The sequence below is a fragment of the Neobacillus sp. SuZ13 genome (assembly GCF_030123365.1).
Classification (GTDB): domain Bacteria; phylum Bacillota; class Bacilli; order Bacillales; family Cytobacillaceae; genus Neobacillus.
Window position 1 is genome coordinate 12,501 of record NZ_CP126107.1, and the last position, 115,343, is coordinate 127,843.

Below are 115,343 nucleotides of genomic sequence, written 5' to 3' on the forward strand. Positions count from 1 at the left end.
ATGAGTAGCGAAAGATGAGTGAGAATCTCATCCACCGAATGCCTAAGGTTTCCTGAGGAAGGCTCGTCCGCTCAGGGTTAGTCGGGACCTAAGCCGAGGCCGAAAGGCGTAGGCGATGGATAACAGGTTGATATTCCTGTACCACCTCTTTATCGTTTGAGCAATGGGGGGACGCAGGAGGATAGGGTAAGCGCGCTGTTGGATATGCGCGTCTAAGCAGTTAGGCTGAGAGGTAGGCAAATCCGCCTCTCGCGAAGGCTGAGCTGTGATAGCGAGGGAAATTTAGTACCGAAGTTCCTGATTCCACACTGCCAAGAAAAGCCTCTAGCGAGATAAAAGGTGCCCGTACCGCAAACCGACACAGGTAGGCGAGGAGAGAATCCTAAGGTGAGCGAGAGAACTCTCGTTAAGGAACTCGGCAAAATGACCCCGTAACTTCGGGAGAAGGGGTGCTTTTTGAGGTGAATAGCCTCGAAGAGCCGCAGTGAATAGGCCCAGGCGACTGTTTAGCAAAAACACAGGTCTCTGCGAAGCCGCAAGGCGAAGTATAGGGGCTGACGCCTGCCCGGTGCTGGAAGGTTAAGAGGAGGGGTTAGCGCAAGCGAAGCTCTGAATCGAAGCCCCAGTAAACGGCGGCCGTAACTATAACGGTCCTAAGGTAGCGAAATTCCTTGTCGGGTAAGTTCCGACCCGCACGAAAGGCGTAACGATCTGGGCACTGTCTCAACGAGAGACTCGGTGAAATTATAGTACCTGTGAAGATGCAGGTTACCCGCGACAGGACGGAAAGACCCCGTGGAGCTTTACTGTAGCCTGATATTGAATTTTGGTACAGCTTGTACAGGATAGGTAGGAGCCTGAGAAGCCGGAGCGCTAGCTTCGGTGGAGGCGTCGGTGGGATACTACCCTGGCTGTATTGAAATTCTAACCCGCACCCCTGATCGGGGTGGGAGACAGTGTCAGGTGGGCAGTTTGACTGGGGCGGTCGCCTCCTAAAAAGTAACGGAGGCGCCCAAAGGTTCCCTCAGAATGGTTGGAAATCATTCGCAGAGTGTAAAGGCACAAGGGAGCTTGACTGCGAGACCTACAAGTCGAGCAGGGACGAAAGTCGGGCTTAGTGATCCGGTGGTTCCGCATGGAAGGGCCATCGCTCAACGGATAAAAGCTACCCCGGGGATAACAGGCTTATCTCCCCCAAGAGTCCACATCGACGGGGAGGTTTGGCACCTCGATGTCGGCTCATCGCATCCTGGGGCTGTAGTCGGTCCCAAGGGTTGGGCTGTTCGCCCATTAAAGCGGTACGCGAGCTGGGTTCAGAACGTCGTGAGACAGTTCGGTCCCTATCCGTCGTGGGCGCAGGAAATTTGAGAGGAGCTGTCCTTAGTACGAGAGGACCGGGATGGACGCACCGCTGGTGTACCAGTTGTTCTGCCAAGAGCATCGCTGGGTAGCTATGTGCGGACGGGATAAGTGCTGAAAGCATCTAAGCATGAAGCCCCCCTCAAGATGAGATTTCCCATAGCGCAAGCTAGTAAGAACCCTGAAAGATGATCAGGTTGATAGGTCAGAGGTGGAAGCGTGGTAACATGTGGAGCTGACTGATACTAATCGTTCGAGGACTTAACCAAAACGAAAAGCGGAGGCGACTGTTCAACTTCGACAGACTTTGGAGAACTGGCACTGCAAATCCTGGTTTTGGATTTGAAGGGACAGATCGAAAAGGCCGAGAAGTTAGGAGCCGCAGCTGGACAAGTAAAAAGGCAACCTCGTGTTTACAAACTTCTTCTGCATTATCTAGTTTTGAGGGAATGAACCTCAATTAAATAGTCTGGCAGCAATGGCGAGAAGGTCACACCCGTTCCCATACCGAACACGGAAGTTAAGCTTCTCAGCGCCGATGGTAGTTGGGACACGCGTCCCTGTGAGAGTAGGACGTTGCCAGGCACATCAAAGACAACCTGAAAAGGTTGTTTTTTTGTTTTGGAGAGAAAGTCAGAATAGAGAGGATGTTCTCAATAGTTCGCAGTGCCAGTGGGCGAAAAAGAAGCAGAGACTGGGCACTCGAGGAGGCCCACAGTGCCCGTAACTGGAGAAAAAAAGCTAGAGCGGGCACTCTGGGTGGTTCACAGTGCCAGCGTACTAAGAAAGCAGCACAGAATGGACACTGATGAAGTGAGAACCAAATCAAGTTTAATTATTATTTTTCTGGTTTTCCCATCAAATACTGATAAACCAAATAAGGCCCTTTTTGCAACGTGACATCAAGAAACGAACAAATGAACGGATAATCCTTATTTGGCATCATCTTTGTCAACTCACTCCACCACTCCGTTTCATATCGTGCAATCATACTTAAATTGTAAAGCAATAAGTAATGAATCAGCAGCTCAGGGAAATTAAAGTGATTGTCTTTATTCAGGGGCAGCGCATAATAATTTTCCTCTAAATGAAACTTCAATGGTGAGCTTCCAAAGGAAGATGCTGAGTTCACCCTAAACGACAACCCTTCCGTAGAAAACTCCACACCCTTTTCAAACTTAGAAGCCAAGAATTCCTTAAATCGACTTTCTGTCATATGGAACTGATCTAATATCTTTTCAGGTACAACAAGCTGTTCCTCAGCGGCCTCTAGCTTCATAAATGTCCTTTTCCCCTCAAGTAAAAAGAATAATTCATCAAGCTCTGGTATAAGCTTTAGTAATTCCTCCATAATGACTTTCTCCCCTTCCAATTGTTTCATGTGAAACAACTTTTCAGAGATGAAGGGGAAAAGTCCATTTTTTTGAAATTTCACTTCATCTTGGAAAAAATGATAATTCTGCTTCTTTCTTTTTCTTGTGGAGACACCGTGAGCCAAAACTGCCGTAGTTTCAGGGTAAGCAGGATCTGTTGTTAATATACATGCCTTAATTAAATGGACAAGACCATAAAAAAGCAAAATTGGTTTTATAATAAGTGGAGAGCTGCTAGCTTGTTGATAATAAATTTGCCCGTGTTCCAAATAATATAAAAATGCATAACAGTTTTCATAGCTTTTTTGCTCTGGATTTTCGATATTCCGTTTTTGATAACAATCTTTTAAAAATTGCTGGCAGTACTCTGCTGAAAAGAAACAAGAGTAGCTTTTCCAATCTTTATACTGAATACCCAAGACTATATCACCTTTTTCAGAAGAATCAGACTAATATTTATTCCTTGACAGTATTTTATCCAATTGATAACCTACAAATAATATTTTTTTCCTGGGGGCCTGAAAAATGTGGGAAAGTAAGTTTGTAAAAGAAGGTTTAACGTTTGATGATGTTTTGTTAATTCCTGGTAAGTCAGAAGTATTGCCTAGAGATGTAAAACTGCATGTAGAACTATCACCAAGTGTAAAGCTAAATATTCCCATCATAAGTGCTGGGATGGACACCGTTACAGAATCAGAAATGGCCATTTCAATGGCTCGACAAGGCGGCTTAGGGATCATTCATAAGAATATGACGATTGAGCAGCAAGCAGAGCAAGTGGAGAAGGTAAAGAGATCAGAAAGCGGGGTCATTACCGATCCATTTTTCCTGACTCCAGAGCATCAAGTGTATGATGCGGAGCATTTAATGGGAAAATATCGTATTTCCGGTGTACCGATTGTTAATAACTTGGAGGAACAAAAGCTAATTGGGATTATCACCAATAGGGACCTCCGTTTTATCCAAGATTATTCATTTAAAATTTCCGACGTTATGACTAAGGAAAATCTTGTGACTGCTCCAGTTGGAACGACTTTAAAAGAGGCAGAGAAAATTCTGCAGCGGTACAAAATTGAAAAACTACCGCTTGTTAATGAACAGGGTGTGTTAAAAGGATTAATCACAATTAAGGATATCGAAAAGGTGATTGAATTTCCAAACTCTGCAAAAGACAGTCAAGGGCGTTTATTAGCCGGAGCGGCAGTTGGAGTAACGAGCGATACGATGAAACGAGTAGAAGCACTGGTAAAAGCCAATGTCGATGTAATTGTCCTTGATACAGCCCATGGACATTCCAAAGGTGTTCTCGATATGGTAAAGGAAATTAGAACTACTCATCCAAATCTCACTATTATTGCTGGGAACGTGGCAACAGCTGAAGGAACCAAAGCCTTAATTGAAGCAGGAGCCGATGTTGTCAAAGTAGGAATTGGACCTGGTTCGATTTGTACAACACGAGTTGTAGCGGGTGTCGGTGTACCACAAATTACTGCCGTTTATGATTGCGCAGGAGAAGCGATGAAGCATGGCAAGACGATCATTGCCGATGGCGGCATCAAATACTCTGGAGATATCGTAAAAGCTCTTGCAGCTGGCGGACATGCCGTTATGCTGGGCAGCTTATTGGCAGGGGTAACAGAGAGCCCAGGAGAGACGGAAATTTTCCAAGGACGCCGCTTTAAAGTGTACCGTGGAATGGGTTCAGTGGCTGCGATGGAAAAGGGATCAAAGGACCGCTATTTCCAAGAAGATAATAAGAAGTTCGTTCCAGAAGGAATTGAAGGACGGATTCCTTATAAAGGGCCATTAGCAGAGACTGTTTATCAACTTATCGGCGGACTCAGATCCGGTATGGGTTATTGCGGAACCAAAGATCTAGAAGAATTAAGAACCAAAGCACAATTTATTAAAATGACAGGTGCGGGGTTAAGAGAGAGTCATCCACATGATGTTCAAATCACAAAAGAGGCTCCAAACTACTCCCTATAACATTAAAACAGAGAAGCGATGACTTCTCTGTTTTTTATGTAAAAATACCTATAAACTTTAAAAAATAGCCATAAGATGGTTCATTGCTCCGTCTATGATTTGCTATTGACTTATGTTAAAATAACCAAGGTGTATAAATTCATGGAGGGCGTTAAAGTGAACAAACATTTTTATCAGAAATGTATTGCCAGTGCACTGGCACTTATTTTGTTTTTTGGACTATTTGCTGGTGTTGATATAGCGAAGGCAGACGCAGCATTAAATGTGAATGCAGACGGAGCTATTTTAGTTGATGGACAAACAGGTAAGGTATTATATGCAAAGAATGCTGACAGTCCATTAGGAATTGCCAGTATGACAAAGATGATGACGGAGTATCTTTTACTGGATGCCGTGAAACACGGTAAGGTCAAATGGGACCAGGAATATACAGTAAGTGACCTGGTTTATAAGATTTCACAGCCAACGGGTTTATCGAATGTCCCTTTACGCCTTGGTGAAAAATATAATGTTCGAGAATTATATGAAGCTATGGCTATTTATTCTGCAAATGGGACAACCATTGCACTTGCTGAAGTGATTGCCGGTTCGGAAACGAATTTTGTTAAGTTGATGAATGAAAAAGCAAAGAAACTGGGATTAAAAAATAGTAAATTTGTAAATGCTACTGGCTTGAATAATAAGGATTATAATGGTCAGCAACCAGAAGGAACTGGCGCTGAAGAAGAAAATGTGATGTCTCCTCGCGACGTGGCGACGTTAGCCTTTCATCTCATTAATGATTATCCAGATGTTCTTAAAACAGCCAGCACGCCTAGAAAGGTATTTCGTGAAGGCACAGATGACAGAATTGTAATGCAAAACTGGAACTGGATGCTTCCAACACTAGTTTATGGCTATGAAGGTATGGATGGGCTTAAAACCGGTACAACTGATTTCGCAGGTTACTGTTTTACAGGGACAGCGAGCAGAGATGGAAAACGATTTATTACCGTTGTCCAAAATGCGAAGGATGTTAGCGGGAAAAACGACGGTTATAAAGCACGTTTTGGTGAAACAAAAAAAATGCTAGATTACGCATTTACAAATTTTTCACAGGAAAAAATTGTTTCTAAGCATTACCAAGTAAAAGGTCAAAAAACGGTTCCCGTTACAAAAGGAAAAGAAGACCAGGTTAAGATCTATACAAAGTCAGCGATTAACATGATGATTCCAAATGGCAGCAAACAAGATTACAAACCTGTCTTAGTCCTTGATAAGAAGAAATTGACAAAAGAAGGTAAGCTAACGGCCCCAATTAAAAAGGGTGAGAAAGTTGGTTATTTAACCATTGCACCAAAAAATGGTGAAAAGGTAAGCTTTTTAACTGCAGAGGGGCAAAAATCTGTAAAGGTTGACGTAATTGCTGCGCAAGATGTAGAAAAATCAAACTGGTTTGTGTTGATGATGAAAGGTATTGGTAATTTCTTTGGAGATGTCTTTCATGGGATTTCCTCCACTGTTAAGGGCTGGTTTTAATTTATTTTAATAACGAAGCAATCAGCGGTGGGATAAAACAATCATGGCTTTACGTCGTAGTTCGTCGAAATGGTGAATGAAGCTAAGCAAAAACAATTCGTATAAATTGGTTGCTTTTGGATAATATATATAGTAAATTAATAAATACAAAATCATAAATTATGATAAAGCAATGAGAGGAACTAGTAACAAGAGACTCATTCTACAAGAGAGCCGGTGGCTGGTGTGAACCGGTGAATGAAACTTGTGAATCCCTCCTCGAGCAAGGTGCGGAACATCTCATCCTGAGGTCAGTATGTACTTTCGGTCGAAACCGTTAACGTTTTTTGAGGTGGACAGTTTATTCTGTCAACCAGGGTGGTATCGCGAGTAACTCTCGTCCCTGTTTTAGGGGCGGGAGTTTTTTGTTTTTTAAGCGGTAATGCCAAGCGTACATCGTCGTCTAAGATTAAAATTTTAATAAAAGGAGTGCCATTTTTATGCTAGATATTAAAGTATTACGAGCTGATTTTGCAGAAGTAAAAGAAAAACTTCAAAAGCGTGGGGAAGATTTATCCGCCCTTGATCAATTTGAAGAACTGGACCAAAGAAGACGAGAACTGATTGTTGAAACAGAAAAGTTAAAAAGCCGCCGCAATGAAGTATCTCAGCAGGTTGCAGCTTTAAAACGTGATAGGCAGGATGCCGACCATTTGATTAAGGAAATGCGTGAGGTGGGTGACAAGATCAAAACGTTTGATGATGAATTACGTGTAGTGGAAGAGTCATTAGAACTTTTGATGTTGAGCATTCCGAATATCCCGCATGAAAGTGTTCCAGTGGGCGAGACTGAGGATGATAATATTGAGATAAGACAATGGGGCAAAGTGCGCGATTTTGACTTTGAAGCCAAGCCGCACTGGGATGTTGCCGATCAGCTAGGGATTCTTGATTTTGAACGGGCTGGGAAGGTAACAGGAAGCCGCTTTGTATTTTATAAAGGGTTAGGTGCTCGTTTAGAACGGGCGTTAATAAGCTTCATGCTAGACCTTCACGTCGACGAGCATGGGTACACAGAAATATTGCCGCCGTATTTAGTCAACCGTGCGAGCATGACTGGAACAGGTCAGCTTCCTAAGTTCGAAGAAGATGCCTTCTTAATTGAAAATGAAGATTACTTCCTCATTCCGACAGCTGAAGTTCCTGTCACCAATCTTCACCGTGATGAAATCTTAACTGCAGAGGCTCTGCCAATCCGCTTTGCTGCGTACAGTGCATGTTTCCGCTCTGAGGCAGGCTCTGCGGGCCGGGATACACGGGGGTTGATTCGTCAGCATCAATTCAATAAGGTGGAACTTGTAAAGTTTGTTAAGCCTGAGGATTCATATGAGGAGCTTGAAAAGCTGACAAATGATGCAGAAAAAGTATTACAATTATTGGAGCTGCCATACCGTGTATTAAGCATGTGTACGGGTGACCTCGGCTTTACCGCTGCGAAAAAGTATGATATTGAAGTTTGGATTCCAAGCTATGGAACGTATCGCGAAATATCTTCTTGCAGTAACTTCGAGGCATTCCAGGCAAGACGGGCAAACATTCGTTTCCGCCGCGAACCAAAGGCAAAGCCGGAGCATGTTCACACCCTAAATGGTTCTGGTCTTGCGATTGGCCGCACGGTGGCTGCCATCTTAGAAAATTACCAACAAGCCGATGGCAGTGTCGTCATTCCGACTGTACTGCGTCCATATATGGGCAACCGTGAAGTCATTGCACCAATGTAAAATAAAAAAACTGGACAGATAAAAATTTGTCCAGTTTTTTTATTTAGTATGTTGACATAGGAAAATGAATATGGTAAATTAGATTCTGTTGATACGGAGGAATACCCAAGTTTGGCTGAAGGGATCGGTCTTGAAAACCGACAGGCGGGTCATACCGCGCGGGGGTTCGAATCCCTCTTCCTCCTCCATATTACTTAATAATCGCGCATAAAAACTGGAGATAAAGGTTCGTTACATAATATGTAACGGACTTTTTTTATGCCCATTTTTATTCACTGTTGAACGGGAACTTGTCCTGAGAGCAATAATTTGGATATTTGCCTATGTGAAGAGATCTAAAGGAAAAACATCGCCAGTGATCAGAAGATTGCTGGAGGAAAAAAGAAACTCAGCGGTAAATGAGGCGGGTCTCCATTTCCCGAGTGAAGGAAAAAAGGGACTCAGCGGTAAATGAAGAGGGTCTCCATTTCCCGAGTGAAGGAAAAAAGGGACTTAGCGGTAAATGAGGCGGGTCCCAATTTCCCGGATGAAGGAAAAAAGAGACTCGGCGGTAAATGAAGAGGGTCCCCATTTCCCGGGTGAAGGAAAAAAGGGACTCAGCGGTAAATGAAGAGGGTCTCCATTTCCCGAGTGAAGGAAAAAAGGGACTTAGCGGTAAATGAGGCGGGTCTCCATTTCCCGTATGAAGGAAAAAAGGGACTCAGCGGTAAATGAAGAGGGTCTCCATTTCCCGAGTGAAGGAAAAAAGGGACTTAGCGGTAAATGAGGCGGGTCCCCATTTCCCGGGTGAAGGAAAAAAGGAGTTCAGCGGTAAATGAAGAGGGGCCACTCCAGCAAAATTCGGAATTTCTTCATCGCATCAACCTTATAAATAAAAAAAGCACATATTGGATTATCCAATATGTGCTTTTCTTATATTTAGGATTTCTTTCAACTTATCTTCTACTTCAAGGCATACTCTGGTGGCGTCTTCCGCGCTTTTTACAACATCCGTTGTATCCATATCAATCACTAATACCTCGCTTGCTGAGTACTGGTTCATCACCCACTCATCATAACCCTTCCAAACTTCGAAGTAATATTCCTTCAATTCAGGGTTAATTTCAAAGCTTCGGCCGCGGGCCATAATCCGGTCTATCACTGTATCAAATGATCCTTTTAAGTACACCATTAAATCTGGTGCCTTTTTTGGAAGTTCATTCAGTTCTTCCAGCATGTTTTCCACTAATTCTTCATATATTTTAAATTCCAAATCAGAAATCCTGCCTAACGATTTATTTACATAGGCAAAATACCAATCTTCATAAATGGAACGGTCTTGAATTGTATAAATAGGCTCTCTCCAACTAACACATTCTTTAACGGTTTTAAAACGTTTATTCAAAAAGAATAATTGAAGCAGGAAAGGAATCCTTTTAGCATCTAATTCTTCAGGTGTCAGTTCATAATAGAGCGGGAGAATCGGGTTATCATCCACCGTTTCATAAAACACCTTACTTTCAATCCCTTTATTTTGAAAGTGTGCATTCAATGTATCTGCCACACTTGTTTTTCCTAGACCAATCATACCACCAATAACGATACTCACTAACATCCCCCTGATCTATAATGTTTTAGTCCAGCTGCTTTTTTTTAATGCTAATGATAATTGTTCAAAAATATGCTTTAAATCTTGTTCATTTTTGACAAAATCCAAGTCGTCTCCGCTAAAGCGAAGAACCGGGATTTCTGGATGTTCTTTTTCAAAGATTGTCATTGTATTTTCGTAATCAAGCGATAACTGTTCTAAATATAAGGGGCTGATATTCTTTTCCACTTCTCGCCCTCTTATTTTGATTCGCTTTAGAAGTGTATCGAGGCTGGCATTCAGATAAATAATGACATTAGGCTTCGGCATATCTTCAGTTAGAATTTGATAAATTTTATAATATTTTTGATACTCGTCCTCATTTAATGAGCGCTTTGCAAAAATTAAATTTTTGAAAATATGATAATCAGCTACGACTGATTGATTTTGAGTTAAGAAATGGGTATTGATATCCCCTAATTGCTTAAAACGATTGCAGAGGAAAAACATTTCGGTTTGAAAACTCCATTCCTCAATATTTTCATAGAATTTTCCTAAAAAAGGATTTTCATCGACAATCTCTTTAAGTAATGCTAATTCAAATTGCGCTGAAATGGCTTTTGCGAGAGATGTTTTTCCAACACCAATCGGCCCTTCAACGGTAATAAAGGGTGTATCCCCCATTGCAAATCCTCCTTCGAAAGCTACCTTCACTCTATGTTTGACCAGAAAATCTGGATATTTAGTCACAAAAAACACGCAAGATTTATTTTATCATAATCTTACGCAGGAAGGGATAAGGAAAATTTAGAAGAAATATGTTTTATGTCAAATATATGAAAAAACTGCCGAATCACGGCAGTTTTTGTAGAAATAAAAATTTAGGTTCCTCGTTTAACGACATCGAAGTTGTTGATGATTAACAGCCAGTTTTGCGGGAAGGCAAGACCGAGTTTCCAATAACTCATTCCCCTAATATTTAACTCTTTAATTAAATCAAACTTGGCTTGGATCGAGCGGGCGTCCTCAAACCAAACCTCATGCTGCCTGCCTGCATCTGAGTATCTAAAAAATGGTGCTTGAGCCTTGGTGTCATATTGAATCGGGACATTGTGGCTTGCGGCGAGCTGTATCGCTTGCTGTGGACTCACCGCCCTAGCTACGGACCCTTGCACGAATGGAAGTGTCCAATCATAGCCATAAAGGTTCTGCCCCATCATAATCTTATTTGAAGGAATTTCAGTTACTGCGTATTCCAGGACTCTTCTTACTTGATCAATGGGAGAGACAGCCATTGCAGGGCCCCCGCTATATCCCCACTCATAGGTCATAATCACGACAAAGTCAGCGATTTCCCCATGAGCCTTATAATCATGACCCTCATACCATTTCCCTTTTTGAGTGGCACTGGTCTTTGGGGCAAGGGCAGTTGACATGAGCCAGCCTTCCTTTACGAATCTTTGTTTTGCTTTTCGTAAAAAGCGATTATAGGCCTCCCGGTCAGCCGGGCGTAAAAACTCAAAGTCAAAGTGTATATCCCGAAATCCATACCGCTTAGCAGTTGTGACAATATTATCTAGAAATTTATCTTGGATGGCAATATTATTCAATAAGATTCTTCCGAGTTCGTCACTGAACTGATCGTTCTCTTGATTGTTAATAACCATCATTAACACATTGCGGTTGGCTTTTGCTATGGCAGGAAATTGATTCAGCAAGGGTGCTTTCAGTGTGCCATCACGGCGGACTTGAAAGCTGAATGGGGCTAAATAGGTTAGATAAGGCGCGGCCTCACGGGCACTGGATTCTAAAACAGGAGCAACGGTAGTGCCGCGCGGTTCAACATAGGCGTTAAATTCGGCACTTCTCTTCTTGCTTTGCGGAATATAGAGACGGAAACCGACGTTAAGCGGCTGATTAGGGTTAATCCGATTGATGCTGGCCAACTCTTGGTAGGGAATATTAAACTTTCTTGCAATCGTGATGAGCGAATCGCCTTGCTGCACAAAATAAAAGTGTCCAATAATCGGAATGACAAGTGACTGTCCAATCACAAGATTATTTGGATTCGGTAAATCGTTGGCCTCTACTATGTCCTTTACGGTTGTATGATAAGTTCTAGCAATTGTAGTTAAGGATTCATTTCTCTTTATCACATGGATTTGCATCCTAATCCCTCCTAAGCAAATATGCGTTGCAATTATTTTATGAGGGGAGAAACGGATAAATGATATAATGCTTATAAATTTCACTCTGAAGCAAATGGGGATGCCTTCTTGGCAATAATGGGACCATGGGAAAAGTAAAGGGGAATTATCATGATAGGTGAGCAGACAATTGATGAGTTTTATATGAAGGAAGCGATAAAGGAAGCAAATAAGGCTGAAGCAATAGATGAAGTACCAATTGGTGCAGTGCTCGTCATGGACGGGAAAATAGTCGCTCGAGCCCATAATTTACGGGAGACTGAACAAAATGCTGTTGCACACGCGGAGCTATTAGCTATTGATCAAGCATGCAGAGAGATTGGCACATGGCGTCTTGAGGAATCTACCTTATATGTTACCTTGGAGCCGTGTCCAATGTGTGCGGGAGCCATTATTTTATCTCGAGTAAAAAGGGTGGTATACGGTGCGGCGGACCCTAAGGGCGGCTGTGCAGGGACACTGATGAATCTTTTGGAAGATGACCGCTTTAATCATCAAAGCGAAGTTACTAGCGGTGTATTAGAAAAAGAGTGTGGGCAGCTGCTCTCCGACTTTTTTCGAAAAATAAGAGAGCGAAAAAAGGCAGCGAAAAAAAGGCAGGCAGATAGACTTACAAAAAATGACAAAGAATAAGGATTGCTTTTTTACAAGAATATTTGTATACTAAGAAAGCGTCATAGTGACGCACAAAACTTTGGTATCAACTTTGCCGTGCTAGGTGGGGAGGCAGCGGTGCCCTGTACCCGCAATCCGCTCTAGCGGGACTGAATCCCTTCCCGAGGCTAACGACCTGTAGGGTCTGCCTTAAGTAAGTGGTGTTGACGCCCGGGTCCTGCGCAATGGGAATCCATGAACCATGTCAGGTCCGGAAGGAAGCAGCATTAAGTGGACGCTCCCATGTGCCGCAGGGTGGCCTGGGCCGAGCTAACTGCTTAAGTAACGCTTATGGGCGTTAGTCGACGGAAGGTGCACGGCAGTTATATTACATAAATTAACTCATCTCAGACTTGGGATGAGTTTTTTTGTCCATTACATAGATTCATTTTGTAAAAAGCAAAATGGTTAAGGTATAATAAAAAGGAATGAAAATTTTGAAGGGGGCGTGTCTTTTGGCATATCAAGCTTTATATCGTGTTTGGCGGCCTCAAACATTTCTCGATGTAGTAGGACAAGAACATGTAACCAAGACATTGCAAAACGCCCTGCTTCAGCAAAAGATATCACATGCGTATCTTTTTTCCGGCCCTAGAGGAACAGGGAAAACAAGTGCTGCTAAAATATTAGCAAAGGCGATTAACTGTGAGCGGTCACCTGTTTCAGAACCATGTAACGAATGTGCAGCTTGTCGTGGAATAACCGATGGAACGATTTCAGATGTGTTAGAATTTGATGCCGCCTCGAACTCACGAGTGGAGGAAATGCGGGACGTTTTGGACAAGGTAAGATTTGCGCCCACAGCTGTGAATTACAAAGTCTATATTATCGATGAAGTGCATATGCTATCCATTAGCGCCTTTAATGCCTTGCTAAAAACTCTAGAAGAACCGCCGAAGCATGTCATCTTTATATTAGCTACAACAGAACCTCATAAAATCCCCTTAACAATTATTTCAAGATGTCAACGCTTTGATTTTAGACGCATTACAGCTGGGGCAATCGTCAATCGGATGAAGTTAATTGTCGAGGAATCTGGAATTGATTGTGATGAACGTGCCCTTCAATTGATTGCTCGGGCTGCAGATGGCGGAATGCGTGATGCACTTAGTCTATTGGATCAAGCGATATCGTATAGCCAGGACCATGTTGCAATTGAAGATGCATTAACGGTTACAGGATCGGTTTCGCAGGGATTTTTAAATAAACTTGCTTTGGCATTCCGGGAAAAGGATGTCGCAAACGGCTTAGCGGCGTTGGATGAACTTTTATATCATGGAAAAGACCCGATGCGATTTATTGAGGATTTAATCCTGTTTTATCGTGACATGCTGCTATATAAAACAGCACCAAACCTTGAGGAATCATTGGAAAGAGTGATGCTGGATGATGATTTTCGAAACATTGCTGAAACGATATCAACAGATCAGATTTATCAACTGATTGATCTCTTGAATAAAACACAACAAGAAATGCGTTGGACTAATCATCCAAGAATTTTTCTTGAGGTGGCGATTGTTAAGCTGTGTCAAATGGAAGTAAAGCAGACGGCACAGGCGCAGCCTGCTCAAATCGATCAGTTGTTAACAAGAATTGGTCAATTGGAGATGGAACTCGAGCATTTAAAGGCGAATGGTGTAACAGCATCTCCTCAAGAGGCAGTACAGCAATCACAAAAGCCAGCCCAAAGATCTGCGAAAAAGGCATTTCAGCCGGCGGTCGGAAAAATAAATGAAGTGTTAAAGCAGGCAACAAAAAGCGATTTAAATCTGATTAAATCTAATTGGGCAGAATTGAGGGCCAGTCTGTTAAAATCACAAGCTGCCCTATTAAACGATGCCGAGCCTATCGCCGCATCAGCAACTGCTTTTATCATAAAATTTAAGCATGAAATGATTTGCCAGATGGCGATGAATCGAACAGATTTTCTGGATGCAGTGATCGCCGCTTTATATAAATTAACAGGCAAAAGATTTACAATCTTAGGTGTCCCGGAAGACCAGTGGCTGCCAATTCGCGAAAGCTTTTTGAATAGCCATGAAGGTGGTACTGAAGGAGAAACCAGTGAAGTACCAAAGGAAGAAGAACCACATATTGCCGAGGCAAAAAAAATATTTGGCGAAGAATTTGTGGAAATTATTGATTAAAAACTAATAACCAATTAAATGGAGGTAGATGAATAATGATGCGTGGTGGCGGAATGGGAAATATGCAAAATATGATGAAACAAATGCAAAAGATGCAAAAGAAAATGGCAGAGGCACAAGAAGAATTAGGTGAAAAAAAGATTGAAGGAACTGCTGGCGGTGGTATGGTAACAGTCATTGTTACGGGACATAAGGAAGTAGTCGATGTAATTATTAAACCAGAAGCTGTTGACCCAGATGATGTAGAAATGCTTCAGGACCTTGTTTTAGCGGCTACAAATGATGCACTTAAAAAGGTCGAAGAATTAACAAACAGTACTATGGGGCAATTTACAAAAGGAATGAACCTTCCTTTTTAGGAGAGGAATAGCAAAAGATGCATTATCCAGAACCAATTTCAAAGCTGATTGACAGCTTTATGAAGCTGCCAGGTATCGGTCCTAAAACGGCCGGTCGTCTGGCTTTTTTCGTCTTAAGTATGAAAGAAGATACTGTGCTTGATTTTGCTAAAGCACTTGTCAATGCCAAACGAAATTTAACGTATTGTTCTGTCTGCGGTCATATAACAGATCAAGACCCTTGTTATATTTGTGAAGATGTGCGCCGTGATAAGAGCATTATCTGTGTTGTTCAAGATCCTAAAGATGTGATTGCGATGGAAAAAATGAAGGAATTCAATGGATTGTATCATGTCCTGCATGGGGCCATTTCCCCTATGGATGGGATTGGACCAGAGGACATCAATATTCCAAGCCTCTTAAAGCGTCTTCAAGATGAAAATATAATAGAAGTAATCTTAGCGACAAACCCTAATATTGAGGGGGAAGCCACAGCCATGTACATTTCCCGTTTGTTAAAACCATCAGGAATTAAAACAACGAGAATTGCTCATGGACTTCCTGTCGGCGGGGATCTTGAATATGCAGATGAGGTTACTTTATCCAAAGCGATTGAGGGCCGAAGAGAATTTTAAGAAGACGCGGAGGAATCAATGATGTTTTTTCAGCGTAAAGGGCGGCTTCGTAAAGAGTATAATGAAAAGCTTTTAGTGCAGTTGAATCGATATAAAGAACATTGGCAGCAAGAAAAGTTGCTGTTAGAGAAAAGTTTCGATCCTTCAGACGAAGTAATTTGTCAAACGAAAATAGCTGAGGCAAAATATATCTTTCTTTTAAGAGAAGCAAAGCAGCGGAACGTTAATTTAATGAATTCATAAATATGCTATTTCCTTTTTTAGGTCTATTCTTGGCAGCTTGTACATAAGTTGTAAACAAAGTGACTTAAGAAGGGGGATAGCTTTTTTGGAACCAATTATCGTGATATCTATCCTAGGCGGCTTAGTAATTATCCTATTATTTACGGGAGCTCCCTTTAAGCCTGCTCGATTTGTAGGTCAAGCCGCAATCAAGTTAGTCATTGGAGCGCTATTTTTATTTTTCTTAAATGCAGCAGGAAACCGCTATGGCATTCATGTGCCGATTAATTTTGCCACCTCTGCCATTTCAGGCTTTTTAGGAATCCCAGGCCTGTGTGCTTTAGTGGCTATACAACATTGGGTAATCTAAATCGTAAACCGCTGAAAAAGGCGGTTTTTCTTTTTGAAAAAATATAAAAATCAATTTCAAAAAAAGTATTGACCAATGCTTTGATATGCTGTAATATATGAAAAGTCGTCACTGAGGTGATGCAAAATAAAAGAAAAAAGTTATTGACTTCTTATTAATAACTTGGTATGATAAAAAAGTCGCTTTTGAGCGATAAAGAAATTGTTCTTTGAAAACTAAACAAACAAAATCGTGCAAACAAACAATAAATTTTAGTTTCTTTTAAGAAACTAAGCCAACGTAACTTTATGAGCTAATCAACTTTCTTGGAGAGTTTGATCCTGGCTCAGGACGAACGCTGGCGGCGTGCCTAATACATGCAAGTCGAGCGAGACTCTTCGGAGTCTAGCGGCGGACGGGTGAGTAACACGTGGGCAACCTGCCTGTAAGACTGGGATAACACCGGGAAACCGGTGCTAATACCGGATAATCCTTTTCCTCTCATGAGGAAAAGCTGAAAGTCGGTTTCGGCTGACACTTACAGATGGGCCCGCGGCGCATTAGCTAGTTGGTGAGGTAACGGCTCACCAAGGCGACGATGCGTAGCCGACCTGAGAGGGTGATCGGCCACACTGGGACTGAGACACGGCCCAGACTCCTACGGGAGGCAGCAGTAGGGAATCTTCCACAATGGACGAAAGTCTGATGGAGCAACGCCGCGTGAGCGATGAAGGCCTTCGGGTCGTAAAGCTCTGTTGTTAGGGAAGAACAAGTACCGGAGTAACTGCCGGTACCTTGACGGTACCTAACCAGAAAGCCACGGCTAACTACGTGCCAGCAGCCGCGGTAATACGTAGGTGGCAAGCGTTGTCCGGAATTATTGGGCGTAAAGCGCGCGCAGGCGGTCCTTTAAGTCTGATGTGAAAGCCCACGGCTCAACCGTGGAGGGTCATTGGAAACTGGGGGACTTGAGTGCAGAAGAGGAAAGCGGAATTCCACGTGTAGCGGTGAAATGCGTAGAGATGTGGAGGAACACCAGTGGCGAAGGCGGCTTTCTGGTCTGTAACTGACGCTGAGGCGCGAAAGCGTGGGGAGCAAACAGGATTAGATACCCTGGTAGTCCACGCCGTAAACGATGAGTGCTAAGTGTTAGAGGGTTTCCGCCCTTTAGTGCTGCAGCTAACGCATTAAGCACTCCGCCTGGGGAGTACGGCCGCAAGGCTGAAACTCAAAGGAATTGACGGGGGCCCGCACAAGCGGTGGAGCATGTGGTTTAATTCGAAGCAACGCGAAGAACCTTACCAGGTCTTGACATCCTCTGACACTCCTAGAGATAGGATTTTCCCCTTCGGGGGACAGAGTGACAGGTGGTGCATGGTTGTCGTCAGCTCGTGTCGTGAGATGTTGGGTTAAGTCCCGCAACGAGCGCAACCCTTGATCTTAGTTGCCAGCATTTAGTTGGGCACTCTAAGGTGACTGCCGGTGACAAACCGGAGGAAGGTGGGGATGACGTCAAATCATCATGCCCCTTATGACCTGGGCTACACACGTGCTACAATGGATGGTACAAAGGGCTGCAAGACCGCGAGGTTTAGCCAATCCCATAAAACCATTCTCAGTTCGGATTGCAGGCTGCAACTCGCCTGCATGAAGCCGGAATCGCTAGTAATCGCGGATCAGCATGCCGCGGTGAATACGTTCCCGGGCCTTGTACACACCGCCCGTCACACCACGAGAGTTTGTAACACCCGAAGTCGGTGGGGTAACCGTAAGGAGCCAGCCGCCTAAGGTGGGACAGATGATTGGGGTGAAGTCGTAACAAGGTAGCCGTATCGGAAGGTGCGGCTGGATCACCTCCTTTCTAAGGATAAAGCTGGACCTGTGAGCCAGACAAAACAGTTTGTGCATCGATCTTTGTTTGTTTAGTTTTGAGAGTGCAATCTCTCTAATATTTTCGTAGTGGGGGCCTATAGCTCAGCTGGTTAGAGCGCACGCCTGATAAGCGTGAGGTCGATGGTTCGAGTCCATTTAGGCCCACCATACTTTCAATTCTATAATGGGGTCTTAGCTCAGCTGGGAGAGCGCCTGCTTTGCACGCAGGAGGTCAGGGGTTCGATCCCCCTAGACTCCACCAATGACGTTTACTAACGTCCAATTCGTTCTTTGAAAACTAGATAATCGTAATGAAGAAGCAAAGTAAACATCGAGTAATCGCCATTTTAGTTTTTCTCTCTTATGTGAGTAAGAGTTATAAACCTTTTAGGTTAAGTTAGAAAGGGCGCACGGTGAATGCCTTGGCACTAGGAGCCGATGAAGGACGGGACTAACACCGATATGCTTCGGGGAGCTGTAAGTAAGCTTTGATCCGGAGATTTCCGAATGGGGGAACCCACTGTTCGTAATGGAACAGTATCTTTACCTGAATACATAGGGTATAGAAGGCATACCCGGGGAACTGAAACATCTAAGTACCCGGAGGAAGAGAAAGCAAACGCGATTCCCTGAGTAGCGGCGAGCGAAACGGGACATAGCCCAAACCAAGAGGCTTGCCTCTTGGGGTTGTAGGACACTCAACATGGAGTTACAAAGGAACGGGGTAGATGAAGCGACCTGGAAAGGTCCGTCAGAGAAGGTAAAAACCCTGTAGTCGAAACTTCGTTCCCTCCTGAGTGGATCCTGAGTACGGCCGGACACGTGAAATCCGGTCGGAAGCAGGGAGGACCATCTCCCAAGGCTAAATACTCCCTAGTGACCGATAGTGAACCAGTACCGTGAGGGAAAGGTGAAAAGCACCCCGGAAGGGGAGTGAAATAGTTCCTGAAACCGTGTGCCTACAAGTAGTCAGAGCCCGTTCATGGGTGATGGCGTGCCTTTTGTAGAATGAACCGGCGAGTTACGATCCCATGCAAGGTTAAGTTGAAGAGACGGAGCCGCAGCGAAAGCGAGTCTGAATAGGGCGTATGAGTATGTGGTCGTAGACCCGAAACCAGGTGATCTACCCATGTCCAGGGTGAAGTCCAGGTAACACTGGATGGAGGCCCGAACCCACGCACGTTGAAAAGTGCGGGGATGAGGTGTGGGTAGCGGAGAAATTCCAATCGAACTTGGAGATAGCTGGTTCTCTCCGAAATAGCTTTAGGGCTAGCCTCACGTAGTAAGAGTCTTGGAGGTAGAGCACTGTTTGGACTAGGGGCCCTCATCGGGTTACCGAATTCAGACAAACTCCGAATGCCAAAGACTTATCCGTGGGAGTCAGACTGCGAGTGATAAGATCCGTAGTCAAAAGGGAAACAGCCCAGACCACCAGCTAAGGTCCCAAAGTATACGTTAAGTGGAAAAGGATGTGGAGTTGCTTAGACAACCAGGATGTTGGCTTAGAAGCAGCCACCATTTAAAGAGTGCGTAATAGCTCACTGGTCGAGTGACTCTGCGCCGAAAATGTACCGGGGCTAAACGTATCACCGAAGCTGTGGATTGACATCTTTGATGTCAGTGGTAGGAGAGCGTTCTAAGGGCGTTGAAGCTAGACCGTAAGGACTGGTGGAGCGCTTAGAAGTGAGAATGCCGGTATGAGTAGCGAAAGATGAGTGAGAATCTCATCCACCGAATGCCTAAGGTTTCCTGAGGAAGGCTCGTCCGCTCAGGGTTAGTCGGGACCTAAGCCGAGGCCGAAAGGCGTAGGCGATGGATAACAGGTTGATATTCCTGTACCACCTCTTTATCGTTTGAGCAATGGGGGGACGCAGGAGGATAGGGTAAGCGCGCTGTTGGATATGCGCGTCTAAGCAGTTAGGCTGAGAGGTAGGCAAATCCGCCTCTCGTGAAGGCTGAGCTGTGATAGCGAGGGAAATTTAGTACCGAAGTTCCTGATTCCACACTGCCAAGAAAAGCCTCTAGCGAGATAAAAGGTGCCCGTACCGCAAACCGACACAGGTAGGCGAGGAGAGAATCCTAAGGTGAGCGAGAGAACTCTCGTTAAGGAACTCGGCAAAATGACCCCGTAACTTCGGGAGAAGGGGTGCTTTTTGAGGTGAATAGCCTCGAAGAGCCGCAGTGAATAGGCCCAGGCGACTGTTTAGCAAAAACACAGGTCTCTGCGAAGCCGCAAGGCGAAGTATAGGGGCTGACGCCTGCCCGGTGCTGGAAGGTTAAGAGGAGGGGTTAGCGCAAGCGAAGCTCTGAATCGAAGCCCCAGTAAACGGCGGCCGTAACTATAACGGTCCTAAGGTAGCGAAATTCCTTGTCGGGTAAGTTCCGACCCGCACGAAAGGCGTAACGATCTGGGCACTGTCTCAACGAGAGACTCGGTGAAATTATAGTACCTGTGAAGATGCAGGTTACCCGCGACAGGACGGAAAGACCCCGTGGAGCTTTACTGTAGCCTGATATTGAATTTTGGTACAGCTTGTACAGGATAGGTAGGAGCCTGAGAAGCCGGAGCGCTAGCTTCGGTGGAGGCGTCGGTGGGATACTACCCTGGCTGTATTGAAATTCTAACCCGCACCCCTGATCGGGGTGGGAGACAGTGTCAGGTGGGCAGTTTGACTGGGGCGGTCGCCTCCTAAAAAGTAACGGAGGCGCCCAAAGGTTCCCTCAGAATGGTTGGAAATCATTCGCAGAGTGTAAAGGCACAAGGGAGCTTGACTGCGAGACCTACAAGTCGAGCAGGGACGAAAGTCGGGCTTAGTGATCCGGTGGTTCCGCATGGAAGGGCCATCGCTCAACGGATAAAAGCTACCCCGGGGATAACAGGCTTATCTCCCCCAAGAGTCCACATCGACGGGGAGGTTTGGCACCTCGATGTCGGCTCATCGCATCCTGGGGCTGTAGTCGGTCCCAAGGGTTGGGCTGTTCGCCCATTAAAGCGGTACGCGAGCTGGGTTCAGAACGTCGTGAGACAGTTCGGTCCCTATCCGTCGTGGGCGCAGGAAATTTGAGAGGAGCTGTCCTTAGTACGAGAGGACCGGGATGGACGCACCGCTGGTGTACCAGTTGTTCTGCCAAGAGCATCGCTGGGTAGCTATGTGCGGACGGGATAAGTGCTGAAAGCATCTAAGCATGAAGCCCCCCTCAAGATGAGATTTCCCATAGCGCAAGCTAGTAAGAACCCTGAAAGATGATCAGGTTGATAGGTCAGAGGTGGAAGCGTGGTAACATGTGGAGCTGACTGATACTAATCGTTCGAGGACTTAACCAAAACGAAAAGCGGAGGCGACTGTTCAACTTCGACAGACTTTGGAGAACTGGCACTGCAAATCCTGGTTTTGGATTTGAAGGGACAGATCGAAAAGGCCGAGAAGTTAGGAGCCGCAGCTGGACAAGTAAAAAGGCAACCTCGTGTTTACAAACTTCTTCTGCATTATCTAGTTTTGAGGGAATGAAACCTCAACCAAATAGTCTGGCAGCAATGGCGAGAAGGTCACACCCGTTCCCATACCGAACACGGAAGTTAAGCTTCTCAGCGCCGATGGTAGTTGGGACACGCGTCCCTGTGAGAGTAGGACGTTGCCAGGCACATCAAAGACAACCTGAAAAGGTTGTTTTTTTGTGTTTACTTAATAAGGACAATAACAATAGTAAAAAAGTACGAAATGTTTTCAAAGAAATTACGAATAGACATACACCCAAACGTGAACTGTTACATACTATATTAACTAAGATAGTGCGAAAATGAGTATTCGAAAAATTGTATACAATTGAAAACTTCCGGGCAGAATGGATGTATGGAGGTGGAGGGATTGAGTTCATTTTTAGCACAGAAATATCATCAGGAAATGTGTGTTATATGTGAGAATTTAAAACCAAAAGGCATACATCTATATACTTCATTTATTTGTACAGAATGTGAAAATGATTTAATACAAACAGATACAAAGGATCCAAAATATAAATATTTTCTCAAACAGCTGAAAAAAATTACAACTCCAGAAATTTTTTCATAAAAGTCCATTATGGGCTTATTTTTTTGCAATCAAATGAGAAAGGAAACTGTTTTTTTGTTAGAATAAATAAGAATCTTAGAAGGAAGTAAACGAATGAATAATCAATCAAAAATACCATTATATGATGCTTTAATCCAACACATAAACAAAAGGCCGGTTTCCTTCCATGTCCCTGGGCATAAATATGGTGAAGTGCTTCAACCTGAGGCTCACCGCTATTTCCAGAAAATCTTAAAAATAGATGCAACCGAATTATCAGGTTTAGATGACTTGCACTCACCTGAAGGAGCAATTCTAGAGGCAGAATCACTATTAGCTAATCTCTACCATACGAGAAAAAGTTATTTTCTTGTTAATGGTTCAACTGTCGGCAATCTAGCAATGATCATGGCAGCATGTGAGGAGGGGGCAAAGGTCCTCGTCCAAAGGAATTGTCATAAGTCTATTTTAAATGGTCTAAGTTTAGCGAAGGCGGATCCCATTTTTGTAGAGCCTGAATTTAACCATGAGTGGAAAATTCCCTCTGGAATCGGTTTAGAAACAGTCAAAGAATCTATCAAATTATATCCTGATGCAAAGGCACTCATTCTGACCTATCCTAACTACTATGGATTGGGATACGCATTACAAGAAATAATAAATGAAGCACATCGGCATAATATCCCTGTACTAGTGGACGAAGCTCACGGGCCGCACTTGATCCTTGGCGCCCCATTTCCGCCTTCTGCGCTTCAATTAGGTGCAGACATTGTGGTTCAATCCGCACATAAGATTCTCCCAGCAATGACAATGGGCTCCTACTTACATATTAGTAGTGATTTAATCAATCGGAAGAAGCTAGAGGAATACCTCGCTATGTTCCAATCGAGCAGTCCGTCCTATCCGATTATGGCATCCTTGGATTTGGCGAGGAACTATTTAGGTGAATATACACAAGAAGATGTAACATTTCTTTTAACTGGAATCAGAAGATTTAGGGACGAGTTAGCAAATATTCCTGCGATTAAAGTGCTGGAATATCCTAACGATAATGGCGATCCTTTAAAAATAACCATTCAGTCCAGATGCCATTTAAGTGGATTTGAACTTCAAAGGAGACTGGAAGAATCAGCAATTTTTACTGAATTAGCCGATCCGAATAATTTACTTTTTATTTTACCTTTACTTAAAGATGGACAAAGTTTCCCTTTTGAAGAAACTCTTTTGAAAATAAAAAAGGCATTAGCTGGATTGTCAGTACATACTGCACATGAGATAGTTGAAACAGCTAGCCAAAAAATCTCTTCTTTAGCGATTCCCTTCAAAGAAATGGAGAATTTAGAGATAAAAGAACTACCCATATCTATCGCTCTAGGAGAGGTATGTGCCGAAACGATTATTCCATACCCGCCAGGTATTCCTTTGCTATTAAAGGGAGAAAGGATCACAATAGACAAGCTCAGTCAGCTTAGCCGCTTAATACAAACCGGGGCAAGGTTTCAAGGAGGAGCTTTATTAAAAGATGGTTGCATAAAGATTTTTTGCACAGCCTAAGAGTGCAAGATACAGTTTTGGAGGTTTATATAGATGAATAATGGTACGTTTATTACATTTGAGGGACCGGATGGTGCAGGTAAGTCAACCATTATTGAAATGGTGGCAAATCAGCTTGGTAAAAATGTTCTTCTAACCCGAGAACCAGGTGGTATTGATATCGCAGAACAGATTCGAGCTGTCATATTAGCTAAAGAGAATACGGCCATGGACCCACGGACAGAAGCATTACTCTATGCTGCTGCTAGAAGACAGCATTTAATAGAAAAGGTAAAACCAGCACTAGATGAAGGAAAAATAGTGTTGTGCGACCGGTTTGTTGACAGTTCTTTAGCATACCAAGGTTATGCGCGTGGATTAGGTATTGAGGAAGTGTTTGCGATCAATCAATTTGCAATTGAAAATTTGATGCCAGAGTTAACAATCTACTTTGATATCGAACCAGAGTTGGGACTGCTGCGGATCAATAAAAATAAAGGCCGGGAAATCAATCGTTTAGATTTAGAAAACCTGGAATTTCACAAAAAGGTAAGTGAAGGATACCATCTATTAATTGACCGTTTTCCCGAGAGAATACGGTGCATTGATGCCTCAGGTACGGTGGAAGAGGTTCTTCAGCAAACGTTAAAGATCATCGAAGAATCACTAGCAAAAAGGAAGCCTTATTAAAGGGCTTTTTTTTATCCTAAAGAAACTGTCATTACGAATGTAAGGAGCTCTGTTACCTGTTATAATATAGGAAACGAAACTAGTAATAAAAAAGGAGAGGGTGGTTCGGATGAAAATGATCATAGCTGTCGTACAGGACCAAGATAGTAATCGATTATCAAAGGCACTAGTAGATAATAATTTTAGAGCAACCAAATTAGCTAGTACAGGTGGATTTCTTAAGTCAGGCAACACGACCTTTATGATTGGTACAGAGGATATCCGCGTGGACCGGGCCCTCCAGATTATTAAGGATAACTGCAGGTCTAGAGAGCAGTTAGTCGCCCCCGTTTCACCGATGGGCGGTAATGCTGATTCGTATGTTCCATATCCGGTTGAAGTCGAGGTTGGCGGGGCCACCGTATTCGTCCTTCCAATCGAACAATATATGCATTTTTAATTATGTTAAAGCGCTTTGCTGATTTTGACACTCTGTTGATTGGAGCGGAAGGCACGAAGACTCCTGCGGGAGGACGGGGCAGGGGAGACCCCGCAGGAGCGCAGCGACGAGGAGGCTCCCCGGACCGCCCGCGGAAAGCGAAGTGTCTGGAGCGGAAATCAACAGACAAATTTAATGCGCTTTAATATTAAAATAATAGATCCGTTATTATAATAAAGTTAGTGAGTGATGAACTTGGGAAAATCATGGGAGCAACTAGAAGAGCTTCAGCCAACTGTCTTAAAAATGTTAAAAAACAGTTTAGTGAAAAATCGAGTGGCCCATGCATACCTTCTTGAGGGCATCAGAGGGACAGGTAAGCGGGAAATAGCCTTGTTACTGACAAAATCCCTATTTTGCGAGGCAATCATTGATCAGTACCGACCATGCGAGGAATGCAACAATTGCCGGCGGATCAATCATGGGAATCATCCAGACGTACATATTGTCGAGCCGGAGGGATTATCAATTAAGGTTGATCAAATTAGAAACTTGCAGGTGGAGTTTTCTAAAAAGGGATTAGAATCTTTGAAAAAGGTTTATTTACTTGTTCATGCCGATAAGATGAGTGTCAGTGCTTCTAATAGTTTACTCAAATTCTTAGAGGAACCGAATCCCGGGACGGTTGCCTTTCTCTTAACAGAACAACCGCAAAAGATATTACCAACGATCCTTTCTAGGTGCCAAATACTAACATTCCATCCATTATCACCACAAGTGATGATTAAACAATTGGTGGAAAACGGCGTAGAACCGCAGAAGGCTCCATTGTTAGCACAATTAACCAACAGTTTAGATGAAGCCCAAAATTTAAATGTCGATGAATGGTTTGCACAAGCCCAAAAAATAGTGGTAAAATTATATGAGGTGTTAAAAAAAAATCCGCTAGAAGCAATGGTAACGCTTCAGGCTGACTGGTTTTCACACTTTAAAGAGAAAGAACAGATACATCGTGGTTTAGACCTTTTACTTCTTATTTTTAAGGATTTACTATATATACAATTAGATAGGCAGGAGCAGATTGTTTTTCGAGAGGAAAGCGAACGGCTGCGACAATTTGCCCTGCATACATCTGGACGGCGCATATCGGATCAAATGTCAGCTATCCTTGATGCAAAGAGGAAGCTGGAGAGGAATATGAATCCTCAGCTGATGATGGAACAGCTTGTGTTAAAATTGCAGGAGGGATCTTCATTTGTATGATGTTGTAGGAGTACGCTTTAAAAAAGCGGGGAAAATCTATTATTTTGATCCAGGGGAACTCTCCATCGAAAAAGACGACTTTGTCATTGTCGAAACAGTTCGTGGAGTGGAATATGGCAAAGCAGTAATTGCTCGCAAACAGGTTGAGGAGCATGATGTTGTCCTTCCACTCAAAAAAGTGGTTAGAATTGCCGACCCGAAGGATAAGATGATTGTTGAAGAGAATAAGCAAGCAGCAAAAGAAGCCTATGAGGTTTGTAATGAAAAAGTTAATGAGCATCAGCTGGATATGAAACTAGTCGATGTTGAATATACATTTGATCGAAACAAAGTGATCTTCTATTTTACTGCTGATGGAAGAGTTGACTTCCGTGAGCTTGTAAAGGATTTAGCAGCTATTTTCCGGACGAGAATTGAATTACGCCAGATTGGTGTACGTGATGAAGCGAAAATGCTTGGTGGTATTGGTCCATGTGGAAGAATGTTATGCTGTTCCACCTTCTTAGGAGATTTTGACCCCGTTTCGATCAAAATGGCTAAGGACCAAAACCTATCATTAAATCCTACAAAAATATCCGGATTATGCGGCAGATTGATGTGCTGTTTAAAATATGAAAATGATGAATATGAATCTGCTAAAGCATTGCTGCCGGATTTAGGGGAAATCATTGAAACACCGCAAGGTAAAGGAAAAGTAGTAGGATTAAATATATTAGAGCGGGTACTACAGGTTGAACTGAAGGAACAGGAACGCGTTCTGGAGTATACCTTGGAGGAAATCAATAAAGAAGGTGCCTTTTCTATACAATCCACAGATTAACGAGGTGGAAGACGTGGATAAAAAAGAAATATTTGAATCAGTAAGTAATATGGAAACACAAATTGGCCATCTTTACCAAAAGCTAGGAGAATTAAAGCAGCATTTAGCCGAGATACTAGAAGAGAATCATTATTTAAAGCTCGAAAATGAACATTTGAGACGCCGTTTAGATGTAACAACCGAAGAGGAAAAGAAAGAAACAGAGAATAAAAAAGGGTCATCTGTACCCGGGACGTCTGGTGTAAAGCCATTTGATGTAGGGGAAGGATATGATAACCTTGCCCGTCTATATCAAGAAGGTTTTCATATTTGTAACCTTCATTTTGGAAGTTTGCGCAAAGAAGGCGATTGTTTATTCTGTCTTTCCTTTCTAAATAAGAAATAACTTTAAGAGGCTGAAAATAATCAGCCTCTATTTTCATACATTTTGTTGGAGGATGGAAACCTTGGTTAACTTAAAGGAAGATGAGCGGTTAGATTATTTGTTAGCAGAAAATTTACGGATTATCCAAAGTCCGTCCGTTTTTGCCTTTTCCCTTGATGCAGTTTTACTTGCAAGATTTGTCTATGTTCCGATTCAAAAAGGAAACTTGATTGACCTATGCAGTGGGAATGGCGTGATTCCTTTATTTTTAAGTGCACGTACGAAAGGGCAAATAACTGGTGTTGAAATACAGGAACGATTGTACGATATGGCCGTCCGAAGTATTGAATATAATCAGCTAGAGAGTCGGCTGAAAATGATTCATGGTGACATCAAGGAGATTCATAAGCAACTGGGGTATGGCAAGTTTGATGTTGTTACATGTAATCCACCCTATTTTACTACACCTTCTAAGGAAGAAATGAACCCGAATGAACATCTAGCCATTGCTCGCCATGAAATTCTTTGCACATTAGAGGACGCGGTTAAGGCCTCGAGTCAATTAGTGAAACAAGGCGGAAAGGTGGCCTTTGTCCATCGGCCAGGAAGACTGTTGGATATCATTACATTGATGAGGGAATACCGGCTTGAACCAAAACGGATTCAATTTGTTTATCCGAAGAAGGGAAAAGAGGCAAATACTTTATTGATTGAGGCCATTAAGGATGGCAGTCCAGATTTAAAAATTCTCCCACCGTTATTTGTCTATAATGAAACGAATGAATATACTTCAGAAATAAAAGAGATTCTATATGGAGAAAAATGAACATTTCTTTTATGTGCTTACCTGTAAGGATGGGAGTTTGTATGGTGGATACACGAATAATCTGGAAAAGCGGATCAAGATGCATAATGAAGGAAAAGGGGCAAAGTATACACGGGGCCGAGGACCGGTCGAACTTACATACTATCGATGTTATGAAAATAAAGGCGATGCACTAAGGGCAGAATACAATTTCAAACAATTAACTAGAAAGAAAAAAGATGAATTCTTAATAAGAGAAATAGGTGATAGCCATGTGGCAGCAAAAGAGCTTTGAGAATGAAGCAGCAAAAGGGATTTTATATCTTATCCCTACCCCCATTGGAAATTTAGAAGATATGAGTTTCCGAGCCATTCGATTATTAAAAGAGGCAGACCTAATTGCTGCTGAAGATACACGAAATACAAAGAAACTGTGCAATTACTTTGAAATTGGAACGCCCGTGGTCAGTTATCATGAACACAATAAAGAAACCAGCGGTGATAAATTGATTCAAAAGGTAAAGGAAGGATTAAAAATTGCCCTTGTAAGTGATGCAGGTATGCCAGCAATTTCTGACCCTGGTTATGAGTTGGTGTTAGCCGCGACAAGGGAAAAGGTAACAGTTGTTCCCTTGCCAGGTGCAAACGCTGCACTGACCTCATTAATTGCTTCAGGCTTGCCGTGTCAGCCATTTTACTTTTTTGGATTTTTAAATCGTAATAAAAAGGAGAAGCGTTTAGAATTAGAAGCATTAAAGTGGCAGTCGGCAACGTTAATCTTCTATGAATCTCCGCACCGGTTAAAAGAGACCTTATCAATTATGGTTGATGTGCTGGGAAACCGGAATGTGGCCATATGCAGGGAATTAACGAAAAAGTATGAGGAATTTATCCGAGGAACAATCGATGAAGTAATCGCTTGGACTAATCAGGATGAAATTCGCGGGGAGTTTTGTTTAATAGTTGAAGGGTCCGATCAGCAGCAGGAGGAAGCACCGAGCTGGTGGCAAAACTTAACCCTTGAAGAACATGTTAATCATTATATTTCCGAAAAAAATATTCCTTCGAAGGAAGCGATTAAGCTAACGGCGAAAGACCGTGATATGAATAAAAGAGATGTGTATCAGGCCTATCATGTCGAATAATGAAGTAAATATGAATAATATAAAAGCTCCAGCAAAAGTGCTGGAGCTTGTTCTTATTTTACTAATTCAAAGTTGTTTTGGATTTCTTGAATTAATTGTTCTGCACCTTCACGGCTTAGAATCAATTTACCGCCAGCAAGAGATAAATTATCATCAGATACTTCTCCTGTTACTTGGCAAGTCATGTTTGGCTTGTATTTCTTTAGGATGATACGCTCGTCATCCACATAAATTTCAAGAGCATCTTTTTCAGCGATACCAAGAGTACGTCTTAATTCGATTGGAATTACCACACGGCCTAACTCATCAACTTTACGAACGATACCTGTAGATTTCATTTTTACTAGCTCCTCTCATATTATGAACATATTTTTCTCTATCTATTTATTCGTCATTATTCGACAAATTTTTCATAACCTTATAATACAAGAAATTCCCATATCCGTCAATTATTAAATTTTGAAAAATAATAGTATAACTATTTAATATAGATAAGTGTTGATTTAGCAACATTTTATCTAAAAATTCCCTAAATACTACCATAATAATATTATTGTTTTTTTTATAGGAATATTAGTTCGACTCAATGCGATTCGACAAATTCCTGCATGTTTTGATACTATTGAACTACAAATACTTCGAAGTACTTAAAACATTTATGGGTGTAATAGGTAATAGTTTTAAAAATCTGGAAGTTAACGATCGTGAGTCTCCTTGCACAAAAGTTGATTTTTAGGTATATTTTGATGATAGAGACGGGAAAAAACAGGCAATAATGGTTTAATAGGGTTGTGCACTCGCCAACTATTGGAGGGATACAAAATGGAGAATAAATTAAAGACTTTTTACCTGACGACACCGATTTACTATCCTAGTGGAAATTTACATATTGGGCATGCTTATACAACTGTTGCAGGTGATGCAATGGCACGATATAAGCGGTTGCGCGGCTATGATGTTATGTACTTAACTGGGACGGATGAACATGGACAAAAGATTCAACGGAAGGCAGAAGAGGCGGGGATTACTCCGCAACAGTATGTGGATGAAATTGTTAGTGGTATTCAAGAGCTATGGAATAAACTTGATATTTCCTATGATGATTTTATTCGAACAACCCAGGATAGGCATAAACAGATTGTCGAAAAAATCTTTGCAAGACTCCTTGAACAAGGAGATATTTACCTCGATCAGTATGAAGGCTGGTATTGTACACCGTGTGAATCCTTTTTTACTGACCGGCAGCTAGTGGATGGGAATTGTCCAGATTGTGGAAGACCAGTTGAAAAGGTTAAAGAAGAATCTTACTTTTTTAGAATGAGTAAATATGTAGATCGTCTATTGCAGTACTATGAGGAAAATCCCGATTTTATCCAGCCCGAATCCCGTAAGAATGAGATGATTAATAACTTTATCAAGCCAGGTCTAGAAGACTTAGCAGTATCGAGGACAACATTTGATTGGGGAGTAAAAGTGCCTGGCAATCCAAAACACGTTATCTATGTTTGGATTGATGCACTGTCTAACTATATCACAGCACTTGGTTATGGGACAGACAATGATGCTAAATACAAAAACTATTGGCCAGCTGATGTTCATCTTGTCGGGAAGGAAATTGTCCGTTTCCATACCATCTATTGGCCAATTATGCTCATGGCTTTAGATCTTCCGCTTCCAAAGAAGGTTTTTGCCCACGGCTGGTTGTTAATGAAAGATGGAAAAATGTCCAAATCGAAGGGGAATGTGGTTGACCCTGTCACTCTAATTGACCGTTATGGTCTCGATGCTCTTCGTTATTATCTATTAAGAGAAGTTCCATTTGGAGCGGATGGCGTCTTTACACCAGAAGGATTTGTTGAACGAATTAATTTTGATTTAGCAAACGATCTTGGAAATCTTTTAAATCGTACAGTTGCGATGATTGAAAAGTATTTTAACGGGGTTATTCCTGATTATGCTAGTTCTGACAGTGAATTTGATGCTTCACTCCTGCAAGTGAATCAAGAAACCGTTCAAAAATATGAGGAAGCAATGGAGAAAATGGAATTCTCTGTCGCGCTAACAGCAATTTGGCAATTAGTCAGCCGAACCAATAAATATATTGATGAAACTAAACCATGGACATTAGCAAAGGACGAGGCAAATCGCGAGGAACTAGCTAGTGTAATGGTCCATTTGGCTGAATCATTACGAAGAATTGCCATTTTACTACAACCTTTCTTAACACGTACGCCGAATGCGATCTTTGCACAGTTGGGTATTCAAGAGGAATCGCTAAAAGCATGGGAAAGCCTTGCTGATTTTGGCTTGATTCCAAATGGAACAAAGGTTGAGAAGGCTGCGCCAATCTTCCCAAGACTTGAAATTGCGGAGGAAGTTGACTTTATTAAGACGAAAATGCAAGGTTCTGCTCCAGCAGCGGAAGAAAAGAAAGAAGAAAAGCCAGAAGAACAACCAGAAGAAATTGCTGAAATTGCGATTGATGATTTCATGAAAATTGATTTGCGTGTGGCTGAGGTTATTCAAGCCGAGCCGATTAAAAAAGCAGATAAACTTCTTAAACTTCAACTTGATTTAGGATATGAAAAACGTCAGGTTGTTTCTGGAATTGCTCAATATTATAAGCCTGAAGAATTAGTCGGCCGCAAGGTGATTTGTATTACGAATCTAAAACCTGTAAAACTGCGCGGCGAATTGTCACAGGGCATGATTTTAGCCGGCTCAAAAGACGGCCACCTTTCCCTGGCAACAGTCGACCAGACATTAGCAAACGGTGCTAAAGTAAAATAAATAATATAAGTAAAGGCGCCTGATAAGGGCGCCTTTACTTTGGGATATATCCAGATACAGCGCCTAATCAAGGCGCTTCCGCTTTTCGATTGTTCCACGTGAAACAAATTTCGGGACATTTCCTTTTTTATTTTATCTTTTGACATTAAACTGCTATAAGTGCACAATTTAGAGAAAAATAAGGAAACGAGGTTCTTGCTTACTATGCTATTCGACACACATGCACATTTAAATGATACCCAGTATAACGAAGACTTAGAAGAAGTGATTGGAAGAGCGGAACGTGAAGGAGTCACCCATATGGTGGTTGTCGGATTTGATCGACCAACCATAGAGCGAGCTATGCAATTAGCCGAAACCTATGACTTTATTTATGCCTGTGTTGGCTGGCATCCAGTTGATGCGATTGACATGACGGAAGAAGATTTAGTGTGGATAGAGGAATTAACTGCCCATCCAAAGGTTGTTGCGATTGGTGAAATGGGTTTGGATTATCACTGGGACAAATCTCCGAAGGATATTCAAAAGGAGGTTTTCCGGAAGCAAATTAGGCTGGCTAAAAAGGTGAAATTGCCAATCGTTATTCATAATCGCGAAGCTACCGCGGATATCGTGGGAATTTTAAAGGAAGAAGGTGCAGAAGAGGTAGGCGGTATTATGCACTGCTTTAGCGGCAGTCCTGAAGTGGCGATGGAATGTGTCAAAATGAACTTCTACATCTCTTTAGGCGGTCCAGTGACCTTTAAAAATGCTAGAAAGCCGAAAGAAGTAGCAGCTGAAGTACCTTTAGATAAGCTGTTAATCGAAACAGATTGCCCGTATTTAGCTCCCCATCCGTACCGCGGGAAAAGAAATGAGCCTAGTTATGTAAAACTAGTAGCTGAACAAATTGCCGAAATAAAAGGATTGACATTTGAAGAAGTGGCTGAAGCAACGACACGAAATGCTAAAAAATTATTCGCCATAAAATGATAGGGGAATTTGTCGAAGACAGTGGAAGCTTGTCTTAAAATTTAATGAAAACAAAAAGTTCTACATGTCTCCTTTTCTACATAGGATAACCGTGTCGAGAAGTTTCTCTTTGCAAATATTCTAACTTTGTGCATAATTAGAAATACCCTCGCAGAGTATGCAAGGATAGACAGCCGACAGCATGGTTCATTAATCTCTCTAAGAGAAGGAGGCGTTTTTCATCGTATTCAAAACCATGAAAAACCTGTTTCCCCAGTCTTTGAGCCGGAAGACATTGACCATTGCTTTTGCTAGTTTCGTAGTTTTGTTGACATCTCTTGGAATTCTTTTTTATGAAGGGTCAAAGAAAACTGTTGCCATCACTCTTAACAATCAGCAAAAGGTCGTAAAGACACATGCGGATACAGTCAATGAATTATTAGATGAAATGGATGTATCCATTCGCTCACAAGACTATTTGCAACCAAAGGCGAATTCAGAGGTGAAGGACCACCTTATGGTCGTATGGAAGCAAGCTAAACAGGTTCACATTGTCAAGGACAACGAGAAGAAAACGATCTGGACGACAGCTGACTCAGTAGCTGGACTCCTAAAAGAGCAGAAAATTGTTTTGAGCAAACATGATGAAATCTCACCAAGTCCGCAAGCAGCAATACAAGATAAGATGAAAATTGGATTAAAAAAAGCGTTTCATCTTACATATGTTGACGGCGGTAAAAAGCAACAAGTTTGGGCCACTTCGGCTACGGTCGCTGACTTTTTATCACAACAGGGCATTAAGCTAAATCAACTAGACCGAGTTGAACCGTCATTAACAGAAACCATTGCTAAGAATGGTGTTGTTAACGTCATTCGAGTAGAAAAAGTCACCGATGTAGTGGAAGAACCTGTTCAATTTGCTGTGGTAACCAAGAAGGATGAAAGTTTAGAAAAGGGCAAGGAAAAAACCATTACCAAGGGTAAAAAAGGCCGCATTTCTAAACAGTATGAAGTCTGGCTTGAAAATGGCAAAGAAGTATCTAGAAAATTAATAAGTGAGCAGAAGATTGCAGAGAAACAAGATAAAGTTGTGGCTGTCGGAACGAAGGAATTATCATTACAAGTTTCCCGTGGTACTGCTAATGAGCCGGGAAAAGAGTTTTATGTGACTGCAACTGCTTATACAGCGTATTGCAATGGGTGTTCAGGAAGAACTGCAACCGGACTTAATCTGCGTGCGAATCCGAACATGAAGGTAATCGCGGTTGACCCGAGAGTCATTCCGCTTGGATCAAAGGTATATGTTGACGGTTATGGTTACGCGGTGGCGGGTGACACAGGCGGTGCCATTAAGGGATATATCATTGATTTATTCATGCCATCAAAAAGTGATGCATACCGCTGGGGGCGGAAAAAAGTAAAGATTAAAGTACTAGATTAATTTCCTTTATGCAGAGGGTCCTATCCTCTGCATTTTGCTTTTTTCGTAAATTTCTTTATACTAACAACGATACTTATAAAATCAGTTTACCCCGTTAAGAGTGGGCATAAACTTTTCTTACTTAATTGTATGAATCTGTTTGATAATATAGACGAGGGACATTACAAAAATGTTTCAAGTTTTTTTCAATTTTTTATTTTTTTATTACGGAGTTACGGAGGCCTACATTAACAAAATGAAGATTAAAGAAATTATTGTTGTTGAGGGCAAGGATGATACAACAGCGATTAAACGAGCAGTTAATGCTGATACAATTGAAACAAATGGGTCGGCTGTAAATGGGACTACCATAGAAAGGGTACGGCGTGCGCAAGAGACAAGAGGCGTAATCATATTTACTGATCCCGATTTCCCAGGGGAGAAAATTAGGAAGACAATTGCTGAAGCTGTCCCTGGTTGTAAACACGCTTTTTTAACAAAGGAAGCGGCGATGGGAAAAGTCGGCGAAAGCCTTGGTGTGGAGCATGCCAGTCCAGAAGCAATTCAAGAGGCACTAAAGGATGCCCAGGTTATGAGTGAGACGTATACAGAAGAAATAACACAAGAGGACTTACTTACCGCTGGACTTGTTGGCGGCGAGGGAGCGAAAGAGAGAAGAATCATCCTGGGTGAATTTTTAAAAATAGGATATACAAATGGGAAACAGCTCCATAAGCGCTTAATGATGTTCCAAATCAGTAAACAAGAATTTTCAGAAGCACTAAGGGTTGTACGTCAGGAGGAACTACATGAATAACAAAGATATTGCTACCCCGGTAAGAACAAAAGAAATTTTAAATAAATACGGTTTTTCATTTAAGAAGAGCCTCGGTCAAAACTTTTTAATCGATACAAATATTTTAAAAAAGATTGTCAGTTTTGCGGATCTCACAGAAGATTCTGGTGCGATTGAAATCGGACCAGGTATTGGTGCGCTTACTGAGCAGCTGGCTCGGACGAGTAAAAAGGTCGTTGCTTTTGAGATCGATCAACGGTTATTACCTATCTTAAAGGATACGTTATCGCCATACCCAAATGTAAATATCATTCATAACGATGTGCTAGAAGCAGACGTTGCCGAAGTTATCACAGAAGAATTTGCTGAAATAACCGATGTTATGGTTGTAGCTAATTTACCTTATTATGTGACTACGCCTATCATTATGAAACTTCTTGAAGAGCATTTGCCAATCCGCGGGATTGTTTGTATGCTTCAAAAAGAGGTGGCAGACCGTATTTCAGCAAAGCCAGGGACAAAGGATTATGGTTCTCTTTCCATCGCTGTTCAGTATTACACAGAGGCTGAGACCGTCATGATTGTCCCAAAAACAGTATTTGTCCCGCAGCCGAATGTTGATTCAGCAGTTATTCGATTGACAAAGAGGGAACAACCAGCGGTTAAAGTAACCGATGAAGCGTTCTTTTTCCAAGTGACAAGGGCAAGTTTTGCTCAACGCCGGAAAACCCTGCTTAATAATCTAACAAGCCAGCTGCCAGATGGAAAGCAAAAAAAGGAGGAAATCCTTCAAGCCCTAAGTGCCAGTGGGATAGATCCTACCCGAAGAGGCGAGACCCTTTCCTTAGAAGAATTTGGCCGTTTAAGTGAAGAATTATATCCGTTTTTCCAATAGACCCTCGCAAAGGGTCTATTTTTTTTCACCATGAGGAAGTTATTTGCATAGCCTATGAGAGAAACCTTATTTAGGCCTATTTGCTGGTCTTATTGGAGTGACGACAGTGGATATAAAAATAAATGATATTGTCGGCAGGAGCTCGTATAACTGTGATATTCTCTTTCGTATAATTGATGTCCGAAAAATAAACGACCAGAAGTTTGCAGTCCTATATGGAGAGGATTTTCGGCTCGTAGCAGATGCCCCATACGAGGATTTGGTTGTTATTGACCATAATCAAAGAGCCAAGCTGAAGAATGAATACCGGACATTGGAGGAACAGTCATTTCGGCTGTTTACTCAAGATGTGGAATTAATCAAACAACGGCAGGAATATGCGGCGACTGGCGGCTATGCAAAACCAAGTAATTATTTTCAAATGCCAGGGAGGGTTCTCCATCTAGATGGTGATCCATCCTATTTAAAGAAATGTATGACGGTATATGAAAAAGTGGGGATCCCTGTTATGGGGATACACTGTAACGAAAAGGAAATGCCTGATCGCATTGGCGCCCTGATAGATACGTATCGTCCCGATATTCTCGTGATCACTGGGCATGATGCATATTCAAAAGCAAAAGGGAAGATGACGGATATTAATGCTTACCGTCATTCAAAACATTTCGTTCAAACGGTTAAGGAAGCACGGAAAAAAATCCCTCACTTGGATCAGCTCGTCATCTTTGCTGGAGCGTGTCAATCACATTTTGAATCATTGATTCACGCTGGGGCAAATTTCGCTAGTTCCCCAGAAAGGATTAACATTCATGCACTGGACCCTGTGTATATTGTTGCTAAAATAAGCTTTACACCTTTCATGGAACGAATCAACGTATGGGATGTATTAAGGAACACCTTAACAGGGGAAAAGGGACTTGGTGGGATTGACACAAAGGGAGTGTTAAGGACAGGGATGCCTTATCGGCCAATCCAAGAGGAGGAAGATGAATAAGCCTTTCCAAAACGAAAAGGCTTATTTTTTTTATTTTATGGCCGGTACATATTCCCGCGCAATTTAAGGCAAGCTAAAAATGTTGAATTTTAGTAGAAAAAGTAGAACAAAACATATTGACAATCTTTTTGTTTGACTGATATAATTTATGTTTTTGTTTGACATAACTATGTCAGTGTGTTATACTTTACACAGTGAGGTGGACCGAATGCCAAAAACCTTAGCCGATATTAAGAAGGCTCTTGACACAAATTTAGGGAAAAGATTACTGCTTAAAGCCAATGGTGGACGTAGAAAAACCATTGAACGTTCCGGTGTTTTAGCAGAAACTTATCCATCTGTTTTTGTTATTGAATTAGATCAGGATGAAAACTCATTCGAACGTGTTTCTTACAGCTATGCGGATGTATTAACAGAAACAGTTCAAATCACTTTCTATGAAGATGCATCAGGACATTTAGCCTTAAATTAGTATATAAGCAATCTGCAGCAGTAAACAAATGTTTACTGCTTTTTGCTATCTAAAAAGAGAAAGCTGCTAAATGATGAGTCTAGAGAGAGTGAACAATGTGATCCATCATAAATACCAAATTCTATCCCATACTAATAATGCTGTAGTATGAAAGGGGTTGTTTAGATGGGCAGAAGAAGAGGAATAATGTCCAGTCACTTTAAAGAAGAGTTGGCAAAGGAACTTGGATTTTATGATGTTGTTCAAAGAGAAGGATGGGGCGGCATAAAGGCAAAAGATGCAGGGAATATGGTCAAGCGTGCCGTTGAACTTGCACAAGAAGAGTTAGCCAATCGGAGTCCTAGAGGTTAACTTCTAAAAAAGGTACTTCCGCTTATAATTTTAATCAATCACTTACTGCAGCGAGACCAGAGGAACATGTTCCTCTGGTCTTTTTTTCTCCAATTTCTGACTTTATTTTTATTAAACATATAATAAATTATGAAATTTGATAGGATTTCGCATATCTCACGTCTTACTTTTATCTTTTTGTGGTAAAATAGGACAAAATGTGGATTTTCGGAAAAAGAAAAGTGGAAGCGCACGTTTAGCGACGTATGGACTGGAGCGCTCCAACCGAGATAAAGGAAACACGAAGAGCAATAGCGATTCGATGTTGACTTATCGTAGGGCGGAGAGCGAAGTCCACTAGCCGTTGGGCGCTGGAACTGGACAAAAAAAGTGGAAGCGCCCGTAGCGCTGAACTGGACAATATAGAAGTAGGTGGACGTAGTGAAGCTTTTAGTAAAAGCACCGGCCAAAATTAATTTAGCATTAGATGTTCTACATAAACGACCCGATGGTTTCCATGAGGTGGAAATGATTATGACCACGATTGATTTGGCGGACCGGGTAGAGTTAGAGTTATTAAATGAAGATAAAATACATATCCTTTCTCACAATCGCTATGTTCCTGATGACCAGCGTAATTTAGCTTTTCAGGCCGCCCAGCTCCTAAAAGATCGATTCCATGTCAAACAAGGTGTGATGATCTCAATTGAAAAGACCATTCCGGTCGCAGCTGGACTTGCGGGAGGAAGCAGTGATGCTGCAGCCACCTTAAGAGGTTTGAATAAGCTTTGGAATCTTGGATTAACGATGGATGAATTGGCCGAACTTGGCAGCGAAATTGGGTCGGATGTTTCCTTTTGTGTTTATGGCGGGACAGCCTTGGCAAAGGGGAGAGGGGAAATTATTACACAAATACCCGCCCCGCCGACATGCTGGGTCATCCTGGCAAAGCCTTTTATAGGGGTGTCAACAGCTGAAGTATACCGAAGGCTGGATATTAATGGAACGGTCCATCCTAATATCGCTAGTATGATTGATGCCATTCATGAGCGTGATTACCAAAAGGTATGCGGCAACGTTGGGAATGTCTTAGAAGAGGTAACGTTAAACCTTCATCCTGAAGTTGCGCTCATTAAGGAACAAATGAAACGTTTTGGTGCGGATGCAGTCCTAATGAGCGGGAGCGGACCGACTGTGTTTGGAATTGTTCAGCATGATTCAAGAATGCACCGAATTTATAACGGATTAAGAGGATTCTGTGATCAAGTATTTGCTGTCCGAATGTTAGGAGAACGACACTCACTTGATTGAAGGCGTACGAAAATGGTATCCTTAAGTAAGAATATTCGTGTTTTTGGGGGCTTGTTATGAAATTTCGCCGCAGCGAACGATTGATTGATATGACAAATTACTTACTGGACCATCCTCGACAATTAGTACCGCTTACCTTTTTTGCCGAACGTTATGACTCTGCGAAATCCTCGATTAGTGAAGATTTGGCAATCATTAAAGAGACGTTTGAAAACAGAGGAATTGGAACGATCCAAACCGTGCCCGGGGCATCTGGCGGGGTAAAATTCTTTGTAAAAGTAAGCCATGAAAAAGCGGTACCTTTTATCAATGAATTATGTGATCTGATTGCCAATCCCGACAGGTTGTTACCTGGAGGGTATTTGTACTTAACAGATATTTTAGGCAATCCGCAGGTGGTCCAAAAAGCGGGGCGCATTATCGCCTCTGCTTATACCGACGCAAAAATAGATGTGGTTATGACTGTAGCCACAAAAGGAATTCCACTTGCCTATGCTGTAGCAAGTCAGTTGAATGTGCCTGTTGTGATCGTCCGAAGAGATAGTAAGGTTACCGAAGGTCCGACTGTGAGCATTAATTATGTATCTGGTTCAACGAAAAGAATACAAACAATGGTCCTTTCGAAACGAAGTATGAAAGAAGGTTCCCGTGTCCTGATTGTGGATGATTTTATGAAGGCTGGCGGAACAGTTATGGGTATGATCAGCCTGCTTGAGGAATTTAATGGCCATCTGGCGGGAATTGCTGTGTTAGTAGAAGCAGAAAAAATACAAGAGCGGCTCGTCGATGAATATACTTCGCTCGTGCAATTAGCTGATGTAGATGTAAAAGAAAAGCAGATTAATGTCCAAGCAGGCAATTATTTAAAAAAGTAGATGGAGGGAATTTTTATGAAAATAATTCAAACTAATCAAGCTCCGGCTGCAATTGGCCCATATTCACAAGGCATTATTGTTAATAATTTGTTCTATAGCTCTGGACAAATCCCATTGACAGCTGAAGGGTCTTTAGTAACAGGCGATATTAAAGAACAAGCTCACCAAGTATTTCAAAATTTGCAGGCGGTATTAACAGCTGCAGGTGCATCATTTGAAACAGTGGTAAAGACCACAGTATTTATTAAAAATATGGATGATTTTGCTGAATTAAATGAGGTCTATGGTGAATACTTCTCTATTCACAAACCTGCGCGTTCATGTGTCGAGGTTGCTCGATTACCGAAAGATGTATTAGTGGAAATCGAAGTGGTCGCACTCGTTAAATAAGAGATTAGATTTTTCATTCCATAGTGTTCACTATTTCGCCCTAATTTTTCAAAAATATTTTGAATATAAAGAAGGATTTTTGAAAAGATTGTTGAATTTATTTACTTAGCTTTTTATCTAAAGAAAAGGGTGTGAGCACATGGAAGTAACTGACGTAAGATTACGCCGCGTTAGCACAGATGGAAGAATGAGAGCGATTGCATCAATCACTTTGGACAATGAGTTTGTCGTTCATGACATTCGTGTTATTGACGGAAATAACGGTTTATTTGTAGCTATGCCAAGCAAACGTACTCCTGATGGAGAATTTCGTGACATTGCGCATCCAATCAATTCAGGAACACGCGGTAAAATCCAAGAAGCTGTTTTGGCTGAGTACCACCGTCTAGGTGAATTGGAAGTAGAATTTGAAGAAGCCGGAGCTTCCTAAGGATTTTTACAACTAGGGCCTTTCTTCTATGAAGGCTCTTTTTAATGTGCAAAAGGCACTTCCTCCCCTCATCAGCCTCTTACCTTTCTCTCAATCTTAAATTAATTCATTATTACAAAAATAGACACTTCCTTCACATACCTTGAAAAGAGCGTTCAATTACGTTAATATTTTTAGTGGATAAATAGGTTAATTGGAGGACTGTTCATGTCTAATCGTTATGCTGTGATTTTAGCCGCGGGACAAGGGACGCGGATGAAATCTAAGCTATATAAAGTATTACACCCAGTATGCGGAAAACCAATGGTCCAACATGTGGTTGACCAAATAACGAAACTTAATATAAAAGAAATTGTCACAATTACTGGCCATGGGGCAGAAATGGTTCAAGCACAATTAGGTGACAGCAGTCAATATGCTCTTCAGGATCAGCAGTTAGGAACTGCCCATGCTGTAAGCCAAGCACAGAATATCCTTGAAGGCAAAGCAGGAGTAACGATTGTTGTGTGTGGTGATACTCCTTTAATTAGAGCAGAAACAATGGAAGATTTATTTAAACACCATGAAGAATTAGGAGCAAAAGCGACGATTCTTACAGCAAGAATTGAAGACCCGACAGGATACGGCCGAATTATTCGTAACGCTGACGGTTTGGTAGAAAAAATTGTTGAACACAAAGATGCCTCTGAAGATGAAAGGAAAATCAATGAAATCAACACAGGAACCTATTGCTTTGATAATACAGCCTTATTTGAAGCATTAAAGAATGTTTCGAATGACAATGTACAAGGCGAATATTATTTACCTGATGTCATTGAAATTTTAAAGAAGCAGGGGGAAGTGGTCACAGCTTTCCAAACAAATGAATTTGAAGAAACTCTAGGTGTGAATGATCGTGTCGCACTTGCAGAAGCAGAGCGAATTATGCGCGCTCGCACGAATGCAGCTCATATGAGGAACGGGGTAACCATTATTGACCCTGCCAATACCTACATTGAAACGGATGTTGAAATCGGTCAGGACACGGTGATCTATCCAGGAACGATGATTAAAGGCAAAACCGTGATTGGATCTGAATGCCATATTGGACCAAATTCAGAAATAGATTCGTGTGAAATTGGCGAGAAAACGGTAGTCCGCCAATCAGTTGCACATAATAGTTCTATTGGTGCTCATGTCAATATTGGGCCATTTGCTCATATTCGTCCAGATTCGACAATTAAAGATGAAGTAAAAATAGGCAACTTCGTGGAAATTAAAAAAGCTGTCTTTGGAGAAGGAAGCAAAGCCTCCCATCTGAGTTATATTGGTGACGCAGAGGTAGGTTCTGATGTGAATATCGGCTGCGGTTCCATTACAGTTAATTATGACGGAAAAAATAAATTTTTAACTAAGATTGAAGATGGAGTCTTTATTGGCTGCAATTCAAATCTAGTTGCCCCTGTTACTATTGGGAAGGGTGCATATGTGGCGGCAGGTTCGACGATTACGAAAGATGTACCAGGCGATGCCTTATCGATTGCCCGGGCCCAGCAAGTGAATAAAGAAAATTACGTACAAAAGCTGAATCTAAAGAAATAAGTGAATGATTTTAGGAGGCTATCATGTCGAATCAATATTTAGACCCAAATCTTAAGGTGTTTAGTTTAAATTCAAATCTCCCTCTTGCAAGAGAAATCGCGAAATTCATCGGTGTTGAATTAGGAAAATGTTCGGTTACAAGATTTAGTGACGGTGAAATTCAAATTAATATCGAAGAAAGTATTCGTGGCGGCGATGTGTATGTTATCCAGTCGACTAGCCAGCCAGTAAATGAAAATATTATGGAATTATTAATCATGATTGATGCGTTAAAAAGAGCATCTGCCAAGACCATTAATATTGTTATGCCTTATTATGGCTATGCACGTCAGGACCGTAAGGCACGTGCACGTGAGCCAATTACAGCTAAATTAGTGGCAACTCTGCTTGAAACGGCAGGAGCGACCCGCGTTATCTGTCTTGATTTGCACGCGCCGCAAATTCAAGGATTCTTTGATATTCCTACAGATCATTTAATGGGTGTACCGATCTTAGCGGATTATTTTAAATCAAGAGAATTCCAAAGCGATATTGTCATTGTCTCTCCAGACCATGGCGGCGTGACAAGAGCCCGCAAAATGGCTGAGCGGTTAAAAGCACCAATTGCGATTATTGATAAACGCCGTCCAAGACCAAACGTAGCGGAAGTCATGAATATCGTCGGTAATATCGAAGGAAAAACAGCGATTTTGATTGATGATATTATTGATACAGCCGGTACAATCACACTAGCTGCTAACGCCCTAATTGAAAACGGTGCATCAGAAGTGTATGCTTGCTGTACTCATCCAGTTCTATCAGGACCTGCGATCGAACGAATTCAAAATTCAAACATCAAAGAATTAGTTATTACCAATTCGATTGCACTTCCAGAGGAGAAAAAGATTGATAAAATCGTTAACCTTTCCGTTGCTCCGCTTCTTGGTGAAGCAATTATTCGGGTTCACGAAGAGCAATCCGTAAGTACATTGTTTGATTGATCAAAAGTTTAAGGATCTGGCCAATAAGGCTGGATCCTATTTTGTGTTAAAGACATCTTCCTGTTTTAGATAATCCGCTAAAAAAATGTTTAGATCCACCTGTTTTGGGGCATTTTTATATAGACAGTTTTCGATAAAATAGGAGGGTGTTAAACATGAGTACTGTTTTACAGGCAAAGGAACGGAAGGAACTTCGTCACTCAGAATTAAAGCAAATTAGAACGAATGGAAATATCCCGGCCATCATTTATGGTACCAAGGTTGATAGTAAGCCAGTGTATGTTAGTTCGGCTGATTTAACGAAAACAATCCGCCAAGTGGGCCGGAATGGAGTTATCTCTTTAGATGTGGATGGCAGCAAACAGGATGTAGTCTTAACCGATTACCAAGAGGATTCAATTAAAAGAGAAATCATCCATGTTGATTTCTTAGCGGTCGATAAATCCTCCAAGATTAATGTAGAGGTAAGACTTGTTTTAGCAGGGGATGCAGCAGGTGTAAAGGATGGCGGTGTCTTACAGCAGCCGCTTCATCAATTATCGGTTACGTCGACACCGGATAATATCCCGCAACAAATTGAGGTCGATGTAACGAATCTGCAGGTCGGCGAAACACTAACCATTGCAGACATTCTCAACCAAGGATCTACTTTCCAAATCAATCATGAAAATGATGAAGTGATTGCTTCAATCCTACCACCAAAACAAGAAGATGAGATCAATGCAGGAGAGCAGCAAGATGGCGGCCATCCTGATAATGAAGAAGGCAGAGAGACCACTCCAGAATAAAAAGACATGCACCTTAGGGTAGACAATGTTCTCTGTTCACTGTAAATTAAAGAGTAGCAACAAGGCGTAATCTTTACAAGGTTACGTCTTTTACCTCATTACACTCTCATGGGAGAAAAAACATGTTTCGAAAATTATTTAAAAGGTTGGCTAAACCGGAAGAGGTGGGACCCAGAATGAAATTAATAGTTGGTTTAGGTAACCCTGGGAAACAATATGAACATACGAGGCACAATATTGGATTTGAAGTCATTGATGCACTATCAAGTACTTTTTCTATTCCACTTAACCAATCTAAATTTAAGGGGCTGTATGGAATGGGTTTTTATAACGGCGAAAAGGCAATTTTGTTAAAACCGCTGACCTATATGAATCTATCCGGAGAATCAATTAGGGCTGTCATGGATTATTATGAAATAGCCCAGGAGGATTTGCTCGTTATTTACGATGATCTTGACTTGCCCGTTGGAAAGATTAGACTTAGGCAAAAAGGGAGCCCAGGTGGACATAATGGAATTAAGTCAACAGTTGCTCATCTTGGCACCCAGGAGTTTAACCGAATTAGAATTGGAATCGATCGCCCTCAAGCAGGAATGAGCGTGCCTGATTATGTTCTTGGCCGTTTTCGTCCAGATGAAAAAGCACCAATGGAAGAGGCCGTGAAAAAAAGTGCAGAAGCCTGCACAGCGTGGCTAGAGAAGCCTTTCTTGCAAGTAATGAATGAGTATAATCAGTCATGATGATTCATGAATTACCCATTTGTTTCATACAATAAACAATAAAAAGATATGTTGGATCATGATGATAACGTTTTCTAATTGAATAAGTTCCTCCCAGAAGGTTCATACTATTAAGGAATCCTAGATTAGGGAGGGACAGGCGTGGCCATCCATTACCATTGTCGTCATTGTGGTACCAGCCTTGGTTCGATTGACAAAGCATCCATACACAGCGAAGCCCTCGGTCTTCATAAATTAAATGATCAAGAAAGACTGGAAATGGTTGCGTATGACTCATCTGGCGATATTCATATCACAGCCATTTGCGAAGACTGTCAAGAAGCTTTAGAACGGACACCAGATTACCACCAATACGATTTCCTTATTCACTAACCAGCTTTGGACTGATTATCCAAAGCGTTTTTCTATTTATAATTTACTAATATAAGAATAATAATATGATTTTTGATGAAAGAAGGAGGGAGGAGAAACCTTGAATGCTTTAACATCGTTATTCCTCAAGCAGGAAGATGTCCATTCCGTGATTGCAGGGGTGGAGGAGGGCCTAAAGGAACAGCTGATTGCCGGGTTATCGGGTTCGTCTAGAACCGTTTTAGCCGCATCTATTTACGAACAAATGCAAAGGCCGATCATGCTCGTCACCCATAATCTATTACAAGCCCAAAAGCTTTATGATGATATTGTCAATCTATTAAGCGAGAAGGAAGTTTTCCTTTTCCCTGCCAATGAGTTAATTGCTGCCGAAATGAGCATTGCCAGTCCTGAATTAAAGGCACAAAGAATAGAGGCCTTAAACTACTGGAGCAAGCATAAAAAAGGAATATTAATTGTCCCGATTGCAGGATTAAAGAAAATTGTCCCGCCAAAGTCAATGTGGGAGAAATACCAACTCTCGTTAAAATTAGGAGAAGATATAAATATCGACCAAACCTTAAATACATTTGTCAAAATGGGGTATGTTCGAGCAGAAATGGTGACAACGCCGGGAGAATTTAGTGTAAGAGGCGGAATCATTGATATTTATCCGCTAACGGAAGCCAATCCGCTTCGAATTGAGTTATTTGATACAGAAATCGACTCGATTCGTTCCTTCTCATTAGAAGACCAGCGCTCGAAGGAAAAGGTTTCAGAGATTCAGATTGGACCGGCAACAGAGGTATTATTGGAAGCGGAGAATTATAGCAAAATTGTTGAGCAGCTTGAAGCAGGGTTAGGGAAAAGCCTTCGAAAGCTGAAGGATGATAAGGCAAAAATGCAGTTGTCACAGAATATCAGTTTTGAATTAGAGCAATTAAAAAATGGACAGAAGCCTGATCAAGTTTTTAAATACCTATCACTAGCCTACGAAAGTGCTAGTAGTCTACTAGACTACCTGCCAAGAAATGGACTTGTATTTATTGACGAAATAAGCCGGGTTCAAGAAATGAATGATTCATTAGTAAAAGAAGAAGCAGAATGGTATACAAGTCTACTTGGGACCGGTCAGATTGTCCATGATTTACATATTTCCCATGACCTTACTGCCCTTTTGCAAAAAAAGGAATGGCCGCTCGTTTATATGTCCTTATTTTTGCGGCATGTGGCAAATACTAGTCCACAAAATATTATTAATATTTCCTGCAAGCAAATGCAAAACTTCCACGGTCAAATGCATTTGTTAAAGGCAGAAGTTGACCGATGGAAAAAAAGCAATTATTCTATTTTATTTTTAGGACCCGATGAAGAACGGGTTAAAAAGCTAGAGCGTGTCCTCGAGGACTATGAAATTAATGCGAGCGTTATCAAGAGCGGGCAACAGCTGCTGCCTGGTAATGTTCAGATTATGCAAGGAAATCTGCAAACAGGTTTTGAACTGTCAATCCAGAAAATAGCGGTGATTACTGAGGAAGAACTATTTAATAAACGAGTCAAAAAATCTACTAATCGCCAAAAACTATCAAATGCTGAAAGAATTAAGAGCTACTCTGAGCTAAAAATCGGTGATTATGTAGTCCACGTTAATCACGGTATCGGTAAGTATTTAGGGATTGAAACGCTTGTCATTAACGGCATTCATAAGGATTATCTCCATATCCGTTATCAAGGAACAGACAAACTGTACGTCCCTGTCGAACAGATTGACCTGGTCATGAAGTACGTTGGTTCGGAAGGTAAAGAGCCAAAGATCTATAAGCTGGGCGGAACAGATTGGAAAAAGGTCAAGAAAAAGGTTCAATCTTCTGTTCAAGATATTGCCGACGATTTAATTAAATTATATGCAGAACGGGAAGCAGCGGTTGGTTATGCTTATTCACCTGATGGGGATTTGCAAAAAGACTTTGAAACATCGTTTGCTTACCAAGAAACAGATGATCAATTGCGCTCCATTCATGAGATTAAAAAAGACATGGAAAGGCCGCGTCCGATGGATCGTCTCCTTTGTGGGGATGTTGGCTATGGAAAAACAGAGGTTGCAATTCGTGCTGCCTTTAAGGCCATCGCTGACGGCAAGCAAGTAGCTTTTCTGGTTCCAACTACCATTTTGGCCCAGCAGCATCATGAAACATTACGAGAAAGATTTCAGGATTATCCGATTAATATTGGCCTGTTAAACCGCTTCCGTTCGAAAAAACAACAAACAGAAACAATTAAAGGATTAAAGGCAGGGACCATTGATATTGTCGTAGGAACACACCGCTTGCTTTCAAAAGATATTGTTTACCGTGATTTAGGCCTGTTGATTATTGATGAAGAACAGCGTTTTGGAGTTACTCATAAGGAAAAGATTAAGAAACTAAAAACAAATGTCGATGTCTTAACTTTGACAGCAACACCAATCCCTCGAACGCTGCATATGTCTATGCTTGGTGTCAGAGATTTATCGGTCATTGAAACGCCGCCTGAAAACCGATTCCCTGTCCAAACGTATGTGATGGAATATAATGGATCTTTGGTGCGAGAAGCGATTGAAAGGGAACTAGCCCGAGACGGACAAGTATATTATTTATATAACAGGGTGGAAGATATTGAACGAAAAGCGGAAGAAATATCGATGCTTGTGCCGGATGCACGCGTAGTTTGTGCTCATGGTCAGATGACAGAAAATGAATTAGAAACGGTGATGATCGGCTTTTTAGCAGGTGAATTTGATGTTCTTGTTAGTACCACCATCATTGAAACCGGTGTGGACATACCGAATGTAAATACCTTGATCGTCTATGATGCGGATCGAATGGGGCTTTCTCAGCTTTATCAACTCCGCGGACGCGTCGGTCGTTCAAATCGTGTCGCCTATGCCTATTTCACTTATCGAAAAGATAAAGTCTTAACGGAAGTCGCAGAAAAGCGTCTTCAAGCTATTAAGGAATTTACCGAATTAGGTTCTGGTTTTAAAATTGCAATGCGTGATTTATCGATCAGGGGAGCGGGTAATTTACTAGGTGCCCAACAGCATGGCTTCATTGACTCTGTTGGTTTTGACCTTTATTCACAGATGTTAAAAGAGGCGATTGAAGAACGAAAAGTAACCATTGGTGTGGCTGGAACAGCCGCAAAAAAATCAGTCGAAATTGATCTTGAAATTGATGCCTATATTCCTGATACATATATTAAGGATGGGCATCAAAAGATAGAGATGTATAAACGGTTCAGGGGTGCTGAGTCCCTGGATGATATTGAGGAACTTGAATCGGAAATGCTTGACCGTTATGGTGAGTATCCAGAAGAGGTTGCCTCTTTATTTCAGATAGCTGAAATGAAGGTTTATGCTCTGCTTAATGGTGTGGAACAAATTAAACAGAATAAACAAGAAGTAACCATTTTAATAAATGAAGAGGTGACCAACACCATTGATGGAAGTAAGATTTTCCAAATTGGCAGTCAGTTTGGCCGAAATGTTACTCCTGGAATGGAAGGTCCTCGACTAAAAATTGTCATTAAGATCAAGGATTATCCTGTGTCACAATGGTTGAACATTGCCTTTGAGATGGTTAAGGGTGTGTCCAAAGCTAAAAAGGGCCATGAGAACCCCGTAAATTAAGGGAAATTGACTAACACAAAGGTAAATGACTCAAGTTAACCGTTTGAGCGAATCATTCCAGAGATATGAAGCTTTATCCAATTTGGGATAATTCTAAGATATTTGAAAAAATATTACGTTTATGTATATAACTTTCCAGATGAAAGATACTAAGTTCAAAGTTGGTGATGAATACAATTTCAGGAAAGTGAATCATTACCAAGTTGAATAATCATCAGATGAAAGTGAGGCAACATTGGATGAAAGCAACTGGAATAGTTCGTCGAATCGATGATTTGGGTCGTGTTGTCATTCCCAAAGAAATACGCAGAACTCTGCGTATCCGTGAAGGGGATCCGTTAGAGATTTTTGTTGATCGAGACGGAGAAGTCATCTTGAAAAAATATTCACCTATTAGTGAGTTGGGTGATTTTGCTAAAGAATATGCTGAAGCACTTTTTGATAGCCTTGGAAACCCCGTGTTAATTTGTGATAGAGATTCTGTCATCGCAATGGCTGGTGGTTCTAAGAAGGAATACTTAAATAAGAATATTAGTGATGTTATTGAAAAAACAATGGAAGAACGAAATTCAGTCCTTAACACGCAAAAGGGAGACATTTCCTTAGTGGATGGAAATGAGGAAGCGGTGACTTCCTATACCATTGGACCGATTATTGCAAATGGTGACCCAATCGGAGCAGTTATTATTTTTTCTAGAGAAGGAACTCTTGGCGAAGTGGAACAAAAGGCGGTTGAAACCGCAGCAGGTTTCCTCGCTCGACAAATGGAATCATAAAAAAAGGCAGCGAGAGCTGTCTTTTTTATTTAGCTTAAAAAAGCTCTTCCTATGCTATAATACAATTCGAGTTTGTATTATTATGTCTAGCTCCAGCGCCCAGCGGCTAGTGTACTTCGCCCTTTTCCCTACGATAAGTCAACATCGGATTCACTAACGTTCTCCGTGTTTCCTTTATCTCGGTCAAAGAGCTCCAGTCCATACGCCGCTAAACGGGCGCTTCCGCTTTTCTATTTGGTAGGTGAATGAATGAGGTCTGTGAATCAGTCTAAAGCTCTGTTTAGGGGGGCTTTTATTTTAATGCTTGCGGCACTAATCACTAAAATATTAAGTGCCTTTTACCGGATTCCTTTTCAAAACATTGTTGGCGATATCGGTTTTTACATATACCAACAAGTGTACCCGTTTTATGGAATGGCCATCGTCCTGTCGACGACAGGTTTTCCGGTTGTTATTTCTAAGCTTTATGCGGAGCAGAAACTAAAAGGTGATGATATAAAATCTCGTCTTCTGCTGTTTTTCTCCTTTATTTATTTGCAATTATTTGGTTTTCTTTGTTTCTTGATTCTTTATTTTGGGGCGGGCAGTATCGCTGTTTGGATGAATGACCCCCATCTAGCCATTCTCTTACGCGTTGTCTCGGTTGTGTTTTTAATGTTTCCGCTTATGTCAATCTTACGTGGGTATTACCAAGGAATTGGCGACATGGTTCCTACCGCCTTATCTCAGGTGGGGGAACAATCAACTAGGGTGGTAACCATTCTCTTTCTGGCATATCTTTTTATGGAAAGAGGCTATTCTCTGTACCTTGTCGGCGGAGGGGCAATGTTTGGCTCGATTACAGGTAGTATGGTCTCAGGAATCATCTTGTTTATGTTTTTGTGGATTCGTAAAGAATGGAAGGTAATAGCACCTAGTCGAGGTATGTTTCAAAACTATGCTGGTGAGGCCAAAAAGATCCTAAAGGCACTGATCTTTCAAGGTCTAACGATTTGTATCAGCGGAATGCTGATGATTTTTATCCAGTTAGGGGATTCGTTAAATCTCTTCTCCCTGCTTGTCTCAAGCGGAATTGAAAAGGACGTGGCTAAGGGCCTTAAGGGGATATTTGATCGGGGGCAGCCGCTTATTCAGTTAGGAACCATTGCTGCGACCTCAATGTCGTTAACACTCGTTCCCTTAATTACAAGAGAGCGTTTATCTGCCAAACCGGAATTTTTACAACACAAAATTCAGGTTGCCCTTAAGGTAAGTGTAATCATTGGTGTTGGGGCTTCGGCTGGACTATGGGCTATAATTGAACCAACAAATACGATGCTTTTTGAAAATAACACAGGATCTGAGGTCATCGGTGTGCTTGGTTTTATGATCCTATTTACATCAATTACATCAACGATCATTGCAATAATGCAAGGGCTGGGTGTCATGCTTTTTCCTGCCATCGTTTCTGCCCTTGCCTTTCCATTAAAATATATACTAAATGGTGTGTTCGTTCCCTTATATGGAACTATGGGCGCGGCCATTTCATCACTGGTTTCACTATGTCTCGTCACAGTTCTGTTATTGGTTCAATTTAAAAAAATCACCAGGATCTCGCTATTTTCTCTTCGCTTTGCATGGACGGTGATCATGGCGACAGCAGCTATGGTCGTCTTTTTAAAAATTTATTTATATTTATTGGGCACAGGTGATGTTGGACGAATCGAGGCCGTCTTTCAATCGCTAAGTTCCGCTATATTAGGTGGACTCCTCTTTTTATTCGTGATGATTAGAGGTAGGGTGTTTCATGAGGAAGAACTATCATTATTTCCATTTGGAAGTAAATTAATAAAATTAATGGCCCGAAAGGATAGGAATAAATGGTGAAAAAGATCGAAATTCTTGGTTTAGGTGCAGGAGATTTAGCACAGCTTCCCGTTGGGGTATATAAGAAATTACTGAACACAGGAGAGGTATTTTTACGGACAAAGGAGCATCCTGTTGTTTCTGAGTTAGAAAAAGAAGGATTTACTTATCTTTCGTTTGATTCAATTTATGAAAAACATGATCAATTTGAGGAAGTATATGAAGAAATTGTTCAGACACTATTGCATAAGGCCGGCCGCGAGACGGTGGTTTATGCGGTTCCAGGTCATCCGCTTGTGGCGGAGCGGACCGTACAGCTCCTTATAGAGTATGGGCCAAATCGAGGGGTTGAAGTTACAATTGGCGGCGGTCAAAGCTTTATTGACGCCTTATTCACCTCGTTAAAAATTGACCCCATTGAAGGATTTCAATTGCTTGATGGGACATCACTTTCCAAAGAGCAGCTGCAGATTGAACAACATATGATCATTGGCCAAGTATATGACCAATTTGTTGCTTCCAACGTGAAATTAACGTTAATGGAAAAATTACCTGATGATTATTTGGTATATATTGTAACGGCAGCAGGAAGCAGTCAGGAAATCATCGAGAAAGTACCTTTATATGAGTTGGATCGAAATGTATCGATCAACAATTTAACGTCCGTTTATATCCCGCCAGTCAAAGAGGAACAAATTCTGTTGAAGACTTTTTCAAAGCTCAGGGAAATTATTGCCGAACTAAGAAGTCCAACAGGCTGCCCTTGGGACCGGGAGCAAACACATGAATCCTTAAAGAAATACTTAATTGAAGAAACCTACGAAGTTATTGATGCGATAAATAGTGGAGATATAGATCATTTAATCGAAGAACTTGGTGATGTACTGTTGCAGGTCATGCTCCATGCACAAATTGGTGAGGATGATGGTTATTTTTCGATAGATGACATTATTGAAGGATTATCAGCGAAGATGATTCGACGCCATCCCCATGTGTTTGGAAATGTTGAGGCAGACAATGCAGAAGAGGTCCTTCGAAATTGGCAGGAGATTAAGAAACAGGAAAAGGGTGGAGAAAAACCTGCCTCTTTACTTGAGGGTGTGTCAATGGCATTACCGAATCTGTTAAGAGCCTATGAACTACAAAAGAAAGCAGCCAAGGTTGGCTTTGATTGGCAGGAAATTACCCCTGCTTTGGAGAAAGTGAAGGAAGAGCTCGAAGAATTTGTGCAGGAACTAGATGACACAGAAGAAGGGATGGAACGAGCGAAAGGGGAATTTGGTGATTTATTATTTGCGTTTGTGAATGTCGCTAGATTCTTAAAGATTCATCCAGAAGAAGCTTTGTTTGAAACAAATGAAAAGTTTACACGCCGGTTTCAGTTTATCGAGGAAAGGGTAAAGGAAAGTGGCAGGACATTTGAGGAACATACACTTGAACAACTTGACCATTATTGGGATGAAGCAAAAGTTAAGGGATTATAAAAGAGGGGGAAAACTACATGCGTCTTGATAAATTTTTAAAAGTATCTCGTTTAATTAAAAGAAGAACCTTAGCAAAAGAAGTATCGGATCAAGGGAGAATTGAAATTAATGGGAAAGAGGCAAAGGCCAGTTCAACGGTAAAAGTCGGCGATGAATTAACCATTCGTTTGGGGCAAAGAAAGGTAACGGCAAGGATTGACCGGATTCAAGAAACTACACGCAAGGAAGAAGCCGCAGAAATGTATACCATCATAAATGAAGAAAGAATTAGCTCCACTGAATCGCCCTTTTAGTAACCGGGTTCTAATTCTTTCATCCCTCACATAAATATGTAACAAAAAGGTTGTACAAATGATTGTGAGGGATGTTAATGAGCCAATTTTATGAGAATAACACATCAAAGAGCAGCGTTCCAGAACATGATGTCATCATGAGGGGCCGAAAGTTGCTTGATATTACAGGGGTTAAACAAGTTGAAAGCTTTGATAATGAAGAGTTTTTACTCGAGACATCTATGGGATTTTTAGCCATCAAAGGTCAAAACCTGCAAATGAAAAATTTAGATGTAGAAAAGGGGCTTGTCTCGATCAAGGGAAAGATCTTTGATTTGGTTTACCTTGATGAACAGCACGGGGAGAAAGCTAAAGGATTCTTTAGTAAGTTATTCCGATGACCCTCTCGACTCAATTTTTCACCCTGCTTTCGATGATTGGAATGGGCACATTATTTGGTGCGATGTTCGATACCTATCAGCGGTTTTTAAAACGGCCAAAAAGGAAGCAATGGATTGTCTTTTTTAATGATTTACTCTTTTGGATTATTCAAGCAGTGATTATTTTTTATACTCTATTTTTAGTCAATAATGGCGAGCTTAGATTTTATATCTTCCTCGCTCTTATTTGTGGATTTGCTGCTTACCAGAGCCTATTTAAGGGCATCTACCTTCGCTTGCTCGAATTTGTGATAAAATCTGTTATTGCGATCAGCCGCTTCCTAAAAAAGACCTTCAAGCTCTTGATCTATAAGCCAATTGTTGGTCTTATTCAGTTAGTTATTTTCATTATCATTGCGATTGGCAGGGGCCTTTACACCCTTGTTAAATTTATTGGTAAGGTTTTATTATTAATAGTCAAAATTATTTTCGTTCCGGTGCAAAAAATCCTCTTGATTTTTTGGAAACTTTTGCCGAAAAGTATTAAAAAATCCGTCGAGAAGTTATATAATAAAACGGCAGGAAATTTTCAGAGAATCAGGAATTATATTACTAAGTTAATAGATAAATGGAAAAAACGAAAAGAGTAAGGTGGTGAGGGAAATGGGAGCAGAACAAAAGAGTAGTGTATCAAAGATTCAGACAACCTTTGTAAAGCAGCAAGAATATGCAGAAATTGCTTCAGCTAGAAAAAAGAAGTTATTAGCAAGAAGGCTGACAATGTTTTTGGTTTTTGCGAGCATTCTCTCTTACTTGATGATTTCCAGTAACATTTCCCAAACGGCAAAGCTCAATGCTAAGATTACGCAAAAGAAGCAGCTGGAGCATGAGTTAAAGCAATTAAAAGGGCAGCAAGATATTCTAAATGAAAATATCATTAAATTAAATGATGACGATTATATTGCAAAGTTGGCAAGAAAAGAGTACTTTTTCTCCAATAAAGGTGAAATCATTTTTAATATTCCAGATGAAAAGAAGGGTAAATGAACCAATTTATAGTCATATTGACACTGATTTTTTTCTTTTTGTATAATATAGAGTAAGATTGATTTTTTATACTTTTAAGGAGGAACATTCTTTTTATGTCAATTGAAGTAGGCAGCAAGTTACAAGGAAAGGTAACCGGGATTACTAATTTTGGAGCGTTTGTGGAGCTGCCTGAGGGCTCAACAGGACTCGTACACATCAGTGAGGTCGCGGACAATTATGTGAAGGATATTAATGACCATCTGAAGGTTGGCGACCAAGTAGAGGTAAAAGTCATTAATGTTGAGAAGGATGGGAAGATTGGACTGTCGATTAAAAAGGCAAAGGATCGCCCTGAGTCCCAGCAAAGATCCTACTCTAACTCAAACTCACAACGCCCTCGTCAGGGTAGAAACAACGATCGTAATAATTTTAAGCCGGAAAATTTTGAAACCAAAATGGCAAAGTTCTTAAAAGATAGTGAGGATCGTTTATCTTCCTTAAAAAGGAACACAGAGTCCAAACGTGGAGGAAGAGGAGCTAAGCGGGGGTAACTTGCTGCTAAACTTTTAATCAAATAAAAAGTGGAGTCACTTCATATCTATATTTAAAGACAGGTCGATATGACCTGTCTTTTTTGTGTCTTTTAATTAAAAACGGGTGTCAGGCACCATGTGAAATTCTTCGCATGGTGCCTGACACCCGTTTTGTTTCGACACTAATTAATATTATTTGAATGATAATAGTGAAAACCGTCGAACGATTTTTTTGGCTTGTTCACTAATTTGACAAACTTCTATGTCTATTAATTTTATAATTATCTGAACAATGAAAGAATAGGGAGTGTGATTTATGGAAAAGACAAATGCTAGTTTCATAGAACCCGTCAGTGAAGTTAATCTTCAGCCATCCAAATGGGCTTTGCAGAGTGGATTGAAAAAAATTCAACTAATGCTTGAGTCCTTTTTCATAAAAAAGGGGTTCTTGCTGTTATTGGTTGGTTTTTTGCTTGGACGGGCCTTGATTTTGGCAAAACTGACTCCTTTTTGCCTTCCCTTCTTCGCTTCTGTTTATTTAATTAAACGAGATCGGGCACCGCTTGCCTTGATCGGACTGGTTATCGGAGCAGTAACCATTTCATTATCAAATGCTGCTAGTACCTTTATCATTACCCTTGGTTTTATCGTTGTTTTTCGTATTAGCAAGAAATGGCTAAGAAATGAGTTGAAGGCAGCGCCATTTTTTGTCGCTATTGTGCTTGGACTGGGGAAACTAGCTGAAGCGTTTATTCTTTCGACACAATTGACACTATATGATTTTATGATGGTGGGGGTACAGACAAGTCTTGCTTTTATTTTGACGCTTATCTTTTTACAAAGTATTCCATTGTTAACTTTTAACAAACGGAGACAATTGTTAAAGACGGAAGAAATCGTCTGTTTGATTATCATGCTTGCTTCTATCATGACAGGGACAATTGGCTGGAAAGTATATGACTTATCGGTGGAACATATCTTATCGAGATACTTAGTATTGGTGTTTTCATTTATTGCAGGGGCAACGGTAGGTTCCACTGTTGGGGTTGTTACGGGTTTAATTTTTAGTCTTGCGAGTGTTTCAAGTTTTTATCATATGAGTCTACTAGCTTTTTCAGGTGTTCTGGGCGGCCTAATGAAGGAAGGTAAGAAAATAGGTGTATCGATTGGTTTATTTATTGCCACGCTACTCATTGGCATGTATGGGGAAGGCGGCGATGGTTCGATTCTGATGACCGTTTTAGAAACCTCTGCGGCCGTTTTCTTATTCATGTTAACACCTCAGGTATTAACTTCAAGATTAGCAAAATATATCCCTGGTACGCCGGAATACACAGCTGAACAACAAAAATATATGCGGAAGATGCGCGACGTCACGGCGCAGAGGGTATCACAATTCTCGAATGTCTTCCATGCCTTGTCCAAAAGCTTTTCACAAATGGAAGTTCAGCCAAGGGAAGACGAACATGAGCGGGAAATGGATTACTTTATGAGCAACGTGACCGAAAAAACCTGCCAAACATGCTTTAAGAAGGATCAATGTTGGGCGAGCAATTTTAATACAACCTATGCTTATATGGAAGAGATTATTCATGAAATGGATCAAAACGATGGGAATATTTCTTCTAAACTAGCAAGGGAGTGGGAAAAAATTTGTACACGTTCCAAAAGAGTCTATGAATCAATTGGCCAGGAATTGACCTTTTACCAAGCTAACCAAAAGCTAAAACGACAGGTTCAGGAGAGTCGTAAGCTTGTGGCTGATCAATTGTTAGGTGTGTCAGAAGTAATGGAGAATTTTGCAAAGGAGATTCAGCGGGAAAGAGAAAATCACCACAAACAAGAAGAGCAAATTATGGAAGCGATGCAATCGTTCGGTATTCATATTGAGCAGGTGGAAATTTACAGTCTTGAACAAGGAAATGTCGATATTGAAATGTCCTTGCCATTTTGCAATGGCCATGGTGAATGTGAAAAGTTAATTGCTCCTATGCTATCAGATATTCTTGGTGAGACTATTGTTGTAAAACTGGAAGAATGTGCAACCGTTCCAACTGACTTTTGTCATGTGACGTTCAGGTCGTCAAAGGCGTATACGGTGGAAACAGGTGTAGCTCATGCCGCAAAGGATGGCGGTCTTGTTTCTGGTGATAGCTATTCGACGATTGAACTCGGATTTGGTAAATATGCGATTGCTATCAGCGATGGGATGGGGAATGGAGAAAGGGCACATTACGAGAGTAAAGAAACATTGCTTCTTTTACAAAAGATCCTCCAATCGGGCATTGAGGAAAAGGTGGCGATTAAATCTGTTAATTCAATCCTTTCACTCCGGACAACTGATGAAATTTTTTCTACATTAGATTTAGCCATGATTGACCTGCAAAATGCTTCAGCAAAGTTCCTTAAGATTGGTTCCACACCAAGCTTTATAAAGAGAGGAAATAAGATTATTAAAATCCAAGCCAGCAATTTGCCAATTGGGATGATTCAAGAATTTGAAGTGGACGTGGTAAGCGAGCAATTGAAGGCTGGAGATTTACTCATCATGATGAGTGATGGGGTATTTGAAGGACCTTTGCATGTAGAGAACTATGATTTATGGATGAAGCGGAAACTACAAGGATTAGAGACAGACGACCCACAAGAAGTAGCAGATTTAATCCTTGAGGAAGTTATTCGCTCTCGATCAGAAATTATCCATGATGATATGACGGTGACCGTTGCAAAAATAAAACATAATACACCAAAATGGGCTTCCATTCCTGTGCAAAAATTAAAGCGCCAAGCCTAAATAGGTTATTTTACGCAGTCTTCTATTAAAATATGTATAAATCACCTTCTTCCCGTCGAAAATGGTACCAATAAATGTAGTGGAGGGAGAAGGTTATGTATACAGGGAAGATTCGCCAAATTTTACTAATTACTGATGGATGTTCCAATCAAGGAGACGATCCAATTGCCATGGCTGCACTCGCTAGAGAACAGGGAATCACTGTTAATGTTATTGGAGTGATGGAACAAGATACCATTGATGAAAAAGGGATGACCGAAATTGAAGGGATTGCCATGTCAGGCGGGGGAGTCAGTCAGATTGTCTATGCCCAGCAATTATCACAAACTGTACAGATGGTTACTCGCAAAGCCATGAATCAAACGATTCAAGGAGTAGTAAACAGAGAATTGCAGCAAATTTTGGGACGGTCACAAACCATGGAAGATCTCCCGCCTGAAAAGCGCGGCGAAGTAATGGAGGTTGTGGATGAATTAGGAGAAACTGTAGAATTAGAAGTGTTGATTCTTGTCGATACAAGTGCTAGTATGAAACACAAACTGCCGACAGTAAAAGAAGCACTCCTTGACCTCTCTCTAAGCTTGAATGCCCGTACAGGTGATAATCAATTTTCAGTTTATGTATTTCCCGGGAAAAAGAAAGATGTCGAAAAATTGCTGGATTGGACACCAAAGCTGCAAACATTGACAAGTGTATTTTCCCAATTGTCTACAGGAGGAATAACCCCAACAGGACCAGCGTTACGGACAGCGCTATCCTCGTTTGATCAAAAACAATCCTTAAGGAGCCTTCTTTCACGTGATGATGAATCATACTTTGAAGAGTCAATGTAAGGTAAGCCCAGGGACGGTCATTTCAGGGAAATGGCATTTAAACAAGTATACGATTGTAAGGGAACTTGGGTTTGGAGCAAATGGGGTTGTCTACCTTGCCAAGCATAATAACACTCAAGTAGCATTGAAAATGAGTGATAATGGGATGTCGATTACTTCAGAGGTAAATGTTTTAAAATCCTTAGCAAAGGTCCAGGGAACCCCAACCCTTGGGCCTTCTTTGCTTGATGTTGATGATTGGCAAAGTAATCAAGGGCGTATTTCTTTTTATGTCATGGAATACATCGATGGTCCTGACTTCTTATCGTTTTTACAACAAAAGGGAAAATCATGGACGAGTGTGTTATTTTTGCAGCTGTTAAATGATTTAGACAAGCTTCATGAAAACGGCTGGGTATTTGGCGACCTAAAACCAGAAAATCTAATTGTCAACGGACCACCTCCTAAAATAAGGTGCATTGATGTGGGCGGTACCACCATTCAAGGAAGAGCTATTAAGGAGTTTACTGAGTTTTATGATCGGGGTTATTGGGGGCTGGGTTCAAGGAAGGCCGAACCTTCTTATGACTTGTTTGCAGTGGCCATGATTATGATCAACACTGCTTATCCGAAACGATTAACGAAAACGACGGGGGGAATCGCGCAATTAAGGGAAGCTATCCGTCAGAAACCAGAGTTAATAACTTGGGAAAAGGTCATCCTAAAAGCACTTCAAGGCCAATATAGCAGCGCGAAACAAATGAGAGCAGACTTATTAGATCTAATGATTGATAAAAAAAATCCCGAGCCAGCTCCCGTAAAGACGGGAGGGATAAACAAATCATCACCAAAACAACAGCCTCACCCAGGTTCTACGGGAAGCAAGTCAATGACAAGGCAGCACTACCGTAAAAAGAAGAAAAAAAGCGGTTGGATGGAATTCTGGTTAATCGCTATTGTGTTAGGCCTTTTATACGCATGGTATACATTTAATAAATTACTATAAATGTTTGAAACTATTTGTTAAGTCATTCGTATAACATTTAATACGTGAAGTTTTCAATAAATGAATAGGAAAAATTTCTAGGCTATTTGTAATATCAATGCTTTGATACTTTATTCTTAAAAGTGGTAGACTAAGTTTATTCTTACTAATTAAAGGTTCTAAACTTTGTTTTAAGGAAGAGTGCAATATTATGTTGGAAACAAAGGTCAAGACCTTTCTAAATCACCAGGCATTTAGTTTAGCCTCGAAAAAAATTGTCATTGGTGTTTCGGGAGGTCCAGATTCGTTAGCGCTGCTGCACTATCTGCTTGCGGAAAAAGAGAAGCATAATATGCTTCTTGTTGTTGCCCATGTAGACCATATGTTTCGTGGTCAGGAGTCTTATGAGGATGCCATTTTTGTTCAGAAATTTTGTGAACAGAATAGCGTGCCGTTTGAAATGACTCAGGTCAATGTTCCGGAAATCATAAAATTAACAGGTAAAAGTTCACAAATTGCAGCACGCGATGTGAGGTATGAGTTTTTTCTAAAGATTATGGAAAAGTATCAGTATCCATTTTTAGCGCTGGCACATCACGGCGATGATCAAATGGAAACAATGTTAATGAGAGTAACAAGGGGTAGTACGGGGCTTGCTCGTGCCGGCATTCCATTTATCCGTCCTTTTTACAGCGGCACAATTTTTCGTCCGTTCTTAGGCTTGGAAAGGGCTGACATAGAGGATTATTGTCAAAGGCATCACCTTAGCCCAAGAATAGATCCAAGTAATGAAAAAGGAATTTATAGCAGAAATCGGTTTCGTAAAGAAGTGATTCCCTTTTTAAAAAAAGAAAACCCGCATGTCCATGAACATTTCCAACGGTTTAGTGAGGAAATAACCAAAGATGAAATCTTTCTTCAGGAATTAACTGTTCAGCAACTGAATACAGTAATGACAAAAAAGGAAGAGTGCAAAATTACCATTGACATACATCGGTTTCTTGAAATGCCTTTACCTTTACAAAGGAGAGGGATTCAACTAATATTAAACTATCTTTACAAAGAAAAACCAACATCTTTATCTGCTGTACATATCGATCAAGTATTTTTGTTAATTCAGCATCCTCTGCCATCAGGTCACCTTGATTTTCCTAATGGTTTAAAAGTTATCCGTTCCTATTACTCCCTTACATTTCAATTTCAATCGAATGAGGCACCATCATATCATTTTGAATTGAAAGAACCGGGTGTGATTAACTTGCCGAATGGCGGGGAAATTAATTGCAGATATGTAACGGAGGAAATTCTGGATGCAGATGTAAACACTGCTTTGTTTAGTGTCGGCAGGATAAAGTGGCCAATCATTATTCGTTCTAGAAAAATTGGCGATCGAATGACAATCAAGGGATTAAATGGTTCCAAAAAAGTAAAGTCCATATTTATTGATCAAAAAGTACCAATGCAGGAACGAAATATGTGGCCAGTACTAACTGACAAAGAAGGTAATATTATTTGGCTGCCAGGTTTAAAAAAGTCTTCATTTGAAGGTATAGATTGCAAAGCTAAACAATATATACTATTCACATATCAAAAGTAAGGATCTTCTAGGGGGCACATTTAGATGAAACAGGATATTGAAAAAGTATTAGTATCAGAAGAAGAGATTCAAGATAAAATCAGGAATCTAGCTGCAGAATTAACGGAAGAGTACCAGGATAAATTCCCGCTTGCCATTGGGGTGTTAAAAGGTGCGATGCCGTTTATGGGTGATTTATTAAAACGGATGGATTGCTATCTAGAAATGGATTTCATGGATGTATCCAGTTATGGAACGGGACTTGTTTCTTCTGGAGAAGTAAAAATTATTAAGGATTTAGATACATCTGTAGAAGGAAGAGACATCCTTATTATCGAAGATATTATCGATAGCGGTTTGACGCTTAGCTATTTGGTTGACCTGTTTAAATATCGGAAAGCAAAATCCATCAAGATTGTGACACTGCTTGATAAACCAACAGGCAGAAAAAGTGCAATTCAAGCGGATTATGTTGGTTTTATTGTACCAGATGAATTTGTGGTCGGTTATGGCTTGGATTATATAGAAAAATATCGAAACCTTCCATACATTGGCGTCTTAAAACCTGAAGTATACACAAATAATCTCTAAGGGGCCTTACCGCTAACTTGGAGATAGTAAGTCCTATCAAAGTGTAATTTCTTGAATTTGTAAGATTTTCTATGATACCATTTACTATAGTTTGTCTATCGCGGGAGGAGGTAAGAGATGAATCGGATTTTCCGTAATACCATCTTTTATTTATTGATATTTTTAGTCATTATTGGTGTGGTAAGTTTCTTTAATGGAAGTAATGAGTCAACAGATCATATTTCATATGATAAGTTTGTTACTCAATTAGAAAGCGGCGATGTAAAATCGTTCTCGATGCAGCCTGAACGCGGAGTTTATGAAGTCCGTGGTGAGTTGGAATCGAAGAAAAAATTCATAACGTATGTTCCGAACAGTGAAGAAATTATTAACAAAATTAATAAAGCTGATTCAAAAGTGGAAGTAATGCCTGCGAAAGAAACAAGCGGATGGGTGACTTTCTTTACATCGATTATTCCGTTTGTGATTATCTTTATTTTATTCTTCTTCTTATTAAACCAAGCCCAAGGCGGCGGCAGCCGTGTTATGAACTTTGGTAAATCCAAAGCGAAGCTTTATAACGACGATAAGAAAAAGGTGCGTTTTAGAGATGTAGCTGGTGCTGATGAAGAAAAGGCAGAATTAGTGGAAGTGGTTGAATTTTTAAAGGACCCACGGAAATTTGCTGAATTGGGTGCCCGGATTCCAAAAGGCGTTCTTCTTGTAGGACCTCCTGGTACTGGTAAGACATTGCTTGCTCGTGCTACTGCAGGAGAAGCAGGCGTTCCATTCTTCTCGATCAGCGGTTCTGATTTCGTTGAAATGTTTGTCGGGGTCGGGGCTTCCCGTGTCCGTGATTTATTCGAAAATGCAAAGAAAAATGCTCCATGTATTATCTTTATTGATGAAATTGATGCCGTTGGACGTCAGCGTGGCGCAGGTTTAGGCGGCGGACACGATGAACGTGAGCAAACCTTGAACCAATTGCTTGTTGAAATGGACGGATTTGGGGCAAATGAAGGAATTATCATTATTGCTGCTACTAACCGTGCTGATATTCTAGATCCTGCGTTATTACGTCCAGGTCGTTTTGACCGGCAGATTACTGTTGACCGTCCGGATGTTGTTGGACGTGAAGCTGTCCTTAAAGTACATGCACGTAATAAACCATTAGATGAATCTGTTAACTTGAAAAATATTGCAATGCGTACACCAGGATTCTCTGGTGCAGATTTAGAAAACTTATTGAATGAGGCAGCATTAGTTGCAGCCCGAAGCAGTAAGAAGAAAATTGATATGGAAGACATTGATGAAGCAACAGACCGTGTCATTGCCGGACCAGCTAAAAAGAGCCGGGTGATTTCGGAAAAGGAACGTAATATTGTTGCTTTCCATGAGGGCGGCCATACAGTGATTGGTTTAGTGCTCGATGAGGCGGACATGGTCCACAAGGTTACCATTGTACCTCGTGGTCAAGCAGGCGGATATGCTGTCATGCTTCCTAGAGAAGACCGTTACTTTATGACGAAGCCAGAATTACTTGATAAAATTGTTGGTTTATTAGGCGGCCGTGTTGCTGAAGAGATTGTCTTTGGTGAAGTAAGTACAGGGGCACATAATGACTTCCAACGTGCAACCAATATTGCTCGTAAGATGGTAACCGAATATGGTATGAGTGATAAACTTGGACCGCTGCAGTTTGGTCAAGGTTCAGGCGGTCAAGTGTTCTTAGGCCGTGACATTCATAATGAGCAAAATTATTCTGATGCGATTGCTTACGAAATCGACTTGGAAGTTCAACGTATTATTAAAGAATGTTATGAAAGAGCTAGAGTCATTCTCACTGAAAATCGTGATAAGCTTGACCTCATTGCAAAAACATTGCTTGAAGTGGAAACTCTTGTGGCTGAACAGATTAAATACTTGGTTGACCATGGCCATATGCCAGAGCCTAATCAAGCTTTAGAAGCTGTGAAAATCGGCCCGAAAAAAACAGAAGACGTCAAGGTCAATATTAATAAGAAAAAGGATGACCTTGAGCCTCAGAATCCTTCTGATGAATTAGATAAGCAATAAATGTGTAAAGAGTGCTTCGTGAGAAGCATTTGGCTGTCGGAAAACTTTCGACAGTCTTTTTTTGTTCTAATATATGTAAAATTTAGGGCTTTGTGATAAGTCTGTTGATTTGCGCTCCAGGCGCTTCGCTTTCCGCGGGCGTGCCGGGGAGCCTCCTCGTCGCTGCGCTCCTGCGGGGTCTCCCCTGACCCGTGCTCCCGCAGGAGTCTTCGCGCCTTCCGCTCCAATCAACAGGTGTATTTAATAAAGTTCTGCGACTCAATTAGTAGTAATAATAAGTGTTGAATTCAATGCTTAATCCAAATGAGTCAAGCCAAAGTAAAAATGAATTTGTTTTTAATTAATGATAAATGAAAAATTTCTCGTTATTGCAGCCTGCCTAACTATAAAAAGATTGAAACATAAATAATAAGAGTAGCTAAAGTGTGTGATAAATGCATAGGTAGTTTTGCTCCCTGTTGATTGGAGCGTAGGGTACTCGACTCCTGCGGGATGGAGAGGTCACGGGAGACCCGCAGGCGCTAAAGCGCCGAGGAGGCTCCCGGACCTCCCCGCGGAAAGCGAGTGTCCGGAGCGGAAATCAACAGGCCAATTAGCAGAAACAATCAACTGAGTGCTTCGGTGAAGCACTCTTTTTTTCATGATTAATCAAATGTATGGTATTATGTTTTCAGTAAAGAAGAGAATAATCTGAAAAGTGAGTGATAGATTTGATTTTCGTTTTTGATGTAGGAAATACCAATATTGTTTTAGGTGTTTATGATGGTGAGGAGCTTAAATATCATTGGCGTGTTGAAACCAATAGAAATCGTACGGAAGATGAGTTTGGAATGAACATTAAAGCTTTGTTTGATCATGCAGGACTCTCTTTTTCAGATATTGACGGGATCATTATTTCTTCAGTCGTGCCACCAATTATGTTTGCGCTCGAAAGAATGTGCCAAAAGTATTTTCACATTAAGCCGTTTGTAGTTGGACCAGGGATTAAAACAGGTCTGAATATTAAATATGAAAACCCTAGAGAAGTGGGCGCTGATCGAATCGTCAATGCCGTAGCTGCCATTCATGAGTATGGCAGTCCACTAATTATCGTCGATTTTGGAACAGCTACAACCTATTGTTATGTGAATGAGGATCGTCAATATATGGGTGGTGCCATTGCTCCGGGAGTGGGTATTTCCACGGAGGCATTGTATTCACGAGCGTCAAAATTGCCTAGGATAGAGATTGCCAGACCGGAAGGGGTAATTGGTAAAAATACAATAGCGGCAATGCAGGCAGGAATTGTCTATGGGTATGTTGGCCAAGTAGAGGGAATTGTCAAGCGGATGATGGAGCAGGGTGAGAAAAAGCCTACTGTTATTGCGACAGGCGGTTTAGCTAATTTAATTGCTCAAGAATCAACCATTATTGATATTGTTGACCCATTTTTAACTTTAAAAGGGTTACAGCTTATCTATAAAAGGAACATAGGGCAACCTAAGGAATAACAGTTAGAAAGGGGTTTACCAATGAAAGATTATCTTGTTAAAGCACTTGCATATGATGGAAATATTCGAGCATTTGCCGTTCGGACAACAGAAACTGTGACCGAGGCACAAAGACGCCATCAGACATGGCGGACAGCATCTGCTGCACTGGGCAGAACGTTGACCGCAGGAGTAATGATGGGGGCTATGCTTAAAGGTGAAGATAAATTAACGATAAAAATTAATGGCGGCGGCCCACTAGGACCGATTGTTGTCGATAGTAATGCCAAAGGGGAAGTTCGAGGATATGTAACCAATCCAGAGGTAGATTTCGAATCGAATGAACACGGAAAGCTTGATGTCCGTCGTGCCGTTGGGACAGACGGTGTGTTAGCTGTCGTTAAAGATACAGGATTGCGCGATTTTTTTTCTGGACAAGTTCCGCTTGTATCCGGTGAATTAGGCGAGGATTTTACTTATTATTTTGCCACTTCTGAGCAGGTTCCTTCTTCCGTTGGAGTAGGTGTTTTAGTGAACCCAGATGACACGATTTTGGCAGCCGGCGGGTTTATTTTTCAATTAATGCCTGGCACACCGGAGCCAATCATTTCAAAACTGGAGGAACGGTTGAAAACGATTGAACCAATCTCTAAATTAATTGAACGTGGACTAACACCAGAGCAAATCCTCGAAGAGCTTTTTGGAAAAGAGCAGGTAAAGGTGTTAGAAACGATGCCGGTGGGGTTTGTCTGTAATTGCTCTAAAGAACGGTTTGCAAATGCCATTGTCGGCTTAGGAGCAGCAGAGATTACGGCAATGATTGAAGAAGATGGTCAGGCCGAGGCACATTGTCATTTTTGCAATGAAAAATACCTTTTTACAAGTGAGGAATTAGAAGAGCTTAAAAAGGAAGCAAAATAACAGGTACTTTGCTTTCTGATTGGGGGAGAGAGGTTGGGAAGGAAGCAGCTTTGGCTGGTGATTGCAGCCTTGATATTGCTAAATTGCCTTACGATCACTTTTTTTCTTTCTAAGGCAAATACGGCGGGCAGTATGATAGGAAATGAAGAGACAGTAGCTACGATTGGGAAAAAAACGATCCTGCGGCAAGATTGGCTTAATGAGCTCGAATCTAGGTATGGAAAAGATGTGTTAAAGGAAATGGTCGACCAAAAGGTCATTGAAGAAATGGCAGAGAAATATCATATTAACGTATCCAGCCAGGATGTCGATCGCGAATTTAGAATGCTGCAATCCACCATTAATTCATTTACTAAACAGAATAGTAAAAATGAAAAAAAGTGGAAGGAGCAAATCCGCAGCAACCTGCTATTAGAGGAACTATTAACAAAGGATGTTAAAGTTTCCAATAATGAACTGGAAAGCTATTATCAAAAAAATAAAGACCTTTTTGATGTACCATCTGCTTATCATTTATCACACATTGTTGTCCCTACACTGGAAGAGGCAGACAAAGCGAGGCAAGAGTTGGCTCAAGGGTCGGATTTTTCAGCGTTAGCCATGGAACGATCCATTGATGAATTTTCTGCTAATGATGGTGGAGATATTGGTTATATTAGTGTTGGGGATGAGCGGTATCCCAGCCAATATATTGAAGTAGCTAAAGAACTAAAGACCGGTGACTACAGTATGCCTCTTAAGGTAGAAGATGGATATGCCATTCTTAAGCTAGGCGGAAAGGTAAGTGGGAAGAAATATTCTTTTGATGATGTAAAAGAGCAAATTCGCCGGCAAATCTCTCTTGAACAAATGAAATCCCCGGCTTCTGCAACCACCTTTTGGGATGATGCGAAGGTTGAATGGTTCTATGGTCATAAAAGGAACTAAAGCACAGGATACTAATCTGTGCTTTTTTTAAATAGCAAGTGTATAAATGTTTAAATATTGTAAAAATACCAAACAAAACGATTGACAAACCCATTATGGAACTGGTAAATTTAATAATATAAATCCAATCAATTTACTCGGAATAGGGGTGCTCTTAATGGTTCGTGTTGCAAATTCAGTTGCCGAATTAGTCGGCCAAACACCAATTGTTAAATTAAACAGATTAGTAGATGAAAATAGTGCTGAGGTTTATTTAAAACTAGAATATTTTAACCCGGGCAGCAGTGTAAAGGATCGTATCGCTTTAGCTATGATTGAAGCGGCGGAAGAGCAAGGGTTAATCAAACCAGGTGTAGATACCATTATTGAGCCTACAAGCGGAAATACTGGAATTGGACTTGCAATGATTGCTGCAGCAAAAGGTTACAAAGCCGTTTTTGTAATGCCTGAAACGATGAGTTTGGAACGTCGGAATCTACTTCGTGCATACGGTGCAGAGCTTGTGTTAACACCAGGACCTGCCGGCATGAAGGGTGCAATTGCTAAGGCAGAAGAACTCGTTCAAGAACACGGTTATTTCTTGCCGCAACAATTTAAAAATGAAGCAAACCCTGAAGTTCATAGAAGAACAACAGGTAAAGAAATTGTAGAACAAATGGATCAATTAGATGGTTTTATTTCTGGTATTGGAACAGGCGGAACTATCACCGGTGCAGGCGAAGTCCTCCGCGAGAAATTTCCAAATGTTAAAATTTATGCAGTAGAACCTACGGATTCTCCAGTCTTATCGGGTGGTAAACCAGGTCCACACAAAATTCAAGGTATTGGTGCAGGTTTTGTACCTGATACTTTAAATACAAATATCTATGATGAGATTATTCAAGTTGCTGCGGAAGATGCATTCTCAGCTTCACGCCGTGCAGCAAGAGAAGAAGGTATCCTTGGAGGTATTTCTTCAGGAGCAGCAATTTACGCTGCCTTAAAAGTGGCGAAAGAACTTGGAAAAGGGAAAAAGGTCCTTGCGATTATTCCAGATAACGGCGAACGGTATTTAAGCACACCGCTTTACCAATACGAAGCAGAATAATAATTGAGGGGCGTCGGCTTTGCCGATGCTTCTTTTTTTGTAATCTAATTGAGATTTCATGTATGATAATAGGAGTGAAAAAAAGACTGGATAAGGAGGAAAAGGTATGAAAACATCTCTAGAACAAATCCAATGTGGGCCATATACCTTAGATAGTAGTAAAAAAACCATTATTATGGGCATTTTAAATGCTACTCCAGATTCCTTTTCGGATGGCGGAAAATTCAACCAGGTTGAAATGGCTGTTAAACGAGCAAAAGAAATGGTGGCAAATGGTGCGGATATTATTGATATTGGCGGTGAATCGACACGGCCAGGCTTTGCAACTGTCCCCGCTAAGGAGGAGCTTAAGCGGGTGATTCCTATTATTAAGGCGATTTCTGAACATGTCCAAGTCCCGATATCGATTGATACGTATAAAGCTGAAGTGGCGAAGCAAGCAATAGAAGCTGGAGCTCATATCATCAATGATGTATGGGGGGCAAAAGCAGATGAAAAGATGGGACAAGTGGCAGCTGACTACGGTGTTCCGATTGTACTTATGCATAATCGTCAGGACCGAAACTACAAGGTATTTATGAGAGATGTCATTAATGACCTCTATGAAAGTATAGCCATCGTTAAAAAGGCGGGAGTGAAGGATGAACAGATCATCCTCGATCCTGGTATTGGTTTTGCTAGGGATTATAAAGAAAATCTGCTAACCATGCAGAATTTGGATACGTTTGTTGATTTAGGTTATCCCGTATTATTAGGAACTTCCAGAAAATCGATGATTGGACAAGCTTTAGATCTCCCTGTTCATGAAAGAATGGAAGGTACAGGAGCAACCATCTGTTTCGGAATCCAAAAGGGCTGCCATATAGTCCGTGTTCACGATGTGAAAGAAATGAGCAGAATGGCTAAAATGATGGATGCCCTGATGGGAAAGGGTGAAACGATTGGATAAAATCTACGTCAATAGAATGGAGTTTTACGGGTACCATGGTGTTTTTTCAGAAGAGACTCGTTTGGGACAGCGTTTTGCCGTCGATTTATCGGTTGCTATTGATTTAAAAAAAGCAGGCGAAACGGATAATCTGGAATTCTCAGTGAATTATGCAGAACTATACCAGGTTTGCAAAGAGATAATGGAGGGTCCACCTTTTAAATTAGTCGAGGCGGTGGCAGAGAGAATTGCAGCTGGTGTGCTGACTAGCTTCCCGCTTATATCTGAAGTAACTGTTAAAGTGATTAAACCAGATCCGCCAATTCCAGGTCATTACCGCTCCGTTGCAGTAGAAATTACAAGGAGAAGATAAAAGTGGAAAACACAGCATTTATTGCCCTTGGCTCAAACATAGGAAACCGTTATGATAATATAACGAAGGCAATCAAAAGATTAACAAGTTATTCTGAAATTCAATTGGTAAATTACTCCTCTATTTATGAGACGGATCCGGTGGGCTATGAAGACCAAGATTTATTTTTGAATATGGTAATTGAGATTCAGACGGCATTTAATCCAATGGATTTATTAGATTTATGTTTAGAAATGGAAATAGAACTTGGAAGAAAAAGGGATATAAAATGGGGTCCGCGGACAATAGACCTTGACATTCTTACCTTTAACCAAGAAAATATTCAAAGCGAGAAGCTTATCGTTCCACATCCAAGGATGTTAGAGCGAGCGTTTGTAATTATTCCACTTTTAGAAATCTATCAGGACAAGAAATGTTCGGAGATAAATAAATTACTCGAGGCATCATTAGAAGAATTACCAAATAAAGAAGGAGTCCGAATATGGAAGCGGAAAAATGGGGAAGACGTATTCGAGCCTATCGGAAGTTAAAGGGCTTTACACAAGAAGGTTTTTCGAAGGAATTAGGTGTATCCGTATCGATTTTAGGTGAAATTGAAAGAGGAAACCGCCTTCCTGCCACTGATTTACTGGAAAGGATTGCGAATTCTTTAAAAATCACAATAGATGACTTAAAGCCGAAAGACTTATAAAGCTGGCACTGCCCTAGATTGTATTCTAAGTTCAACTCATGAATCAGTACAAGAAGAATTGGAGGTGGATTCATGTTAAAGATTGGCGATATTGAAATGAAGAATCCAGTAGTCCTGGCCCCGATGGCCGGAGTATGTAACTCGGCATTCCGTTTAACGGTAAAAGAGTTCGGCGCTGGTTTGGTTTGTGCGGAGATGGTGAGTGATAAAGGAATCGTTTTAAAAAATGAGAAAACAATGAATATGCTTTATATCGATGAACGTGAAAAACCGTTAAGCTTGCAAATTTTTGGCGGCGAGAAAGATACACTTGTCCAAGCAGCTAAATTTGTTGATCAGAATACCAATGCTGATATTATTGATATTAATATGGGCTGCCCTGTTCCAAAAATAACAAAATGTGATGCTGGGGCGAAGTGGCTGCTTGACCCGAATAAAATTTATGAGATGGTTTCAGCGGTAGTAGCGGAAGTTGAAAAACCTGTAACTGTAAAAATGCGGATGGGCTGGGATGATGAGCATATTTTTGCCGTTAAAAATGCTCAGGCCGTAGAACGTGCAGGAGGAAAGGCTGTATCCTTACATGGCCGAACGCGTGTTCAAATGTATGAAGGAAAAGCTAACTGGGATATTATTCGTGAAGTAAAGCAAAATCTTACTATTCCGTTGATTGGAAATGGTGATATTTTAACTCCGCAAGATGCCAAGCGTATGCTTGAAGAAACTGGTGTAGATGGGGTAATGATCGGAAGAGCTGCTTTAGGTGACCCGTGGATGATTTACCGCACCGTTCAATATTTAGAAACGGGTATTTTAATGCCTCAACCAACGATTAGAGAAAAGATTGATGTATGCATCCTTCATCTTGACCGCTTAATTGCGCTTAAAGATGAATATATTGCGGTTCGTGAAATGCGTAAGCATGCAGCCTGGTATTTAAAAGGGGTGCGCGGCAATGCTAAAGTTCGTAATGCTATTAATGAATGTGACACTAGAGATCAATTAGTAACAGTATTAAATGAATTGGTCACAGAAGTGGAAGCATTAGAACAAAGTCAGTTAATTGTAGGATAAACTTGTCACTAAAAGTGTCTTTTCTATACTAATTTGGATGCTGCCAGTGAAAAAACTGGCAGTTTTTATTTTATTAACATTTTTTTTGATGTCTGAAAGTATAAGTTTGTGTAAAATAATAAAGTATGTAGAAAAATGGGATCGCCTTATTTATAGGATTTTACATAATAAAAGTTTATTGGAGTGAATAGTATGAGTCAGGAAGATTTAAATGACCAATTAATGGTCAGACGTGAAAAAATGAATACCATGCGTGAAAATGGTCTAGATCCATTCGGAAAACGTTTTGACCGCTCACACAGCACAAAGGAATTAGTTGAGCAATATGCTGAATTAGAAAAAGAAGAGCTAGAAGCAAAAAGTGTTGCTGTTTCTTTAGCAGGCCGTATTATGACGAAGCGCGGAAAAGGAAAAGCGGGCTTTGCGCATCTTCAAGATTTAACAGGTCAAATTCAAGTCTATGTTCGCCAAGATGCAGTCGGCGAGGAAAACTATAAACTATTCGATTCTTCAGATCTTGGAGACATCATTGGGGTAACTGGTACACTATTTAAAACAAAAGTAGGAGAATTATCGGTTAAAGTGGAAGACTTTGTGTTTTTAACAAAGGCGTTACGCCCGCTCCCTGATAAATTCCATGGACTTAAGGATGTTGAACAGCGCTACCGTCAACGTTATTTAGACTTAATTATGAGTCAAGAAAGTAAGGCTACTTTTATTTCAAGAAGCCGTATTATCCAATCAATGCGTCGTTATTTAGATGACCACGGCTATTTAGAAGTTGAAACACCAATGATGCATTCTATCGCTGGCGGAGCATCTGCACGTCCATTCATAACTCATCACAATGCTCTTGATATGCCATTATTTATGAGGATTGCGATTGAGCTACACTTAAAACGCTTGATTGTCGGCGGTCTAGAAAAGGTTTATGAAATTGGCCGTGTTTTCCGGAATGAAGGTGTCTCTACCCGTCACAATCCTGAATTCACAATGATTGAACTTTATGAGGCTTATGCCGATTACCGTGATATCATGAGTTTGACGGAAAATCTAATTGCTCATATTGCCCAAGAAGTAGTTGGTTCAACAACTGTTCAATATGGCGATTATGAGGTAGATCTTAAACCTGAATGGAAAAGACTACACATGGTAGATGCTATCAAGGAATACACTGGTGCAGACTTCTGGAATGAGATGAGTGTAGAAGAAGCTCGTGAACTTGCGAAAGAACACGGTGTTGAAATCAATAACAACATGCTTTATGGTCATATTGTTAATGAATTCTTCGAGCAAAAAGTAGAGGAAAAGTTAATCCAACCTACTTTTATTTACGGTCATCCAGTAGAGATCTCGCCGCTTGCGAAGAAAAATGATGAGGACCCAAGATTCACAGACCGTTTTGAATTATTCATTGTCGCTCGTGAACATGCGAACGCATTTACAGAGCTGAATGATCCGATTGATCAAAGAGAACGGTTTGAAGCGCAATTAAAAGAACGTGAACAAGGAAATGACGAAGCTCATATGATGGATGACGACTTCGTTGAAGCTTTAGAATATGGTATGCCGCCTACAGGAGGATTAGGAATTGGAATAGACCGCTTAGTTATGCTGCTTACTAATTCCCCATCTATCCGTGACGTACTATTATTCCCGCTGATGCGTCATAAATAATCTCTTTAAAAAGTGCCATTTCATTGGCACTTTTTTTTATGACAAAACCTATGAACAGTTTGAATATTATTAATTTGGATATTTGGAGAAAAAATAATAAAATACTATTGCGCCCAACCTTGAATGGTGGTATATTAATATCTGTTGCTGCGAGGCAATGGTGGTTATCAAAAAAGAAGTTAAAAAGTTGTTGACATTCTATTGATAACTTGGTAAGATAAAAAAGTCGCTTTAAGGCGATTGAGTAATTGATCTTTGAAAACTAAACAAACAAAATCGTGCAAACAAACAATAAATTTTAGTTTCATTTCTGAAACTAAGCCAACGTAACAAATGAGCTAATCAACTTTCTTGGAGAGTTTGATCCTGGCTCAGGACGAACGCTGGCGGCGTGCCTAATACATGCAAGTCGAGCGAGACTCTTCGGAGTCTAGCGGCGGACGGGTGAGTAACACGTGGGCAACCTGCCTGTAAGACTGGGATAACACCGGGAAACCGGTGCTAATACCGGATAATCCTTTTCCTCTCATGAGGAAAAGCTGAAAGTCGGTTTCGGCTGACACTTACAGATGGGCCCGCGGCGCATTAGCTAGTTGGTGAGGTAACGGCTCACCAAGGCGACGATGCGTAGCCGACCTGAGAGGGTGATCGGCCACACTGGGACTGAGACACGGCCCAGACTCCTACGGGAGGCAGCAGTAGGGAATCTTCCACAATGGACGAAAGTCTGATGGAGCAACGCCGCGTGAGCGATGAAGGCCTTCGGGTCGTAAAGCTCTGTTGTTAGGGAAGAACAAGTACCGGAGTAACTGCCGGTACCTTGACGGTACCTAACCAGAAAGCCACGGCTAACTACGTGCCAGCAGCCGCGGTAATACGTAGGTGGCAAGCGTTGTCCGGAATTATTGGGCGTAAAGCGCGCGCAGGCGGTCCTTTAAGTCTGATGTGAAAGCCCACGGCTCAACCGTGGAGGGTCATTGGAAACTGGGGGACTTGAGTGCAGAAGAGGAAAGCGGAATTCCACGTGTAGCGGTGAAATGCGTAGAGATGTGGAGGAACACCAGTGGCGAAGGCGGCTTTCTGGTCTGTAACTGACGCTGAGGCGCGAAAGCGTGGGGAGCAAACAGGATTAGATACCCTGGTAGTCCACGCCGTAAACGATGAGTGCTAAGTGTTAGAGGGTTTCCGCCCTTTAGTGCTGCAGCTAACGCATTAAGCACTCCGCCTGGGGAGTACGGCCGCAAGGCTGAAACTCAAAGGAATTGACGGGGGCCCGCACAAGCGGTGGAGCATGTGGTTTAATTCGAAGCAACGCGAAGAACCTTACCAGGTCTTGACATCCTCTGACACTCCTAGAGATAGGATTTTCCCCTTCGGGGGACAGAGTGACAGGTGGTGCATGGTTGTCGTCAGCTCGTGTCGTGAGATGTTGGGTTAAGTCCCGCAACGAGCGCAACCCTTGATCTTAGTTGCCAGCATTTAGTTGGGCACTCTAAGGTGACTGCCGGTGACAAACCGGAGGAAGGTGGGGATGACGTCAAATCATCATGCCCCTTATGACCTGGGCTACACACGTGCTACAATGGATGGTACAAAGGGCTGCAAGACCGCGAGGTTTAGCCAATCCCATAAAACCATTCTCAGTTCGGATTGCAGGCTGCAACTCGCCTGCATGAAGCCGGAATCGCTAGTAATCGCGGATCAGCATGCCGCGGTGAATACGTTCCCGGGCCTTGTACACACCGCCCGTCACACCACGAGAGTTTGTAACACCCGAAGTCGGTGGGGTAACCGTAAGGAGCCAGCCGCCTAAGGTGGGACAGATGATTGGGGTGAAGTCGTAACAAGGTAGCCGTATCGGAAGGTGCGGCTGGATCACCTCCTTTCTAAGGATAAAGCTGGACCTGTGAGCCAGACAAAACAGTTTGTACACGATCTTTGTTTGTTTAGTTTTGAGGGAGCAATTCTCTCAAAGCTTTTTTTAATCGTTCTTTGAAAACTAGATAATCGTAATGAAGAAGCAAAGTAAACATCGAGTAATCGCCATTTTAGTTTTTCTCTCTTATGTAAGTAAGAGTTATAAACCTTTTAGGTTAAGTTAGAAAGGGCGCACGGTGAATGCCTTGGCACTAGGAGCCGATGAAGGACGGGACTAACACCGATATGCTTCGGGGAGCTGTAAGTAAGCTTTGATCCGGAGATTTCCGAATGGGGAAACCCACTGTTCGTAATGGAACAGTATCTTTACCTGAATACATAGGGTATTGATGGCATACCCGGGGAACTGAAACATCTAAGTACCCGGAGGAAGAGAAAGCAAACGCGATTCCCTGAGTAGCGGCGAGCGAAACGGGACATAGCCCAAACCAAGAGGCTTGCCTCTTGGGGTTGTAGGACACTCAACATGGAGTTACAAAGGAACGGGGTAGATGAAGCGACCTGGAAAGGTCCGTCAGAGAAGGTAAAAACCCTGTAGTCGAAACTTCGTTCCCTCCTGAGTGGATCCTGAGTACGGCCGGACACGTGAAATCCGGTCGGAAGCAGGGAGGACCATCTCCCAAGGCTAAATACTCCCTAGTGACCGATAGTGAACCAGTACCGTGAGGGAAAGGTGAAAAGCACCCCGGAAGGGGAGTGAAATAGTTCCTGAAACCGTGTGCCTACAAGTAGTCAGAGCCCGTTCATGGGTGATGGCGTGCCTTTTGTAGAATGAACCGGCGAGTTACGATCCCATGCAAGGTTAAGTTGAAGAGACGGAGCCGCAGCGAAAGCGAGTCTGAATAGGGCGTATGAGTATGTGGTCGTAGACCCGAAACCAGGTGATCTACCCATGTCCAGGGTGAAGTCCAGGTAACACTGGATGGAGGCCCGAACCCACGCACGTTGAAAAGTGCGGGGATGAGGTGTGGGTAGCGGAGAAATTCCAATCGAACTTGGAGATAGCTGGTTCTCTCCGAAATAGCTTTAGGGCTAGCCTCACGTAGTAAGAGTCTTGGAGGTAGAGCACTGTTTGGACTAGGGGCCCTCATCGGGTTACCGAATTCAGACAAACTCCGAATGCCAAAGACTTATCCGTGGGAGTCAGACTGCGAGTGATAAGATCCGTAGTCAAAAGGGAAACAGCCCAGACCACCAGCTAAGGTCCCAAAGTATACGTTAAGTGGAAAAGGATGTGGAGTTGCTTAGACAACCAGGATGTTGGCTTAGAAGCAGCCACCATTTAAAGAGTGCGTAATAGCTCACTGGTCGAGTGACTCTGCGCCGAAAATGTACCGGGGCTAAACGTATCACCGAAGCTGTGGATTGACATCTTTGATGTCAGTGGTAGGAGAGCGTTCTAAGGGCGTTGAAGCTAGACCGTAAGGACTGGTGGAGCGCTTAGAAGTGAGAATGCCGGTATGAGTAGCGAAAGATGAGTGAGAATCTCATCCACCGAATGCCTAAGGTTTCCTGAGGAAGGCTCGTCCGCTCAGGGTTAGTCGGGACCTAAGCCGAGGCCGAAAGGCGTAGGCGATGGATAACAGGTTGATATTCCTGTACCACCTCTTTATCGTTTGAGCAATGGGGGGACGCAGGAGGATAGGGTAAGCGCGCTGTTGGATATGCGCGTCTAAGCAGTTAGGCTGAGAGGTAGGCAAATCCGCCTCTCGCGAAGGCTGAGCTGTGATAGCGAGGGAAATTTAGTACCGAAGTTCCTGATTCCACACTGCCAAGAAAAGCCTCTAGCGAGATAAAAGGTGCCCGTACCGCAAACCGACACAGGTAGGCGAGGAGAGAATCCTAAGGTGAGCGAGAGAACTCTCGTTAAGGAACTCGGCAAAATGACCCCGTAACTTCGGGAGAAGGGGTGCTTTTTGAGGTGAATAGCCTCGAAGAGCCGCAGTGAATAGGCCCAGGCGACTGTTTAGCAAAAACACAGGTCTCTGCGAAGCCGCAAGGCGAAGTATAGGGGCTGACGCCTGCCCGGTGCTGGAAGGTTAAGAGGAGGGGTTAGCGCAAGCGAAGCTCTGAATCGAAGCCCCAGTAAACGGCGGCCGTAACTATAACGGTCCTAAGGTAGCGAAATTCCTTGTCGGGTAAGTTCCGACCCGCACGAAAGGCGTAACGATCTGGGCACTGTCTCAACGAGAGACTCGGTGAAATTATAGTACCTGTGAAGATGCAGGTTACCCGCGACAGGACGGAAAGACCCCGTGGAGCTTTACTGTAGCCTGATATTGAATTTTGGTACAGCTTGTACAGGATAGGTAGGAGCCTGAGAAGCCGGAGCGCTAGCTTCGGTGGAGGCGTCGGTGGGATACTACCCTGGCTGTATTGAAATTCTAACCCGCACCCCTGATCGGGGTGGGAGACAGTGTCAGGTGGGCAGTTTGACTGGGGCGGTCGCCTCCTAAAAAGTAACGGAGGCGCCCAAAGGTTCCCTCAGAATGGTTGGAAATCATTCGCAGAGTGTAAAGGCACAAGGGAGCTTGACTGCGAGACCTACAAGTCGAGCAGGGACGAAAGTCGGGCTTAGTGATCCGGTGGTTCCGCATGGAAGGGCCATCGCTCAACGGATAAAAGCTACCCCGGGGATAACAGGCTTATCTCCCCCAAGAGTCCACATCGACGGGGAGGTTTGGCACCTCGATGTCGGCTCATCGCATCCTGGGGCTGTAGTCGGTCCCAAGGGTTGGGCTGTTCGCCCATTAAAGCGGTACGCGAGCTGGGTTCAGAACGTCGTGAGACAGTTCGGTCCCTATCCGTCGTGGGCGCAGGAAATTTGAGAGGAGCTGTCCTTAGTACGAGAGGACCGGGATGGACGCACCGCTGGTGTACCAGTTGTTCTGCCAAGAGCATCGCTGGGTAGCTATGTGCGGACGGGATAAGTGCTGAAAGCATCTAAGCATGAAGCCCCCCTCAAGATGAGATTTCCCATAGCGCAAGCTAGTAAGAACCCTGAAAGATGATCAGGTTGATAGGTCAGAGGTGGAAGCGTGGTAACATGTGGAGCTGACTGATACTAATCGTTCGAGGACTTAACCATTTTTAAGGTGAACTCAAAGTTTACAAACTTCTTCTGCATTATCTAGTTTTGAGGGAATGAAACCTCAACCAAATAGTCTGGCAGCAATGGCGAGAAGGTCACACCCGTTCCCATACCGAACACGGAAGTTAAGCTTCTCAGCGCCGATGGTAGTTGGGACACGCGTCCCTGTGAGAGTAGGACGTTGCCAGGCTTAATATATGGAGGATTAGCTCAGCTGGGAGAGCATCTGCCTTACAAGCAGAGGGTCGGCGGTTCGATCCCGTCATCCTCCACCATATTTACTTTAATACTTTTCCATACTACTTGCCGGGGTAGCTCAATTGGTAGAGCAACTGACTTGTAATCAGTAGGTTGGGGGTTCAAGTCCTCTCGCCGGCACCATGCTTCTTGCTTCGTTGAATTACAACAGGGGAAGCTTGCACGAAATCCCGAAAGGATTTTAAGCAAAAAAATTAGTTTATTTTCTAAGAAAAATTAGTACGAGCCATTAGCTCAGTTGGTAGAGCATCTGACTTTTAATCAGAGGGTCGAAGGTTCGAGTCCTTCATGGCTCACCATTTAAAATTAATATGCGGGTGTGGCGGAATTGGCAGACGCACCAGACTTAGGATCTGGCGCCGCAAGGCGTGGGGGTTCGACTCCCTTCACCCGCACCATTTAATTTTTATATGCGGAAGTAGTTCAGTGGTAGAACACCACCTTGCCAAGGTGGGGGTCGCGGGTTCGAATCCCGTCTTCCGCTCTCTATTTTTGCCGGGGTGGCGGAACTGGCAGACGCACAGGACTTAAAATCCTGCGGTAGGTGACTACCGTACCGGTTCGATTCCGGTCCTCGGCACCACTTTAAATTTAAAATTTTATATGCGCCCTTAGCTCAGCTGGATAGAGTGTTTGACTACGAATCAAAAGGTCGGGAGTTCGAATCTCTCAGGGCGCACTTTAACGGGAAGTAGCTCAGCTTGGTAGAGCACTTGGTTTGGGACCAAGGGGTCGCAGGTTCGAATCCTGTCTTCCCGACCATGCTTCTTTTAATGAATGGGGTCTTAGCTCAGCTGGGAGAGCGCCTGCTTTGCACGCAGGAGGTCAGGGGTTCGATCCCCCTAGACTCCACCAAAAATATTAATTAAGATATTGACACAGCATTAATACTCTGTTAATATTGAAAAGTCGCACAAGCGACAAAGACATTGTTCTTTGAAAACTAAACAAACAAGACGTGTAACAAACAATAAATTTTAGTTTCATTTCTGAAACTAAGCCAACGTAACAAATGAGCTAATCAACTTTCTTGGAGAGTTTGATCCTGGCTCAGGACGAACGCTGGCGGCGTGCCTAATACATGCAAGTCGAGCGAGACTCTTCGGAGTCTAGCGGCGGACGGGTGAGTAACACGTGGGCAACCTGCCTGTAAGACTGGGATAACACCGGGAAACCGGTGCTAATACCGGATAATCCTTTTCCTCTCATGAGGAAAAGCTGAAAGTCGGTTTCGGCTGACACTTACAGATGGGCCCGCGGCGCATTAGCTAGTTGGTGAGGTAACGGCTCACCAAGGCGACGATGCGTAGCCGACCTGAGAGGGTGATCGGCCACACTGGGACTGAGACACGGCCCAGACTCCTACGGGAGGCAGCAGTAGGGAATCTTCCACAATGGACGAAAGTCTGATGGAGCAACGCCGCGTGAGCGATGAAGGCCTTCGGGTCGTAAAGCTCTGTTGTTAGGGAAGAACAAGTACCGGAGTAACTGCCGGTACCTTGACGGTACCTAACCAGAAAGCCACGGCTAACTACGTGCCAGCAGCCGCGGTAATACGTAGGTGGCAAGCGTTGTCCGGAATTATTGGGCGTAAAGCGCGCGCAGGCGGTCCTTTAAGTCTGATGTGAAAGCCCACGGCTCAACCGTGGAGGGTCATTGGAAACTGGGGGACTTGAGTGCAGAAGAGGAAAGCGGAATTCCACGTGTAGCGGTGAAATGCGTAGAGATGTGGAGGAACACCAGTGGCGAAGGCGGCTTTCTGGTCTGTAACTGACGCTGAGGCGCGAAAGCGTGGGGAGCAAACAGGATTAGATACCCTGGTAGTCCACGCCGTAAACGATGAGTGCTAAGTGTTAGAGGGTTTCCGCCCTTTAGTGCTGCAGCTAACGCATTAAGCACTCCGCCTGGGGAGTACGGCCGCAAGGCTGAAACTCAAAGGAATTGACGGGGGCCCGCACAAGCGGTGGAGCATGTGGTTTAATTCGAAGCAACGCGAAGAACCTTACCAGGTCTTGACATCCTCTGACACTCCTAGAGATAGGATTTTCCCCTTCGGGGGACAGAGTGACAGGTGGTGCATGGTTGTCGTCAGCTCGTGTCGTGAGATGTTGGGTTAAGTCCCGCAACGAGCGCAACCCTTGATCTTAGTTGCCAGCATTTAGTTGGGCACTCTAAGGTGACTGCCGGTGACAAACCGGAGGAAGGTGGGGATGACGTCAAATCATCATGCCCCTTATGACCTGGGCTACACACGTGCTACAATGGATGGTACAAAGGGCTGCAAGACCGCGAGGTTTAGCCAATCCCATAAAACCATTCTCAGTTCGGATTGCAGGCTGCAACTCGCCTGCATGAAGCCGGAATCGCTAGTAATCGCGGATCAGCATGCCGCGGTGAATACGTTCCCGGGCCTTGTACACACCGCCCGTCACACCACGAGAGTTTGTAACACCCGAAGTCGGTGGGGTAACCGTAAGGAGCCAGCCGCCTAAGGTGGGACAGATGATTGGGGTGAAGTCGTAACAAGGTAGCCGTATCGGAAGGTGCGGCTGGATCACCTCCTTTCTAAGGATAAAGCTGGACCTGTGAGCCAGACAAAACAGTTTGTACACGATCTTTGTTTGTTTAGTTTTGAGGGAGCAATTCTCTCAAAGCTTTTTTTAATCGTTCTTTGAAAACTAGATAATCGTAATGAAGAAGCAAAGTAAACATCGAGTAATCGCCATTTTAGTTTTTCTCTCTTATGTAAGTAAGAGTTATAAACCTTTTAGGTTAAGTTAGAAAGGGCGCACGGTGAATGCCTTGGCACTAGGAGCCGATGAAGGACGGGACTAACACCGATATGCTTCGGGGAGCTGTAAGTAAGCTTTGATCCGGAGATTTCCGAATGGGGAAACCCACTGTTCGTAATGGAACAGTATCTTTACCTGAATACATAGGGTATTGATGGCATACCCGGGGAACTGAAACATCTAAGTACCCGGAGGAAGAGAAAGCAAACGCGATTCCCTGAGTAGCGGCGAGCGAAACGGGACATAGCCCAAACCAAGAGGCTTGCCTCTTGGGGTTGTAGGACACTCAACATGGAGTTACAAAGGAACGGGGTAGATGAAGCGACCTGGAAAGGTCCGTCAGAGAAGGTAAAAACCCTGTAGTCGAAACTTCGTTCCCTCCTGAGTGGATCCTGAGTACGGCCGGACACGTGAAATCCGGTCGGAAGCAGGGAGGACCATCTCCCAAGGCTAAATACTCCCTAGTGACCGATAGTGAACCAGTACCGTGAGGGAAAGGTGAAAAGCACCCCGGAAGGGGAGTGAAATAGTTCCTGAAACCGTGTGCCTACAAGTAGTCAGAGCCCGTTCATGGGTGATGGCGTGCCTTTTGTAGAATGAACCGGCGAGTTACGATCCCATGCAAGGTTAAGTTGAAGAGACGGAGCCGCAGCGAAAGCGAGTCTGAATAGGGCGTATGAGTATGTGGTCGTAGACCCGAAACCAGGTGATCTACCCATGTCCAGGGTGAAGTCCAGGTAACACTGGATGGAGGCCCGAACCCACGCACGTTGAAAAGTGCGGGGATGAGGTGTGGGTAGCGGAGAAATTCCAATCGAACTTGGAGATAGCTGGTTCTCTCCGAAATAGCTTTAGGGCTAGCCTCACGTAGTAAGAGTCTTGGAGGTAGAGCACTGTTTGGACTAGGGGCCCTCATCGGGTTACCGAATTCAGACAAACTCCGAATGCCAAAGACTTATCCGTGGGAGTCAGACTGCGAGTGATAAGATCCGTAGTCAAAAGGGAAACAGCCCAGACCACCAGCTAAGGTCCCAAAGTATACGTTAAGTGGAAAAGGATGTGGAGTTGCTTAGACAACCAGGATGTTGGCTTAGAAGCAGCCACCATTTAAAGAGTGCGTAATAGCTCACTGGTCGAGTGACTCTGCGCCGAAAATGTACCGGGGCTAAACGTATCACCGAAGCTGTGGATTGACATCTTTGATGTCAGTGGTAGGAGAGCGTTCTAAGGGCGTTGAAGCTAGACCGTAAGGACTGGTGGAGCGCTTAGAAGTGAGAATGCCGGTATGAGTAGCGAAAGATGAGTGAGAATCTCATCCACCGAATGCCTAAGGTTTCCTGAGGAAGGCTCGTCCGCTCAGGGTTAGTCGGGACCTAAGCCGAGGCCGAAAGGCGTAGGCGATGGATAACAGGTTGATATTCCTGTACCACCTCTTTATCGTTTGAGCAATGGGGGGACGCAGGAGGATAGGGTAAGCGCGCTGTTGGATATGCGCGTCTAAGCAGTTAGGCTGAGAGGTAGGCAAATCCGCCTCTCGCGAAGGCTGAGCTGTGATAGCGAGGGAAATTTAGTACCGAAGTTCCTGATTCCACACTGCCAAGAAAAGCCTCTAGCGAGATAAAAGGTGCCCGTACCGCAAACCGACACAGGTAGGCGAGGAGAGAATCCTAAGGTGAGCGAGAGAACTCTCGTTAAGGAACTCGGCAAAATGACCCCGTAACTTCGGGAGAAGGGGTGCTTTTTGAGGTGAATAGCCTCGAAGAGCCGCAGTGAATAGGCCCAGGCGACTGTTTAGCAAAAACACAGGTCTCTGCGAAGCCGCAAGGCGAAGTATAGGGGCTGACGCCTGCCCGGTGCTGGAAGGTTAAGAGGAGGGGTTAGCGCAAGCGAAGCTCTGAATCGAAGCCCCAGTAAACGGCGGCCGTAACTATAACGGTCCTAAGGTAGCGAAATTCCTTGTCGGGTAAGTTCCGACCCGCACGAAAGGCGTAACGATCTGGGCACTGTCTCAACGAGAGACTCGGTGAAATTATAGTACCTGTGAAGATGCAGGTTACCCGCGACAGGACGGAAAGACCCCGTGGAGCTTTACTGTAGCCTGATATTGAATTTTGGTACAGCTTGTACAGGATAGGTAGGAGCCTGAGAAGCCGGAGCGCTAGCTTCGGTGGAGGCGTCGGTGGGATACTACCCTGGCTGTATTGAAATTCTAACCCGCACCCCTGATCGGGGTGGGAGACAGTGTCAGGTGGGCAGTTTGACTGGGGCGGTCGCCTCCTAAAAAGTAACGGAGGCGCCCAAAGGTTCCCTCAGAATGGTTGGAAATCATTCGCAGAGTGTAAAGGCACAAGGGAGCTTGACTGCGAGACCTACAAGTCGAGCAGGGACGAAAGTCGGGCTTAGTGATCCGGTGGTTCCGCATGGAAGGGCCATCGCTCAACGGATAAAAGCTACCCCGGGGATAACAGGCTTATCTCCCCCAAGAGTCCACATCGACGGGGAGGTTTGGCACCTCGATGTCGGCTCATCGCATCCTGGGGCTGTAGTCGGTCCCAAGGGTTGGGCTGTTCGCCCATTAAAGCGGTACGCGAGCTGGGTTCAGAACGTCGTGAGACAGTTCGGTCCCTATCCGTCGTGGGCGCAGGAAATTTGAGAGGAGCTGTCCTTAGTACGAGAGGACCGGGATGGACGCACCGCTGGTGTACCAGTTGTTCTGCCAAGAGCATCGCTGGGTAGCTATGTGCGGACGGGATAAGTGCTGAAAGCATCTAAGCATGAAGCCCCCCTCAAGATGAGATTTCCCATAGCGCAAGCTAGTAAGAACCCTGAAAGATGATCAGGTTGATAGGTCAGAGGTGGAAGCGTGGTAACATGTGGAGCTGACTGATACTAATCGTTCGAGGACTTAACCATTTTTAAGGTGAACTCAAAGTTTACAAACTTCTTCTGCATTATCTAGTTTTGAGGGAATGAAACCTCAACCAAATAGTCTGGCAGCAATGGCGAGAAGGTCACACCCGTTCCCATACCGAACACGGAAGTTAAGCTTCTCAGCGCCGATGGTAGTTGGGACACGCGTCCCTGTGAGAGTAGGACGTTGCCAGGCACATCAAGGACAACCTGAAAAGGTTGTCCTTTTTTGTTATGGAAAGAAAGGAAAATATACCGAAGGACAAAACTCATCAAATGAACAGGTAAAATGTCTATCGGAGACACTCTGAAGGACCAAAAGGATCGAGGGGTAATATAGAACATCCTTTTGTGAAGAAAACCTATGGAGAGTCACTATGGTTTATTTTTGGAATTTTGGTACATCAAGAATATCGGAAACATGAAGAGACTCCCCCTCAATCCCTGCCAGCTGTAGATTCAACGATACCTGGCTAATTTATAAAGAAGTTCAACTACTGCCCCTGCCCCTAGTACCGTATAACGTGAATTAAGGACAACCTAAATAGGTTGTTTTTTTATATTCACATGCATCTGCTCTCCATCACCACAATACTTTTTAATCAAACCTACGTTTCACAATGGCGAGATTTGGAGAAAATCATTAGTAGTGAATCGTTGCATCTACATAAAAAATTCAGTATAATTTAGTCAAATATAGTCAAAGTCAGAGAATGGGGGTGGGAAGATGAGAAACATCTCTGATATTATAGAAAAATATCTCAAACAAGTATTGGAATTAAGTGAAAGAGACCTTGTTGAAATCAAACGAAGTGAAATCGCAGACAAATTTCAATGCGTTCCATCACAAATCAATTATGTAATTAATACCCGTTTTACGATCGAAAGAGGATACATTGTAGAGAGTAAACGGGGCGGCGGTGGGTATATACGGATCATGAAGGTCCAGTCCCATGATCTTGCTCATTTAATTGAACAATCACTCGCACTTATTCAAAGCAGGATTAGTCAAACCAGTGCAGAGGATGTCATATTCAGACTCGTTCAAGAAGAAATTGTCTCACAGCGGGAAGCGAAAATTATGCTCAGTGTAATTGACCGATCCGTCCTTTATATTGATCTTCCATACCGAGACGAATTAAGAGCGAGAATGCTAAAAGCAATGCTTACATCTTTAAAATATAAATAAATTTTTTCGCTTGAGAGGTGAAAGTATGATTTGCCAGGAATGCAACCAAAGACCTGCAGCCCTTCACTTTACGAAAATCATTAATGGTGAAAAGACCGAAGTTCATCTGTGTGAAAAATGTGCGCAGGAAAAGGGAGAAATGTTTATTTTTAATGGGGAATCTGGATTCGCTTTTAATAATTTGTTAGCAGGATTATTAAATATAGACCCTACTTTTCAAAAACCAAGTCAAAGTCCATTTCATCAGGAGGAAATTCTTCAATGTGATTCTTGCTCGATGACATTTTCGCAGTTTTTAAAAGTGGGCCGCTTTGGATGTTCTCATTGTTATGAAGTATTTAAAGAACAATTGAAGCCTGTATTACGGCGACTTCATAGTGGAAACTGGACACATAATGGAAAAATACCAAAGAGAATTGGTGGAGGAATCCACTTACGAAAACAGATTGATGAATTAAAAAGTAACTTAAAAGAATCAATTGCCAATGAAGAATTTGAAAAGGCTGCTGAGATTCGTGATGAAATACGTCAGTTAGAGAGAAAACTAGCAGCCAGCCAAGAGGGAGGGGAATAACATGTCGCTTGAACGATTTTTAAATCAAGCTGTCAGCTCCTGGATGAGTGAAGAAGGACCTGATTCAGATATTGTTCTCAGTTCCCGCATTCGTTTGGCTCGTAACTTTGATGCATATAAATTTCCAACACTTTTTTCACACGAAGAAGCAAAGATCATTATTGAAAAAATGGAGGAAATATTAAATCAGTCAGACCTTCAAAAGTTTGGTCAAATGGAATTGTTGAAAATTAATGAACTTCAGCCTCTGCAAAAAAGGGTGTTGGTGGAAAAACATTTAATTAGTCCAAATCTAGCAGAGGATTCACCACATGGTGCTGTTTTATTAACCGAAAATGAAGAAGTTAGTATTATGATTAATGAAGAAGATCATATTCGTATTCAATGCTTATTTCCTGGATTGCAATTATCTGAAGCCTTAGATGCTGCTAATGAAATTGATGATTGGCTTGAAAGTAATATTCAATATGCATTTGATGAGAAGCATGGTTATTTAACCAGTTGTCCTACAAATGTGGGAACCGGTCTTCGTGCTTCTGTCATGATGCATTTGCCAGGACTAATTTTAACACAGCAAATTAGTCGAATTATTCCGGCAATCAATCAATTAGGTCTAGTTGTTAGAGGAATTTATGGTGAAGGCAGCGAAGCATTAGGTAATATATTTCAAATTTCTAATCAAATTACCCTTGGAAAATCGGAGGAGGATATTTGCCGAGATCTCAAAGGAGTTGTTAGCCAGTTAATTTCACAAGAAAGGTCAGCACGTGAAGCATTACGGAAAACTTCAAACATACAATTAGAAGACAGGGTGTTCCGTTCACTGGGTGTGTTATCTAATAGCCGAATCATCGAATCAAAAGAAGCAGCAAGATGTTTATCAGATGTTCGGCTTGGAATAGATATGGGTTATATTGAAAATATGCCTAAGACGATATTAAATGAATTAATGATACTGACCCAGCCAGGTTTCCTGCAGCAATATGCTGGCGGTTCATTAAGACCACATGAAAGAGATATCAGACGGGCAGCATTAATTAGGGAACGAATAAAAATGGAGCAAGAAAAATAGGTGAGGAGGAAGAGAATATGATGTTCGGCCGTTTTACTGAAAGAGCGCAGAAAGTTCTAGCATTAGCACAAGAGGAAGCGATTCGTCTTGGACATAACAATATTGGAACAGAGCATATTTTATTAGGATTAACTCGTGAAGGGGAAGGGATTGCAGCAAAAGCACTTTATGGGCTTGGCTTAGGTTCTGAAAAAATCCAAAAGGAAGTAGAAAACTTAATTGGCAAAGGACAGGAAGCTTCTCAAACTATTCACTATACTCCAAGGGCTAAAAAGGTCATCGAATTATCGATGGATGAGGCACGCAAATTAGGACATTCCTATGTAGGCACGGAGCATATTCTCCTTGGTTTAATCCGTGAAGGGGAAGGGGTTGCCGCACGAGTCCTTAATAATCTTGGTGTAAGCCTAAATAAGGCAAGACAGCAAGTACTTCAACTATTAGGAAGCAATGAGTCAGGCGGGCATCAAGGCGGTGCATCTGCCAGTGCAAACACACCAACACTTGACAGTCTTGCACGCGATCTAACCTCGATCGCACGCGAGGGTAGTCTTGACCCGGTAATTGGCCGCGGAAAAGAAATTCAACGTGTGATTGAAGTTTTAAGTCGTCGGACAAAAAACAACCCTGTATTAATTGGGGAGCCGGGTGTTGGTAAAACAGCGATTGCAGAAGGTCTTGCCCAGCAAATTGTTAATAACGAAGTTCCTGAAATTCTTCGGGATAAACGAGTGATGACTCTTGATATGGGGACAGTGGTAGCTGGAACTAAATATCGTGGTGAATTTGAAGATCGTTTGAAAAAGGTCATGGATGAAATACGCCAAGCAGGGAATATTATTCTTTTCATTGATGAGCTGCATACCTTAATTGGTGCTGGTGGTGCGGAAGGAGCAATAGATGCTTCTAATATCTTAAAGCCGTCACTTGCACGCGGTGAACTGCAATGTATTGGTGCAACAACCCTTGATGAATATCGTAAATATATCGAAAAGGATGCTGCATTAGAACGACGCTTCCAGCCAATTCGTGTGGATGAGCCGACACTTGAAGAATCAATTCAGATCTTAGAGGGTCTTCGCGACCGTTACGAGGCACATCACCGTGTATCAATTACAGATGAAGCGATTCAAGCGGCAGTAAAACTTTCAGACCGCTATATCTCTGACCGCTTCCTGCCGGATAAAGCGATTGATTTAATTGATGAAGCAGGTTCTAAGGTACGACTACGTTCCTTTACCACTCCTCCAAATTTAAAAGAATTAGAAGTGAAGTTGGAAGAAGTTCGCAAGGAAAAGGATTCTGCTGTACAGAGCCAGGAGTTTGAAAAGGCTGCTTCCTTAAGAGATACAGAACAGCGTTTACGTGAACAACTGGAAGAGACAAAGAAGAATTGGAAGGAAAAACAAGGAAAAGAAAACAATGAAGTAACCGTCGAAGATATCGCAAGCGTCGTTTCCAGCTGGACCGGGGTTCCTGTTTCTAAGCTGGCGGAAACAGAAATGGCGAAGTTGCTAAATTTAGAAGAACTTCTTCATTCTCGTGTGATTGGCCAGGAAGAAGCAGTAAAAGCTGTATCGAAGGCTGTACGTCGTGCTCGTGCAGGATTAAAAGATCCAAAACGACCAATCGGTTCCTTTGTTTTCCTTGGACCAACAGGTGTTGGGAAAACCGAATTAGCCCGTGCGCTTGCTGAAGCGATGTTTGGTGACGAGGATGCGATGATTCGGATTGATATGTCCGAGTATATGGAGAAGCACTCGACTTCTCGTCTAGTTGGTTCACCGCCAGGATATGTAGGTTATGAGGAAGGCGGTCAATTAACTGAAAAGGTTCGCAGAAAGCCATATTCTGTGGTGTTATTAGATGAAATTGAAAAGGCTCATCCAGATGTATTTAATATCCTGCTGCAAGTACTTGAGGACGGCCGATTAACTGATTCTAAAGGCAGAACGGTTGACTTCCGTAATACTGTCCTCATTATGACATCCAATGTTGGTGCTGAAGCACTAAAACGAAACAAGTATGTCGGCTTTAATATTCAAGATGGAGATCAAGACTATAAAGATATGAAAGGGAAAGTGATGGGAGAATTAAAGAAAGCTTTCCGTCCTGAATTCCTTAACCGTATCGATGAGATTATTGTTTTCCATGCTTTAGAGCGGAAGCATCTTGAAGAAATTGTGACTTTATTATCAGAGCAGTTAATTAAACGCTTAAAAGAGCAACATATTTCTATAGAATTAACGGCTGCGGCAAAAGAGAAAATTTCTCAGGAAGGCTATGATCCTGAATATGGGGCACGACCATTACGCCGTGCGATTCAAAAACATATTGAAGACAGACTTTCGGAAGAACTATTAAAGGGGACATTATTAACAGGACAGCATGCGATTATTGATGTTGATAATGGAGAATTTTTGGTTCGAGTTGCTGAGAATACCAGTTTAGTAAAATAGGACTAAGTCGTAATATCTATGAAGAGGTACACGTAAATAAAATTAAATCGTGTACCTCTTTTTCTATCGACTTTTTCAAATGAAAAAATAAAAAAGGTGTGGTAACCTTTAAATAGTTAGCAAAATTTGGCTCCTGCACCCAGCGTATTTCGCTATCTGGTGTGTGCGCCTTTTGTTCTTTTTAGTTAAGAAAGGGTCGAAAGATAATGGCAAAACGAAAGACGAAGTTTATGTGTCAGGCTTGCGGATATGAATCGCCCAAGTGGATGGGGAAATGTCCTGGCTGTGGTGAATGGAATAAGATGGTGGAGGAAGTGGAAGTGACTGGTACCGCGAGGAGAGGTGCATTTGCCCATTCTCAAGGCGGAGCAGGACTGTTATCCAAACCGATGCCGATCAATTCAATTGAAATGGAAAATGAACCGCGGATTCTAACGGATTTAAACGAATTAAACCGTGTCCTTGGGGGCGGTGTGGTAAAGGGTTCTTTAGTCCTGATTGGCGGAGACCCTGGAATTGGGAAGTCAACGCTTCTTTTGCAGGTATCCTCCCAACTTGCAAATAAAGGAAATCAGGTTTTATACATATCTGGTGAGGAATCTTTACGGCAAACTAAACTTCGTGCGGAGCGATTAGGAATATCTTCTGAAAATCTCCTCGTTTATTCTGAAACGAATCTTGAAGAAATCAACCGGACCATTGATAGTACCAATCCTAGCTTTGTCATTATAGATTCAATCCAGACGGTCTTTCACCCAGATGTAACAAGCGCACCGGGAAGTGTTTCACAGGTTCGTGAGTGTACCTCGGAATTAATGAGAATTGGGAAAACGAAGGGGATTGCGATCTTTATTGTTGGACACGTAACAAAAGAAGGGTCAATTGCTGGTCCAAGGCTGTTAGAGCATATGGTGGATACTGTTCTCTATTTTGAAGGAGAGAGACACCATACCTATCGGATTCTGCGTGCAGTTAAAAACCGTTTTGGTTCAACCAATGAAATGGGAATTTTTGAAATGAAGGAACTGGGCCTAGAAGAAGTAGCCAATCCCTCTGAAATCTTTCTAGAAGAGCGTTCACGGGGTGCAGCTGGCTCTACGGTGGTTGCATCGATGGAAGGGACAAGACCAGTCCTTGTCGAAATTCAAGCGTTAATTTCCCCTACCAGTTTTGGGAATCCAAGAAGAATGGCCACTGGAATTGACCACAATCGTGTGCCGCTTCTGATGGCGGTATTAGAAAAGCGAGTTGGGATGCTTCTCCAGAACCAAGATGCCTATTTAAAAGTTGCTGGCGGGGTGAAATTGGACGAGCCAGCCATTGATTTGGCTGTAGCTGTCAGTATTGCTTCGAGCTTTAGAGATAAACCAACAAGGCCGACGGACTGCATTATTGGTGAAGTCGGTTTAACAGGGGAAGTAAGAAGGGTATCAAGAATTGAGCAGCGTGTCCAAGAAGCGGCCAAGCTTGGTTTTGAGCGAGTCATTCTGCCCGCTAATAATCTTAGCGGCTGGAAGGGACCAAGGGGAGTCGAACTCATTGGGGTATCGAATGTAAGTGAAGCATTGAAAGCAGCGTTGGGAGGGTAGCAGATGGAGAATAAAAAGCTAGGTGAACATACCGTAAGTGAGATATTACAATTCCTTGCTCCTGGTACACCCATTCGCGAGGGGATTGACAATGTCCTTCGTGCCAATACAGGAGGCCTAATTGTCATTGGTTTTAACGAAAAAGTGAAAAGTATCGTTGATGGCGGCTTTGAAATTAATTGTCCTTTTTCACCAAGCTTTTTATATGAATTAGCCAAAATGGACGGGGCGATTATCCTTAATGAATTAGGAAATAAAATTCTGTTTGCCAATGCTCAGCTGGCCCCTGACTCCGATATCCCCTCTACAGAAACAGGAATGCGGCACCGCACAGCTGAAAGAACAGCGAAACAAACAAAAGCCTTAGTTATTGCCATCTCCCAAAGGAGAAATGTAATTACTCTGTATCAAGGGAACTTCCGCTATGCCTTAAAAGATATTGCGGTTATTTTAACAAAGGCCAATCAAGCCATTCAGACGCTTGAAAAGTATAAGACAGTCCTAGAACAAAGTATTACGAATTTAAGTATTCTAGAGTTTGAAGAGTCTGTCACTTATAATGACTTTTTACTGGTTCTCCATCGGTTTGAAATGGTCTTAAAGATTAAAAACGAACTGCTAACCTATTTACATGAATTAGGGACTGAAGGGCGTCTCATTCGTTTACAACTGAATGAAATTCTAACTGACTTAGAAGAGGAAACAATGCTCATTATTAAAGATTATGCCTTTGACAGAGACATCAAAGCTAGAGATGTTCTAGGCCGAATGCAGTCAATGACTTCAAATGGAACAATCGAAGATATGGTGTTATTAAAATTAATGGGATATCTGGGCTATGTCCATCTTGAGGAAAATAAAAGTCCACGCGGCTACCGGATTCTAAATAAAATTCCAAGACTTCCATCCATCATCATTGAAAATCTAATTAGCAGATTTGGGGAGCTTGCCAAAATCATCTCAGCATCTGTAGAGGAACTCGACGAAGTTGAAGGGATTGGGGAAGTTCGTGCTAAAAAGATCAAGGAAGGTTTTAAATTAATTAAAGAACGGTTATACACTGATCGTCACCTTTAAAAGAAATAAATAGTAAAAAAAATCCAATTGTTTGACATGGAATTTTTCCAATGCTACCCTATGGAGAAATCATCTATAAATAATTCACGGGAACTACTCTTTTAACAAGAATCTTTAAGTGAAAAATAATCAGAAATTAAGGTTTCATTTTTATGAATATGTTTATAATGAGTAGAGGAGGTGAAGGAATGTTAAAACGTATTGTGCAGGCTTGCTTCCTCATTATGGGTGGTACGCTTGGTATTTTGTTATTACCGGAATTGTTCAATTTACTTCATATCAATGACATTTCCTTAATTAACAACTCGTATATCACTGCTGTTTTAGGTGCTATTATTTTTTATCTTATTACCTTTTGGGCAGTAGATTATGTCTTTAATTTTATTAAATGGGCCGAAGATTCTTTAGTGAAAATCCCTGTAACCGATGTCCTTTTTGGTAGTGTTGGCTTAATATTCGGGTTGTTGGTTGCCTTTTTAATCGGCTTTGCCCTGAATGCGGTGCAAGTACCGATTTTAAATGCTGTTGTACCAATCTTGCTGACCATTTTATTTGGTTACCTTGGCTTTCAGGTAGGCTTTAAGAAAAGGGATGAGCTGCTGGGCCTCTTTGGAAACCGCAGTAATAAGAAAAAATCCAGTGATGATGAAAGTGAAAAGGAAGCGAATCAATCTTTAAAAATACTAGATACAAGTGTGATCATTGATGGACGTATTGCTGATATTTGTCAGACGGGATTTTTAGAGGGTACGATTGTCATTCCACAGTTTGTCCTCGAGGAATTACAGCATATTGCTGATTCATCCGATGTCTTAAAACGAAATCGCGGCCGTAGAGGCTTGGATATCTTAAATCGAATTCAAAAGGAACTTGCCATTAAAGTCGAAATCTATGAAGGTGATTTTGAGGAAATTAGTGAAGTGGATTCAAAACTTGTTAAACTGGCAAAAATCACAAATGGAATCTTAGTCACAAATGATTTTAATTTGAATAAAGTCTGCGAATTGCAGAATGTTTCGGTGTTAAACATCAATGACTTAGCGAATGCCGTCAAACCTGTTGTTCTTCCAGGAGAAGAATTAACAGTTCAGGTAATTAAAGATGGCAAGGAATATCATCAGGGCGTTGCTTACTTAGATGACGGAACCATGATCGTTGTCGAGGAAGGAAGAGAATATATCGGGAAACGAATTGAGGTTCTCGTTACAAGTGTTCTCCAAACATCGGCCGGTAGAATGATATTTGCCAAACCAAAATTATTAGAAAAAGCACTATGATTGAAAGATTGGGGTAATTTTATGACTTACCAAGTCATTCTCCCGGCAGCGGGTCAGGGAAAAAGAATGGGAGCAGGGAAAAATAAGCTTCTTTTAGAGCTTAATCGTGTACCTGTACTAATCCATACATTAAAGGTGTTTGAAGAGGATAATGCCTGCAGCAAAATTATTGTAGCGATCCATCCCCAAGATGAAGAGGAATTTAAAGCCTTATTTATCAAGTATAATGTTGCCAAAGCAATCCACTTAGTGCATGGTGGTAAGGAACGACAGGATAGCATTTTTAATGCGCTGAAAACAGTGGAAACAGACGGGATCATTCTTGTTCATGATGCGGCACGTCCTTTTATCAGTAAAGAACATATCTACCGTTTGACAAAAGTGGCTGAGGATACAGGGGCGGCCATTTTAGGAGTACCGGCAAAGGACACCATCAAAAAGGTTCAGGATGGTTTGGTGGTGGAAACTGTTGAACGTTCAAGCTTGTGGGCGGTCCAAACCCCACAAGCTTTTCGCATTTCTCTTCTGATGGAGGCCTATGAGAAGGCAGAAAAAGACTCCTTTCTAGGAACAGATGATGCTAGTTTAGTGGAGAGGACAGGCCATCCTATTACGATGGTAGAGGGCGACTACGATAATATCAAATTAACAACACCAGAAGATATATTTTTTGCAGAGGCAATACTAGAAAAGCGGAAGCGACTTGCCCAGGGGCGACAGGCATAAGACGAGCCGGCGAGAAGGTTGCTCTTTAACCTTCTTGACGGATTGGCTTATGACCCCGAGCCCCTAGGCGCTGCAGCTAGACAACTGAGAAAAAGGAGTTTTTAGGATGTTTCGAATTGGTCAAGGGTTTGATGTGCATCAACTAACGGAAGGGCGTCCGTTGATTATAGGCGGAATAAACATACCTTATGAAATGGGATTATTAGGTCATTCGGATGCAGATGTTTTATTACATACAGTTTCTGATGCTTGTCTAGGTGCGATTGGGGAAGGTGATATTGGCAAACACTTTCCTGATACCGATCCCAATTTTAAAGATGCTGACTCCGCGAAGTTAATGGAGCATGTGTGGCAATTGGTGAAAAATAAAGGATACGAGCTGGTTAATGCTGATTGTACAATCATAGCTCAAAAGCCGAAAATGGCACCTTATATTGAACAAATGCGCGTGAGAATTGCCGAGCTACTAGATGCAGCACCTGAGCAAATCAATGTTAAGGCAACAACCACGGAGAAATTGGGCTTCACAGGCAGAGGAGAAGGAATTGCCTCACAAGCTGTTGTTTTATTAAGAAAGGTTCATGAATAGCCTTTCTTGAAATCATAGACAATGATAAAATAATCAGTTGAAACCATATAAATTTTTGGGAAAGCTGTCTAGCTTCAGCGCCTAGGGGCTCGAATTATAAGCCGATCACTTCGGAAGGCAAAAAGCGCCTTCTGTCAGTGCTCGTCTTATGCTAGTCGCCCCTGGGCAAGGCGCTTACGCTTTTCTCATTGGAGGCATTGAAATGTCAAATGAAGTTCGTGTAAGATATGCTCCAAGTCCAACGGGGCATTTACATATTGGAAACGCCCGTACGGCATTGTTTAATTACTTATTTGCACGTAATCAGGGCGGTAAATTTATCATTCGTATTGAAGATACTGATAAAAAGCGGAATATTGCAGGTGGAGAAGAAAGCCAGTTAAAGTATTTAAAATGGCTGGGTATGGATTGGGATGAGAGTGTTGATGTCGGCGGCGAATACGGTCCATACCGCCAATCCGAACGAAATGATATTTATGAAACATACTATAACCAGTTATTAGCTGAAGGTCATGCTTATAAGTGTTATTGTACCGAAGCCGAAATTGAAGCAGAGCGGGAAGCTCAGACCGAAAGGGGCGAAACTCCTCATTATTCGGGTAAATGCCGCCATTTAACAGAGGAACAACGCCGTGAATTAGAAAGCGAAGGCCGTCAGCCAAGTATTCGGATTATCGTACCTGAAGGGAAAACCTATACGTTTGATGATATGGTAAAGGGCAGCGTTTCCTTTGAATCTGAAGGGATGGGCGACTGGGTCATCATTAAAAAGGATGGTACCCCAACCTATAACTTTGCGGTAACGGTTGATGATTATTTAATGAAAATCTCTCACGTGCTCCGTGGAGATGATCATATTTCTAACACACCTAAACAACTCATGGTCTATGAAGCATTAGGCTGGGAGCCGCCAATTTTTGGTCATATGACTTTGATTGTCAATGAAAGCCGTAAAAAGTTAAGTAAGCGCGATGAATCGATCATCCAGTTTATTGAACAATATGAAGAGTTAGGATATCTCCCAGAAGCGTTATTTAACTTTATTACGCTCCTTGGCTGGTCGCCGGCAGGTGAAGAAGAAATATACTCTAAGAATGAGTTTATTGAGATATTTGATGCGAATCGCTTATCTAAATCCCCTGCATTATTTGATAAGCAGAAACTGCTGTGGATGAATAACCAATACATGAAAAAGATTGAGATTGACCGTGCAGTTGAACTGGCTTTACCGCACTTGGTGAAAGCCGGCCGCTTAAGTGAAAGTCAAACGGATGAACAATATCAATGGGTTCAAGGGCTAGTCGAACTCCTGCAGGAAAAAATGAGCTTTGGTGCCGAAATCGTAGAATTATCCGACATGTTCTTCAAAGAGGAAGCGGACTACGAAGAAGATGCGAAGGAAATTCTAGCAGGAGAAACAGTTCCGGAAGTGTTAAAGGCATTTTCACATGAACTGGATCAGTTAGAACATTTCCGAGCTGACGGAATAAAAGCTGCAATGAAGGCAGTCCAAAAGTCGACCGGTCAAAAGGGAAAAAACCTATTTATGCCAATTCGTGCTGCAGTAACAGGCCAAACACATGGACCAGACCTGCCACAGGCAATTGAACTTTTAGGTAAAAATAAAGTCCAAACAAGAATTAATAAAATTATTAGTTAACATTAAAGACGAAATGTAATATAGTAGAATAAACAATTATATAGTTACTAAAGTGTAGAAGAGGATAAGTAAAAAAAGGATGCTTCAAAGAGAAAACCATCACCGGCTGAAAGTGGTTTAGGCCTCTCGTTTTTTGAAATGCACCTCTGAGCCCTGTTTCGAAAAGAGTCAACTCTAAGTAGAGATGGGCGGAACCGATCCGTTAACAGGTAGAGTGAGACCAAGTTTTGAGCTATTGTTACCATACATGCTTTCCGGTCTAATCAGAGTGGAACCGCGCGTTAAGCGCCTCTGTCGTCATGACAGAGGCGTTTTTTATTTACTTTTTTTATTTACCAAACAATAGGGGGAGAATGGTAATGTTTAAGAAGTTAAGGGAGGATGTTGAGGTTGTTTTCGAGCAAGATCCGGCGGCAAGGAGCCATTTAGAAGTCATCTTAACCTATTCAGGCTTGCATGCCATTTGGTCACACCGGATCGCACATGCACTCTTTAATCGGAAATTATTTTTTCTTGCCAGGGTTATTTCGCAAGTAAGCCGATTTTTTACCGGTATAGAGATCCATCCCGGGGCAAAAATAGGCAGAAGATTTTTTATTGACCATGGTATGGGTGTTGTTATTGGGGAAACATGTGAAATTGGGGATAATGTAACTATATATCAAGGAGTCACACTTGGTGGAACGGGGAAAGAAAAAGGAAAACGGCATCCGACAATTAAGGATAATGTTCTGATTTCTACGGGGGCTAAGGTACTTGGATCCATCACAGTTGGAGAAAATTCCAAAATTGGCGGCGGCTCGGTTGTATTGAAAGAAGTTCCTCCTAACTCAACAGTAGTAGGAATTCCAGGCAGAGTAGTCATGCAAGATGGAAGAAAAATTACAAAAGACTTAAACCATTGTGACTTGCCAGACCCTGTTGCCGACCGCTTAAGAGAAATGCAAAATGACTTGGATAGATTAATGTATGAACTCGAAGAATTAAAAGGAGAAAGGATAAAAGTCAATGGCCATTCAACTTTATAATACACTTACACGTAAAAAAGAAACCTTCGTACCGCTTGAAGAGGGAAAGGTCAAAATGTATGTTTGCGGTCCGACTGTCTATAATTATATTCATATTGGTAATGCCCGTCCGGCCATCGTTTTTGATACCGTCCGACGCTATTTAGAATACCGCGGCTATGATGTTAAATATGTTTCCAATTTTACCGACGTAGATGATAAATTAATCCGAGCTGCCAATCAATTAGGTGAAGACGTGCCAGCTATTGCTGACCGGTTTATCAATGCCTATTTTGAAGATGTGTCTGCATTAGGCTGCCAAAAAGCGGATGTTCATCCACGGGTAATGGAGAACATGGACATTATTATTGAATTTATTAGTGAATTAATTGATAAAGGTTTCGCATATGAATCGGCTGGAGATGTGTATTTCCGGACAAGAAAATTCGATGGCTATGGTAAACTGTCGCATCAATCGATTGATGATTTGCAGGTAGGCGCAAGAATTGAAGTTGGCGATCGGAAACAAGATGACTTAGATTTTGCCCTTTGGAAAGCGGCGAAGGAAGGGGAAATCTTCTGGGAAAGCCCATGGGGACTTGGCCGTCCTGGATGGCATATTGAGTGCTCAGCAATGGCAAAAAAATATCTGGGTGAAACGATTGATATTCATGCGGGTGGTCAGGATTTAACTTTCCCGCATCATGAAAATGAAATTGCCCAGTCAGAGGCACTATCAGGAAAATTATTTTCCCGCTACTGGATGCACAACGGCTATATCAATATTGACAATGAAAAAATGTCGAAGTCGTTAGGAAACTTTGTGTTAGTTCATGACATTATCAAGAAACACAATCCACAAGTGCTGCGCTTTTTCATGTTATCAGTTCATTACCGCAATCCGATCAATTACAGTGAGGAATTACTGGAAAGTACGAAAGCAGCCTTTGAACGCTTGATTACCTCCTATCAAAATTTAAAGCATCGTAAAGAAGCAAGCACGGATTTAACCGATAATAATCAAGAATGGCTTGATAAAATTGCAAGCTCACAAGAACAGTTTATTGAGGCGATGGATGATGATTTCAACACAGCGAAAGCCATTTCTGTTTTATTTGACCTCTCGAAACTGGCGAATTATTATCTTTTAGAAAAAAATACGGCAGTATCGGTAATCGATGCCTTTACTAAACAGTTTGAAGATTTGTTCCAAGTTTTAGGATTGACGATTGAAAAAGAAGAAATGCTGGATGAAGACATTGATGCATTGATTGAAAAACGAATCCAGGCCCGAAAAGACCGTAATTTCCAATTGTCTGACCAAATCCGAGATCAGCTTAAGGAAATGAATATTATTTTAGAAGATACCCCGCAAGGTACAAGGTGGAAAAGAGGCTAATTCATGCTTGAATATGAGAATACCGTCGATGCCAAACAATTGAATAGTCTCGCCCTTGCCTATATGGGGGACGCCATTTATGAAACGTATGTAAGGCGCCACCTCCTCTATAGCGGGAAGGTAAGACCCAATCATTTACACCGGACGGGAACGACTTACGTTTCAGCAAAGGCACAATGCAAAATTCTTTTTCAAATGATGGATGATCATCTTCTCGACGAGGAAGAATTAGCGGTGATTATGCGCGGTCGAAATGCAAAGTCAGGCTCTGTTCCTAAAAATACAGATGTCCAAACCTATCATTACAGTACAGCGTTCGAAGCGTTGATGGGTTATTTATATTTAACGGGTAAAATAGAACGGATGGAAGAATTGATTAATCTGGCATTTAGATATGTAGATGAGAGAAAGGAGGAACGCTAGGATGGAACAAGAATATATTGTTGGCAAAAATCCAGTTATTGAAGCGCTGAAATCAGAAAGGGATATTAATAAAATCTTAATTGCTGAAGGATCACAGCGCGGCCAAATGCAGCAAATTACACAGTTAGCAAAGGAAGCAAATGTGATTGTTCAATTTGTGCCGAAGAAAAAAATTGACCAAATTTCCGGTGAAAACCATCAAGGAGTTCTGGCCTATGTTGCCGCATATCAATATGCGGAGATCGATGATTTGTTTGCTGCAGCGGAAAAGAAAAACGAAACGCCTTTCTTTTTACTGCTTGATGAAATTGAAGATCCTCATAATCTTGGTTCTATTATGAGAACGGCGGATTCTGTGGGGGCACATGGCATCATTATACCGAAACGGAGGGCTGTCGGCTTAACCGCAACAGTAGCTAAAGCCTCAACAGGTGCAATTGAGTATATTCCAGTCGTACGTGTCACAAATATGGCGAGAACAATTGATGAATTAAAGGAACGGGGCATTTGGATTGCGGGAACAGATGCAAAAGGAAAAGATGACTACCGCAGGTTAGACGGGACCCTGCCGCTTGGATTGGTCATTGGTAGTGAAGGAAAAGGAATGGGTAGACTAATCCGTGATAAATGTGATTTTCTTATTCACCTGCCAATGGTCGGAAAAGTTACATCGTTAAATGCTTCTGTTGCAGCATCTTTACTCATGTATGAGGTATATCGAAAACGACACCCGCTTGAGGGGTAACATATGGATATCCTGCTTGTCGACGGATATAACATTATTGGGGCCTGGCCGGAACTTAGGGCGTTAAAAGATCGAGATCTGCCAGCAGCAAGAGATCGTCTTGTTGAAAGAATGGCGGAGTATCAAGCCTATTCCGGATATCGTGTGATTGTTGTCTTTGATGCCTATTATGTACAAGGAACAGAGAAGAAATTTAGAAATCATCAAGTAGAAGTCATCTTTACTAAAGAAAATGAAACAGCAGATGAGCGGATTGAAAAATTGGCGATTAGCCTAAGTAATCGGAGAACGCAAATACATGTCGCTACCTCCGATTTTACAGAGCAATGGGCTATCTTTGGACAAGGGGCATTAAGGAAATCCGCTCGTGAGCTGCTCATTGAAATGTCCTCCATTGAAAAAGGAATCGAACAGAAAGTGAAGAAGATTCAAGAAAAAAAACCTGTCTCGAAAATAAATATGAGTGATGAAATGGCAGAAATTTTTGAAAAGTGGCGCAGAGGTCAAAAGTGAACGTGGACACTGAAAAAATTGTCATGTATACTATTACTAACTATGCTTGTTCGGTGGAGGCGATCTACTTTGAGTACGGACTTCGGAACAAAGGTCAACCAGCAGTTCCTCATAATGGAAGATGAAGAAATTGTTTATTTGGTGCACCACGGTGATAGTGAAGCGTTGGATTATTTAATCCACAAGTATCGTAATTTTGTACGTGCAAAAGCTAGGTCCTATTTTTTAATTGGAGCTGATAAAGAAGATATTGTCCAAGAAGGCATGATTGGATTGTACAAAGCCATTCGTGACTTCAGAGAGGACAAACTGACCTCCTTTAAAGCATTTGCCGAACTGTGCATTACTCGTCAAATTATAACAGCCATTAAAACCGCAACACGGCAAAAGCATATCCCGTTAAATTCATATGTCTCTTTGGACAAGCCGATATATGATGAGGAGTCCGATCGAACATTAATGGATGTTTTGTCAGGGGCAAAGATACTTGACCCTGAGGAGCTAATCATTAATCAAGAAGAATTTGACCATATTGAATTTAAAATGACTGAATTATTAAGTGACTTAGAAAGAAAGGTATTAGCCCTTTACTTGGATGGTCAATCTTATCAAGAAATTTCAGAAGAACTTAATCGTCATGTGAAATCCATTGATAATGCTCTGCAGCGAGTGAAAAGAAAGTTGGAACGATATCTCGAACTTCGTGAATTTTCACTGTAATAACCTACCTTTATGGCATGAATTTGAACCGTTTTCAACGGATATTGACAATAATTAGGGTACATGGTACATTTTTAAGGATATAATAGAAAATTGGGTAAAGGTGTCGAAGATGAGTAAAAAAGTTATCCTTGCATGTGCAGTTTGCGGTTCTCGTAACTATTCGACAATTAGCAAGCAGACACAAACAGAGCGATTAGAATTGAAAAAATTCTGTAAAACGTGCACCACCCATACCATTCATCGAGAAACAAAATAGTCATCCTATATTCTTATAGTTATTTTATTTTGGGGGTTACTTAACATGAAGCGCATAAAGAAGTTCTTCAGTGATATATTCCGTGAGATGAGGAAAGTTAGCTGGCCAAAACGCGGAGAACTAACACGCTCGACGGTGACTGTATTAACGACCGTTGTTTTTTTCGCAGCGTTCTTTGCAGTACTTGATTTAGGGATTTCAAAATTGATTCGCTTAATTCTTGAATAATAAATCATCTTTCATGGTATAATGGTGATTAATAAAGGAATTTTTATCTAAAAGCCCGTATAACGGGTTTTTTATTTGTTTAAAAAATAGTCTATGACTACTAAATAGGGAGGGACGGACGTTCTAGTCCTCTTAAATGGAAAAAAATTGGTATGTACTACATACTTACTCGGGTTATGAAAATAAAGTAAAAGCAAATTTAGAAAAACGGGTCGAATCAATGGGGATGCAAGATAAGATTTTCCGAGTGGTTGTCCCTGAAGAAGAAGAGACCGAGCTAAAAAACGGCAAGAAAAAAGTAGTAAAGCGCAAAGTGTTCCCAGGTTATGTATTAGTGGAAATTGTAATGACTGATGATTCTTGGTATGTAGTGCGGAATACTCCTGGGGTAACAGGGTTTGTTGGATCATCAGGATCAGGTTCTAAACCGACACCGTTACTTCCAGAAGAGGTTGTCGTTATACTAAAACGAATGGGTGTTACCGAAACTCGTGTCGATGCTGATTATGAAATTGGCGAAACGGTCCGCGTCAAAGAAGGTCCATTTGCTAACTTTACAGGATCTGTGGAAGAGATGGATAAAGACAAGGCGAAGCTGAAAGTTCTTGTTAATATGTTCGGCCGTGATACCCCTGTAGAACTTGATTTTACGCAGATTGAAAAACTTTAATGTAAAAAAACTTGAAATCATTTTGAAAAAGTGGTAATATTTCATAGGTCAGTATGTCTCCATGTGAGACAAGACTTATGTCGAGTTCTTTATGATCAATAGATAAAGACAGATGCCTGAGTGGGAGGGTTCTTAAAGACCCTATTACCACATCACGGACTTTAAGGAGGTGTGTCTCGTGGCTAAAAAAGTAATTAAAGTCGTTAAATTACAAATTCCTGCTGGGAAAGCAAACCCTGCGCCACCAGTTGGTCCTGCACTAGGTCAAGCCGGTGTTAACATCATGGGATTCTGTAAAGAATTTAACGCTCGTACAGCAGATCAAGCTGGTTTGATCATCCCTGTTGAAATTACGGTATTTGAAGACCGTTCATTTACATTTATTACGAAAACTCCTCCTGCTGCCGTTCTTTTGAAAGTAGCAGCTGGAATTCAGTCAGGTTCTGGTGAACCTAACCGTAATAAAGTAGCAACAGTTAAGCGTAATACAGTACGCGAGATTGCGGAACAGAAAATGCCTGACCTAAACGCAGCTAGCGTTGAAGCAGCAATGCGCATGGTTGAAGGTACTGCTCGCAGCATGGGTATCGTCATCGAAGACTAATCCGTGTAACTGATTGTTTTTGTAAAATGAAGGGGTTGCGACGTTATAAACACTCGCAACCTTTTTCGTGGCTAGCTGCGGCGCCTAGGGGCTCGGGGTCATAAGCCAATCCGTCCTGAAGGTAAAAAAACAACCTTCAAGCCGGCTCGTCTTATGCCTGTCGCCCCTGTTCAAGGCGCCTCCGCTTTTCGCCGTGGGAGTTATTCAACGTTAAAACCACAATTCTAGGAGGAAATTAAAATGGCTAAAAAAGGTAAGAAGTATTTAGAAGCTTCAAAGCTTGTAGATCGCCTAAAAGCATATCCAATTGTTGAAGCAATTGATCTTGCAAAACAAACAAACTTCGCTAAATTTGATGCAACTCTTGAAGTAGCATTCCGTTTAGGCGTTGACCCTAAGAAAGCTGACCAACAAATCCGTGGTGCAGTTGTGCTTCCTAACGGAACTGGTAAGACGCAACGCGTTCTAGTTTTCGCTAAAGGGGAAAAAGTAAAAGAAGCAGAAGCAGCTGGCGCTGATTATGTAGGCGATGCTGAGTACATCAACAAAATCCAACAAGGTTGGTTTGAATTTGATGTAATCGTAGCAACTCCTGACATGATGGGTGAAGTTGGTAAATTAGGTCGTGTATTAGGACCTAAAGGCTTAATGCCAAACCCTAAAACAGGTACAGTTACATTTGATGTAACTCGTGCAATCAATGAAATTAAAGCAGGTAAAGTTGAATACCGCGTTGACAAGTCTGGTAACATCCACGTGCCAATCGGTAAAGCTTCATTCGAAAACGAAAAGCTTGTTGAAAACTTCAACACTGTATTTGAAACTATGCTAAAAGTGAAGCCTTCTGCTGCAAAAGGTACTTACATGAAGAACGTAACTGTTGCTTCTACTATGGGACCTGGCGTTAAAGTTGATCCTTCATCAGTAGCTGTTAAATAAATTTTACCAATTGACAACTTAAAATAGATTTTATATAATCTATTTTGTTGTTTAAAATAATAACATTTGTACTGTAGACAGCAGGTGTGCCAATGGCACTTAATACCCTGCCGAGGTAATGCGATATAAATAGCTGAGTAATCAGTTGTTATCCTGCCTCCATGTCACCGTTCGGTATGGAGGCGTTTATTTGCCTGGTATAAATGTAGAAAATTCTACAGGAGGTGTAAAGATGAGCAGTGCAATCGAATTAAAGCAACAAATCGTTAGTGAAATTTCTGATAAATTAAAGAACAGCGTATCAACAGTTGTTGTTGATTACCGTGGTCTTTCAGTTGCAGAAGTAACTGAACTTCGTAAACAGCTTCGTGAAGCTGGTGTGGAATTCAAAGTTTACAAAAACTCAATGACACGCCGTGCGGCTGAAGCAGCTGGCCTTGCTGATTTAAACGCTGCATTAACTGGTCCAAACGCAATTGCGTTCAGTACTGAAGATGTAGTAGCACCAGCTAAAATCTTGAACGACTTTGCGAAAAAGCATGAAGCACTTGAACTTAAAGCAGGTGTAATTGAAGGTAATGTTGCAACAGCTGAAGAAATTAAAGCTCTTGCTGACCTACCATCACGCGAAGGTTTACTATCTATGTTACTCAGCGTACTACAAGCTCCAATCCGCAACCTTGCTCTTGTTACAAAAGCAGTTGCAGAACAAAAAGAAGAACAAGGCGCCTAATAAGTTAGCCTGAATACGGCATTTTAAATAATTTGAACGAAAACTAAGGAGGAAATTAATCATGACTAAAGAACAAATCATTGAAGCAGTTAAAACTATGACTGTTTTAGAACTTAACGATCTAGTAAAAGCAATCGAAGAAGAATTCGGCGTAACTGCTGCTGCTCCAGTAGCGATGGTTGGCGGCGCAGGTGCTGCTGCTGTTGAAGAAAAGACTGAATTTGATGTAATCCTAGCTGGCGCTGGCGACCAAAAAATCAAAGTTATCAAAGTTGTACGTGAAATCACTGGTCTTGGTCTTAAAGAAGCAAAAGACCTTGTTGACAACACTCCAAAGCCAGTTAAAGAAGGCGTTTCTAAAGATGAAGCTGAAGCAATCAAAGCTAAGCTTGATGAAGTTGGAGCAAACGTTGAAGTTAAGTAATAATCACAAAAACGAGCTCGCTGTATAAGCGGGCTTTTTTTGGCTTAATAGAATCTAGATTTTTAGTTTCTTTTCCTCGTTAATCTTCAATTATTAATCTTCCTCGGAGGTGAGTCAGTTGTCTGAACACTACTATTCTCGAACACAAAAGGTTGAAAGTGACCCGAAATTTTGGGACTACACGTTAAAAAATAACCCTTTTCGTTTTAAAACGGATAACGGTGTGTTTTCAAAAAGAGAAGTAGATTTCGGCTCACGTTTATTAATTGAGTCTTTTGAAATGCCAAATACAGACGGATTACTCCTGGATGTTGGCTGTGGCTACGGTCCAATTGGTCTTTCGCTTGCAAAATATTATCATGAACGTATGATACATATGGTTGATGTGAATGAGCGGGCTATTGAATTGGCAAAGGAAAATGCAGAATTAAATCGGATCCAGAATGTTACAATCTATGAAAGTGATCGGTTGTTAAATGTGAAAGAAAACACATTTGCAGCTATTTTAACAAATCCGCCGATCAGAGCAGGAAAAAAAACAGTCCATGACATTTTTGAACAAAGCTTTGATCATCTCGTGTCACAAGGGGAGCTCTGGGTTGTCATTCAAAAGAAACAAGGTGCACCATCCGCAATTGAAAAATTAAATAATTTATTTAACCACGTCGAAACTATTGACAAATCCAAAGGTTATTTTGTCATAAGGGCACAAAAAAGTTGACTTGAAAATGTCACTATGATAGCATTATAAAATGCCATCATAATAATTTCCGAATTATTCCTATAAATACTTGAATATCTTGTATAAAAAAGGAATATTAAGGAAATGATGACAAAATAATAGTCTAAATGTGAAAATGTGGTTTTTAACTAAAAACCCTTTTTCTTTTTGTTTACTGGAAAAGGAGTAAATTTCTGTTCCATAAACGTTAATAGATTTTAATAATAACGCTTGATTTGAGGGGTGAATCAGTTGACAGGTCAACTAGTTCAGTATGGACGACACCGCCAACGAAGAAGTTACGCACGAATCAGTGAAGTTTTAGAATTACCAAATCTTATTGAAATCCAAACCTCTTCTTATCAATGGTTTCTTGATGAGGGTTTGCGTGAAATGTTCCAGGATATTTCACCAATCGAGGACTTTACTGGTAACCTATCACTAGAATTTATTGATTACAGTCTTGGCGATCCAAAGTATTCAGTAGAGGAATCAAAAGAACGGGACGTTACATATTCTGCTCCTTTGCGTGTAAAAGTACGTCTTGTAAACAAAGAAACAGGTGAAGTAAAAGATCAAGATGTATTTATGGGTGATTTTCCACTTATGACTGAAACAGGTACGTTTGTCATTAATGGGGCAGAACGTGTTATCGTTTCACAATTAGTGCGCTCTCCGAGTGTTTACTATAGTGGGAAGTTCGATAAAAATGGAAAGAGGGGCTTTTCAGCTACCGTCATTCCGAACCGCGGCGCTTGGCTCGAATATGAAACAGATGCTAAAGATGTCGTTTATGTGAGAATAGATCGTACTCGGAAACTGCCCGTTACGGTTCTTTTGCGTGCACTTGGTTTCGGCTCTGATCAAGAAATCATTGAATTGATTGGGGATAACGAATACATCCGTAATACACTTGAGAAAGACAATACGGAAGGTGTCGAAAAGGCCCTTTTAGAAATTTATGAGCGTCTGCGTCCAGGTGAACCACCTACCGTTGAAAATGCAAAGAGCTTATTAGTGTCACGTTTCTTTGACCCTAAGCGCTATGACCTTGCGAATGTAGGCCGCTATAAAATTAATAAAAAGCTTCATATCAAAAACCGTTTATTCAACCAACGTTTAGCAGAGTCCCTTGCGGATCCTGAAACAGGTGAAATTATTGCCGAAAAAGGATTAATTCTAGATAGAAGAAACCTTGATAGAATTATCCCTGCTCTTGAAAAGAATATTAATTTCAAAGGCTTTAATCCGTATGGCGGTGTTGTAGAAGACGAGATCACACTTCAGGATATTAAGATTTATGCTCCTGGTGATGAAAGTGAAAAAGTAATTAATGTCTTAGGTAATGCCTATGTGGCAGAACCAATTAAAAATATTACACCGGCTGATATCATTGCATCGATTAGCTACTTCTTTAATCTATTGCATGGAGTAGGCGATACGGATGATATCGATCACTTAGGGAACAGACGTCTGCGTTCTGTTGGAGAATTGCTTCAGAATCAATTCCGGATTGGGTTATCCCGTATGGAGCGTGTGGTTCGTGAAAGAATGTCAATTCAAGACACAGCAACGATCACTCCACAGCAATTGATCAACATTCGTCCAGTCATTGCGTCTATTAAAGAGTTCTTTGGCAGCTCGCAATTATCACAGTTCATGGACCAAACCAACCCGCTTGCTGAATTAACGCACAAGCGTCGTCTCTCTGCATTAGGACCTGGTGGTTTAACGCGTGAACGTGCTGGAATGGAAGTTCGTGACGTTCACTACTCTCACTATGGCCGGATGTGTCCGATTGAAACACCTGAAGGTCCAAACATTGGTTTGATTAACTCGCTATCATCATATGCGAAAGTTAACCGATTTGGCTTTATCGAAACACCATACCGGAGGGTTGACCCTGATACTGGTAAGGTTACTGCTCGGATCGATTACTTAACAGCTGACGAAGAAGACAACTATGTAGTAGCCCAAGCGAACTCTCGTTTAGATGATGACGGTTCCTTCTTAGATGAGGAAGTTGTTGCTCGTTTCCGTGGTGAGAACACAGTTGTTAAACGTGAACGCATTGACTATATGGATGTATCACCAAAGCAAGTAGTGTCTGCGGCAACAGCGTGTATTCCGTTCCTTGAAAATGATGACTCCAACCGTGCCCTAATGGGTGCGAACATGCAGCGTCAAGCCGTACCGCTTATGCAGCCAGAAGCCCCTCGTGTTGGAACAGGTATGGAATATGTATCTGGTAAAGACTCAGGTGCAGCGGTGATCTGTAAGCACGAAGGTATTGTTGAACACGTGGAAGCACGTGAGGTATGGGTGCGTCGTATTAATGTGGTTGACGGTCAAGAGGTAAAAGGAAATCTTGATAAATACCGCATGTTGAAATTCATCCGTTCTAACCAAGGTACATGTTATAACCAACGTCCGATTGTTGCAGTGGGTAACCGTGTAACCAAAGGCGAAATTCTTGCTGACGGTCCATCAATGGAATTAGGAGAATTAGCACTTGGCCGAAACGTCCTTGTTGCCTTTATGACATGGGATGGTTATAACTATGAAGATGCGATTATTATGAATCAACGTCTTGTAAAAGACGATGTATACACATCGATTCATATTGAAGAATATGAGTCAGAATCCCGTGATACTAAACTAGGGCCTGAAGAAATTACACGTGATATTCCAAACGTCGGAGAAGATGCTCTTCGTAACTTGGATGAGCGCGGTATCATTCGTACTGGTGCCGAAGTTAAAGATGGTGACTTGTTAGTTGGTAAAGTAACACCAAAAGGGGTTACAGAATTAACAGCAGAAGAACGTCTTTTACATGCAATCTTCGGTGAAAAGGCTCGTGAAGTCCGTGATACTTCTCTTCGTGTGCCACATGGCGGCGGCGGAATTGTCCTTGATGTTAAAGTCTTTAATCGTGAAGATGGCGATGAACTGCCACCAGGTGTAAACCAACTTGTCCGTGTCTACATCGTTCAGAAACGTAAGATTTCTGAAGGTGATAAAATGGCGGGACGTCACGGTAACAAAGGGGTTATCTCAAGAATTTTACCGGAAGAAGATATGCCGTATTTACCAGACGGCACACCAGTCGATATCATGTTAAATCCACTAGGGGTACCATCACGGATGAACATTGGACAGGTGCTGGAACTCCATCTTGGAATGGCAGCACGCTACCTAGGCATTCATGTTGCGTCTCCAGTATTTGACGGAGCGCGTGAAGAAGATGTTTGGGGAACAATTGAAGAAGCAGGTATGGCTCGTGATGCGAAAACCGTCCTTTATGATGGACGTTCTGGGGAACCATTTGACAACCGTGTCTCTGTAGGTGTCATGTATATGATTAAACTTGCACACATGGTTGATGATAAACTCCATGCTCGTTCAACTGGACCTTACTCATTAGTTACGCAGCAGCCACTGGGCGGTAAAGCTCAATTTGGTGGTCAGCGCTTTGGTGAGATGGAGGTTTGGGCACTTGAAGCATACGGTGCAGCATACACACTTCAAGAAATCCTTACGGTTAAATCCGATGACGTGGTTGGTCGTGTGAAAACGTACGAAGCGATTGTCAAAGGTGAAAATGTTCCGGAACCAGGCGTTCCAGAATCATTCAAAGTATTAATTAAAGAACTTCAGAGTCTAGGAATGGATGTAAAAATTCTTTCAGGTGACGAAGAAGAAATTGAAATGCGCGATACGGAAGATGACGATGACTTACAACAAGTCGATACGTTAAACATTGTTCCTGAACAAGCATTTGAATCAGAAAAAGTGGGTTCAAAAGAGTAATTATATAATTTAGTTGGAGCGCAATTTGCGCTCCCGCTTTTGTACGTGATAAGGGTAAAACCTGGAGATATCAAAAGGGAGGTAGGCCCCTTGCTGGATGTTAATAATTTTGAGTTTATGAAGATTGGTCTTGCTTCACCGGATAAAATCCGTTCATGGTCCTTCGGAGAAGTAAAAAAACCAGAAACGATTAACTATCGTACATTAAAGCCTGAAAAGGACGGCTTATTCTGCGAACGTATTTTCGGTCCAACGAAGGATTGGGAATGTCATTGCGGAAAGTATAAGCGTGTCCGTTATAAAGGTGTCGTTTGTGATCGCTGTGGTGTTGAAGTCACGCGAGCAAAGGTTCGTCGTGAACGTATGGGGCATATTGAGCTTGCTGCGCCAGTTTCACATATATGGTACTTTAAAGGAATTCCAAGCCGGATGGGTCTTGTATTAGACATGTCTCCAAGAGCTTTGGAGGAGATTATTTACTTTGCTTCCTATGTTGTAACGGAATCAGGAGATACAGCTCTTGATAAGAAGCAGCTATTATCTGAAAAAGAATATCGTGCATATCGTGAAAAGTACGGAAACAAATTCCAAGCTGCCATGGGTGCAGAAGCAATTAAAAAACTTCTTTTCGATATCGATTTAGACAAGGAAGTAGACAGTTTAAAAGAGGAACTAAAAAGCGCACAAGGTCAGCGTCGTACACGTGCGATCAAACGCCTTGAAGTGTTAGAAGCATTCCGTGGTTCTGGAAATGAGCCATCTTGGATGATTCTTGATGTGCTTCCTGTTATCCCTCCAGAACTTCGTCCAATGGTACAATTGGATGGCGGAAGATTTGCAACATCTGACTTAAATGATTTATACCGCCGTGTTATTAACCGTAATAACCGCTTAAAACGTTTATTAGATTTAGGTGCACCAAGCATCATTGTTCAGAATGAAAAACGTATGCTTCAAGAAGCTGTTGATGCCTTGATTGATAACGGCCGCCGTGGACGTCCTGTTACTGGACCAGGTAACCGCCCGTTGAAATCACTTTCTCATATGTTAAAAGGTAAACAAGGCCGTTTCCGTCAAAACTTGCTTGGTAAGCGTGTTGACTATTCAGGGCGTTCGGTTATCGTTGTAGGGCCAAACTTGAAAATGTTCCAATGCGGACTTCCAAAAGAAATGGCACTAGAACTATTTAAACCTTTCGTTATGAAGGAATTAGTTGAAAAAGGGTTAGCACATAACATTAAATCTGCAAAACGCAAAATAGAAAGAGTATCTCCAGATGTTTGGGATGTACTCGAAGATGTTATTAAAGAACATCCAGTATTATTAAACCGTGCCCCTACACTTCATAGACTAGGGATTCAAGCATTTGAACCAACTCTAGTTGAAGGCCGGGCCATCCGTCTGCATCCACTTGTATGTACTGCATACAATGCCGATTTTGACGGTGACCAAATGGCGGTTCACGTACCGTTATCATCAGAAGCACAAGCAGAAGCAAGACTATTGATGCTTGCAGCACAAAATATCTTAAACCCTAAAGATGGTAAGCCAGTTGTTACTCCTTCCCAAGATATGGTTTTAGGTAACTATTACTTGACTCTTGAAAGAGAAGGCGCAGTCGGCGAGGGTATGATCTTTAAAGATACAAGCGAAGCAATTCTTGCGTATCAAAATGGCTATGTTCATTTGCATACACGTGTAGCTGTGCATGCAGGTTCATTAGGAAATGAAACTTTCACAGAAGAACAAAATAATAAGTTATTAATTACTACAGTTGGTAAGCTTATTTTCAATGAAATTCTGCCGAAATCATTCCCATACATTAATGAACCGACTAGACAGAATCTAGAAGTTGAAACACCTGTAAAATATTTCGTTGAAAAAGGCGAAGATATTAAGGCGAAAATTCAGTCGATGCCATTGATTGATCCGTTTAAAAAGAAAATCCTTGGAAATGTCATTGCTGAAGTGTTCAAACGTTTCAAGATTACTGAAACGTCCAAAATGCTTGACCGCATGAAGGATTTAGGATTTAGACATTCAACTAAAGCAGGTCTTACAGTTGGTGTTGCTGACATCGTCGTACTTCCTGAGAAGCAGGAAATTCTTCATGAAGCACAAGGTAAAGTAGATAGCGTTATGAAGCAATTCAGACGTGGTCTTATTACTGAAGATGAGCGTTACGACCGCGTAATTGCCATCTGGAGTGCTGCAAAAGATACCATTCAAGGTAAACTAATGCAATCGTTGAATAAATCGAATCCAATCTTTATGATGAGTGATTCCGGAGCCCGTGGTAACGCATCTAACTTTACGCAGCTTGCAGGTATGCGTGGTTTGATGGCCAACCCGGCTGGACGTATTATTGAGTTACCAATTAAATCAAGTTTCCGTGAAGGGTTAACGGTATTAGAGTACTTTATCTCGACACACGGTGCCCGTAAAGGTCTTGCTGATACAGCCCTTAAGACAGCTGACTCTGGTTACTTAACACGTCGACTTGTTGACGTTGCCCAGGATGTTATTGTTCGTGAAGACGATTGTGGCACAGACCGCGGCTTTACAATAAGCGCTCTTAAAGACGGCACTGAAATCATTGAAGGTTTAGACGAACGTTTAATAGGCCGATATGCACGTAAGGTGATTAAACATCCTGAAACAGGAGAAGTTTTCGTTCCTGAAAATGGTTTAATTACAGAAGATTTGGCAGAAGCAATTGTGAATGCTGGCATTGAGACTGTAAAAATCCGTTCTGCGTTTACATGTAACACTCGTCATGGTGTTTGTAAAAAATGCTATGGTCGAAATCTGGCAACAGGTCAAGAGGTTGAAGTTGGTGAAGCAGTTGGTATTATTGCAGCCCAATCTATCGGTGAGCCAGGTACACAGTTAACGATGCGTACATTCCATACTGGTGGGGTTGCCGGAGACGATATTACACAAGGTTTACCACGTATCCAGGAAATTTTTGAAGCACGTAACCCTAAAGGTCAAGCGGTTATTTCTGAAATTGATGGGGTTGTCGTTGGTATTAACGAAGGCCGTGACCGCCAGCATGAAATTGTTGTTCAAGGTGAAGTTGAATCTAGAACATACAATGCACCATATACTGCCCGCTTAAAAGTGGCTATAAATGATAACGTGGCTCGTGGGGAAGAATTAACGGAAGGTTCTATTGATCCGAAAGAATTAATTAGAGTCAAGGACGTTACTTCTGTTCAAGAGTACTTATTACGTGAAGTTCAAAAGGTTTATCGTATGCAAGGGGTAGAAATAGGCGATAAGCACGTGGAAGTAATGGTTCGTCAAATGTTACGTAAAGTACGTGTTGGTGATGCGGGTGAAACAGATGTACTACCAGGTACACTTCTGGATATTCACCAGTTTACTGATGCGAACGAAAAGGCATTGTTAGCAGGAAAAATGCCTGCAACAGGACGTCCGGTATTACTAGGTATCACAAAAGCGTCGCTTGAAACTGATTCATTCCTATCTGCTGCATCCTTCCAAGAAACCACAAGGGTTCTTACAGATGCTGCAATTAAAGGCAAACGCGATGAATTACTTGGCTTAAAAGAGAATGTTATCATTGGTAAGCTTGTACCAGCTGGAACTGGAATGCAGCGTTACCGCAAAGCTGAGCCTGTCCTTCGTGATACAACTTCAGAAGAAACAGTAACAATTGATTAAAAAAAATAAGGGATCTGCAAACTAGCAGATTCCTTATTTTAAGAAAATATTAAAAGTCGTGTTGACATCCTTTTATTAAGATGTTACTATATCAAAGGTGCTCCTATTCACCTGATACTTTGGAGGATATGAACGATGTCTTATGAAAAAGTATTACAGGCACAAAAGTTCGTTATAGGAACAAAACAAACAGTAAAGGCACTTAAAGAAGGTAATGTGAGAGAGTTAATCATTGCTAGCGACGCTGATCCAAAGTTAACGTCCAAAGTTGTTGAGGAAGCTCTTGAAATAAATGTTCCTATCCTTTATGTGGATTCGATGAAAAAACTCGGAAAAGCATGTGGGATTGAAGTTGGTGCTTCAACTGTTGCAATTATCAGCTAAAAGCGTTTTTGTAGATAGAAAGTCTGCAAAAACTTTGTTTTTGCAAAAAAATGAACCACCTGGATGTGTGGGCTTACAAATAATGAAGGGAGGAAACATAAATGCCTACTATTAACCAATTAGTGCGTAAACCTCGTCAATCTAAAGAGGAAAAGTCAAAATCACCAGCACTTAACAAAGGTTATAACAGCTTCAAAAAATCACAAACCAATGTATCTTCACCACAAAAACGCGGTGTATGTACTCGTGTTGGTACAATGACTCCAAAGAAACCAAACTCAGCGTTACGTAAATATGCTCGTGTACGTTTGACAAATGGTATCGAGGTGACAGCATACATTCCTGGTATTGGACACAATCTTCAAGAGCACAGTGTTGTTCTTATTCGTGGAGGACGTGTAAAAGACTTACCAGGGGTACGTTATCACATCGTACGTGGAGCGCTTGATACTGCTGGTGTTAACAACCGTATGCAAGGTCGTTCTAAATACGGTACTAAGAGACCAAAAGCAGCTAAGAAATAATACAACTTAAATAGAAGCTTCTTTGAAAGGAGGAAAAATTATGCCACGTAAAGGTCCTGTAGCAAAGAGAGACGTGTTACCAGATCCACTTTACAATTCAAAATTAGTTACTCGTTTAATCAACAAAATGATGGTTGACGGTAAAAGAGGTAAATCTCAAGAAATTCTTTACTCTGCATTCAATACAATCCGTGAGCGTTCTGGTAAAGAGCCGATGGAAGTATTTGAAGCAGCTATGAAAAATATCATGCCAGTACTAGAAGTTAGAGCTCGCCGTGTAGGTGGTGCGAACTACCAAGTACCAGTTGAGGTGCGTCCTGACCGCCGTTCAACTCTTGGTCTTCGTTGGTTAGTGAACTATGCACGTAACCGTGGAGAGAAAACAATGGAAGAGCGTTTAGCTAATGAAATCATGGATGCAGCAAACAACACTGGTGCATCTGTTAAAAAGCGTGAAGATACACACAAAATGGCTGAAGCAAACAAAGCGTTTGCTCACTATCGTTGGTAATCTAACCTTCAATATAAAAACTTTCAAACTAGGAAGGAGAAAGACCCAATGGCAAGAGAGTTCTCCTTAGCAAATACTCGTAATATCGGTATCATGGCTCACATTGATGCCGGTAAAACGACTACCACTGAGCGTGTTCTTTATTACACTGGCCGTATCCATAAGATCGGTGAAACACATGAAGGTGCGTCTCAGATGGACTGGATGGAACAAGAACAAGAACGTGGAATTACAATCACTTCCGCGGCAACAACTGCACAATGGAAAGGCCATCGTGTAAACATCATCGATACACCAGGACACGTAGACTTCACAGTTGAAGTTGAACGTTCATTACGTGTACTTGATGGTGCAGTAGCTGTACTTGATGCTCAATCTGGTGTTGAGCCTCAAACTGAAACAGTATGGCGCCAAGCAACAACTTACGGTGTTCCGCGTGTTGTTTTCGTAAACAAGATGGACAAAATTGGAGCTGACTTCTTATATTCTGTAGGAACTATCCATGACCGTCTTCAAGCGAATGCACATCCAATTCAGTTACCAATCGGTGCTGAAGATCAGTTTGAAGCAATCATTGACCTAGTGGAAATGAACGCAGTATTTTACGGAAATGACTTAGGAACTGACATTGAAGTTCGTGAGATTCCAGAAGAATACATGGCTCAAGCTGAAGAATACCGTGAGAAGTTAGTGGAAGCAGTCGCTGAGTTAGATGAAGAAT

96 protein-coding genes, 12 tRNA genes, 11 rRNA genes, 1 other RNA gene and 3 other annotated features (2 of these 123 cut by a window edge) are annotated in these 115,343 nt (G+C 41.9%); of the genes, 115 read left to right on the top strand and 5 right to left on the bottom strand.

Annotated features, from left to right (window positions below; all coding sequences use genetic code 11):
• Window positions 1–1,628 (top strand): 23S ribosomal RNA (locus QNH17_RS00055); it begins 1,307 nt to the left of the window's first position.
• Window positions 1,629–1,827: 199 nt separating this feature from the next.
• Window positions 1,828–1,944: ribosomal RNA gene (rrf, locus tag QNH17_RS00060) — 5S ribosomal RNA — on the top strand.
• A 253-nt stretch (window positions 1,945–2,197) separates the two neighbouring features.
• Here the strand turns inward: rrf (QNH17_RS00060) and QNH17_RS00065 are convergent.
• Window positions 2,198–3,145, bottom strand: coding sequence for a YaaC family protein (locus QNH17_RS00065; protein ID WP_481858604.1), 948 nt, complete (start codon window positions 3,143–3,145; stop codon window positions 2,198–2,200).
• Between the two features lie 112 nt (window positions 3,146–3,257).
• Here QNH17_RS00065 and guaB point away from each other — a divergent pair, with 112 nt between their 5' ends.
• The 4 genes from guaB (at window position 3,258) to QNH17_RS00085 (ending at window position 8,187) form a co-directional block, all read left to right on the top strand.
• Window positions 3,258–4,721 carry an IMP dehydrogenase gene (guaB, locus tag QNH17_RS00070; protein ID WP_283876888.1) on the top strand — a complete coding sequence of 488 codons (1,464 nt, stop codon included), beginning with the start codon at window positions 3,258–3,260 and terminating at the stop codon, window positions 4,719–4,721.
• A 141-nt stretch (window positions 4,722–4,862) separates the two neighbouring features.
• Window positions 4,863–6,239 carry a D-alanyl-D-alanine carboxypeptidase family protein gene (locus tag QNH17_RS00075; RefSeq protein ID WP_481858558.1) on the top strand — a complete coding sequence of 459 codons (1,377 nt, stop codon included), beginning with the start codon at window positions 4,863–4,865 and terminating at the stop codon, window positions 6,237–6,239.
• Window positions 6,240–6,402: 163 nt separating this feature from the next.
• Window positions 6,403–6,626: a binding site (T-box leader), on the top strand.
• Window positions 6,627–6,718: 92 nt separating this feature from the next.
• Window positions 6,719–7,999, top strand: a complete 1,281-nt coding sequence (gene serS, locus QNH17_RS00080) for a serine--tRNA ligase (RefSeq protein ID WP_283876890.1) — start codon at window positions 6,719–6,721, stop codon at window positions 7,997–7,999.
• Window positions 8,000–8,094: 95 nt separating this feature from the next.
• Window positions 8,095–8,187: transfer RNA gene (locus QNH17_RS00085), tRNA-Ser, on the top strand.
• A 704-nt stretch (window positions 8,188–8,891) separates the two neighbouring features.
• Here the strand turns inward: QNH17_RS00085 and QNH17_RS00090 are convergent.
• The 3 genes from QNH17_RS00090 to QNH17_RS00100 all read right to left on the bottom strand — a co-directional run bounded on the left by QNH17_RS00090 (window position 8,892) and on the right by QNH17_RS00100 (window position 11,734).
• Entirely contained in the window at window positions 8,892–9,587 is a 696-nt protein-coding gene (locus tag QNH17_RS00090) for a deoxynucleoside kinase (RefSeq protein WP_481858559.1), read from the bottom strand.
• Window positions 9,588–9,602: 15 nt separating this feature from the next.
• On the bottom strand, window positions 9,603–10,250 hold the full coding sequence (locus QNH17_RS00095) for a deoxynucleoside kinase (RefSeq protein WP_283876892.1): 648 nt from the start codon (window positions 10,248–10,250) through the stop codon (window positions 9,603–9,605).
• Between the two features lie 197 nt (window positions 10,251–10,447).
• Entirely contained in the window at window positions 10,448–11,734 is a 1,287-nt protein-coding gene (locus QNH17_RS00100) for a glycosyl hydrolase family 18 protein (protein WP_283876893.1), read from the bottom strand.
• Window positions 11,735–11,884: 150 nt separating this feature from the next.
• On the opposite strand from QNH17_RS00100, the gene tadA reads away from it, so the two are divergent.
• From tadA to rsmI, 22 genes are all read left to right on the top strand, one after another.
• On the top strand, window positions 11,885–12,406 hold the full coding sequence (gene tadA, locus QNH17_RS00105; RefSeq protein ID WP_283876894.1) for a tRNA adenosine(34) deaminase TadA: 522 nt from the start codon (window positions 11,885–11,887) through the stop codon (window positions 12,404–12,406).
• A gap of 76 nt (window positions 12,407–12,482) precedes the next feature.
• Window positions 12,483–12,747: signal recognition particle sRNA large type (ffs, locus tag QNH17_RS00110), an RNA gene on the top strand.
• 135 nt (window positions 12,748–12,882) lie between these two features.
• Window positions 12,883–14,574 (top strand): DNA polymerase III subunit gamma/tau, encoded by a 1,692-nt coding sequence (gene dnaX, locus QNH17_RS00115; protein WP_283876895.1) that lies wholly within the window; start codon window positions 12,883–12,885, stop codon window positions 14,572–14,574.
• Window positions 14,575–14,612: 38 nt separating this feature from the next.
• Complete coding sequence (locus QNH17_RS00120) at window positions 14,613–14,933, top strand: YbaB/EbfC family nucleoid-associated protein (protein ID WP_035445646.1); 321 nt, start codon at window positions 14,613–14,615, stop codon at window positions 14,931–14,933.
• 17 nt (window positions 14,934–14,950) lie between these two features.
• Window positions 14,951–15,547, top strand: a complete 597-nt coding sequence (gene recR, locus QNH17_RS00125) for a recombination mediator RecR (protein WP_026565815.1) — start codon at window positions 14,951–14,953, stop codon at window positions 15,545–15,547.
• Window positions 15,548–15,568: 21 nt separating this feature from the next.
• Window positions 15,569–15,790: a YaaL family protein gene (locus QNH17_RS00130; protein WP_283879395.1), complete on the top strand. Its 222-nt coding sequence runs from the start codon at window positions 15,569–15,571 to the stop codon at window positions 15,788–15,790.
• 85 nt (window positions 15,791–15,875) lie between these two features.
• Window positions 15,876–16,139 (top strand): pro-sigmaK processing inhibitor BofA family protein, encoded by a 264-nt coding sequence (locus tag QNH17_RS00135; protein ID WP_144556050.1) that lies wholly within the window; start codon window positions 15,876–15,878, stop codon window positions 16,137–16,139.
• 302 nt (window positions 16,140–16,441) lie between these two features.
• A 16S ribosomal RNA gene (locus QNH17_RS00140) occupies window positions 16,442–17,979 on the top strand.
• 102 nt (window positions 17,980–18,081) lie between these two features.
• Window positions 18,082–18,158 (top strand) — tRNA-Ile (locus QNH17_RS00145).
• A gap of 18 nt (window positions 18,159–18,176) precedes the next feature.
• Window positions 18,177–18,252: transfer RNA gene (locus QNH17_RS00150), tRNA-Ala, on the top strand.
• 128 nt (window positions 18,253–18,380) lie between these two features.
• Window positions 18,381–21,315 (top strand): 23S ribosomal RNA (locus QNH17_RS00155).
• A 200-nt stretch (window positions 21,316–21,515) separates the two neighbouring features.
• Window positions 21,516–21,632: ribosomal RNA gene (gene rrf / locus QNH17_RS00160) — 5S ribosomal RNA — on the top strand.
• The 16S, 23S and 5S rRNA genes sit together here with 2 tRNA genes alongside, the layout of an rRNA operon.
• Window positions 21,633–21,841: 209 nt before the next feature.
• Window positions 21,842–22,060 (top strand): sigma factor G inhibitor Gin, encoded by a 219-nt coding sequence (locus QNH17_RS00165; protein ID WP_098576744.1) that lies wholly within the window; start codon window positions 21,842–21,844, stop codon window positions 22,058–22,060.
• A 93-nt stretch (window positions 22,061–22,153) separates the two neighbouring features.
• Window positions 22,154–23,593, top strand: coding sequence for an aminotransferase class I/II-fold pyridoxal phosphate-dependent enzyme (locus QNH17_RS00170; RefSeq protein ID WP_283876897.1), 1,440 nt, complete (start codon window positions 22,154–22,156; stop codon window positions 23,591–23,593).
• A 33-nt stretch (window positions 23,594–23,626) separates the two neighbouring features.
• On the top strand, window positions 23,627–24,262 hold the full coding sequence (gene tmk / locus QNH17_RS00175) for a dTMP kinase (protein WP_283876898.1): 636 nt from the start codon (window positions 23,627–23,629) through the stop codon (window positions 24,260–24,262).
• Between the two features lie 109 nt (window positions 24,263–24,371).
• On the top strand, window positions 24,372–24,701 hold the full coding sequence (locus QNH17_RS00180) for a cyclic di-AMP receptor DarA (RefSeq protein WP_144555595.1): 330 nt from the start codon (window positions 24,372–24,374) through the stop codon (window positions 24,699–24,701).
• 234 nt (window positions 24,702–24,935) lie between these two features.
• Window positions 24,936–25,943 (top strand): DNA polymerase III subunit delta', encoded by a 1,008-nt coding sequence (gene holB / locus QNH17_RS00185; RefSeq protein ID WP_283876899.1) that lies wholly within the window; start codon window positions 24,936–24,938, stop codon window positions 25,941–25,943.
• Complete coding sequence (locus QNH17_RS00190; RefSeq protein WP_098576747.1) at window positions 25,936–26,763, top strand: PSP1 domain-containing protein; 828 nt, start codon at window positions 25,936–25,938, stop codon at window positions 26,761–26,763. The genes holB and QNH17_RS00190 overlap by 8 nt, the downstream gene beginning before the upstream one ends.
• 49 nt (window positions 26,764–26,812) lie before the next feature.
• Window positions 26,813–27,148, top strand: a complete 336-nt coding sequence (yabA, locus tag QNH17_RS00195) for a DNA replication initiation control protein YabA (RefSeq protein WP_481858605.1) — start codon at window positions 26,813–26,815, stop codon at window positions 27,146–27,148.
• Window positions 27,149–27,200: 52 nt separating this feature from the next.
• Window positions 27,201–27,953 carry a tRNA1(Val) (adenine(37)-N6)-methyltransferase gene (locus QNH17_RS00200; protein WP_283876901.1) on the top strand — a complete coding sequence of 251 codons (753 nt, stop codon included), beginning with the start codon at window positions 27,201–27,203 and terminating at the stop codon, window positions 27,951–27,953.
• Window positions 27,940–28,227, top strand: a complete 288-nt coding sequence (locus QNH17_RS00205) for a GIY-YIG nuclease family protein (protein ID WP_283876902.1) — start codon at window positions 27,940–27,942, stop codon at window positions 28,225–28,227. Before QNH17_RS00200 ends, QNH17_RS00205 begins: the two co-directional genes overlap by 14 nt.
• Complete coding sequence (rsmI, locus tag QNH17_RS00210) at window positions 28,205–29,077, top strand: 16S rRNA (cytidine(1402)-2'-O)-methyltransferase (protein ID WP_283876903.1); 873 nt, start codon at window positions 28,205–28,207, stop codon at window positions 29,075–29,077. Before QNH17_RS00205 ends, rsmI begins: the two co-directional genes overlap by 23 nt.
• Before the next feature lie 53 nt (window positions 29,078–29,130).
• Here the strand turns inward: rsmI and QNH17_RS00215 are convergent, their stop codons facing one another.
• Window positions 29,131–29,415 carry a transition state genes transcriptional regulator AbrB gene (locus QNH17_RS00215; RefSeq protein ID WP_026565480.1) on the bottom strand — a complete coding sequence of 95 codons (285 nt, stop codon included), beginning with the start codon at window positions 29,413–29,415 and terminating at the stop codon, window positions 29,131–29,133.
• Between the two features lie 484 nt (window positions 29,416–29,899).
• On the opposite strand from QNH17_RS00215, the gene metG reads away from it, so the two are divergent.
• The 87 genes from metG to fusA all read left to right on the top strand — a co-directional run.
• Complete coding sequence (gene metG, locus QNH17_RS00220; RefSeq protein WP_283876904.1) at window positions 29,900–31,867, top strand: methionine--tRNA ligase; 1,968 nt, start codon at window positions 29,900–29,902, stop codon at window positions 31,865–31,867.
• 204 nt (window positions 31,868–32,071) lie between these two features.
• Window positions 32,072–32,839 (top strand): TatD family hydrolase, encoded by a 768-nt coding sequence (locus QNH17_RS00225; protein WP_283876905.1) that lies wholly within the window; start codon window positions 32,072–32,074, stop codon window positions 32,837–32,839.
• A 235-nt stretch (window positions 32,840–33,074) separates the two neighbouring features.
• Window positions 33,075–34,259, top strand: a complete 1,185-nt coding sequence (locus tag QNH17_RS00230) for a G5 and 3D domain-containing protein (RefSeq protein ID WP_283876906.1) — start codon at window positions 33,075–33,077, stop codon at window positions 34,257–34,259.
• 235 nt (window positions 34,260–34,494) lie between these two features.
• Window positions 34,495–35,055 (top strand): ribonuclease M5, encoded by a 561-nt coding sequence (gene rnmV / locus QNH17_RS00235; RefSeq protein WP_283876907.1) that lies wholly within the window; start codon window positions 34,495–34,497, stop codon window positions 35,053–35,055.
• Complete coding sequence (rsmA, locus tag QNH17_RS00240) at window positions 35,048–35,929, top strand: 16S rRNA (adenine(1518)-N(6)/adenine(1519)-N(6))-dimethyltransferase RsmA (RefSeq protein ID WP_283876908.1); 882 nt, start codon at window positions 35,048–35,050, stop codon at window positions 35,927–35,929. Before rnmV ends, rsmA begins: the two co-directional genes overlap by 8 nt.
• Window positions 35,930–36,035: 106 nt before the next feature.
• Window positions 36,036–36,923 (top strand): sporulation peptidase YabG, encoded by an 888-nt coding sequence (yabG, locus tag QNH17_RS00245; protein WP_283876909.1) that lies wholly within the window; start codon window positions 36,036–36,038, stop codon window positions 36,921–36,923.
• A 208-nt stretch (window positions 36,924–37,131) separates the two neighbouring features.
• Complete coding sequence (veg, locus tag QNH17_RS00250; protein ID WP_066249244.1) at window positions 37,132–37,395, top strand: biofilm formation stimulator Veg; 264 nt, start codon at window positions 37,132–37,134, stop codon at window positions 37,393–37,395.
• Between the two features lie 165 nt (window positions 37,396–37,560).
• On the top strand, window positions 37,561–37,746 hold the full coding sequence (locus QNH17_RS00255) for a small, acid-soluble spore protein, alpha/beta type (RefSeq protein WP_283876910.1): 186 nt from the start codon (window positions 37,561–37,563) through the stop codon (window positions 37,744–37,746).
• A 420-nt stretch (window positions 37,747–38,166) separates the two neighbouring features.
• Window positions 38,167–39,036: a 4-(cytidine 5'-diphospho)-2-C-methyl-D-erythritol kinase gene (ispE, locus tag QNH17_RS00260; RefSeq protein ID WP_283876911.1), complete on the top strand. Its 870-nt coding sequence runs from the start codon at window positions 38,167–38,169 to the stop codon at window positions 39,034–39,036.
• A gap of 56 nt (window positions 39,037–39,092) precedes the next feature.
• Window positions 39,093–39,911, top strand: a complete 819-nt coding sequence (gene purR / locus QNH17_RS00265) for a pur operon repressor (protein WP_144555608.1) — start codon at window positions 39,093–39,095, stop codon at window positions 39,909–39,911.
• Window positions 39,912–39,926: 15 nt separating this feature from the next.
• Window positions 39,927–40,301 (top strand): RidA family protein, encoded by a 375-nt coding sequence (locus tag QNH17_RS00270; RefSeq protein ID WP_283876912.1) that lies wholly within the window; start codon window positions 39,927–39,929, stop codon window positions 40,299–40,301.
• A gap of 139 nt (window positions 40,302–40,440) precedes the next feature.
• Complete coding sequence (gene spoVG / locus QNH17_RS00275; protein WP_026565468.1) at window positions 40,441–40,731, top strand: septation regulator SpoVG; 291 nt, start codon at window positions 40,441–40,443, stop codon at window positions 40,729–40,731.
• Window positions 40,732–40,938: 207 nt separating this feature from the next.
• The gene (gene glmU, locus QNH17_RS00280; protein ID WP_283876913.1) at window positions 40,939–42,312 is read left to right on the top strand and encodes a bifunctional UDP-N-acetylglucosamine diphosphorylase/glucosamine-1-phosphate N-acetyltransferase GlmU; all 1,374 of its coding nucleotides are present in this window, start codon (window positions 40,939–40,941) and stop codon (window positions 42,310–42,312) included.
• Window positions 42,313–42,335: 23 nt separating this feature from the next.
• Window positions 42,336–43,292 (top strand): ribose-phosphate diphosphokinase, encoded by a 957-nt coding sequence (locus QNH17_RS00285; RefSeq protein ID WP_144555611.1) that lies wholly within the window; start codon window positions 42,336–42,338, stop codon window positions 43,290–43,292.
• A gap of 155 nt (window positions 43,293–43,447) precedes the next feature.
• On the top strand, window positions 43,448–44,080 hold the full coding sequence (locus QNH17_RS00290; RefSeq protein WP_283876914.1) for a 50S ribosomal protein L25/general stress protein Ctc: 633 nt from the start codon (window positions 43,448–43,450) through the stop codon (window positions 44,078–44,080).
• Window positions 44,081–44,256: 176 nt separating this feature from the next.
• Window positions 44,257–44,820, top strand: coding sequence for an aminoacyl-tRNA hydrolase (pth, locus tag QNH17_RS00295; protein WP_283876915.1), 564 nt, complete (start codon window positions 44,257–44,259; stop codon window positions 44,818–44,820).
• A gap of 141 nt (window positions 44,821–44,961) precedes the next feature.
• On the top strand, window positions 44,962–45,192 hold the full coding sequence (gene fin / locus QNH17_RS00300) for an anti-sigma-F factor Fin (protein WP_283876916.1): 231 nt from the start codon (window positions 44,962–44,964) through the stop codon (window positions 45,190–45,192).
• 100 nt (window positions 45,193–45,292) lie between these two features.
• On the top strand, window positions 45,293–48,838 hold the full coding sequence (gene mfd / locus QNH17_RS00305) for a transcription-repair coupling factor (RefSeq protein WP_283876917.1): 3,546 nt from the start codon (window positions 45,293–45,295) through the stop codon (window positions 48,836–48,838).
• A gap of 239 nt (window positions 48,839–49,077) precedes the next feature.
• Entirely contained in the window at window positions 49,078–49,614 is a 537-nt protein-coding gene (gene spoVT, locus QNH17_RS00310; RefSeq protein ID WP_283876918.1) for a stage V sporulation protein T, read from the top strand.
• A 249-nt stretch (window positions 49,615–49,863) separates the two neighbouring features.
• Complete coding sequence (locus QNH17_RS00315) at window positions 49,864–51,480, top strand: putative polysaccharide biosynthesis protein (protein ID WP_283876919.1); 1,617 nt, start codon at window positions 49,864–49,866, stop codon at window positions 51,478–51,480.
• Window positions 51,474–52,943: a bifunctional methyltransferase/pyrophosphohydrolase YabN gene (yabN, locus tag QNH17_RS00320; RefSeq protein ID WP_283876920.1), complete on the top strand. Its 1,470-nt coding sequence runs from the start codon at window positions 51,474–51,476 to the stop codon at window positions 52,941–52,943. The genes QNH17_RS00315 and yabN overlap by 7 nt, the downstream gene beginning before the upstream one ends.
• Window positions 52,944–52,960: 17 nt before the next feature.
• Window positions 52,961–53,236, top strand: coding sequence for an RNA-binding S4 domain-containing protein (locus tag QNH17_RS00325; RefSeq protein ID WP_283876921.1), 276 nt, complete (start codon window positions 52,961–52,963; stop codon window positions 53,234–53,236).
• A 77-nt stretch (window positions 53,237–53,313) separates the two neighbouring features.
• Window positions 53,314–53,616: a sporulation protein YabP gene (gene yabP, locus QNH17_RS00330; protein ID WP_283876922.1), complete on the top strand. Its 303-nt coding sequence runs from the start codon at window positions 53,314–53,316 to the stop codon at window positions 53,614–53,616.
• Window positions 53,613–54,245, top strand: a complete 633-nt coding sequence (yabQ, locus tag QNH17_RS00335) for a spore cortex biosynthesis protein YabQ (protein WP_283876923.1) — start codon at window positions 53,613–53,615, stop codon at window positions 54,243–54,245. The genes yabP and yabQ overlap by 4 nt, the downstream gene beginning before the upstream one ends.
• Before the next feature lie 13 nt (window positions 54,246–54,258).
• The gene (locus QNH17_RS00340; protein ID WP_283876924.1) at window positions 54,259–54,642 is read left to right on the top strand and encodes an FtsB family cell division protein; all 384 of its coding nucleotides are present in this window, start codon (window positions 54,259–54,261) and stop codon (window positions 54,640–54,642) included.
• A 95-nt stretch (window positions 54,643–54,737) separates the two neighbouring features.
• Entirely contained in the window at window positions 54,738–55,175 is a 438-nt protein-coding gene (locus QNH17_RS00345; RefSeq protein WP_144555622.1) for a S1 domain-containing RNA-binding protein, read from the top strand.
• 298 nt (window positions 55,176–55,473) lie between these two features.
• Complete coding sequence (gene spoIIE, locus QNH17_RS00350) at window positions 55,474–57,951, top strand: stage II sporulation protein E (RefSeq protein WP_283876925.1); 2,478 nt, start codon at window positions 55,474–55,476, stop codon at window positions 57,949–57,951.
• 95 nt (window positions 57,952–58,046) lie between these two features.
• The gene (locus tag QNH17_RS00355) at window positions 58,047–58,784 is read left to right on the top strand and encodes a vWA domain-containing protein (protein ID WP_144555624.1); all 738 of its coding nucleotides are present in this window, start codon (window positions 58,047–58,049) and stop codon (window positions 58,782–58,784) included.
• Window positions 58,753–59,769, top strand: a complete 1,017-nt coding sequence (locus tag QNH17_RS00360; RefSeq protein WP_283879396.1) for a serine/threonine protein kinase — start codon at window positions 58,753–58,755, stop codon at window positions 59,767–59,769. The genes QNH17_RS00355 and QNH17_RS00360 overlap by 32 nt, the downstream gene beginning before the upstream one ends.
• 190 nt (window positions 59,770–59,959) lie before the next feature.
• Window positions 59,960–61,345: a tRNA lysidine(34) synthetase TilS gene (gene tilS, locus QNH17_RS00365; RefSeq protein ID WP_283876926.1), complete on the top strand. Its 1,386-nt coding sequence runs from the start codon at window positions 59,960–59,962 to the stop codon at window positions 61,343–61,345.
• A 24-nt stretch (window positions 61,346–61,369) separates the two neighbouring features.
• The gene (gene hpt, locus QNH17_RS00370) at window positions 61,370–61,915 is read left to right on the top strand and encodes a hypoxanthine phosphoribosyltransferase (RefSeq protein WP_283876927.1); all 546 of its coding nucleotides are present in this window, start codon (window positions 61,370–61,372) and stop codon (window positions 61,913–61,915) included.
• Between the two features lie 117 nt (window positions 61,916–62,032).
• Entirely contained in the window at window positions 62,033–63,970 is a 1,938-nt protein-coding gene (gene ftsH / locus QNH17_RS00375; protein ID WP_283876928.1) for an ATP-dependent zinc metalloprotease FtsH, read from the top strand.
• 710 nt (window positions 63,971–64,680) lie between these two features.
• A complete protein-coding gene (locus QNH17_RS00380; protein ID WP_283876929.1) occupies window positions 64,681–65,460 on the top strand; it encodes a type III pantothenate kinase in 780 nt (259 codons plus the stop codon).
• A gap of 21 nt (window positions 65,461–65,481) precedes the next feature.
• Window positions 65,482–66,360 (top strand): Hsp33 family molecular chaperone HslO, encoded by an 879-nt coding sequence (hslO, locus tag QNH17_RS00385; RefSeq protein ID WP_283876930.1) that lies wholly within the window; start codon window positions 65,482–65,484, stop codon window positions 66,358–66,360.
• Window positions 66,361–66,393: 33 nt separating this feature from the next.
• Window positions 66,394–67,287, top strand: a complete 894-nt coding sequence (locus QNH17_RS00390) for a peptidyl-prolyl cis-trans isomerase (RefSeq protein WP_283876931.1) — start codon at window positions 66,394–66,396, stop codon at window positions 67,285–67,287.
• Between the two features lie 157 nt (window positions 67,288–67,444).
• Window positions 67,445–68,374, top strand: coding sequence for a cysteine synthase A (cysK, locus tag QNH17_RS00395; protein ID WP_283876932.1), 930 nt, complete (start codon window positions 67,445–67,447; stop codon window positions 68,372–68,374).
• Between the two features lie 106 nt (window positions 68,375–68,480).
• Window positions 68,481–69,323: a dihydropteroate synthase gene (gene folP, locus QNH17_RS00400; RefSeq protein ID WP_283876933.1), complete on the top strand. Its 843-nt coding sequence runs from the start codon at window positions 68,481–68,483 to the stop codon at window positions 69,321–69,323.
• Complete coding sequence (gene folB, locus QNH17_RS00405; protein WP_283876934.1) at window positions 69,316–69,675, top strand: dihydroneopterin aldolase; 360 nt, start codon at window positions 69,316–69,318, stop codon at window positions 69,673–69,675. The genes folP and folB overlap by 8 nt, the downstream gene beginning before the upstream one ends.
• Before the next feature lie 2 nt (window positions 69,676–69,677).
• Window positions 69,678–70,205 (top strand): 2-amino-4-hydroxy-6-hydroxymethyldihydropteridine diphosphokinase, encoded by a 528-nt coding sequence (gene folK, locus QNH17_RS00410; protein ID WP_283876935.1) that lies wholly within the window; start codon window positions 69,678–69,680, stop codon window positions 70,203–70,205.
• Entirely contained in the window at window positions 70,157–70,366 is a 210-nt protein-coding gene (locus tag QNH17_RS00415; protein WP_144555636.1) for a helix-turn-helix domain-containing protein, read from the top strand. Before folK ends, QNH17_RS00415 begins: the two co-directional genes overlap by 49 nt.
• 72 nt (window positions 70,367–70,438) lie before the next feature.
• A complete protein-coding gene (gene dusB / locus QNH17_RS00420) occupies window positions 70,439–71,440 on the top strand; it encodes a tRNA dihydrouridine synthase DusB (RefSeq protein WP_283876936.1) in 1,002 nt (333 codons plus the stop codon).
• 192 nt (window positions 71,441–71,632) lie between these two features.
• Window positions 71,633–73,117, top strand: coding sequence for a lysine--tRNA ligase (gene lysS, locus QNH17_RS00425; RefSeq protein ID WP_283876937.1), 1,485 nt, complete (start codon window positions 71,633–71,635; stop codon window positions 73,115–73,117).
• A gap of 348 nt (window positions 73,118–73,465) precedes the next feature.
• Window positions 73,466–75,003: ribosomal RNA gene (locus tag QNH17_RS00430) — 16S ribosomal RNA — on the top strand.
• A 205-nt stretch (window positions 75,004–75,208) separates the two neighbouring features.
• Window positions 75,209–78,143, top strand: a 23S ribosomal RNA gene (locus QNH17_RS00435).
• Window positions 78,144–78,219: 76 nt separating this feature from the next.
• Window positions 78,220–78,336, top strand: a 5S ribosomal RNA gene (rrf, locus tag QNH17_RS00440).
• A gap of 9 nt (window positions 78,337–78,345) precedes the next feature.
• Window positions 78,346–78,421 (top strand) — tRNA-Val (locus tag QNH17_RS00445).
• A 30-nt stretch (window positions 78,422–78,451) separates the two neighbouring features.
• A tRNA-Thr gene (locus tag QNH17_RS00450) sits at window positions 78,452–78,527 on the top strand.
• 100 nt (window positions 78,528–78,627) lie between these two features.
• A tRNA-Lys gene (locus QNH17_RS00455) sits at window positions 78,628–78,703 on the top strand.
• 14 nt (window positions 78,704–78,717) lie between these two features.
• A tRNA-Leu gene (locus tag QNH17_RS00460) sits at window positions 78,718–78,802 on the top strand.
• A gap of 14 nt (window positions 78,803–78,816) precedes the next feature.
• A tRNA-Gly gene (locus QNH17_RS00465) sits at window positions 78,817–78,888 on the top strand.
• A 10-nt stretch (window positions 78,889–78,898) separates the two neighbouring features.
• Window positions 78,899–78,987, top strand: a tRNA-Leu gene (locus tag QNH17_RS00470).
• A 22-nt stretch (window positions 78,988–79,009) separates the two neighbouring features.
• A tRNA-Arg gene (locus QNH17_RS00475) sits at window positions 79,010–79,083 on the top strand.
• 6 nt (window positions 79,084–79,089) lie between these two features.
• Window positions 79,090–79,166 (top strand) — tRNA-Pro (locus tag QNH17_RS00480).
• A 17-nt stretch (window positions 79,167–79,183) separates the two neighbouring features.
• Window positions 79,184–79,259, top strand: a tRNA-Ala gene (locus QNH17_RS00485).
• Between the two features lie 172 nt (window positions 79,260–79,431).
• Window positions 79,432–80,969: ribosomal RNA gene (locus QNH17_RS00490) — 16S ribosomal RNA — on the top strand.
• 205 nt (window positions 80,970–81,174) lie between these two features.
• Window positions 81,175–84,109 (top strand): 23S ribosomal RNA (locus QNH17_RS00495).
• 76 nt (window positions 84,110–84,185) lie between these two features.
• Window positions 84,186–84,302: ribosomal RNA gene (gene rrf / locus QNH17_RS00500) — 5S ribosomal RNA — on the top strand.
• Window positions 84,303–84,833: 531 nt separating this feature from the next.
• Entirely contained in the window at window positions 84,834–85,295 is a 462-nt protein-coding gene (locus QNH17_RS00505) for a CtsR family transcriptional regulator (protein WP_026565491.1), read from the top strand.
• A 25-nt stretch (window positions 85,296–85,320) separates the two neighbouring features.
• Window positions 85,321–85,869: a protein-arginine kinase activator protein McsA gene (gene mcsA, locus QNH17_RS00510; protein ID WP_283876938.1), complete on the top strand. Its 549-nt coding sequence runs from the start codon at window positions 85,321–85,323 to the stop codon at window positions 85,867–85,869.
• Between the two features lies 1 nt (window position 85,870).
• Entirely contained in the window at window positions 85,871–86,941 is a 1,071-nt protein-coding gene (gene mcsB / locus QNH17_RS00515) for a protein-arginine kinase McsB (protein WP_283876939.1), read from the top strand.
• A 17-nt stretch (window positions 86,942–86,958) separates the two neighbouring features.
• Window positions 86,959–89,400 (top strand): ATP-dependent protease ATP-binding subunit ClpC, encoded by a 2,442-nt coding sequence (gene clpC, locus QNH17_RS00520; RefSeq protein ID WP_283876940.1) that lies wholly within the window; start codon window positions 86,959–86,961, stop codon window positions 89,398–89,400.
• Between the two features lie 206 nt (window positions 89,401–89,606).
• Window positions 89,607–90,989, top strand: a complete 1,383-nt coding sequence (gene radA, locus QNH17_RS00525; RefSeq protein ID WP_283876941.1) for a DNA repair protein RadA — start codon at window positions 89,607–89,609, stop codon at window positions 90,987–90,989.
• 3 nt (window positions 90,990–90,992) lie between these two features.
• On the top strand, window positions 90,993–92,066 hold the full coding sequence (gene disA, locus QNH17_RS00530; RefSeq protein ID WP_144555586.1) for a DNA integrity scanning diadenylate cyclase DisA: 1,074 nt from the start codon (window positions 90,993–90,995) through the stop codon (window positions 92,064–92,066).
• Window positions 92,067–92,254: 188 nt separating this feature from the next.
• Window positions 92,255–93,343, top strand: coding sequence for a PIN/TRAM domain-containing protein (locus QNH17_RS00535; protein ID WP_283876942.1), 1,089 nt, complete (start codon window positions 92,255–92,257; stop codon window positions 93,341–93,343).
• A gap of 21 nt (window positions 93,344–93,364) precedes the next feature.
• Window positions 93,365–94,069 carry a 2-C-methyl-D-erythritol 4-phosphate cytidylyltransferase gene (gene ispD / locus QNH17_RS00540; RefSeq protein ID WP_283876943.1) on the top strand — a complete coding sequence of 235 codons (705 nt, stop codon included), beginning with the start codon at window positions 93,365–93,367 and terminating at the stop codon, window positions 94,067–94,069.
• Window positions 94,070–94,175: 106 nt separating this feature from the next.
• Complete coding sequence (gene ispF / locus QNH17_RS00545) at window positions 94,176–94,658, top strand: 2-C-methyl-D-erythritol 2,4-cyclodiphosphate synthase (protein WP_283876945.1); 483 nt, start codon at window positions 94,176–94,178, stop codon at window positions 94,656–94,658.
• 202 nt (window positions 94,659–94,860) lie between these two features.
• Window positions 94,861–96,318: a glutamate--tRNA ligase gene (gene gltX / locus QNH17_RS00550; protein WP_283876946.1), complete on the top strand. Its 1,458-nt coding sequence runs from the start codon at window positions 94,861–94,863 to the stop codon at window positions 96,316–96,318.
• 46 nt (window positions 96,319–96,364) lie between these two features.
• Window positions 96,365–96,614, top strand: a binding site (T-box leader).
• A gap of 63 nt (window positions 96,615–96,677) precedes the next feature.
• The gene (gene cysE, locus QNH17_RS00555) at window positions 96,678–97,346 is read left to right on the top strand and encodes a serine O-acetyltransferase (protein ID WP_144555581.1); all 669 of its coding nucleotides are present in this window, start codon (window positions 96,678–96,680) and stop codon (window positions 97,344–97,346) included.
• On the top strand, window positions 97,327–98,724 hold the full coding sequence (gene cysS, locus QNH17_RS00560) for a cysteine--tRNA ligase (RefSeq protein WP_283876948.1): 1,398 nt from the start codon (window positions 97,327–97,329) through the stop codon (window positions 98,722–98,724). The genes cysE and cysS overlap by 20 nt, the downstream gene beginning before the upstream one ends.
• Before the next feature lie 3 nt (window positions 98,725–98,727).
• Window positions 98,728–99,147, top strand: coding sequence for a Mini-ribonuclease 3 (locus tag QNH17_RS00565; protein WP_144555579.1), 420 nt, complete (start codon window positions 98,728–98,730; stop codon window positions 99,145–99,147).
• A 1-nt stretch (window position 99,148) separates the two neighbouring features.
• The gene (gene rlmB / locus QNH17_RS00570; protein WP_283876949.1) at window positions 99,149–99,892 is read left to right on the top strand and encodes a 23S rRNA (guanosine(2251)-2'-O)-methyltransferase RlmB; all 744 of its coding nucleotides are present in this window, start codon (window positions 99,149–99,151) and stop codon (window positions 99,890–99,892) included.
• Between the two features lie 3 nt (window positions 99,893–99,895).
• Complete coding sequence (locus QNH17_RS00575) at window positions 99,896–100,405, top strand: NYN domain-containing protein (protein ID WP_283876950.1); 510 nt, start codon at window positions 99,896–99,898, stop codon at window positions 100,403–100,405.
• 69 nt (window positions 100,406–100,474) lie between these two features.
• Complete coding sequence (sigH, locus tag QNH17_RS00580) at window positions 100,475–101,125, top strand: RNA polymerase sporulation sigma factor SigH (protein WP_283876951.1); 651 nt, start codon at window positions 100,475–100,477, stop codon at window positions 101,123–101,125.
• A 112-nt stretch (window positions 101,126–101,237) separates the two neighbouring features.
• Complete coding sequence (rpmG, locus tag QNH17_RS00585; protein WP_098573712.1) at window positions 101,238–101,384, top strand: 50S ribosomal protein L33; 147 nt, start codon at window positions 101,238–101,240, stop codon at window positions 101,382–101,384.
• A 45-nt stretch (window positions 101,385–101,429) separates the two neighbouring features.
• Complete coding sequence (secE, locus tag QNH17_RS00590; RefSeq protein WP_283876952.1) at window positions 101,430–101,612, top strand: preprotein translocase subunit SecE; 183 nt, start codon at window positions 101,430–101,432, stop codon at window positions 101,610–101,612.
• Between the two features lie 136 nt (window positions 101,613–101,748).
• Entirely contained in the window at window positions 101,749–102,282 is a 534-nt protein-coding gene (nusG, locus tag QNH17_RS00595; protein WP_026565508.1) for a transcription termination/antitermination protein NusG, read from the top strand.
• A gap of 178 nt (window positions 102,283–102,460) precedes the next feature.
• Window positions 102,461–102,886 (top strand): 50S ribosomal protein L11, encoded by a 426-nt coding sequence (rplK, locus tag QNH17_RS00600; protein ID WP_026565509.1) that lies wholly within the window; start codon window positions 102,461–102,463, stop codon window positions 102,884–102,886.
• Between the two features lie 240 nt (window positions 102,887–103,126).
• The gene (gene rplA / locus QNH17_RS00605; RefSeq protein ID WP_144555576.1) at window positions 103,127–103,825 is read left to right on the top strand and encodes a 50S ribosomal protein L1; all 699 of its coding nucleotides are present in this window, start codon (window positions 103,127–103,129) and stop codon (window positions 103,823–103,825) included.
• A 53-nt stretch (window positions 103,826–103,878) separates the two neighbouring features.
• Window positions 103,879–104,023, top strand: a sequence feature (ribosomal protein L10 leader region).
• A gap of 34 nt (window positions 104,024–104,057) precedes the next feature.
• Complete coding sequence (gene rplJ, locus QNH17_RS00610; RefSeq protein ID WP_144555575.1) at window positions 104,058–104,558, top strand: 50S ribosomal protein L10; 501 nt, start codon at window positions 104,058–104,060, stop codon at window positions 104,556–104,558.
• Between the two features lie 61 nt (window positions 104,559–104,619).
• A complete protein-coding gene (rplL, locus tag QNH17_RS00615) occupies window positions 104,620–104,982 on the top strand; it encodes a 50S ribosomal protein L7/L12 (protein WP_144555574.1) in 363 nt (120 codons plus the stop codon).
• A 118-nt stretch (window positions 104,983–105,100) separates the two neighbouring features.
• A complete protein-coding gene (locus QNH17_RS00620; protein ID WP_283876953.1) occupies window positions 105,101–105,703 on the top strand; it encodes a class I SAM-dependent methyltransferase in 603 nt (200 codons plus the stop codon).
• A gap of 252 nt (window positions 105,704–105,955) precedes the next feature.
• Window positions 105,956–109,513 (top strand): DNA-directed RNA polymerase subunit beta, encoded by a 3,558-nt coding sequence (rpoB, locus tag QNH17_RS00625; protein WP_283876954.1) that lies wholly within the window; start codon window positions 105,956–105,958, stop codon window positions 109,511–109,513.
• 90 nt (window positions 109,514–109,603) lie between these two features.
• On the top strand, window positions 109,604–113,203 hold the full coding sequence (rpoC, locus tag QNH17_RS00630; protein WP_283876955.1) for a DNA-directed RNA polymerase subunit beta': 3,600 nt from the start codon (window positions 109,604–109,606) through the stop codon (window positions 113,201–113,203).
• Between the two features lie 135 nt (window positions 113,204–113,338).
• Entirely contained in the window at window positions 113,339–113,587 is a 249-nt protein-coding gene (locus tag QNH17_RS00635; RefSeq protein ID WP_283876956.1) for a 50S ribosomal protein L7ae-like protein, read from the top strand.
• 101 nt (window positions 113,588–113,688) lie between these two features.
• Window positions 113,689–114,111 carry a 30S ribosomal protein S12 gene (gene rpsL, locus QNH17_RS00640; RefSeq protein ID WP_026565517.1) on the top strand — a complete coding sequence of 141 codons (423 nt, stop codon included), beginning with the start codon at window positions 113,689–113,691 and terminating at the stop codon, window positions 114,109–114,111.
• Between the two features lie 40 nt (window positions 114,112–114,151).
• On the top strand, window positions 114,152–114,622 hold the full coding sequence (rpsG, locus tag QNH17_RS00645) for a 30S ribosomal protein S7 (protein WP_283876957.1): 471 nt from the start codon (window positions 114,152–114,154) through the stop codon (window positions 114,620–114,622).
• Window positions 114,623–114,670: 48 nt separating this feature from the next.
• Window positions 114,671–115,343, top strand: the 5' end (the start) of a protein-coding gene (gene fusA / locus QNH17_RS00650) for an elongation factor G (RefSeq protein WP_283876958.1). It continues 1,409 nt past the right edge of the window; the window shows 673 of its 2,082 coding nt (coding positions 1–673); its start codon is at window positions 114,671–114,673; its stop codon lies off the right edge, out of view.

What these genes read in the sequence shown, in the direction of transcription:
- guaB (WP_283876888.1), top strand. Translation starts at nt 3,258, where the DNA reads ATGTGGGAAAGTAAGTTTGTAAAAGAAGGTTTAACGTTTGATGATGTT.
- QNH17_RS00075 (WP_481858558.1), top strand. Translation starts at nt 4,863, where the DNA reads ATGGAGGGCGTTAAAGTGAACAAACATTTTTATCAGAAATGTATTGCC.
- serS (WP_283876890.1), top strand. Translation starts at nt 6,719, where the DNA reads ATGCTAGATATTAAAGTATTACGAGCTGATTTTGCAGAAGTAAAAGAA.
- QNH17_RS00095 (WP_283876892.1), bottom strand. Translation starts at nt 10,250, where the DNA reads ATGGGGGATACACCCTTTATTACCGTTGAAGGGCCGATTGGTGTTGGA.
- QNH17_RS00100 (WP_283876893.1), bottom strand. Translation starts at nt 11,734, where the DNA reads ATGCAAATCCATGTGATAAAGAGAAATGAATCCTTAACTACAATTGCT.
- tadA (WP_283876894.1), top strand. Translation starts at nt 11,885, where the DNA reads ATGATAGGTGAGCAGACAATTGATGAGTTTTATATGAAGGAAGCGATA.
- QNH17_RS00120 (WP_035445646.1), top strand. Translation starts at nt 14,613, where the DNA reads ATGCGTGGTGGCGGAATGGGAAATATGCAAAATATGATGAAACAAATG.
- recR (WP_026565815.1), top strand. Translation starts at nt 14,951, where the DNA reads ATGCATTATCCAGAACCAATTTCAAAGCTGATTGACAGCTTTATGAAG.
- QNH17_RS00130 (WP_283879395.1), top strand. Translation starts at nt 15,569, where the DNA reads ATGTTTTTTCAGCGTAAAGGGCGGCTTCGTAAAGAGTATAATGAAAAG.
- QNH17_RS00165 (WP_098576744.1), top strand. Translation starts at nt 21,842, where the DNA reads ATGGAGGTGGAGGGATTGAGTTCATTTTTAGCACAGAAATATCATCAG.
- QNH17_RS00170 (WP_283876897.1), top strand. Translation starts at nt 22,154, where the DNA reads ATGAATAATCAATCAAAAATACCATTATATGATGCTTTAATCCAACAC.
- tmk (WP_283876898.1), top strand. Translation starts at nt 23,627, where the DNA reads ATGAATAATGGTACGTTTATTACATTTGAGGGACCGGATGGTGCAGGT.
- QNH17_RS00180 (WP_144555595.1), top strand. Translation starts at nt 24,372, where the DNA reads ATGAAAATGATCATAGCTGTCGTACAGGACCAAGATAGTAATCGATTA.
- yabA (WP_481858605.1), top strand. Translation starts at nt 26,813, where the DNA reads ATGGAAACACAAATTGGCCATCTTTACCAAAAGCTAGGAGAATTAAAG.
- QNH17_RS00200 (WP_283876901.1), top strand. Translation starts at nt 27,201, where the DNA reads ATGGAAACCTTGGTTAACTTAAAGGAAGATGAGCGGTTAGATTATTTG.
- QNH17_RS00205 (WP_283876902.1), top strand. Translation starts at nt 27,940, where the DNA reads ATGGAGAAAAATGAACATTTCTTTTATGTGCTTACCTGTAAGGATGGG.
- rsmI (WP_283876903.1), top strand. Translation starts at nt 28,205, where the DNA reads ATGTGGCAGCAAAAGAGCTTTGAGAATGAAGCAGCAAAAGGGATTTTA.
- QNH17_RS00215 (WP_026565480.1), bottom strand. Translation starts at nt 29,415, where the DNA reads ATGAAATCTACAGGTATCGTTCGTAAAGTTGATGAGTTAGGCCGTGTG.
- metG (WP_283876904.1), top strand. Translation starts at nt 29,900, where the DNA reads ATGGAGAATAAATTAAAGACTTTTTACCTGACGACACCGATTTACTAT.
- QNH17_RS00225 (WP_283876905.1), top strand. Translation starts at nt 32,072, where the DNA reads ATGCTATTCGACACACATGCACATTTAAATGATACCCAGTATAACGAA.
- QNH17_RS00230 (WP_283876906.1), top strand. Translation starts at nt 33,075, where the DNA reads ATGAAAAACCTGTTTCCCCAGTCTTTGAGCCGGAAGACATTGACCATT.
- rnmV (WP_283876907.1), top strand. Translation starts at nt 34,495, where the DNA reads ATGAAGATTAAAGAAATTATTGTTGTTGAGGGCAAGGATGATACAACA.
- rsmA (WP_283876908.1), top strand. Translation starts at nt 35,048, where the DNA reads ATGAATAACAAAGATATTGCTACCCCGGTAAGAACAAAAGAAATTTTA.
- veg (WP_066249244.1), top strand. Translation starts at nt 37,132, where the DNA reads ATGCCAAAAACCTTAGCCGATATTAAGAAGGCTCTTGACACAAATTTA.
- QNH17_RS00255 (WP_283876910.1), top strand. Translation starts at nt 37,561, where the DNA reads ATGGGCAGAAGAAGAGGAATAATGTCCAGTCACTTTAAAGAAGAGTTG.
- purR (WP_144555608.1), top strand. Translation starts at nt 39,093, where the DNA reads ATGAAATTTCGCCGCAGCGAACGATTGATTGATATGACAAATTACTTA.
- QNH17_RS00270 (WP_283876912.1), top strand. Translation starts at nt 39,927, where the DNA reads ATGAAAATAATTCAAACTAATCAAGCTCCGGCTGCAATTGGCCCATAT.
- spoVG (WP_026565468.1), top strand. Translation starts at nt 40,441, where the DNA reads ATGGAAGTAACTGACGTAAGATTACGCCGCGTTAGCACAGATGGAAGA.
- glmU (WP_283876913.1), top strand. Translation starts at nt 40,939, where the DNA reads ATGTCTAATCGTTATGCTGTGATTTTAGCCGCGGGACAAGGGACGCGG.
- QNH17_RS00285 (WP_144555611.1), top strand. Translation starts at nt 42,336, where the DNA reads ATGTCGAATCAATATTTAGACCCAAATCTTAAGGTGTTTAGTTTAAAT.
- QNH17_RS00290 (WP_283876914.1), top strand. Translation starts at nt 43,448, where the DNA reads ATGAGTACTGTTTTACAGGCAAAGGAACGGAAGGAACTTCGTCACTCA.
- pth (WP_283876915.1), top strand. Translation starts at nt 44,257, where the DNA reads ATGAAATTAATAGTTGGTTTAGGTAACCCTGGGAAACAATATGAACAT.
- spoVT (WP_283876918.1), top strand. Translation starts at nt 49,078, where the DNA reads ATGAAAGCAACTGGAATAGTTCGTCGAATCGATGATTTGGGTCGTGTT.
- QNH17_RS00315 (WP_283876919.1), top strand. Translation starts at nt 49,864, where the DNA reads ATGAGGTCTGTGAATCAGTCTAAAGCTCTGTTTAGGGGGGCTTTTATT.
- yabN (WP_283876920.1), top strand. Translation starts at nt 51,474, where the DNA reads ATGGTGAAAAAGATCGAAATTCTTGGTTTAGGTGCAGGAGATTTAGCA.
- QNH17_RS00325 (WP_283876921.1), top strand. Translation starts at nt 52,961, where the DNA reads ATGCGTCTTGATAAATTTTTAAAAGTATCTCGTTTAATTAAAAGAAGA.
- yabP (WP_283876922.1), top strand. Translation starts at nt 53,314, where the DNA reads ATGAGCCAATTTTATGAGAATAACACATCAAAGAGCAGCGTTCCAGAA.
- yabQ (WP_283876923.1), top strand. Translation starts at nt 53,613, where the DNA reads ATGACCCTCTCGACTCAATTTTTCACCCTGCTTTCGATGATTGGAATG.
- QNH17_RS00340 (WP_283876924.1), top strand. Translation starts at nt 54,259, where the DNA reads ATGGGAGCAGAACAAAAGAGTAGTGTATCAAAGATTCAGACAACCTTT.
- QNH17_RS00345 (WP_144555622.1), top strand. Translation starts at nt 54,738, where the DNA reads ATGTCAATTGAAGTAGGCAGCAAGTTACAAGGAAAGGTAACCGGGATT.
- spoIIE (WP_283876925.1), top strand. Translation starts at nt 55,474, where the DNA reads ATGGAAAAGACAAATGCTAGTTTCATAGAACCCGTCAGTGAAGTTAAT.
- QNH17_RS00355 (WP_144555624.1), top strand. Translation starts at nt 58,047, where the DNA reads ATGTATACAGGGAAGATTCGCCAAATTTTACTAATTACTGATGGATGT.
- QNH17_RS00360 (WP_283879396.1), top strand. Translation starts at nt 58,753, where the DNA reads ATGATGAATCATACTTTGAAGAGTCAATGTAAGGTAAGCCCAGGGACG.
- tilS (WP_283876926.1), top strand. Translation starts at nt 59,960, where the DNA reads ATGTTGGAAACAAAGGTCAAGACCTTTCTAAATCACCAGGCATTTAGT.
- hpt (WP_283876927.1), top strand. Translation starts at nt 61,370, where the DNA reads ATGAAACAGGATATTGAAAAAGTATTAGTATCAGAAGAAGAGATTCAA.
- ftsH (WP_283876928.1), top strand. Translation starts at nt 62,033, where the DNA reads ATGAATCGGATTTTCCGTAATACCATCTTTTATTTATTGATATTTTTA.
- hslO (WP_283876930.1), top strand. Translation starts at nt 65,482, where the DNA reads ATGAAAGATTATCTTGTTAAAGCACTTGCATATGATGGAAATATTCGA.
- cysK (WP_283876932.1), top strand. Translation starts at nt 67,445, where the DNA reads ATGGTTCGTGTTGCAAATTCAGTTGCCGAATTAGTCGGCCAAACACCA.
- folP (WP_283876933.1), top strand. Translation starts at nt 68,481, where the DNA reads ATGAAAACATCTCTAGAACAAATCCAATGTGGGCCATATACCTTAGAT.
- QNH17_RS00415 (WP_144555636.1), top strand. Translation starts at nt 70,157, where the DNA reads ATGGAAGCGGAAAAATGGGGAAGACGTATTCGAGCCTATCGGAAGTTA.
- dusB (WP_283876936.1), top strand. Translation starts at nt 70,439, where the DNA reads ATGTTAAAGATTGGCGATATTGAAATGAAGAATCCAGTAGTCCTGGCC.
- lysS (WP_283876937.1), top strand. Translation starts at nt 71,633, where the DNA reads ATGAGTCAGGAAGATTTAAATGACCAATTAATGGTCAGACGTGAAAAA.
- QNH17_RS00505 (WP_026565491.1), top strand. Translation starts at nt 84,834, where the DNA reads ATGAGAAACATCTCTGATATTATAGAAAAATATCTCAAACAAGTATTG.
- mcsA (WP_283876938.1), top strand. Translation starts at nt 85,321, where the DNA reads ATGATTTGCCAGGAATGCAACCAAAGACCTGCAGCCCTTCACTTTACG.
- mcsB (WP_283876939.1), top strand. Translation starts at nt 85,871, where the DNA reads ATGTCGCTTGAACGATTTTTAAATCAAGCTGTCAGCTCCTGGATGAGT.
- clpC (WP_283876940.1), top strand. Translation starts at nt 86,959, where the DNA reads ATGATGTTCGGCCGTTTTACTGAAAGAGCGCAGAAAGTTCTAGCATTA.
- radA (WP_283876941.1), top strand. Translation starts at nt 89,607, where the DNA reads ATGGCAAAACGAAAGACGAAGTTTATGTGTCAGGCTTGCGGATATGAA.
- disA (WP_144555586.1), top strand. Translation starts at nt 90,993, where the DNA reads ATGGAGAATAAAAAGCTAGGTGAACATACCGTAAGTGAGATATTACAA.
- QNH17_RS00535 (WP_283876942.1), top strand. Translation starts at nt 92,255, where the DNA reads ATGTTAAAACGTATTGTGCAGGCTTGCTTCCTCATTATGGGTGGTACG.
- ispD (WP_283876943.1), top strand. Translation starts at nt 93,365, where the DNA reads ATGACTTACCAAGTCATTCTCCCGGCAGCGGGTCAGGGAAAAAGAATG.
- ispF (WP_283876945.1), top strand. Translation starts at nt 94,176, where the DNA reads ATGTTTCGAATTGGTCAAGGGTTTGATGTGCATCAACTAACGGAAGGG.
- gltX (WP_283876946.1), top strand. Translation starts at nt 94,861, where the DNA reads ATGTCAAATGAAGTTCGTGTAAGATATGCTCCAAGTCCAACGGGGCAT.
- cysE (WP_144555581.1), top strand. Translation starts at nt 96,678, where the DNA reads ATGTTTAAGAAGTTAAGGGAGGATGTTGAGGTTGTTTTCGAGCAAGAT.
- cysS (WP_283876948.1), top strand. Translation starts at nt 97,327, where the DNA reads ATGGCCATTCAACTTTATAATACACTTACACGTAAAAAAGAAACCTTC.
- QNH17_RS00565 (WP_144555579.1), top strand. Translation starts at nt 98,728, where the DNA reads ATGCTTGAATATGAGAATACCGTCGATGCCAAACAATTGAATAGTCTC.
- rlmB (WP_283876949.1), top strand. Translation starts at nt 99,149, where the DNA reads ATGGAACAAGAATATATTGTTGGCAAAAATCCAGTTATTGAAGCGCTG.
- QNH17_RS00575 (WP_283876950.1), top strand. Translation starts at nt 99,896, where the DNA reads ATGGATATCCTGCTTGTCGACGGATATAACATTATTGGGGCCTGGCCG.
- rpmG (WP_098573712.1), top strand. Translation starts at nt 101,238, where the DNA reads ATGAGTAAAAAAGTTATCCTTGCATGTGCAGTTTGCGGTTCTCGTAAC.
- secE (WP_283876952.1), top strand. Translation starts at nt 101,430, where the DNA reads ATGAAGCGCATAAAGAAGTTCTTCAGTGATATATTCCGTGAGATGAGG.
- nusG (WP_026565508.1), top strand. Translation starts at nt 101,749, where the DNA reads ATGGAAAAAAATTGGTATGTACTACATACTTACTCGGGTTATGAAAAT.
- rplA (WP_144555576.1), top strand. Translation starts at nt 103,127, where the DNA reads ATGGCTAAAAAAGGTAAGAAGTATTTAGAAGCTTCAAAGCTTGTAGAT.
- rplJ (WP_144555575.1), top strand. Translation starts at nt 104,058, where the DNA reads ATGAGCAGTGCAATCGAATTAAAGCAACAAATCGTTAGTGAAATTTCT.
- rplL (WP_144555574.1), top strand. Translation starts at nt 104,620, where the DNA reads ATGACTAAAGAACAAATCATTGAAGCAGTTAAAACTATGACTGTTTTA.
- QNH17_RS00635 (WP_283876956.1), top strand. Translation starts at nt 113,339, where the DNA reads ATGTCTTATGAAAAAGTATTACAGGCACAAAAGTTCGTTATAGGAACA.
- rpsL (WP_026565517.1), top strand. Translation starts at nt 113,689, where the DNA reads ATGCCTACTATTAACCAATTAGTGCGTAAACCTCGTCAATCTAAAGAG.
- rpsG (WP_283876957.1), top strand. Translation starts at nt 114,152, where the DNA reads ATGCCACGTAAAGGTCCTGTAGCAAAGAGAGACGTGTTACCAGATCCA.